Annotated in this window: 92 protein-coding genes, 1 tRNA gene, 3 pseudogenes and 1 riboswitch (1 of these 97 running past the window's edge); of the genes and pseudogenes, 36 read left to right on the top strand and 60 right to left on the bottom strand. The window is 65.4% G+C overall.

The genetic code is table 11. The annotated features are described in order from the left end of the window. From ACVW1B_RS33020 to ACVW1B_RS32995, 6 genes are all read left to right on the top strand, one after another. On the top strand, positions 1-5,554 hold the 3' portion of the coding sequence (locus ACVW1B_RS33020) for an Ig-like domain-containing protein (RefSeq protein ID WP_309145004.1). Its footprint begins 1,964 nt before the window's first position; only the last 5,554 of its 7,518 coding nucleotides appear in the window; the start codon falls outside the window, past its left edge; the stop codon is at positions 5,552-5,554. Positions 5,555-5,712: 158 nt separating this feature from the next. Further along, on the top strand, positions 5,713-6,918 hold the full coding sequence (locus tag ACVW1B_RS33015; RefSeq protein ID WP_253606127.1) for an ABC transporter substrate-binding protein: 1,206 nt from the start codon (positions 5,713-5,715) through the stop codon (positions 6,916-6,918). 131 nt (positions 6,919-7,049) lie between these two features. Next, entirely contained in the window at positions 7,050-7,844 is a 795-nt protein-coding gene (locus ACVW1B_RS33010) for an enoyl-CoA hydratase (RefSeq protein ID WP_076832822.1), read from the top strand. A 3-nt stretch (positions 7,845-7,847) separates the two neighbouring features. Next, the gene (locus ACVW1B_RS33005) at positions 7,848-8,603 is read left to right on the top strand and encodes a hypothetical protein (protein ID WP_456793460.1); all 756 of its coding nucleotides are present in this window, start codon (positions 7,848-7,850) and stop codon (positions 8,601-8,603) included. Between the two features lie 194 nt (positions 8,604-8,797). Beyond that, entirely contained in the window at positions 8,798-9,634 is an 837-nt protein-coding gene (locus tag ACVW1B_RS33000) for an IS5 family transposase (protein WP_253605076.1), read from the top strand. Between the two features lie 204 nt (positions 9,635-9,838). After that, positions 9,839-11,950, top strand: coding sequence for an acetate--CoA ligase family protein (locus tag ACVW1B_RS32995; protein WP_253606130.1), 2,112 nt, complete (start codon positions 9,839-9,841; stop codon positions 11,948-11,950). 167 nt (positions 11,951-12,117) lie between these two features. Here the strand turns inward: ACVW1B_RS32995 and ACVW1B_RS32990 are convergent, their stop codons facing one another. From ACVW1B_RS32990 to ACVW1B_RS32955, 8 genes are all read right to left on the bottom strand, one after another. Further along, entirely contained in the window at positions 12,118-12,918 is an 801-nt protein-coding gene (locus ACVW1B_RS32990; protein ID WP_456822739.1) for an enoyl-CoA hydratase/isomerase family protein, read from the bottom strand. 40 nt (positions 12,919-12,958) lie between these two features. Further along, the gene (locus ACVW1B_RS32985) at positions 12,959-14,119 is read right to left on the bottom strand and encodes an acyl-CoA dehydrogenase family protein (RefSeq protein WP_018269158.1); all 1,161 of its coding nucleotides are present in this window, start codon (positions 14,117-14,119) and stop codon (positions 12,959-12,961) included. A gap of 30 nt (positions 14,120-14,149) precedes the next feature. Continuing rightward, entirely contained in the window at positions 14,150-15,217 is a 1,068-nt protein-coding gene (locus ACVW1B_RS32980) for an acyl-CoA dehydrogenase family protein (protein WP_057020166.1), read from the bottom strand. A 230-nt stretch (positions 15,218-15,447) separates the two neighbouring features. Continuing rightward, complete coding sequence (locus ACVW1B_RS32975; RefSeq protein WP_456822738.1) at positions 15,448-15,585, bottom strand: hypothetical protein; 138 nt, start codon at positions 15,583-15,585, stop codon at positions 15,448-15,450. Further along, positions 15,582-16,301 (bottom strand): IclR family transcriptional regulator, encoded by a 720-nt coding sequence (locus ACVW1B_RS32970; protein WP_456822737.1) that lies wholly within the window; start codon positions 16,299-16,301, stop codon positions 15,582-15,584. The genes ACVW1B_RS32975 and ACVW1B_RS32970 overlap by 4 nt, the downstream gene beginning before the upstream one ends. Positions 16,302-16,303: 2 nt before the next feature. Further along, on the bottom strand, positions 16,304-17,437 hold the full coding sequence (locus ACVW1B_RS32965; RefSeq protein ID WP_253606134.1) for an NADH:flavin oxidoreductase/NADH oxidase: 1,134 nt from the start codon (positions 17,435-17,437) through the stop codon (positions 16,304-16,306). Positions 17,438-17,496: 59 nt separating this feature from the next. Next, the gene (locus ACVW1B_RS32960) at positions 17,497-18,714 is read right to left on the bottom strand and encodes an ABC transporter substrate-binding protein (protein ID WP_456778028.1); all 1,218 of its coding nucleotides are present in this window, start codon (positions 18,712-18,714) and stop codon (positions 17,497-17,499) included. A 15-nt stretch (positions 18,715-18,729) separates the two neighbouring features. Continuing rightward, positions 18,730-20,358: an AMP-binding protein gene (locus ACVW1B_RS32955; RefSeq protein ID WP_253606138.1), complete on the bottom strand. Its 1,629-nt coding sequence runs from the start codon at positions 20,356-20,358 to the stop codon at positions 18,730-18,732. Between the two features lie 200 nt (positions 20,359-20,558). Here ACVW1B_RS32955 and ACVW1B_RS32950 point away from each other — a divergent pair, with 200 nt between their 5' ends. Next, a complete protein-coding gene (locus ACVW1B_RS32950; RefSeq protein WP_456822736.1) occupies positions 20,559-21,320 on the top strand; it encodes an N-acyl homoserine lactonase family protein in 762 nt (253 codons plus the stop codon). Positions 21,321-21,411: 91 nt separating this feature from the next. Beyond that, positions 21,412-22,194, top strand: coding sequence for an SDR family NAD(P)-dependent oxidoreductase (locus tag ACVW1B_RS32945; RefSeq protein WP_253638043.1), 783 nt, complete (start codon positions 21,412-21,414; stop codon positions 22,192-22,194). Between the two features lie 195 nt (positions 22,195-22,389). Here ACVW1B_RS32945 and ACVW1B_RS32940 read toward each other — a convergent pair whose 3' ends face one another. Then, positions 22,390-22,668, bottom strand: coding sequence for a GlsB/YeaQ/YmgE family stress response membrane protein (locus ACVW1B_RS32940; RefSeq protein WP_024582682.1), 279 nt, complete (start codon positions 22,666-22,668; stop codon positions 22,390-22,392). 36 nt (positions 22,669-22,704) lie between these two features. After that, positions 22,705-23,310, bottom strand: a complete 606-nt coding sequence (locus tag ACVW1B_RS32935) for a YidB family protein (protein WP_168858718.1) — start codon at positions 23,308-23,310, stop codon at positions 22,705-22,707. 151 nt (positions 23,311-23,461) lie between these two features. On the opposite strand from ACVW1B_RS32935, the gene ACVW1B_RS32930 reads away from it, so the two are divergent. The 3 genes from ACVW1B_RS32930 to ACVW1B_RS32920 are packed head-to-tail and all read left to right on the top strand — an operon-like array spanning position 23,462 to position 25,177. Then, positions 23,462-24,484, top strand: a complete 1,023-nt coding sequence (locus ACVW1B_RS32930) for a 2-dehydropantoate 2-reductase (RefSeq protein WP_456822735.1) — start codon at positions 23,462-23,464, stop codon at positions 24,482-24,484. Continuing rightward, positions 24,471-24,758: a hypothetical protein gene (locus ACVW1B_RS32925; protein ID WP_456813614.1), complete on the top strand. Its 288-nt coding sequence runs from the start codon at positions 24,471-24,473 to the stop codon at positions 24,756-24,758. Before ACVW1B_RS32930 ends, ACVW1B_RS32925 begins: the two co-directional genes overlap by 14 nt. After that, on the top strand, positions 24,755-25,177 hold the full coding sequence (locus ACVW1B_RS32920; RefSeq protein WP_253606148.1) for a CAP domain-containing protein: 423 nt from the start codon (positions 24,755-24,757) through the stop codon (positions 25,175-25,177). Before ACVW1B_RS32925 ends, ACVW1B_RS32920 begins: the two co-directional genes overlap by 4 nt. A gap of 108 nt (positions 25,178-25,285) precedes the next feature. Here the strand turns inward: ACVW1B_RS32920 and ACVW1B_RS32915 are convergent, their stop codons facing one another. The 3 genes from ACVW1B_RS32915 to ACVW1B_RS32905 form a co-directional block, all read right to left on the bottom strand. Next, on the bottom strand, positions 25,286-25,951 hold the full coding sequence (locus ACVW1B_RS32915) for a hypothetical protein (RefSeq protein WP_057020157.1): 666 nt from the start codon (positions 25,949-25,951) through the stop codon (positions 25,286-25,288). A gap of 197 nt (positions 25,952-26,148) precedes the next feature. Next, positions 26,149-27,246, bottom strand: a complete 1,098-nt coding sequence (locus tag ACVW1B_RS32910) for a helix-turn-helix transcriptional regulator (RefSeq protein ID WP_057020156.1) — start codon at positions 27,244-27,246, stop codon at positions 26,149-26,151. A 200-nt stretch (positions 27,247-27,446) separates the two neighbouring features. Beyond that, on the bottom strand, positions 27,447-28,097 hold the full coding sequence (locus ACVW1B_RS32905; RefSeq protein ID WP_092083175.1) for a TetR/AcrR family transcriptional regulator: 651 nt from the start codon (positions 28,095-28,097) through the stop codon (positions 27,447-27,449). Positions 28,098-28,181: 84 nt separating this feature from the next. On the opposite strand from ACVW1B_RS32905, the gene ACVW1B_RS32900 reads away from it, so the two are divergent. The 6 genes from ACVW1B_RS32900 (at position 28,182) to ACVW1B_RS32875 (ending at position 35,202) form a co-directional block, all read left to right on the top strand. Then, positions 28,182-29,684 carry a flavin-containing monooxygenase gene (locus ACVW1B_RS32900; RefSeq protein ID WP_253606150.1) on the top strand — a complete coding sequence of 501 codons (1,503 nt, stop codon included), beginning with the start codon at positions 28,182-28,184 and terminating at the stop codon, positions 29,682-29,684. 118 nt (positions 29,685-29,802) lie between these two features. Continuing rightward, positions 29,803-29,879: transfer RNA gene (locus ACVW1B_RS32895), tRNA-Arg, on the top strand. Between the two features lie 127 nt (positions 29,880-30,006). Further along, positions 30,007-31,467, top strand: coding sequence for a UbiA family prenyltransferase (locus ACVW1B_RS32890; protein ID WP_309145197.1), 1,461 nt, complete (start codon positions 30,007-30,009; stop codon positions 31,465-31,467). Positions 31,468-31,499: 32 nt separating this feature from the next. Then, positions 31,500-32,855: an FAD-binding oxidoreductase gene (locus tag ACVW1B_RS32885; RefSeq protein WP_253606154.1), complete on the top strand. Its 1,356-nt coding sequence runs from the start codon at positions 31,500-31,502 to the stop codon at positions 32,853-32,855. Beyond that, positions 32,855-33,601, top strand: coding sequence for an SDR family oxidoreductase (locus ACVW1B_RS32880; protein WP_253606156.1), 747 nt, complete (start codon positions 32,855-32,857; stop codon positions 33,599-33,601). The genes ACVW1B_RS32885 and ACVW1B_RS32880 overlap by 1 nt, the downstream gene beginning before the upstream one ends. After that, a complete protein-coding gene (locus ACVW1B_RS32875) occupies positions 33,601-35,202 on the top strand; it encodes a hypothetical protein (RefSeq protein ID WP_456822734.1) in 1,602 nt (533 codons plus the stop codon). Before ACVW1B_RS32880 ends, ACVW1B_RS32875 begins: the two co-directional genes overlap by 1 nt. Positions 35,203-35,235: 33 nt before the next feature. Here the strand turns inward: ACVW1B_RS32875 and ACVW1B_RS32870 are convergent, their stop codons facing one another. Beyond that, entirely contained in the window at positions 35,236-36,486 is a 1,251-nt protein-coding gene (locus ACVW1B_RS32870) for a glycosyltransferase family 87 protein (RefSeq protein WP_253606161.1), read from the bottom strand. A gap of 290 nt (positions 36,487-36,776) precedes the next feature. Between ACVW1B_RS32870 and ACVW1B_RS32865 the strand changes: the two genes are divergently transcribed. After that, positions 36,777-37,550 (top strand): tetratricopeptide repeat protein, encoded by a 774-nt coding sequence (locus ACVW1B_RS32865; RefSeq protein WP_309145005.1) that lies wholly within the window; start codon positions 36,777-36,779, stop codon positions 37,548-37,550. Between the two features lie 233 nt (positions 37,551-37,783). Here ACVW1B_RS32865 and ACVW1B_RS32860 read toward each other — a convergent pair. The 11 genes and pseudogenes from ACVW1B_RS32860 to ACVW1B_RS32810 all read right to left on the bottom strand — a co-directional run. Beyond that, positions 37,784-38,770 (bottom strand): annotated as a pseudogene (locus ACVW1B_RS32860) (IS30 family transposase); the annotation flags it as partial. Between the two features lie 152 nt (positions 38,771-38,922). Continuing rightward, a complete protein-coding gene (locus ACVW1B_RS32855) occupies positions 38,923-39,918 on the bottom strand; it encodes an ABC transporter ATP-binding protein (protein ID WP_253606164.1) in 996 nt (331 codons plus the stop codon). Further along, positions 39,915-40,928 (bottom strand): ABC transporter ATP-binding protein, encoded by a 1,014-nt coding sequence (locus ACVW1B_RS32850; RefSeq protein ID WP_253606166.1) that lies wholly within the window; start codon positions 40,926-40,928, stop codon positions 39,915-39,917. The genes ACVW1B_RS32855 and ACVW1B_RS32850 overlap by 4 nt, the downstream gene beginning before the upstream one ends. Next, positions 40,928-41,821, bottom strand: coding sequence for an ABC transporter permease (locus tag ACVW1B_RS32845; RefSeq protein ID WP_016848340.1), 894 nt, complete (start codon positions 41,819-41,821; stop codon positions 40,928-40,930). The genes ACVW1B_RS32850 and ACVW1B_RS32845 overlap by 1 nt, the downstream gene beginning before the upstream one ends. A 4-nt stretch (positions 41,822-41,825) precedes the next feature. Continuing rightward, entirely contained in the window at positions 41,826-42,773 is a 948-nt protein-coding gene (locus ACVW1B_RS32840; protein ID WP_028335293.1) for an ABC transporter permease, read from the bottom strand. A gap of 90 nt (positions 42,774-42,863) precedes the next feature. Next, the gene (locus ACVW1B_RS32835) at positions 42,864-44,459 is read right to left on the bottom strand and encodes an ABC transporter substrate-binding protein (RefSeq protein WP_253606167.1); all 1,596 of its coding nucleotides are present in this window, start codon (positions 44,457-44,459) and stop codon (positions 42,864-42,866) included. Between the two features lie 444 nt (positions 44,460-44,903). After that, positions 44,904-45,788, bottom strand: a complete 885-nt coding sequence (locus ACVW1B_RS32830) for a TauD/TfdA dioxygenase family protein (protein ID WP_253606169.1) — start codon at positions 45,786-45,788, stop codon at positions 44,904-44,906. 71 nt (positions 45,789-45,859) lie between these two features. Then, positions 45,860-46,558, bottom strand: a complete 699-nt coding sequence (locus tag ACVW1B_RS32825; protein WP_375166721.1) for a DUF2270 domain-containing protein — start codon at positions 46,556-46,558, stop codon at positions 45,860-45,862. 120 nt (positions 46,559-46,678) lie between these two features. Further along, positions 46,679-48,229, bottom strand: coding sequence for an AMP-binding protein (locus tag ACVW1B_RS32820; protein ID WP_253606171.1), 1,551 nt, complete (start codon positions 48,227-48,229; stop codon positions 46,679-46,681). Between the two features lie 87 nt (positions 48,230-48,316). Then, entirely contained in the window at positions 48,317-49,471 is a 1,155-nt protein-coding gene (locus ACVW1B_RS32815; protein ID WP_253606173.1) for an iron-containing alcohol dehydrogenase, read from the bottom strand. A gap of 442 nt (positions 49,472-49,913) precedes the next feature. Beyond that, positions 49,914-51,158 carry an IS4 family transposase gene (locus ACVW1B_RS32810; protein ID WP_253609857.1) on the bottom strand — a complete coding sequence of 415 codons (1,245 nt, stop codon included), beginning with the start codon at positions 51,156-51,158 and terminating at the stop codon, positions 49,914-49,916. Positions 51,159-51,609: 451 nt separating this feature from the next. Between ACVW1B_RS32810 and ACVW1B_RS32805 the strand changes: the two genes are divergently transcribed. Then, a complete protein-coding gene (locus ACVW1B_RS32805; protein WP_253606175.1) occupies positions 51,610-51,915 on the top strand; it encodes a DUF6916 family protein in 306 nt (101 codons plus the stop codon). Here ACVW1B_RS32805 and ACVW1B_RS32800 read toward each other — a convergent pair. The 5 genes from ACVW1B_RS32800 to ACVW1B_RS32780 form a co-directional block, all read right to left on the bottom strand. Next, complete coding sequence (locus tag ACVW1B_RS32800) at positions 51,897-52,448, bottom strand: GNAT family N-acetyltransferase (protein ID WP_253606177.1); 552 nt, start codon at positions 52,446-52,448, stop codon at positions 51,897-51,899. The genes ACVW1B_RS32805 and ACVW1B_RS32800 overlap by 19 nt on opposite strands. 7 nt (positions 52,449-52,455) lie before the next feature. Beyond that, positions 52,456-52,989, bottom strand: coding sequence for a phage tail protein (locus ACVW1B_RS32795; protein ID WP_253606179.1), 534 nt, complete (start codon positions 52,987-52,989; stop codon positions 52,456-52,458). Positions 52,990-53,001: 12 nt separating this feature from the next. Further along, positions 53,002-53,496, bottom strand: coding sequence for a phage tail protein (locus ACVW1B_RS32790; RefSeq protein WP_253588614.1), 495 nt, complete (start codon positions 53,494-53,496; stop codon positions 53,002-53,004). A gap of 42 nt (positions 53,497-53,538) precedes the next feature. Next, entirely contained in the window at positions 53,539-54,039 is a 501-nt protein-coding gene (locus ACVW1B_RS32785) for a phage tail protein (protein ID WP_225162022.1), read from the bottom strand. 338 nt (positions 54,040-54,377) lie between these two features. Beyond that, positions 54,378-62,363 (bottom strand): cadherin domain-containing protein, encoded by a 7,986-nt coding sequence (locus tag ACVW1B_RS32780; RefSeq protein ID WP_310881124.1) that lies wholly within the window; start codon positions 62,361-62,363, stop codon positions 54,378-54,380. Between the two features lie 833 nt (positions 62,364-63,196). Between ACVW1B_RS32780 and ACVW1B_RS32775 the strand changes: the two genes are divergently transcribed. The 3 genes from ACVW1B_RS32775 (at position 63,197) to ACVW1B_RS32765 (ending at position 69,044) form a co-directional block, all read left to right on the top strand. Next, complete coding sequence (locus tag ACVW1B_RS32775) at positions 63,197-64,414, top strand: efflux RND transporter periplasmic adaptor subunit (RefSeq protein ID WP_253609858.1); 1,218 nt, start codon at positions 63,197-63,199, stop codon at positions 64,412-64,414. Next, positions 64,411-67,584: an efflux RND transporter permease subunit gene (locus tag ACVW1B_RS32770; RefSeq protein WP_225642972.1), complete on the top strand. Its 3,174-nt coding sequence runs from the start codon at positions 64,411-64,413 to the stop codon at positions 67,582-67,584. The genes ACVW1B_RS32775 and ACVW1B_RS32770 overlap by 4 nt, the downstream gene beginning before the upstream one ends. 269 nt (positions 67,585-67,853) lie before the next feature. Next, the gene (locus ACVW1B_RS32765; protein WP_057021219.1) at positions 67,854-69,044 is read left to right on the top strand and encodes an ABC transporter substrate-binding protein; all 1,191 of its coding nucleotides are present in this window, start codon (positions 67,854-67,856) and stop codon (positions 69,042-69,044) included. A 168-nt stretch (positions 69,045-69,212) separates the two neighbouring features. On the opposite strand, the gene ACVW1B_RS32760 is transcribed toward ACVW1B_RS32765, so the two are convergent. From ACVW1B_RS32760 to ACVW1B_RS32740, 5 genes and pseudogenes are all read right to left on the bottom strand, one after another. Continuing rightward, positions 69,213-69,602: an MAPEG family protein gene (locus ACVW1B_RS32760; protein ID WP_057021220.1), complete on the bottom strand. Its 390-nt coding sequence runs from the start codon at positions 69,600-69,602 to the stop codon at positions 69,213-69,215. A gap of 266 nt (positions 69,603-69,868) precedes the next feature. Continuing rightward, a complete protein-coding gene (locus tag ACVW1B_RS32755; RefSeq protein WP_253606183.1) occupies positions 69,869-70,954 on the bottom strand; it encodes a lipocalin-like domain-containing protein in 1,086 nt (361 codons plus the stop codon). Next, positions 70,944-73,404: pseudogene (locus tag ACVW1B_RS32750) on the bottom strand (FtsX-like permease family protein). Before ACVW1B_RS32750 ends, ACVW1B_RS32755 begins: the two are co-directional and overlap by 11 nt. Next, positions 73,401-74,054: an ABC transporter ATP-binding protein gene (locus tag ACVW1B_RS32745; RefSeq protein ID WP_253606185.1), complete on the bottom strand. Its 654-nt coding sequence runs from the start codon at positions 74,052-74,054 to the stop codon at positions 73,401-73,403. The pseudogene ACVW1B_RS32750 and the gene ACVW1B_RS32745 overlap by 4 nt, the downstream one beginning before the upstream one ends. Positions 74,055-74,090: 36 nt before the next feature. Further along, entirely contained in the window at positions 74,091-74,852 is a 762-nt protein-coding gene (locus ACVW1B_RS32740; protein ID WP_253606187.1) for a class I SAM-dependent methyltransferase, read from the bottom strand. A 223-nt stretch (positions 74,853-75,075) separates the two neighbouring features. Here ACVW1B_RS32740 and ACVW1B_RS32735 point away from each other — a divergent pair, with 223 nt between their 5' ends. Continuing rightward, positions 75,076-76,404: an MFS transporter gene (locus ACVW1B_RS32735; protein ID WP_253606189.1), complete on the top strand. Its 1,329-nt coding sequence runs from the start codon at positions 75,076-75,078 to the stop codon at positions 76,402-76,404. Positions 76,405-76,628: 224 nt separating this feature from the next. On the opposite strand, the gene ACVW1B_RS32730 is transcribed toward ACVW1B_RS32735, so the two are convergent. Continuing rightward, a complete protein-coding gene (locus ACVW1B_RS32730) occupies positions 76,629-78,347 on the bottom strand; it encodes an N-acyl-D-amino-acid deacylase family protein (RefSeq protein WP_253606191.1) in 1,719 nt (572 codons plus the stop codon). Positions 78,348-78,513: 166 nt separating this feature from the next. Next, positions 78,514-80,334 (bottom strand): chloride channel protein, encoded by a 1,821-nt coding sequence (locus ACVW1B_RS32725; protein WP_253606193.1) that lies wholly within the window; start codon positions 80,332-80,334, stop codon positions 78,514-78,516. A gap of 76 nt (positions 80,335-80,410) precedes the next feature. Between ACVW1B_RS32725 and ACVW1B_RS32720 the strand changes: the two genes are divergently transcribed. Next, on the top strand, positions 80,411-80,863 hold the full coding sequence (locus ACVW1B_RS32720; RefSeq protein ID WP_092078941.1) for a MarR family winged helix-turn-helix transcriptional regulator: 453 nt from the start codon (positions 80,411-80,413) through the stop codon (positions 80,861-80,863). Positions 80,864-80,891: 28 nt separating this feature from the next. On the opposite strand, the gene ACVW1B_RS32715 is transcribed toward ACVW1B_RS32720, so the two are convergent. Next, entirely contained in the window at positions 80,892-82,130 is a 1,239-nt protein-coding gene (locus tag ACVW1B_RS32715) for an MFS transporter (protein WP_253606195.1), read from the bottom strand. Positions 82,131-82,292: 162 nt separating this feature from the next. Here ACVW1B_RS32715 and ACVW1B_RS32710 point away from each other — a divergent pair, with 162 nt between their 5' ends. After that, complete coding sequence (locus ACVW1B_RS32710; protein ID WP_253606196.1) at positions 82,293-83,540, top strand: ATP-grasp domain-containing protein; 1,248 nt, start codon at positions 82,293-82,295, stop codon at positions 83,538-83,540. A gap of 18 nt (positions 83,541-83,558) precedes the next feature. Here ACVW1B_RS32710 and ACVW1B_RS32705 read toward each other — a convergent pair whose 3' ends face one another. The 3 genes from ACVW1B_RS32705 to ACVW1B_RS32695 all read right to left on the bottom strand — a co-directional run bounded on the left by ACVW1B_RS32705 (position 83,559) and on the right by ACVW1B_RS32695 (position 87,034). Then, positions 83,559-84,551, bottom strand: coding sequence for an ABC transporter substrate-binding protein (locus ACVW1B_RS32705; RefSeq protein ID WP_253606197.1), 993 nt, complete (start codon positions 84,549-84,551; stop codon positions 83,559-83,561). A gap of 205 nt (positions 84,552-84,756) precedes the next feature. Next, the gene (locus ACVW1B_RS32700) at positions 84,757-84,930 is read right to left on the bottom strand and encodes a hypothetical protein (protein ID WP_253606198.1); all 174 of its coding nucleotides are present in this window, start codon (positions 84,928-84,930) and stop codon (positions 84,757-84,759) included. A gap of 112 nt (positions 84,931-85,042) precedes the next feature. Then, positions 85,043-87,034 carry a TonB-dependent receptor gene (locus ACVW1B_RS32695; protein WP_456822733.1) on the bottom strand — a complete coding sequence of 664 codons (1,992 nt, stop codon included), beginning with the start codon at positions 87,032-87,034 and terminating at the stop codon, positions 85,043-85,045. A 401-nt stretch (positions 87,035-87,435) separates the two neighbouring features. After that, a riboswitch (cobalamin riboswitch) is annotated at positions 87,436-87,633 on the bottom strand. A 112-nt stretch (positions 87,634-87,745) separates the two neighbouring features. Between ACVW1B_RS32695 and ACVW1B_RS32690 the strand changes: the two genes are divergently transcribed. The 3 genes from ACVW1B_RS32690 to ACVW1B_RS32680 all read left to right on the top strand — a co-directional run bounded on the left by ACVW1B_RS32690 (position 87,746) and on the right by ACVW1B_RS32680 (position 90,581). Next, a complete protein-coding gene (locus ACVW1B_RS32690; RefSeq protein ID WP_253606204.1) occupies positions 87,746-88,789 on the top strand; it encodes a FecCD family ABC transporter permease in 1,044 nt (347 codons plus the stop codon). Then, a complete protein-coding gene (locus ACVW1B_RS32685) occupies positions 88,786-89,559 on the top strand; it encodes an ABC transporter ATP-binding protein (RefSeq protein ID WP_253606205.1) in 774 nt (257 codons plus the stop codon). Before ACVW1B_RS32690 ends, ACVW1B_RS32685 begins: the two co-directional genes overlap by 4 nt. A 206-nt stretch (positions 89,560-89,765) precedes the next feature. Continuing rightward, positions 89,766-90,581 (top strand): ABC transporter substrate-binding protein, encoded by an 816-nt coding sequence (locus ACVW1B_RS32680; RefSeq protein WP_253609859.1) that lies wholly within the window; start codon positions 89,766-89,768, stop codon positions 90,579-90,581. A gap of 88 nt (positions 90,582-90,669) precedes the next feature. On the opposite strand, the pseudogene ACVW1B_RS32675 reads toward ACVW1B_RS32680, so the two are convergent. The 8 genes and pseudogenes from ACVW1B_RS32675 to soxX all read right to left on the bottom strand — a co-directional run bounded on the left by ACVW1B_RS32675 (position 90,670) and on the right by soxX (position 96,721). Then, positions 90,670-91,714, bottom strand: a pseudogene (locus tag ACVW1B_RS32675) (MBL fold metallo-hydrolase). Between the two features lie 339 nt (positions 91,715-92,053). Next, positions 92,054-92,509 (bottom strand): DsrE family protein, encoded by a 456-nt coding sequence (locus tag ACVW1B_RS32670; protein ID WP_253606209.1) that lies wholly within the window; start codon positions 92,507-92,509, stop codon positions 92,054-92,056. Further along, on the bottom strand, positions 92,506-94,254 hold the full coding sequence (gene soxB / locus ACVW1B_RS32665) for a thiosulfohydrolase SoxB (RefSeq protein ID WP_253609860.1): 1,749 nt from the start codon (positions 94,252-94,254) through the stop codon (positions 92,506-92,508). Before soxB ends, ACVW1B_RS32670 begins: the two co-directional genes overlap by 4 nt. A 34-nt stretch (positions 94,255-94,288) precedes the next feature. Then, positions 94,289-94,603: a hypothetical protein gene (locus ACVW1B_RS32660; RefSeq protein WP_253606211.1), complete on the bottom strand. Its 315-nt coding sequence runs from the start codon at positions 94,601-94,603 to the stop codon at positions 94,289-94,291. Further along, positions 94,600-95,523: a sulfur oxidation c-type cytochrome SoxA gene (gene soxA / locus ACVW1B_RS32655; RefSeq protein WP_456822732.1), complete on the bottom strand. Its 924-nt coding sequence runs from the start codon at positions 95,521-95,523 to the stop codon at positions 94,600-94,602. The genes ACVW1B_RS32660 and soxA overlap by 4 nt, the downstream gene beginning before the upstream one ends. Further along, the gene (gene soxZ, locus ACVW1B_RS32650) at positions 95,520-95,831 is read right to left on the bottom strand and encodes a thiosulfate oxidation carrier complex protein SoxZ (RefSeq protein ID WP_057021236.1); all 312 of its coding nucleotides are present in this window, start codon (positions 95,829-95,831) and stop codon (positions 95,520-95,522) included. The genes soxA and soxZ overlap by 4 nt, the downstream gene beginning before the upstream one ends. Positions 95,832-95,901: 70 nt before the next feature. Continuing rightward, positions 95,902-96,396 (bottom strand): thiosulfate oxidation carrier protein SoxY, encoded by a 495-nt coding sequence (soxY, locus tag ACVW1B_RS32645; protein ID WP_168859289.1) that lies wholly within the window; start codon positions 96,394-96,396, stop codon positions 95,902-95,904. Between the two features lie 34 nt (positions 96,397-96,430). Continuing rightward, on the bottom strand, positions 96,431-96,721 hold the full coding sequence (gene soxX / locus ACVW1B_RS32640; RefSeq protein ID WP_253609862.1) for a sulfur oxidation c-type cytochrome SoxX: 291 nt from the start codon (positions 96,719-96,721) through the stop codon (positions 96,431-96,433). A 265-nt stretch (positions 96,722-96,986) separates the two neighbouring features. Here soxX and ACVW1B_RS32635 point away from each other — a divergent pair, with 265 nt between their 5' ends. Continuing rightward, a complete protein-coding gene (locus ACVW1B_RS32635) occupies positions 96,987-97,661 on the top strand; it encodes a DUF938 domain-containing protein (protein ID WP_253606213.1) in 675 nt (224 codons plus the stop codon). 6 nt (positions 97,662-97,667) lie between these two features. Here ACVW1B_RS32635 and ACVW1B_RS32630 read toward each other — a convergent pair whose 3' ends face one another. After that, positions 97,668-98,540, bottom strand: coding sequence for a protein-L-isoaspartate O-methyltransferase family protein (locus ACVW1B_RS32630; protein WP_253606216.1), 873 nt, complete (start codon positions 98,538-98,540; stop codon positions 97,668-97,670). A gap of 86 nt (positions 98,541-98,626) precedes the next feature. Here ACVW1B_RS32630 and ACVW1B_RS32625 point away from each other — a divergent pair, with 86 nt between their 5' ends. The 3 genes from ACVW1B_RS32625 to ACVW1B_RS32615 all read left to right on the top strand — a co-directional run bounded on the left by ACVW1B_RS32625 (position 98,627) and on the right by ACVW1B_RS32615 (position 102,054). After that, a complete protein-coding gene (locus tag ACVW1B_RS32625; protein WP_225162000.1) occupies positions 98,627-99,118 on the top strand; it encodes a type II toxin-antitoxin system HicB family antitoxin in 492 nt (163 codons plus the stop codon). 304 nt (positions 99,119-99,422) lie between these two features. After that, on the top strand, positions 99,423-100,667 hold the full coding sequence (locus tag ACVW1B_RS32620; protein ID WP_076834898.1) for an MFS transporter: 1,245 nt from the start codon (positions 99,423-99,425) through the stop codon (positions 100,665-100,667). A gap of 172 nt (positions 100,668-100,839) precedes the next feature. Then, positions 100,840-102,054, top strand: coding sequence for an MFS transporter (locus ACVW1B_RS32615; protein WP_253606218.1), 1,215 nt, complete (start codon positions 100,840-100,842; stop codon positions 102,052-102,054). Positions 102,055-102,234: 180 nt separating this feature from the next. On the opposite strand, the gene ACVW1B_RS32610 is transcribed toward ACVW1B_RS32615, so the two are convergent. Next, positions 102,235-102,669 (bottom strand): helix-turn-helix domain-containing protein, encoded by a 435-nt coding sequence (locus ACVW1B_RS32610; RefSeq protein WP_057019001.1) that lies wholly within the window; start codon positions 102,667-102,669, stop codon positions 102,235-102,237. 82 nt (positions 102,670-102,751) lie between these two features. Here ACVW1B_RS32610 and ACVW1B_RS32605 point away from each other — a divergent pair, with 82 nt between their 5' ends. Together ACVW1B_RS32605 and ACVW1B_RS32600 are read left to right on the top strand one after the other, a co-directional pair. Then, positions 102,752-103,615 (top strand): class I SAM-dependent methyltransferase, encoded by an 864-nt coding sequence (locus ACVW1B_RS32605; RefSeq protein WP_253606220.1) that lies wholly within the window; start codon positions 102,752-102,754, stop codon positions 103,613-103,615. After that, complete coding sequence (locus ACVW1B_RS32600; RefSeq protein ID WP_253606222.1) at positions 103,608-104,111, top strand: DUF2938 domain-containing protein; 504 nt, start codon at positions 103,608-103,610, stop codon at positions 104,109-104,111. Before ACVW1B_RS32605 ends, ACVW1B_RS32600 begins: the two co-directional genes overlap by 8 nt. Before the next feature lie 367 nt (positions 104,112-104,478). On the opposite strand, the gene ACVW1B_RS32595 is transcribed toward ACVW1B_RS32600, so the two are convergent. Together ACVW1B_RS32595 and ACVW1B_RS32590 are read right to left on the bottom strand one after the other, a co-directional pair. Then, complete coding sequence (locus ACVW1B_RS32595) at positions 104,479-104,973, bottom strand: VOC family protein (protein ID WP_253606224.1); 495 nt, start codon at positions 104,971-104,973, stop codon at positions 104,479-104,481. Positions 104,974-105,108: 135 nt separating this feature from the next. Further along, the gene (locus tag ACVW1B_RS32590) at positions 105,109-105,654 is read right to left on the bottom strand and encodes a carboxymuconolactone decarboxylase family protein (RefSeq protein ID WP_253606226.1); all 546 of its coding nucleotides are present in this window, start codon (positions 105,652-105,654) and stop codon (positions 105,109-105,111) included. A gap of 168 nt (positions 105,655-105,822) precedes the next feature. Between ACVW1B_RS32590 and ACVW1B_RS32585 the strand changes: the two genes are divergently transcribed. Then, positions 105,823-107,007, top strand: a complete 1,185-nt coding sequence (locus tag ACVW1B_RS32585; protein WP_253606228.1) for an acyl-CoA dehydrogenase family protein — start codon at positions 105,823-105,825, stop codon at positions 107,005-107,007. Positions 107,008-107,159: 152 nt separating this feature from the next. Next, positions 107,160-108,299, top strand: a complete 1,140-nt coding sequence (locus tag ACVW1B_RS32580) for an acyl-CoA dehydrogenase family protein (RefSeq protein ID WP_253606230.1) — start codon at positions 107,160-107,162, stop codon at positions 108,297-108,299. Between the two features lie 355 nt (positions 108,300-108,654). Here ACVW1B_RS32580 and ACVW1B_RS32575 read toward each other — a convergent pair whose 3' ends face one another. From ACVW1B_RS32575 to ACVW1B_RS32545, 7 genes are all read right to left on the bottom strand, one after another. Beyond that, positions 108,655-109,692, bottom strand: coding sequence for an amino acid ABC transporter substrate-binding protein (locus ACVW1B_RS32575; RefSeq protein WP_038385646.1), 1,038 nt, complete (start codon positions 109,690-109,692; stop codon positions 108,655-108,657). A gap of 59 nt (positions 109,693-109,751) precedes the next feature. Next, complete coding sequence (locus ACVW1B_RS32570) at positions 109,752-110,345, bottom strand: L,D-transpeptidase (RefSeq protein ID WP_253606232.1); 594 nt, start codon at positions 110,343-110,345, stop codon at positions 109,752-109,754. A gap of 170 nt (positions 110,346-110,515) precedes the next feature. Then, positions 110,516-110,644 (bottom strand): DUF2474 domain-containing protein, encoded by a 129-nt coding sequence (locus tag ACVW1B_RS32565; protein ID WP_156436394.1) that lies wholly within the window; start codon positions 110,642-110,644, stop codon positions 110,516-110,518. After that, positions 110,644-111,645, bottom strand: coding sequence for a cytochrome d ubiquinol oxidase subunit II (gene cydB / locus ACVW1B_RS32560; RefSeq protein WP_057018993.1), 1,002 nt, complete (start codon positions 111,643-111,645; stop codon positions 110,644-110,646). Before cydB ends, ACVW1B_RS32565 begins: the two co-directional genes overlap by 1 nt. Continuing rightward, positions 111,642-113,048, bottom strand: a complete 1,407-nt coding sequence (locus tag ACVW1B_RS32555; protein ID WP_253606234.1) for a cytochrome ubiquinol oxidase subunit I — start codon at positions 113,046-113,048, stop codon at positions 111,642-111,644. Before ACVW1B_RS32555 ends, cydB begins: the two co-directional genes overlap by 4 nt. 191 nt (positions 113,049-113,239) lie before the next feature. Continuing rightward, positions 113,240-113,818, bottom strand: a complete 579-nt coding sequence (locus tag ACVW1B_RS32550) for a thioredoxin family protein (protein WP_076834906.1) — start codon at positions 113,816-113,818, stop codon at positions 113,240-113,242. A 17-nt stretch (positions 113,819-113,835) separates the two neighbouring features. Further along, entirely contained in the window at positions 113,836-114,585 is a 750-nt protein-coding gene (locus ACVW1B_RS32545) for a cytochrome c biogenesis CcdA family protein (RefSeq protein WP_309145048.1), read from the bottom strand. Positions 114,586-114,963 lie beyond the last annotated feature (378 nt).

The raw sequence follows: 114,963 nt of genomic DNA, 5'->3' as shown, positions 1-114,963 counted from the left end.
CGCCGGAACCGGCAACATCTCGTTCACGACCGGCATCGCCGGCACGCTGAAGATCGACAACGCCGCGCTGAGCGGCAATGCGTTCGCCAACACGATCGCGAACTTCAATCCCGGCCAGCTCATCGACCTGACCGGGCTGCAGTACAACACCCAGAATCCGTCGCTCAACACGGTCAGCCTGTCCGGCAACACGCTCTCGATCTCGAACGGCACCACGACCGATACGCTGACCCTTGCCGGCGTCGGCGCCGGGACCAGTTTTCAGCTCTCGCAGGATGCCAACGGCGGAACGATCGTGCAGGTCGTCTCGACCCGCGTCTTCAACGTCTCCAACGTCGCCGAGCTCAATGCGGCCATCCTGCAGATGGATTCCGGCGGGCAGAACGCCGCGCCGAATGCCAACTACACAATCAACATCACTGCGAACTTCAGCCTGACGTCGGAGCTGTACGCGCTCAATCTCTTGAGCGGATCGAGCGTCACGATCAATGGCAGCGACGGCCACGGCGGCACGCATACGATCGACGGCCTCAACGCCCAGCGCGGCTTCTTCGTCTATGCGGGCAACGTCAATCTCGAGAACCTGACCATCCAGAACACGGTGGCCGCAGGCGGCGGTGTCGTTCGCGGCGGCGGCGGTGGCGGCGCCGGGCTCGGCGGCGCGCTGTTCGTCTCGTCGAACGGCAGCGCCACCATCGACAACGTCACCTTCCACAACAGCGCCGCGATCGGCGGCAACGGCGGTGCCGGCGGCACTGGCAGTATCAGCTCCGGCTACGGCTTCGGCGGCGGCGGCGGGATGGGCGGACGCGGCGGAAGCAGCGGCGGCGGGGGGATCGGCCTCGGCGCTCAGGGCGCGGATGATGATCTCTTCAGAAACGGTTCACCGGGCATTGTCCCCAACACCGCTGGGGGCGGCAAAGGGAGCGACGGTTACCTGGTCTCGATCGGGGGCGGGACCGAGCTTTACTGGTATGGCGGAGCAGGCGGCGCCAACGGTGGAGGCGGTGGCGCGGCGGGGTGGATCGGCAGCGGCGTCCGCGCACCCTATGGTCCGGGTGGCGGTGTCGGCGGCGGCAACGGGGCCGATGGCGGCAATGGCGGCTTCGGTGGTGGCGGCGGCGATGGCGGCAACGGCGGCTTCGGCGGTGGCGGCGGCTACAATGGCGACGGCGGCTTCGGTGGCGGCGGTGGCATCGGCGGTGTCGGCGGCTTTGGCGGCGGCAATGGCGGCACCAACGGCAACGGCGCGCCCGGCGGCGGTGGCGGCCTTGGCGCGGGCGGCGACGTCTTCGTCCAGCAAGGCGGCTCGCTGACCATCAAGAGCGGCTCGCTGTCGAACGATTCCGGCTTCAGCGCCGTCAAGGGCGGCACCAATGGCATCGGCCAGGCCAGCGGCTCGGGTTTCGGCTCCGGCATCTTCATCCAGGGCAACAACAATCTCAGCTTCACGCCGGCCAGCGGCCAGACGCTGACGGTTGCCAACGACATCGCGGACCAGAGCGGCAATGGCGGCACCGGTGCCAATGCGGGCATTGGGGGCCTCGCCATCAGCGGCGGCGGCACCGTCATCCTCGGCGGCAACAACACCTACACCGGCAACACCACGGTCAGCGGCGCCGGCACAAGGGTGTCGATCTCCGCCAACGTGAATCTCGGCGCGGTCACCAATGTGCTGAAGCTGGGCGACGGCACCGGCATCAGCTTCACCGACGGCTTCACGCAGACCCGCAACATCACCGTCGCGGGCGATCCGGTCTTCAATGTCGCGGCCGGCGAAACCGTTACCCAGAGCGGCGTGATCTCCGACGGCGCGACGCCTGGTGATGTCGAGGTGACCGGCGGCGGGCGGCTTGTGCTGTCGGCGCACAACACCTATTCCGGCGGCACCGTCATCAAGGGCTCGATCCTCGAGCTGGCGGCGAGCGGTGCGGCGGGAACCGGCGCGATCGCCTTCACCGACGGCAGCACCGAAAAACTCGTGCTCGATGCTGCGGCATTCTCCGGCACCTCGTTTGGCACGTCGATCACCGGCCTTTCCGGCGGCGACACCATCGACTTCGGCAACATCGCCTATGACACCACGGCGACGCTGTCTTATGCGAACGGCGTGTTGCTGGTGAAGAGCGGCAGCGGCACGACGCTCGCCTCGCTGAACCTGAGCTTTGGCGCCGGCGCCTCGGCCGGCTCGCTGCTTCTTGGTTCCGACGGCTCGGCCTCTCCGCATCTCGAGATCCGGTCACAGGCGAGCATCGCCTCGGTCACGGCTGACACCACCGATCATCTCACGACGCTGAACGCCGGCAAGGTCGTGACCATCACCGTCAACTTCAGCAATACGGTGAGCGTGACCGGCGCGCCCGAATTGCTGCTCAATGACGGCAAGGCCGCGACCTATCTCAGCGGCAGCGGCTCGCAGGCGCTGGTGTTCAGCTACACGGTGCAGGACGGTGACAGCACGTCTGATCTGCAGGTGCAGAGCCTCTCGCTCAACGGCGGCACGATCAGGGATCCCGGCGGCCAGGACGCCGACGTGACCCATGCGGCGACCGATTTGCATCTCGTGATCGACGCGATCGCGCCGACCGTGTCGGTTGCGGCGAGTTCGACCGCGCTGCTGGCCGGGCAGACCTCGACCGTCACCTTCACCTTCTCCGAGGCGGTCACCGGCTTCGCGTTGACGGACACGACGGTGAGCGGCGGCGCGCTGAGCAACCTCGTGCATGTCGGCGTCAACGCCGCGCACCAGGACATCTACACGGCAACCTTCACACCCGACGTGACCAACGCCGAGGCGGGCTCGGTGCAGGTCAACGCGTCAAGCTATACCGACAGCGCCGGAAACGCCGGCGCGGCAAGCAGCGCGATCAGCTTCACCGGTGATACCAAGGCGCCGACGGTGGCGGTTGCAGCCGATCACACCACGCTGGTTGCCGGCGATAGCGCGGTTGTCACGTTCACCTTCTCCGAGGCCGTCAGCGGCTTTGGATTGGGTGATGTCGCCGTCCAGGGCGGTACGCTAGGCAATCTCACCCATGTCGGCGTCGATGGCTCCGGCCACGACGTCTACACCGCGACCTTCACGCCCGATGTGACCAACACCGAGGCAGGCTCGGTGCAGGTCAATGCGTCGAGCTATAGCGACGTTGCCGGCAATTCCGGCTCGTCGAGCAACACGATCAGCTTCAGCGGCGACACCAAGGCGCCGACCGTGTCGGTTTCAGCTGACCATGGCACGCTGCTCGCCGGCCAGACCGCGGTCGTGACCTTCGCCTTCTCCGAGGCCGTCGCGGGCTTCGCGCTCGGCGATGTCAGCGTCAGCGGCGGCGCGCTGGGCAGCCTTGTCCATGTCGGCGTCAACGGCGCCGGCCAGGACATCTACACCGCGACCTTCACGCCCGACGTCACCAACGCCGAGGCTGGCTCGGTGCAGGTCAATGCATCGAGCTATAGCGATACGGCCGGCAACGCCGGCGCCGCCAGCAACGCCATCAACTTCACCGGTGACACGCTGGCGCCGACGGTCTCCGTCACGCTCAATCCCGACACGGTGCTGGCCGGCGACCTCTCCGTCGCGACCTTCACCTTCTCGGAGACCGTGTCGGGCTTCGCCCTTGGCGACATCACCGTCCATGGCGGCGCGCTGAGCAATCTCGTGCATGTCGGGCTCGATGGCGCTGGGCAGGACGTCTACACCGCGACCTTCACGCCCGATGTCAGCGACACCGAGACCGGCTCGGTGAAGGTGAATGCGTCCGGTTACAGCGATGTGGCCGGCAATGCCGGCGCGGCAAGCAACACCGCGACGATCGGCGGCGATACGCTGGCGCCGACGGTGTCGATCGTAGCTGACCGTAACGCGCTGCTGGCGGGCCAGACCGCGCTGGTGACGTTCACGTTCTCCGAACAAATCGCGAGCTTCGCGCTCGGTGACGTCACGGTGCATGGCGGGGCGTTGGGCAATCTGGTCCATCTCGGCGTCAACGCATCGGGCGAGGACGTCTACACCGCAATTTTCACGCCGGACGAAAGCAACACTGAAGCCGGTTCGGTACAGGTCACCGCGTCTGGTTACACCGACGTCGCCGGTAATAGCGGCGCGGCCAGCAACGCCATCAATTTCACCGGCGATACCAGGGCCCCGACCGTGTCGGTTGCGGTGAGCCCGAGCACGGTGCTTTCCGGCCAGACTTCGGCCGTCACCTTCACCTTCTCCGAAGAGATCGCGGGCTTTGCGCTCGGCGACACGGCCGTCGCCGGCGGCACGGTGACCAATCTGGTCCATGTCGGGCTCAATGGTTCAGGCCAGGACGTCTACACCGCGATCTTCACGCCTGATATCAACGACGTCGTGGCGGGCTCGGTCCGGGTCACCGCCGCAAGCTATGCCGACGTATCAGGCAATACCGGCGCGGCGAGCAATACCGCGGCGATCGGTGGCGACACGCATCCGCCGACGGTATCGGTGGCGGCCGATCATACCCTGCTGCACGCCGGCGACACCGCGCTGATGACGTTCACCTTCTCCGAGGCGGTCGCCGGTTTCGGACTCGGCGACGTCACCGTCCATGGCGGCCTGCTGGGCAGCCTCGTCCATGTCGGCATCAATGGCGCAGGCCACGATATCTACACCGCGACCTTCACGGCCGATGTCACCGACCATCTGTCGGCTGACCTTTCGGTTGCCGGGGCGAGCTACACCGACATCGCCGGCAATGCCGGCGGAGCGAGCAATGCGGTCAGCTTCACCGGCGACACCAAGGCGCCATCGGCGCCGACGCTGGCACTGCACCGCGACACCGGCGTCTCCAGCGCCGACCACATCACCAGCAATCCGCTGATCGATTACACCAAGTTCGATGCGGCCGACACGCTGCGCTACAAGGCCGACGGCGCGTCGGGCTTCTCCACGGCGGCGCCGGTCTTTACGACTGATGGTATGCACTCCGTCACGGTGCAGGAGGTCGACGCCGCCGGCAATGTCAGCGCGTCGTCGAGCCTGACGTTCACCCTCGACACCACGGCGCCCCATTTCACCGGGATCACGGCGACGCCCTCCGGCGGCGTCGCGGCGCCGGGTTCGCTGGTGCAACTGACGGTCGGGTTCAACGAGGCGGTTCACGTCAATGGCGGCACGCCGAGCCTGACGCTGAACGATGGCGGCACCGCAATCTACGACGCTGCGGCAACGGCGTTGCTCGGCGATTCCTCGAAGCTGGTATTCGATCACATCGTGTCGTCGACGGATCGGGCCGGCTCGCTGGCGGTGACCGGCTTCGCCGCCAATGGCGCCGATGTCGTCGACCTAGCCGGCAATGCGGCCTCGCTTTCGGCGGTGTCCGCCGTGTTCGACGCCCTGCATATCAACGAGACCATCGTGCCGGCCTACACACTCGGCGCCATTACCCGGCCGGAATTGCATCTGGATCTCGGCGGTCGCATCATCATGGATGCAACGGCATCGGCATTCGCCGGACATTATGGCATGCAGTATCTGTTCCTCGGCCTGCCGGCGGGAACGCCCCATCAGACCGTTCCCGACTTTCATCTCTGATCGCAGCGCAGCCGGAAGCTCCGGCGCGGCGCTTCATTCCGCTTAGCGGAAAACAGATTGCTGCCGCTGCGGCTTGCTGCAGTACAGGCCATGCGGCATGATCCGGCCCTCGAAACGGACCTGATGGAACGAGGTCCGCGCTGCAAGGGAGAATTGGAATGAGACGAGTTTTGGCCGGCGTGTTGGCCTGTGCGTTTGCGATCTCGGCGAATGCGTCGCTGGCGCAGGACAAGCCTCCGCTGAAGCTCGGCGGCATCCTCGATATGTCGAGCCTCTATGCCGACATCACCGGCTCGGGCAGCGAAACCGCCGCCAAGATGGCGGTGGAGGATTTCGGCGGCGAGGTGCTTGGCCGCAAGGTCGAGATCGTGGTCGGCGACCATCTCAACAAGGCTGACCTCTCCGCCAACATCGCCCGCGACATGATCGACAACCAGGGCGTCGAGATGATCTTCGACGTCGCGGCATCCGCGACCGCGCTCGCCGCTGCCGAAATCGCCAAGGCGCGCAACAAGATCATCATGTTCAACGGTCCGGGCTCGATCCGCCTCTCCAACGAGGCCTGCGGCCCCTATACCGTGCACTACGTGTTCGACACCTTCGCGCAGGCCAATGTGACCGGCCTTGCCGCGGTGAAATCCGGTCTCGATACCTGGTTCTTCCTGACCGCGGACTACGCGTTCGGCCAGGACCTGGAAAAGGACACCAGCAATGTCGTGGTGAAGTCGGGCGGCAAGGTGCTCGGCAGCGTGCGACATCCGATCAACACCTCGGACTTCTCCTCCTTCCTGCTGCAGGCGCAGGCCTCGAAGGCCAAGGTGATCGGCCTTGCCAATGCCGGCGGCGACACCATCAACGCGATCAAGCAGGCGGCGGAATTCGGCCTCACCAAGAGCGGCCAGAAACTGTCGCCGCTATTGGCCTTCGTCACCGACATCGACAGCGTCGGGCTCGAGACCGCGCAGGGCCTGTTGCTGGCGGAAGCCTTCTACTGGGATCTCAACGACGACAGCCGCGCCTTCACGAAGCGCTTCATGGAACGCACCAAGCGGGTGCCGACTTCGGCACAGGCCGGCGTCTATTCCTCGGTGACGCACTATCTCAAGGCGGTGAAGGCCGCCGGCACCACCGATGCGGCCGCCGTCATGAAGGTGATGAAGGAGACACCGATCAACGACATGTTCACCAAGAACGGCAAGATCCGCGAGGACGGCCGTATGGTGCACGACATGTATTTGTTCGAGGTCAAGAAGCCGTCGGAATCGAAGGGCCGCTGGGACGACTACAAGCTGGTAGCGACCGTGCCGGGCGACCAGGCCTTCCAGCCGCTGTCGGAGTCGCGCTGCCCGCTGGTGAAGAAGTGACGAAGTGACGAAGTCACGCAGTCATCCCGGGGCGTGCGAAGCACGAACCCGGGATCTCGAGGTTCCGGGGCTGGTGCTTACGCACCATCCCGGAACGACGGATTCAAAATAACAACGAAAGGCAAAACGCCATGAGCGATAATCAGATGGTCCTCCAATCCCTCGACAAGGGCCTGCTCACCATCACCATGAACCGTCCCGATCGGCGCAATGCGCTCAATCCCGACATGACGCGCGGCCTCGTCGAGGCGGCGCGGCGGGCGCAGGACGATACCGAGGTGCGCGCCGTGCTGATCCGGGGCGCCGGCGGCACCTTCTGCGTCGGCGGCGACGTCAAGTCGATGGCGGAAGGCCGCGCCCCGCTGCCGTTCGAGGCCAAGATGGCCAACCTGCGCCGCGGCATGGAGGTCTCGCGCATCCTGCACCAGATGCCGAAGCCGGTGGTGGCGCAGCTCGACGGCGCCGCGGCCGGCGCCGGGCTCTCGATCGCGCTGTCCTGCGACCTCCGCGTTGCCGGCGCCTCCTGCAAGATCACCACCGCCTTTGCCAAGGTTGGCTTTTCCGGCGACTACGGCGGTACCTATTTCCTGACCAAGATGCTCGGCAGCGCCAAGGCGCGCGAACTCTACATGATGTCGCCGGTGCTGTCGGCGCAGGAAGCCTACAACCTCGGCATGGTCTCCAAGGTGGTGCCCGATGCCGATGTCGAGGCCGAAACTCTGGAACTGGCGCGCTCGCTGGCGCAGGGCCCGTCAGTGGCGCTCGGCTACATCAAGCGCAACATCAACAACGCCGAGACCATGACGCTGGAGGCCTGCTTCGACGGCGAGGCGATCCATCACACGCGTGCCGGCGAGACCACGGACCACAAGGAAGCGGCAAAAGCCTTCGTCGAGAAGCGCAAGCCCACCTTCCAGGGGCAGTAAACCATGGCCGAGTACATGCGGCTGCGGCAGATCTGCCTGGTGGCGCCGCAGCTTGCGCCCGTGATCGCGGACATCTCCGCGATCATGGGCCTCGACGTCTGCTATCGCGACGGCAACGTCGCGAAATACGGCCTCGAGAATGCGCTGCTGCCGGTCGATACCATCCTGCTCGAAGTCGTCGCGCCGTTCCAGCCGGGGCCGGGCACGGCGGCCGGCCGCTTCATCGAGAAGACCGGCGGCCGCGGCGGCTATATGGCGATCTTCGCTTGCGAGGATCCCGACGCGCGCGGCGCCAAGGCCAACGCGATGGGCGTGCGCACCGCCAACGTGATCACGCACGCGCCGTATCACGGCGTGCAACTGCACCCGCGCGACTGCCGAGCCGCCTTCATCGAGTTCAACCACACCGACGGCAGCGACGACGTGCTGGGACCGTACCCGCCGGCCGGCCCCGACTGGCAGAAGTCGATCCGCAAGGACACGACTTTGGCGCTGACCACGGTCGAGATGCAGAGCCCCGAGCCTGAGGCGTTGGCGACGCATTGGGGCAGGATCATCGGCATTCCCGCCGATGGTGCCGTGGTGAAGTTGCCGAACGGCACCTTCCGCTTCGTCAAGGGCGACAGCGAGATCATGAGCGGCTTGACGTTCAAGGTCGCCGACAAGGCGAAGGTGCTGGAAGCCGCAAAAGCCAGAGGCTGTGCGGTGAAGGGCGACGAGTTCCTGCTCTGCGGCGTGATGTTCAAGCTGACGTCGTGACGTCGTAGCCCGGATGGAGCAGAGCGAAATCCGGGACTGTGCTCTCCGCGGGTAGACCGACCCCGGATTGCGCTCCGTTGCATCCGCGCTACGCATCTTTCTCCCGTCATCCTGAGAGCCTGACTGAAAAATGAGTGAGTGATCTCAGTGGGGTGTGATTCCATCGGATTTGCAGAGATTCGAGGGAGAGCACGATGCCCTGGACCAAGATCACTCGGGAGCAATATCGGCGGGACGATCTGCGTTATGCAAGCGATATGACCGATGCGGAGTGGGCGCTGATCAGACGCCTGTTGCCGCGAGCGAACCGGCGCGGCCGGCCGCGTAAGACGGAGCTGCGTCGTGTGATCGAAGCGATCCTCTATATCGTTTCGACCGGCTGCCAGTGGCGGGCGTTGCCGCAGGAGTTCCCGCCCTATTCGACGGTGCAGGGCTATTTTTATAGATGGCGGGATACAGGCCGGTGGCAGAGGATTGTCAGCGTGCTTGTCCGACGGGCGCGAAAAAAGCTTGGACGGACACCGAAGCCGACGGCAGCCGTGATCGACAGTCAAAGTGCGCCGACCACCCAAGCTGGCGGACCGCGCGGCTACGATGCAGGCAAGCGCATCTACGGCCGCAAGCGGCATATCGTGACGGATACCAATGGCCTCCTCCTCGGGGTTCATGTTCATCCGGCCAACGTTCAGGACTGCCATGGCGCCGTACCGCTGCTGAAGAACGTGCGGATGAACTTCCCCCGGCTGCGCCACGTCTTTGCCGACCGGATCTACCGCGGAAATCAACTCCTCGACGCGCTCTCAGACTGCGGTCCATGGACTGTCGAGATCGTCGAGCGGCCTCAAGGCGTCAAAGGCTTCCAGCTTCTGCCGAGGCGGTGGGTGGTTGAACGCACATTCGCTTGGTTCGGCAGATGCCGCCGCCTCGCCAAGGACTTCGAGGCGACGGTGGCAACCGAAGCTGCCTGGCTGCTGATTGCACACATCAGGCTCCTGACCCGCAGACTTGCCGCTGCTGGTAAGGTTGGGTGACTTATGAGTCAGACTCTGAGGAGCGCGGAACGCGCGTCTCGAAGGGTGCACGGCCCGGCTGGTGGCCGTGCACCCTTCGAGGCTCTCTTCGCTCGCACCTCAGGGTGACGGTGAACGATTGGTGCTTGCGGGGAGAGCGGTTGAGCCGGCGGCGGTGATCCAATATCGTCAAGAGCAACAACAACAATCGGGAACACGCTCCCCATGCCGCATCCGCTCGATACCTTCTTCGCCCCAAAAAGCATCGCGCTGATCGGCGCCTCGCGCGATCATGAGAAGATTCCCGGGCGGCTGCTCGCGATGCTGCGCAAGAACGGCTATCCCGGCGCGCTCTATCCGATCAATCCGAACTATGACGAGATCGACGGGCTGAAATGCTTCAAGTCGGTCGCCGAGATCGGCGCGCCGATCGATCTTGCCGTTATCGTCATTCCCGCCCGTGCGGTGCTGCCGGCGCTGGAGCAGTGTGCCGCCACCGGCGTGAAGAACGCCGTCATCATCTCGTCCGGCTTTGCCGAGGAAGGCGGCGACAGCGCTGACATGCAGGATGCGATCGTCGCGCTGGCGAAGCGGACCGGGATGCGGATCAGTGGGCCGAACGCGGAAGGGTTTTACAGCCAGGCGCAGAAGGTCGCCGCGACCTTCAGCCCGACCGTCGACGTCAAGCCGGATGCGCCCGATCTGATCGCCGGCAAGCGGCGGATCGGCATCGTCGCGCAGAGCGGCGGCATCGGCTTTGCGATCTATCATCGCGCCAAGGCGCTCGGCGTCGCGCTCAGCTATGTCGTCAGCGCCGGCAATGAGAGCGATCTCGGCGCCGGCGAGTTCCTCGACTACATGGTGCAGGATGCCTCGACCGACGTGATCCTGCTGTTCATCGAGGGTATCCGCGACGTCGACAAGTTCTTGGCGGCGGCGAAGCGCGCGGCAGAGCTCAAAAAGCCCGTCATCGTAACTAAAGTGGGCCGCTCCGGCGCTGGCGAGCGCGCGGCGGCCTCGCACACCGCGAGCATGGCCGGCTGGTCGGCGGCCTATGACGCGGTGTTCGCGAAATACGGCTTCATCGTCTCCAACGACCTCGACGAGGCCGTGACCATTGCCGCGGTTCTGACCACCAATCCGCTGCCGAAGGGCGATCGCGTCGCGGTGCTGACGGTGTCAGGTGGCGCCGGCATCTGGGGCGCCGATACCGTCTCGATGCAGGGCCTGCGCGTGCCGGAGCTTTCAGCCGCGATCCAGAGCCAGATCAAGCAATGGATGCCGTCCTACGGAGCGGCGGGCAATCCGGTCGACGTGACCGCGCAGGGCGTGTCATCCGGCGGACTGCAGAAGAGCATCGAGCTGTTCGACACGTCTGATGAAGTGGACGCGACGCTGGTCGTGCTGTCGCTGTCGAGCGAGACGCGGATGCCGTTCAAGGAAGCCGAGCTGAAGCCGTTGATCGCCGCGCAGAACAAGCCGGTGGTGTTCTATTCCTACACGCTGCCGTCGCAATTCGCGCGGCAGGAACTGGCGAAGTCGGGCGTGGTGGTGCTGTCGGGGCTAACCCATGTCGGCGTCGCGATGCGGCGGCTGGCGGACTATGCCGCCTTCAAGCCCGCGCCGGAGATCTCGGCATCAGCGTCGCCGGCGCACGATCTCTCCATGCATCTCACGTCGAAGACGTTGTCGGAATATGACAGCAAATCGCTGCTGCGCGCGGCCGGCATTGCGCTGCCGGATGAGGTGCTGGTGACCGACCGCGACGGGCTCGACGCTGCGATCGAGCGCGCCGGATTTCCACTGGTCATGAAGATCCAGTCGCCCGCGATCGCGCACAAGAGCGAGGTCGGCGGCGTCCGCGTCAACATCGCCGCCAAGGGCGCGGCATTCACGGCCTATCGCGACATGCTGGAGACGGTGCAGAAGCAGCGGCCGGGCGCTGAAATCCAGGGCGTGCTGGTCGGGCCGATGGCCAGGAAGGGCGTCGAGATCATCGTCGGCACCATGACGGACGCGACCTTCGGGCCGATGGTGATGGTGGGGCTCGGCGGCATCACTACCGAACTGTTCAAGGACGTGGTCTATCGCCCCGCGCCGGTGAGCCCGGCTGAAGCGAGCACGATGCTTGAGACGCTGAAGGCCGCGCCGCTGCTGCACGGCTTCCGCGGCGCGCCGAAGGCCGATGTCGCGGCACTGGCGCGGTTGATCTCGCAGATTTCGGTGCTGGCGGCGCAGCACGCGAACGAAATCGCCGAGATTGAGGTCAATCCGGTGCTGGTGCACCCGGAGGGGCAGGGCGTCACGATCGTCGATGCGCTGGTGGTGCCGAAATAACTCGGTGTCGTCCCGGCGAAGGCCGGGACCCATAACCACCGAAGTGAGTTGTAAGAGGAGCCGACGCCGCTTGTGCCCTTTCCACGGGCCGCGGCGTATAGGTCCCGGCTCCCGTGCGCAATTGCGCACTAGGCCGGGACGACCCGTGGAGAGAGCGGCGCTTGCAGCTACCGCCCCTTGAAGTTGGCGACGCGGCGCTCGGCGGTGGCCTTGACGCCTTCCTTGAAGTCTTCGGTCGCGCGCAGCTTGGTCTGCTCGGCGAGCTCATGGTTGGTCGCGGCGAGCACGCGGTCGGCGAGGTTGGCGCGCATGGTGGCGCGGGTCGAGACCAGGCCGAGCGGCGAGCATTCGGCGATCTCCTGCGCGAGTTTCATCGCTTCCGCCCGCACCTGATCCTGCGGCACCAGCACATTGGCGAGGCCCCAGCGATAGGCCTCTTCGCCGGTGACGCGGCGGCTGGTGTAGAACATCAGCTCGGCATTGTTCTTGCCGATCAGTTCCGGCAGCGTTGCGGTCAGGCCGAAGCCCGGATGGAAGCCGAGCTTGGTGAAGTTGGCCGAAAAGCGTGCCTCGGGGCACGCGACGCGGAAGTCGGCGGAGACGGCAAGGCCGAGGCCGCCGCCGATCGCGGCGCCATGGATCGCCGCGACGATCGGCTTCTTGTTGCGGAAGATGCGCACCGCCTGAACGTAGAGATGGTTGATCGGCAGGTTCGAGGCCGGATCGCTCTTGGCGCGTTCCTCCTGCTCCTGGCGGGCGGGATCACCGAAATTGGCGCCGGCGCAGAACGCCTTGCCCTGGGCTGCGAGCACCGAGGCGCGGATCTCGATATTGTTGTCGAACTCCTCCAGCGCGTCGGCGATCTGGTTGATCAGCGCGACGTCGAAGAAGTTCAGCGGGGGTTTTCGGATTTCGATCAGGCCGACATGGCCGTGGGTTTCGACGCCGATATCAGTGTACTTGGTCATGATCTGTCCTCGTTGAATTAGCGCAGGCGAGCCCGCGCGGCTAGCGCAGACCAAGTCCGCGGGCGATGATGCCGCGCAGCACTTCCGTGGTGCCGCCCTGGATCGTCAGCTTGGGCGCGGTCTTGATGGCGAAATCGAGCTGCTTTTCCAGCGTCTCGCGGTTGGTCGCGGTCTCCTCGACGAACGCGGCGAGATCGCGCACGCGATGCGGCAGCTGCTGCTCCCACACCGTGCCGATGTCCTTGACGATCGAGGCCTCCACCACCGGCTCCTTGCCGGCCTGCAGCATGCCGGCGACCGATACCGACATGCGGCGCATGGTGTGAACCTGCGCCACCAGGCGGCCGATGCCCTCGGCGCTGCGGGTGTCCGGGTTCTTACCGACCGCGCGCACGAGCTCGGTGAGCACGTAATAGGTCTCGAGAAACCGCTCGGGACCACTTCGCTCATAGGCGAGCTCCGACGTCGCCTGCTTCCAGGCGCCATCGACCTCGCCCAGCACGTGATCGTCGGGCACGAAGTAGTCGGTGAACACGACCTCGTTGAACTCGAACTGGCCGGTGATCTGGCCGATCGGATTCACCTGGATGCCCGGCTGCTTCATCTTGACCAGGAACTGGGTCAGGCCGTGGCGGCGGTTTTCCTTGGTCGGCGGCGAGGTGCGGAAAATCGCGATCATGTAGTCGGCAATGTGCGCCGACGAGGTCCAGATCTTGGTGCCGTTGATCAGATAGCCGCCGTCGGTCTTGGTTGCACGGGTCTTCGCCGCGAACAAATCGGAGCCGGAGTTCGGTTCGCTCATGCCGATGGCGAAGCAGACCTCGCCGCGGCAGATGCGCGGCAGGATGTCCATCTTGATGTGCTCGGGCGCGTATTTCAGCAGCACCGGCCCGCTCTGGCGGTCGGCGACGAAGAAGCGCCGGGTCGGCGCGTTCGCCACCCGCATCTCCTCGGTCACCACATAACGCTCGAGGAACGAGCGCTCCTGGCCGCCGTATTTCTTCGGCCAGGTCATGCCGAGCCAGCCCTTGGCGCCGACGCGACGGGAGAATTCCGGCGCGTCATTGTCCTCGCGGTTCGGCGCGTGGGGATCGAAGGTGCCGGCGGCGATTTCCTCGGCGAGGAAGGCGCGCACCTCCTTGCGGAGCTGCTCGCATTTTTCCGGCAGGCGGATCGGATCGAAACGAAGGGCTGCAGTCATGATGTCCAGTCCTGATCTTTCTGCCTGATCTCAGCGCGAAGCCACCAGCGGCCACAATTCATCGGCGCCACGATTCGCGACGAGCTTGCCGAGCTCGACCGCCCAGTAGCTCTCCGAGCCGAAATCGTCGCGCCAGGCCAGCGCCCGCAGCGAATAGCGGTGCAGGATGTGCTCGATGGTGAAGCCGATCGCGCCATGCACCTGATGCGCGATGCCGCTGCCCTTCTCCGCCGCTTCCGAGCAGCGGACCTTGGCCGCTGCGGCTTCCAGGAACACCGCATCAGTGTCCAGCGACTTGGCGTTCACGATCGTGTCCGCCGCCGAGGTCGCAGCGGCCAGTGCCGCGGCGTTTTCGCCGGCGAGACGCGCGAGGTTGTGCTGCACCGCCTGGAATTTCGAGATTTTCTTCTCGAAGGCGATGCGCTCATTGGAATAGCGCACCGAGATGTCGAGCATCGCTTCCAGCGCGCCGGCGATCTGCAGGCTGCGCACCACGCCGCCCATCAGCATCAGCGTGGACTGGTCAAAACCCTTCGGCGCCGGCCTGGTCGTGACCGGCTGCACCTTGTCGAGCGTGACAATGTCGTTGTGATCGCCGCCGAGCCCGATGCCGGATTCGATCCGGCACTTCGCTGCATCGATCAGCGCGATCGACACGCCGCCATTGCCTTCAGCCAGCACCGCGAAATGTTTTGCGTCCTTGGCGAACGGCACGCCGCGGGCGCGGCCGGAGAGCGAGCCGTCGGCGTTGAGCGTCACGCGGTCCTTCGGGCTTGCCGGCAGCACGGTCATCTCGCCTTCGGGAGAGGCGATCCTGGCTTGCGTCAGCAGCCAGCCGGCCAGCATTGTTTCGGCCAGCGGAACAGCGATCGCATGCCGCCCAGCGACGTTGAGGACGCTGAATCCTTCGGCGAGGCTGGCGCCGGAACCGCCGAGATCGTCGGGCACCCAGGACAGCGGCAGGCCGGCTTCGGTCAGCGCCTGCCACAGCGGCGCCTTCCATGCGCCCTGCTTGTCGTGATTGATGGTTTGGGCATCCGCGAGATCGGCGAAAATCTTTTCCGCGGTCTCGGCGACGATGTTTTCACTCTCCGCCACAGCGTTCCTCGTGTTGATTGGCTCGGGCTGGCTGTTCGGCCATGCCCTGCTTGCGATGTTGTCTTGCGCTCAATGATGCGGAAAAGCCATAGCCGTGACAAGCGCTGCCCGCAGGGCCACTTGCGCGGATGGCATGAAGCCGGACTTGGCGCATGAATTCCGCATAGTGAACTTTCGATTGTCCCCGTTTGTATGCCACGCACACGCGCAAACCGGCCGCCGACATAAGTTCAGTCCGCCAGATGAAACTCGATTGCCTTCCGCATCAGGTCGGCGAACTCGGTCTCCTGGGTGACCAGCGCGTCGTTCAATCCGGCCACGCACAGCACCAGCAGTTCGTTCGATTCCGCAATCGGCGGCAGGTTCATGGCGACGGCGCCCGCGCCCGGCTCGTGACCAGGCCGAGCGAGAAGGCGTGCCCCTTGGCGCGGACCTTCTTCAGTTCAAGCAGCAGCGCCTTGATGTCGACCTGACGATCGGGCCGGCTCTCGTTGGCGTTGATCAGGCGCACCAGGCGGCGCACCTCCTTGTCCGGATAGGCCGACAGCAGCGCGTAACCCGACGCGGATCGCGCCAGCGGCCGCAGCGTTCCGGCCTTGACATACAGCCGCATCGGCAGCTTGGCCTGAATGATATGGACATACTGCGCGCTGAGCCCGTTGCGCACCGCGAGCATGATGGTCTCTCCGGTCCGCGCGGAGAGCTCTTCCATCAGATTGACCAGGCGTCCCTTCGTGAACAACGCCGGGCTCAGCCAGTGCCCCAGCATCGAGATCCGCGGCGTCGGGATATAGGTGCGGCGGCTGGTGTCATAGTGGAGATAGCCGAACGCCGTCATCGTCCGCATCAACGCCGAGGTGCTGGATTGCGGGAACTTGAGCGCGGCCGCGACTTCGATCGCGGAGGCGGCGCGCTGGTGCTCTTCGAAGAATTCGAGCACGTCGAACACGCGCCGCGCCGACTTGACTGCATTGTCCATCTTCGGCAGGTCGCGCGAGGTGTCGCCGGGGAAATCGGGGCCGTCGAAAGACCGCGCGCCGGCAGCCGCGCCGGCCTTCGCTACATCCTTCTTCGCCACCGGCATCGCTATCGTCCCTGCTGCGCCACCCGCCGCTTCAGCCACCAGCCATATTGCTCCGGCCAACTCGTCCACTCCGGATCGCATCCGAGCGCAAGTGCCGTCTGCGCGGGCCAGTTCGGATTCCACAGCAGTTCGCGGCCGAGTGCAATAAGCGTCGCCTTGCCGTCCCGCAAAATGGCTTCGGCGTAGTCCGGTTCGCGGATCAGCCCGACCGCCACCGTCGGCATGCCGACTTCCTTCTGGATGCGCTCGGCGAACGGCACCTGGAAGCCCGGGGTGCGCGACACCAGCGAATTGCCGCGCGGTAGCTTCATGCCGCCCGACGAGCAGTCCACCATGTCGATCCCGATCGCCTTCAGCTCCGCCGCAAACGCGATCGAGTCCTCGATCGACCAGCCGATGTCGACGCCGTCGACCGACGAGATGCGGACGAAGGCCGGCAGATGGCTGGGCCACTCCTCGCGCATGATCGCCGCGATCCGCAGCGGCAGGCGCATGCGGTTCTCGCGCGACCCGCCATACTCGTCGTTGCGGTTGTTCGCCAGCGGCGACAGGAACGAGTGCATCAGATAGCCGTGCGCGCAGTGCAGCTCGATGACGTCATAGCCGGCCGCCCTGGCGCGACGAAATGCCTGGCGATAGTCGTCCACCAGGGCATCGATCTGCTCTGAAGTCATCATCTGCGGTGCCGGCCAGCCGTCATCGAAGGGAATGCCGCTCGAGGCCGCGATCTGCCATGGGCCTTCGCCGCGTGCCTTGATGTCAGCTTCGCCGAGCGGGTTGCCGCCTTCCCACGGCCGCTGCGAGGAGCCTTTCCGGCCGCCATGTGCGATCTGGATCGCGGCCTTGGCGTTGAAGCTGTGGATCAGCGCGGCGAGGGCGGCGTGGTCCGCGATGTGCGCATCGTCCCAGATGCCGAGGCATCCATGGGTGATGCGCCCCTGGGTGTTCACCGAGCTCTGCTCGACGAACACGAGGCCGGCGCCGCCGGCGGCGAGCTTGCCGATATGCGCGGTGTGCCAATCGGTGGCGCGCCCCTCCCGCGCCGAATAGGTCGCCATCGGCGAGACCATGATCCGGTTCTTCAGTTCGAGATCGCGCAATTGCAGTGGGGTAAACAGCAGCGGCAGCTCAGTCATGGGATGTCCAGCCTTGCCTGTGGTTTCTTGCCTGTGACTTGCGAGTTTCGTCAGAGCGATCATTTCTTCAGCAGCGGACAGGCGCTCTCCTCCGGCGTCGCGAACGCCTCCTTGCCCGGGATCACCTGAACCAGCTTCTCGTAGTCCCAGGCACCCTTCGATTCGGCCGGCGACTTCACCTGCACGAGATACATGTCGTGGATCAGCTGGCCGTCCTCGCGCAGGAATGCGTTGCGGGCAAAGAAGTCATCGATCGGCATGTCCTTCATCTGCGCGATCACCTTGGGGCCGTCGTCGGTGCCGGATTTCTCCACCGCCTTGAGATAGTTCATGACCGCGGAATAGAGACCGGCCTGCACCATGGTCGGCCGCTTCTTGGTCCTGGCCATGAAGCGCGCGGCAAAGTCGCGGGTCTTGTCGTCGAGATCCCAATAGAAGGCGGTCGCGAGCTGCAGCCCCTGGGCGGCCTGCAAGCCGATCGCGTGGATGTCGCTGGTCTGCATCAGGAAGGCCGCGAGCTTCTGCGTGTGTGCCATCCCGAATTCCTGCGCCTGCCGGATCGAGTTGGCGAGATCGCCGCCGGTGTTGGCAAAGGCGATCACGTCAGCCTTCGAGCTCTGGGCCTGCAGCAGATAGGACGAGAAATCCATGCTGTTGAGCGGATGCCGCACCTCGCCGGCGATGCTGCCGCCGACCTTCTCCACGGTCCTGGCCGCGTCGTTGCGCAGGGCGTGGCCGAAGGCGTAGTCGACCGTGACGAAGTACCAGCTCTTCGCGCCCGACTTAGCCAGCGCCCGAACCGTGCTGTTGGCGAGCGCATAGGTGTTGTAGGTCCACTGCACCGAATTCGCCGAGCAGCCCTTTCCGGTCAGATCGGAGGAGCCGGCCGACGACACCAGCATCGCCTTGTTCTTCTGCTTGGTGAGCTCGAGCACGGCGAAGGCGACGGCGGAATTGGCGAAATCGACGATGACGTCGACATTCTCCTGCTCATACCAGCGCCGCGCGATGCCGGCGCCGATGTCCGCCTTGTTCTGATGGTCGGCATCGACCATCGCGATCGGCTTGCCCAGCACCTTGCCGCCGAAATCCGCGATCGCCATCCGGACCGCTTCGACCGCTCCGGGGCCGGCGGCGTCGGCGTAGAGTCCGGCCTGATCGGTCAGCACGCCGATCTTCACCGCGTCGTCGGAAATCTGCGCGTGGGATGGCGCGGCGGCGAAGGCGACTGAGAGGATTGCAGCGCTCGCGGCGATCCATCCGTATCTCGATGTCATTGTCCTTGGTTTCCTCTAGTTCGATTGCCTTATGGCGTTGATCTTGTCTTGCCGCAGGTCGATCATGCCCGGATGCGACTGCGGATCCCTGTCCGCGCCGAGCAGCACGTGCTTCTGGATCTTGTTGGTCGAGGTCAGCGGCAACTCGGCGACGAAAGCGATCCACGCCGGCAGCTTGAACGCCGCCAGGCGTTCGCGGCAGAAGCGGAAGATGTCCTGCGCGAGCACGCGTGAAGCATCGGTGCCGTCGTTGATCACGATGAAGGCCGCAACTTCCTCGTCGCGGATCGGATCGCGCGCGGCGACGACCGCCGCCTGCTTGACCAGAGGCGACGTCGTCAGCACGGCCTCGACCTCCGCCGCCGAGATGTTTTCGCCGGCGCGCCGAACGAGATGCTTCAGCCGGTCGACGAACACGAAGGCGCCGTCCTCGTGCTGCCAGGCGCTGTCGCCGGTGTGAAACCAGCCGCTGCGCCAGGCCTGCTCGGTGGCCTCGGGGTCTTTCAGATAGCCGGAGAACAAGCCGCGCCGCGGCGTCGCTTCCGAGTGGCGCACGCAGAGTTCGCCGACCGCGCCTGCCGGCAGCGCATTGCCGTCGGCATCGAGGATCGTCATTTCGAGCCCCGGTACGCTGCGGCCGATGGTGTTGGTCTCGAGATGGCGCGGCTCGACCGTGTTGAACGGACTGCGCCCGGTCTCCGTCATGCCCCAGCCTTCGACGAAGGGGATGCCGAAGCGCTCGCGGGCCCGCGCGCGCTGCTCGGGATTGGCGCCGACGCCCATCGAGAAGCGCAGCGCATGGGCCTTCTCGTCCGGCGTCTCCGGCTGCGCCAGCAGGGCCGCGACGATCACGCCGAGATAATGCAGCACGCTGGCGCGGCCTGCGACGATGTCGTGCCAGGCAAATTTCGCGTTGAAGCGTTCCGGCAGGATCAGGCAGCCGCCGGTCAAGACCATCGCGATCGGGGTCAGCGTCAGGCCGGCCATGTGGAACAGCGGCAGCGGGCTGTAGAGGCGCTCCGTTCCGGCATGATACGTCGCCTCGCCGCCGTGGCTGACGTACCAGCGGCCGGTCGAGACCACGTATTCATTGGTCAGGATGCATCCCTTCGGACGCGCCGTCGTGCCTGACGTGTAGAGCAGCGCAGCCTCGGTCTCGCTTCCCGGCTCGCCGGCGCGCGGTGCTGGCCGCCTGGCCGGCGGCACTTTCTCGACGCTGGCGCCGAGATCGTCACCGGAGACGGTGAGCAGCGGAACGTCGCCGGTCAGCGCCTTCTGCAATTCCTTCTGATCGGCCAGCGTGACGATCAGGTCGGGTTCGGCATGCGCGATCAGGTACTCGATTTCCGCCGCGCGATAGGCCGGGTTGATCGGAACGATCGAGACGCCGATGCCGTTGAACGCCAGCCAATGCACGATGAAATCGGGGCGGTTCTCCAGCAGCAGGCAGGCGCGGTGTCCGTGGCCGAAGCCTGCTGCGCGGTACTGATCGCGCAATGCGCAGACCTGCCGCGCAATGTCGCCATAGGACAGTTCGATACCATCGGGAAAGTATGCGCGGTCAGCACGCGCGGGAATGCAGAGAAAGGGTTTGAATGCTGCCGCATCGGATGTCGCAGCGAACGTGCTGAACACGGTGTACATCGTGGCGAAACTTCCCTTTGACGGCCGCTGATCGATGCCAACGATGCCGATCCGAAAGAGCCGGGTGCTTCGTTGAGCGCATTTGTCATGCGATCGCGACGTTGCGCGGAAGCTATAAGGACGAATAATATGCTGTCAAATCCATTATGAGTTTCCATAAAACTCATATGCAGTTTGAAGCCAAAAGCGGAGGTAACGAGATGAAGATGCATATGTTGTCGGGCGGCCGTCTCCAGATGTCGAAGCGGACCTATCTGCCCGATGCGGCGCGCGGCGAGATGATCGAGCTTCCGGTCGCCTGCGTGCTGTTGCGGCATGCGCAGGGCAATGTGCTGTTCGACACCGGATGCCATCCCGATGTCGCGACCGATCCTGAAGGGCGGCTCGGCACGCTCGCCAAATACATGCGCCCGATCATGCCGGCGGATGATCATGTGCTGACGAGCCTGAAGGCCGTTGGCCTCGGCGCTGATGACATCGACGTGGTGATCTGCTCCCACCTGCACACCGACCATTGCGGCTGCAACGCCTTCTTCAAGAAGGCGACGATCTTCGTCCACGCGCTCGAGATCGAGGCCGCGAATGCCGATAACGCGTTCGATCGCGGATACATCAAGGCGGATTGGGATCATCCGCTGAAGATGGAGATCTTCGATGAGCAGATGGACGTGTTCGGCGACGGCAAGCTGACGCTGGTCCCGCTGCCCGGACACTCGAAGGGAACGACCGGCGCGCTGGTCAAGCTCGACAACAGCGGCGAATTCCTGCTCGCCTCCGACGCGCTCAGTGTGCGCGCCAATCTCGACCAGCGGACCTCGCCGAGGAACAGCCTCGACGTCGACCAGTTCCTGAAGTCGCTCGACGAGATCGCCAGGCTCGAGGCGTCCGGCGTCAAGATCATCTGCGGCCATGACGAGGCGCAGTGGGCCAGCCTGCAAAAGGGGCCGAACGCGTATACGTGAGGATTTGGGCGCGGCTTGCAGATGTCGTTCCACGCGATATGGTGTGCCGCCGCCGGAGTTCATCTGGCTCACAACAACAAGGAAAATGCAGATGTCCAAGGATGGTTTGTGCGCGATCGTGACGGGATCGGCATCGGGACTCGGCGCCGCCACCGCGCAAATCCTCGCCACGCAGGGCGCGCGCCTCGTCATCAATTATTCCAACAGCAAGGCGGAAGCCGAGGCGACCGCGGAAGTCTGCCGCAAGCAGGGCGCCGAGGTGCTGGTGGTGCAGGGCGACGTCTCGCGCGATGAGGACTGCAAGAAGATCGCAGCCGCCGCGCAGGGCTGGGGCCGCCTCGACGTGCTCGTCAACAATGCGGGCACCACCAAGCACGTGCCGCATCACGATCTCGACGGCCTGACCGCGGAAGATTTCCAGCGCATCTACGCCGTCAACACCATCGGCCCGTTCCAGATGGTTCGTGCCGCCCGCGCGCTGCTCGAAGCCGGCGCGAAGGCATCTAGCCGTCCGTCGGCTGTGGTCAACGTCTCCTCGGTCGCCGGCATTTCCGGCGGTGGTTCGTCGGTCGCCTATGCCGCGAGCAAGGGCGCGCTCAACACCATGACGCAGTCGCTGGCGCGCGCGTTGGCACCGTTGATCCGCGTCAACACGGTGTGTCCGGGTTATATCGATACGCCCTGGTTCACCAAGGGCCGCGGCGAGGCCGGCGCCAAGCAGGTGCGCGATGCCGTGGTGGCGCGCGTGCCGCTGAAGGTCGCCTCGACGGCCGAGGACATCGCCAATCTGGTCTGCTTCCTGGCGAGCCCGGCGTCGAGCAACATGACCGGCGAATTCGTCCGCATGGATGCCGGCATGCATCTGATTCAGTGAGGTCGCTATCCGTCTTCCGAACTGCGGCAGAAATGAAAATGCCCGGGCATGGCTCGGGCATTTGCATATTGAGACAGGCTTTGTGCTTGTTCGGTCATTCCGGGGCGATGCGTCAGCATCGAACCCGGAATCTCGAGATTCCGGGTTCTCGCTTCGCGAGCCCCGGAATAACCGTTGAGGATGACGCCTACGGCGTCACCTGTTTCCGATATCCGGGATCACGCGCGCCGCGACCAGCCGATTCCAGATGAACAGCACCACCAGAGCGCCGATCGTGGCGGTGATGAAGCCGGCACCTTGTTCGGGACCGTAATGGCCGATCGCCTGGCCGATGAAAGTCGCAAGAAACGCGCCGGCGATGCCGAGCACGGTGGTGAGAATAAAGCCGCTTGGATTGTTCGGTCCCGGCGACAGGAATCGCGCGATGATCCCCGCGACAAAGCCGACGATGATGACCCAGATGATGCCGCCCATGACTGTCGTCCTCCTCAGATGGAATCAACGCTACCGTCAGAGCCTGCGGTGCAACTCGTCGCCGCTTGGCAGCCGGCCGTCCGGCGTCAGGTGATTGATCGCGTCGGGCAGATATTGGCTGAGGCCCTGCAGCAGTTCGTCGCGCGAGAGGCCGCTCTGCGATGCCAGCGAGTTGATCTGGTCGGCGCCGAGCGCGTTGGCGAGATCGCCGGGCGCGATCTGCTTGTTGGGACCGTTGCTGACCCAGGAATTGGCCGCGTCGCCATGGCCCTTCTGCTGCAGCTGGTTGAGCAGATCGCCGAGGCCGCCGCTGAGCACGGTGCCGGCTGCGCCGCCGGCGAGCAGGCCGCCAAGGCCGCCCTTGAGCAGATCGCTGAGCCCGCCACCGCCTGCGCCGCCGGGCAGGCCTGCGGTGACGTTGCCGGGAGGAAGCGGCGGCGCCTGCGCCGGCTTCGGCTCAGGGGCGCTCGCGTCCGCCTGGCCGCCGGAGAAATGCTTGACCGCCTTCCAGGCGAGCAGCGCGAGGATAGCCATCGTCATCGGCGACATTCCGCCGCCGCTCGAACTGTCGGATGAGGTGCTTGGCGCGCTCGGACCGCGCGGGCCGTTCTGCATGCCGTTGAGTACGTCGAGTAAACCCATGATCGTCTCCTGCCGCAACCGTGCCCCGAGCGGGAAACATAGCTTCCGCCCATGACGGTTACAAGGCGGGCCACCCGGACCGCGGTGCGTCGAAATAGGCAGGCAACCCAAGGTCTGCTATCGAGCCAATGATGAATGGACGTTTGGCCAGATGAACCAGGACCGGCCGATTGGCATTGCGGGCGCGGGAAGCATCGGCTGCTTCGTCGGCGGCACGCTCGCGGCTGCGGGGTGCCGTGTCGTGCTGCTGGCGCGGCCGCGGCTGATCCAGGAGATCGCAGGCAACGGCTTGCGGGTCAGCAGCTTTGACGGCTCCGAGCGGACGGTATCCGCGGACCGGCTCATTGTGTCCGACGATCCGTCGATCTTGTCCGACGTTCAGACCGTGCTGGTGACGGTGAAGAGCGCCGATACCGCTGCGATGGCCGATGCGATCGCGCGCCACGCGCCTGGCGATGCCGCGGTGATCAGCCTGCAGAATGGCGTCGGCAATGTGCCGCTGCTGCGCGACCGTCTGCCGGGCCGCAGGGTGCTCGGCGGCATGGTGCCGTTCAACGTGGTCGCGCTCGGCGACGGCCGCGTCCATCGCTCGACCTCCGGCGACATCGTCATCGCGCAGGATGACGCGGGCACCGCGGCGCGGCTGTCGGTGCCGGGCCTTGCGATCAAGCCCACCGGCGATATCGACGGCGTGCAGTGGGGCAAGCTGATCGTCAATCTCAACAATGCGCTCAATGCGCTGTCCAATATTCCGCTGCGGCAACAGCTCGCGCAGCGCGGCTGGCGACGACTGCTTGCCGATCAGATGGCCGAGGGCCTGGCCGCGGTGCGCGCCGAAGGCATTGCGCCGGTGTCGCCGACGCCGCTGCCGTCGAACTGGATGCCGCCTTTGCTGCGGCTGCCCGATGCGCTGTTCGACATGCTGCTCGGCCGCACCATGAAGATCGATCCCGAGGCGCGCTCCTCGATGTGGGAGGATCTGCAGCGCGGCCGCCGCACTGAGGTCGACTATTTGCAGGGCGTGATTACCGCGATCGCGGATCGCCGCGGGCTCGAGGCGCCATTGTCGCGCCGCGTCATCGCGCTGATCCGGAAGGCGGAGGCGGACGGCAAGGGCTCGCCGGGGCTAACGCCCGAACAGATCCGCGATGGCGGCGACCATGAACGCCGATGATCGTCCGCCACGTCGATCGAACAACAGAGGAGATGACATCATGAAACGGTCCAGCATCATGCTGTTCACGCTTGTTGCGCTCGCGGCCGGCCCGGTCCGCGCGGCGCCGCCGACCGTGACACCGTCGCCTGGCTATGATGCGCGCTTGCAGGAGCAACGCGCGGCGGCCGCAGCAGCCAGCCGAGCGGCCACGCCTGCGCACAAATTCGGTCGCACCCCGGCACCACAAGCGCACCCGCGCGCACTGATCCATCACAGAGACGACCTCAGATGAAGCTGCTGTTCCTCGCGCTTACCTTCGTGTTTGGCTTCGCCACGGCCGCAGGCGCCGCCGACTATGCCGGCTCGATCAGCGCCTACCGGCGTGCCAACCGCATGCCCGCGGTGAAGCTCGACGCGAAGCTGAACGCGATGGCGCTGAAGCAGGCGCAGGCGATGTCGGCGACCGGATCCGTCAGCCACTCCGCGGGCGGCAGCTTCTTCACGCGCATCGCGCCGCTCAAGAAGCAGCGCGCCGCCGAGAATATCGGCGCCGGCTTCATCGCGTTCGCCGAGATGCTGAAGCAGTGGGAGAATTCGCCGGGCCATCGCGAGAACCTGCTGATGCCGGGCGCCAAGCGCGTCGGCGTCGCCTTCGTCGACAATCCGAAGTCGCCGTACCGCAGGTTCTGGGCGATGGTGATTACCGATTGAGCCTGCGGTGTCATTCCGGGGCGGAGCGAAGCGACGAACCCGGAATCTCGACGGCAGAGAGATTCCGGGTTCTCGCTTGCGCGAGCCCCAGAATGACTAAGCGAACCGTCAGTTTCGCTTCGCAACCTTGGTCGGTGGCGGCGGTGTCGGCGTGAACAGCTTCTTCAGGCCGTCCAATCCCTCGGAAAGCCGCGGCCATTCGCAGGAGAACGTACCCTTCACGCAGTTGCTTGCTCGCGGCCGCGGCTCGGGAATGGGGACGGCAGCGCCCCGCGGCTTGACCGGCCTTGCAGCAGGGACGGGGACCTTCGCAGTCTCACTGCGCACCGGCTCATTGTGCAACGACGCCTGCTGGACCTGCGGCGGACGCACCGGCTGTGTCTCCTGCCGCTCGAGCTGTTTCGCATTGAACGCCGCGACGATACGCGAGCGGCGCTGTTGCTCGAGATAGCCGGTATATTCCTGGTCGATCTTCTTCTGCTCGTCCGGCGTCGGATTGGGACCCGCGATGTCGAAGCTGCGGTCCTGCATGAAGTCGTAATAGGTGTAGCCACCGCCAGGCTTGCGACGGCCGGCGAACTTGGCGTTGCAATCGGCGAGTTGCGCGGTTTTGTCTTCCCTGGTCTTCGCCTTCTCGGCGAGGTCGGCGCAGTCCTCGAAGTCCTTCGGTCCACCGCGCCACCATTGCGCGTGCGCGCTCATCGGCGCCAGCACGCAAGCGACGGCGAAAGCGGCAACAGCCAACGTCGATGATCGTGACGGCATCACGGACATTGAGACCAAACCCGAACGACACAGAGTGAGCAGATTGTCGCCATTTTAGTGACACTTGTCACCCGGGAACCCGACGATTTTCCTGACCTGTGGAATGTTGCCGCGGCTGATGGAACACAGCCTTCGCGATTGGAATAATTGAAGAATCTCATCGGAACGGGCCGGGCCGGAGATCAGAACAATTCGCCTTTAATCGTTCACTTCACCCTGTGCAGCAACGCAACCAGTTCCGCCTGCCGGTGGGTGCCGGTCTTCTGGAAGATCGTCTTGAGCTGATTGCGCGCGGTGGCAAGGGCAACGCCGGCTGCCTGCGCGGCCGCTTCGACCGAATCGCCGCGCGCAAGCCGCGCGGCGAGGCGTGCCTGCGCCGGCGTCAGCTCGAACGTCGCCGCCAGCAGCGCCTGATCGAACGCGGCGCTGCCTTCGAGATCGCGGATCAACAGGATCGCGCGCGCCCCGAGGAACGGCGAGCGCGCCGCCGGAGGCACCGGTTGGATCTGGATCACGATCGGCCGCTTGTCGATCCTGCGCACCACGATCGGCGACGACGGCAATGGGTGCAGGTCCGAGCTGTGGGCCAACTGATCGATCAGCCTGGTCAGATCGGCATTGGCCTGTCGGTCGAGCAGGGTGAGGCGATTGTTGCGGATCGCAAGGTCGTAGCCGAGGCAGCGTTCCGCCTGGCTGTTCATGCCGATGATGGTACCGAAGCGGCCGACGGCAATCGCAGCGACCTGGATCAGATCGAGCGCGCCGGTGATGCCCGAGAGTGCGGAGCGGCCGACGACGGCGGAGAGCGTCGCGGCTTCCGTGAGCGGCGCCGACACCCTTTGCAGCGCCTTGATCTCGTCGGCGTCGAACAAGCCTTCCCTGGGCGAACGCTGGATCGTCAGTGCCCACAACGCCGGGCCGGAGTGGAAGCCGATCGCCGCGAACCATTTCAGTCCGAACTCGCCGAGCGTGGCGTAGAGCGGATCGCGCAGCATCTCGGTTTCGGATTCGAACAGATCCGCATCGGTGATGACATCGACGCCAGCATGCATCAGCGGCACGCCGCGGGCCGCGCGGATGTCGGTGAGGTGAAGATTGTGCGGGAAGTAGGTCTTGGTGAAATACTCGGTGATCGAGTCCGTGCGCGGAATGTCTTCAGTGCGGATATCGCTCTGAAGCATCGCAGCGCCGGTCGCGCCGACGGCGGCGCAGACCTCGTCCATGAAGGACGGCCAGGTCGAGGGATCGAGAACCACATCGCCGAGGCGCGCGGTCACATCGTCAAGCCTGTGCAGATCGACCAAAATTCAGCTCCGCCGATGCAAACAGCGTTGTTCTGTCAGGCGAAACAGGCTGCACCTCGTTGCGCCCGGTACCGGGCATAAGAAAACCCAGGGGCCCGATATGCAAGTTAAATCAGCGACAGGCTAGGGGTCGGGTCCGCAAGCGCTGGCGAAACATGATCGAAAATCGGCGGGTCCCGCTGGCCGGTGCGATCCGGCCGCTACGATAAGTGACCATCCTCACGGTGGCCGGCCTCGGTCAGCGCCACGCGGCAGAAGCTGGCGGCGATCGCGACGACCTCTTCCACGGCCTGCGGATATTGCTTCGACACCCAGCGCAGCGCGATCGAGATGACGGCGCCCACCATGCCGACCGAGAGCAGCGAGGCGGCCGCGCCCTTGCCGCTGCGCTTCGGGTCGAGCGCCGGCGGCACCAGGATGTCGCTGAAGACGCGCAAGGCGTCGAGCTTGACGGCATCGACCGCCGGACTGATGCCTGAAATTTCCAGCAGAAAGACCCGGGCGGGCTTCGGGTGCTGCTTCAGCCGCGTGAAATAGAGCGTCAGCGCCGCGCGCAGCCTCATCTCGGCATCGTCGCCTGCGGCTGCAGCGGCCGCGGTCATTTCCTCGTGCAGGTGGCCGACGACATGGCCGTAAGCGGCGATCAGCAGAGCCTCGCTGTTCGCAAAGGACTCGTAGAAATAGCGCTCGGTCAGCTCGGCCGCCTCGCAGATCGCCTTCACGGTGGCGCCGCGATAGCCGACCTCGCCATAGACCTCGATCGCCGCGTCGATCAGCTTGAGCCGCCGCTCGGCGCGGCGTTCCTCGGCGTCCATACCGCCATAGAGGCGGGCTTTCCGGCTGCTTGCCATGAAAGTGTATTGACACGAGGCATTGTCAGATGTCAAGTTATCTGACAATATGTATTGTCAATACTGACACGGGAGGGTCAGGGCGTGTCCGTTCATTTCGACGTGTTGATCGTGGGCGCGGGACTGTCGGGCATCGGCGCCGGCTACCATTTGCAGGCCAACTGCCCTGACCGCAGCTACGCCATTCTTGAAGGCCGCGACTGCATCGGCGGCACCTGGGACCTGTTCCGCTATCCCGGCATCCGCTCCGACTCCGACATGTACACGCTCGGCTATTCGTTCCGGCCGTGGACCGAGCCGAAGGCGATCGCCGATGGCCCGTCGATCCTGAACTATGTGCGCGAGACCGCGCGCGTCTACGGCATCGACAAGAACATCCGCTTCAACCATCGCGTCGTGCGCGCCGACTGGTCGTCCGCCGACTCGCAATGGACGGTCGAGGTCGAGCGCGGGCCGGAGAAGACGATCGAGCGCTTCACCTGCAGCTTCCTGTTCATGTGCAGCGGCTACTACAAATATGAACACGGCTACACGCCCGACTTCCCCGGCATCGCCGATTTCGCCGGCCGCGTCGTCCATCCGCAGAAATGGACCGACGACATCGACTATGCCGCCAAGAAGGTGGTGGTGATCGGCAGCGGCGCGACCGCGGTGACGCTGGTGCCGGAGATGGCCAAGACCGCCGCCCATGTCACGATGCTGCAGCGTTCGCCGACCTATGTCGTGGCGCGTCCGGACGAGGACAAGGTCGCCAACTGGCTGCGCGCGCGGCTGCCCGCGAAACTCGCCTACGGCCTCACCCGCTGGAAGAACGTGCTGTTCGGCATGTATTTCTACCGGCTCTGCAAGCGCGATCCGGAGCGCGTGAAGAAGCTGATCCTCGGCGGCGTGCGCCACGCGCTCGGCCCCGACTACGATGTCGCAACCCATTTCACGCCGCGCTACAATCCGTGGGACCAGCGGCTTTGCCTGGTGCCGAACGGCGATCTCTTCCAATCGCTGCGCAACGGTGGATCGTCCGTCGTCACCGATCAGATCGAGACCTTCACGCCCGGCGGCATCAAGCTCAAGAGCGGCAATGTGCTCGACGCCGACATCGTGGTGACCGCGACCGGCCTCGATCTGCAGGTGCTCGGCGGACTCGAGATCAATGTCGACGGCGCGCGAGTCGATCTGTCGAAGACCATGAACTACAAGGGGCTGATGTATAGCGGCGTGCCGAACCTCGCCGCCGCCTTCGGCTACACCAACGCGTCCTGGACGCTGAAATGTGACCTGACCTGCGAATATGTCTGCCGCATGCTCAACCACATGAAGGCGCATGGCTACGCGCAGGTCACGCCGCGGCGGAACGATCCTGATGTCGCCGAATTGCCCTGGGTGGATTTCTCATCGGGCTATATCCAGCGCGCCGCCGCCAGGTTCCCCAAGCAGGGCTCGCGCCGGCCGTGGCGGCTCTACCAGAATTATGCACTCGATATCGTGACGCTGCGCTTCGGCTCGCTGAAGGATGAAGCCATCGAGTTTCTCCCGGCGCGTCGGGCCAGCGCGGATGCCGCCTCGAATCCGGCCCGGCAGGTGGCGTAACGCGCGACGCGCCGACCGCCGCGCAACTTCGCCCGCGCCCGATGTGGCGCGGGCTGGCGATCACCCGGCAGCTCTGCTATGGGATGGCGACGCCCGCATGCTTCGCTGCGGGCGGTGCGGTCCCGTAGCTCAGCCGGATAGAGCGACGGTTTCCTAAACCGTAGGTCGGAAGTTCGAGTCTTCCCGGGATCGCCATTTTTCGCTCACCGCGCGCTGCCGGCGAGGCTTTTCAACACGCATTCCGGCGCGATCTGCCCGGCGTTCGCTCCCCCCAAGTTCACCCGAGATCAAGTTCACCCCAAATTAGGGAAAGCCCGGGACAATGGGGAGGGGGCACCGGAAGACCGCGCGTATGCGAGCTAGCGTTCCAGAACGGGTTGAGCAGGGGGGCGGTGATGCCCTTCGCGATCCGCTGCGTTCAAAAGGCCGGCCGCTCGTCGTCGATGTCGACGAGGTCATGGTGCGGGGAAGCTCCGTCCCGGCCGATATCGCATCCGATCTGATCCGCCGCCTCCGCGCTTTCGCCGCGGCGATTACCGCTTCCTTCGGGTCGCAACCGCGATCAGCGCATGGTGCAGATCCATCGGGGTTCGATCCGTCTCGGGCGCAATTCGACCACGACGCGATGAGGTTCCTGCTGCAGGTGCTGGGCGAAGGCCGCCCGGTCTACCTTTGCTCGGAAACCTATCCCGAGCCGTTCGTCAGCGCGGTTGCCCAGCATCTTGGCGTCTTCACCGCCTGGGCCGCCGCGCCGGAACGTCAATTGCCGCCGGCGCAGCGCGAAGAGCTGCCGCCCGTGCTTCGGCAGGGCTTTGACTATATCGGCAGCGCGGCGGTCGCGTTGCCCGATTCCGCATCGCGCCTCGCGCGCTCCGCTCGATCCGAGCCGTCCGCGCCCGCGCGGGTCAGTATGCGCGTCAGTATGCGCAGCTGGCTGAAGCTGTTCAGGGTGCATCAATACGCCAAGAACGCCCTCGTGCTGGTGCCGCTGCTGACCGCACACAAATTCGCATTGGGATCGGCGGCGACGTCGCTGCTTGCCGTGATCGCATTCTCGCTCTGCGCGTCGGGCGCCTACATCCTGAACGATCTTCTCGACGTCGAGGCCGACCGCGCGCATCCGACCAAGCGCAACCGCCCGATCGCAAGCGGCGCCATCCCGGCATCGCGGGCCGTCGGCGCGATGGCCCTGGCGCTGGTCGCCGCATTTGCAATCGCAATGTCGATATCGATCGAGTTCGGCAGCGTCCTGCTCGGCTATTTCGCGCTGACCACCTCCTACTCGTTCTGGCTCAAGCGCATCGCGACCGTCGACGTCGTCGTGCTCGCCACGCTTTACACCGTCCGCGTGATCGGCGGCGCCGTCGCGATCAGCGTGCCGATGTCGGAATGGTTGCTTGCGTTCTCGCTGTTCATCTTCATGTCGCTGGCGCTGGTGAAGCGCTATATCGAGCTCGCCGGCCAGCCGGACGGCGCCGTGCTGGCGGCGCGCGGCTACCAGGTCGAGGACAAATCGATGATCGCGATCCTCGCCGCCGCGTCAGGCTTCAACGCCGTCGTGATCTTCACGCTCTACATCTCGTCCGATACGGTGCGCGCGCTTTACAGCCATCCGCAACTGCTCTGGGTCGGTTGTCCGATATTGATGTACTGGATCGGCCGCGTGATGTTGTTCGCGCAGCGCGGATTGATCGACGACGATCCGGTCATCTTTGCGCTGAGGGATCGCGTCAGCTGGGTCGCGCTCGGCGCGATCGGCGCCATCATGCTCGCCGCCATCTAGCGATGCCGGCGGCTGCGTTACCAGGAGCTGTGATGTCGACCTCCAGTCCGGGCGGCATTGGCCTGTCCGGCTGGGGCAACTATCCCAGGGCGTCGTCCGAACTGCTGGCGCCGCAGACGCCCGCAGGCGCGCGGGACCACCTGCTTGCGCGGTCCGGCGTCGTCGCGCGCGGGGCCGGGCGGGCCTACGGCGATGCCGCGATCGGAACGCAATCCACGATTTCGTCGCGCGGCCTGAACCGGATGCGGAGCTTTGATGCCGCAACCGCGCGATTGACGGTCGAATCCGGCGTGACCATCGCCGACATCCTTGCCGTTTTCGAGCCGCGCGGCTTCTTCCTTAAGGTCGTGCCCGGCACGAAATTCGTGACGGTCGGCGGCGCGATCGCGGCCGACGTTCACGGCAAGAACCATCATCGCGATGGCGGCTTCGGCAACATCGTCGATTCGTTCCGCCTCGCGCTGCCTGGCGGCGAGATCGTCACCTGCTCGCGATCGGAAAACGCCGCGCTGTTCGCGGCGACACTGGGAGGCATGGGGCTGACGGGCATGATCCTCGACGCGACGCTGCAACTGCTGCCGATCGAGACCGCCTGGCTGCGTCAGGACACCCGCGTCGCCGGCAATCTCGACGAGGCGATCGATCAGCTGGAAAGCAGCGCATCGACCACCTATTCGGTGGCCTGGATCGACTGCCTCGCGCGCGGCGCGGCGCTTGGCCGGTCGCTGGTCTATCTGGCCGAGCACGCCACGCGGCGCGACAAGGATATGCTGGGGCCCGGCCTCGAGACGTTTCCCAGGCTTCGCGCGTCGCGGCTCGCGGTCCCGGAGCAATTTCCGGGATGGCTACTCAATCGCGCATCGATGCGGGTGTTCAACGAGCTGTACTTCCGCCGCGGCGCCGCGCATCCGGGCAAGCCGCGGCTGGTCCATTGGGACCCGTATTTCTTTCCGCTCGATGCGATCGCCGACTGGAACAGGATCTACGGCCGGCGCGGCTTCGTGCAATATCAATGCGTGATCCCACTCGACCGCGCGCGCCGCGTTTTCGCCGAAATTCTCGATCGTGTGTCGCGGCGCGGCGATGCGTCGTTTCTCGCGGTGCTCAAGCAGCTCGGCGAAGGCAGCGGGCCGATGTCGTTTCCACTTCGCGGCTACACGCTGACGATGGACTTCCCCGTGACTGACACGCTGTTCGGGTTTCTTGACCAGCTCGACGCGCTGGTGGTCGATGCCGGCGGCCGGCTCTATCTCGCCAAGGACGCGCGGCAGTCCCGCGCGACATTCGAATCCGGATATCCCGGCCTTGCGGCCTTGCGGAACATCCGCCAGCAGACCGGGGCGAACAGTCGCCTCGTGTCCCATCTTTCAGCACGGCTTGGAATTTGATGACCGGCACAAAATCGATTCTGGTGATTGGCGGCAGCTCGGACATCGGGCACGCGACCGCGCTGCGCTATGCGAGGGAGGGATGGCGCGTGATGCTCGCCGCCCGCGATATCGGGGTGGCACAGCGCAATGCGGACGACATCAAGACGCGAAGCGGTACCGACACCTCGGTTGTCGCGCTCGACGTGCTGCAGACCGGGCAGCTTGCCCGCTTCGTCGCCGGTCTTTCGCCACCTCCCGACACCGTCGTATGCGTTGTCGGGGAGCTCGGCGATCAGCAGCGTGCCGAGACCGATCCCGAGCTAGCGACGAAGATCATGCGCACCAATTTCGAGGCGCCCGCGCTGCTGCTCGAACTGTTCGCGCAAGCCTTCGCGACGCGCGGTTCGGGCACCATCGTCGGTGTGAGCTCGGTCGCCGGCGATCGCGGGCGGGCCTCGAACTATTACTACGGCGCGGCCAAGGCCGGCTTCTCGCAATTCCTGTCCGGCTTGCGCAACCGCCTGGCGCTTGCGGGCAAGGTTCGTGTCGTCACCGTCAAGCCGGGATTCGTGCGGACCAGGATGACGGCGCATATGAAGCTGCCGGCTCCCTTGACGGTGCAGCCGGATCGGGTCGCGGAGGATATCTTCCGGGCCGATGTGAGCAGGCCGCGTGACGTGATCTATGTGGCCCGCCGCTTCCGGCTGGTGATGGCGATCATCTGCGCGCTGCCGGAGACGATCTTCAAACGGATGCGTATCTGATGCCCGGCGTCGCCGCCAACCACGCGTCGTTCCCGCGATCCAGCGCGATCCGGCCGAGCGTCCCGCTCGTGACGGCATCGCTGTGGCTCGTGCTGTTCGCGGTGACGCTGATCTTCAGCGTCACGCTCTGCGACAGCCGGCTGATCTTCACCCTCGACGATCCCTACATCCACCTCGCCGTCGCCGATCACATCCGGTCCGGCGGCTACGGCGTCAATGCGTCCGAGGTCTCGTCGCCAAGCTCGTCGATCATCTGGCCCTATCTGCTGGCGGTGACGGAGACACTGCGTCTTGGCGCATTCGGTCCGCTCCTGATCAATGCCGCGGCCGCGGCAGCGACCGTCGTGGCTTTCCTGCGCATCCTTGAATCGGCTGAACTGCTCGACCCCGGCCGGGAGAAGCCGCTGCTGTTTTTCGTCGCGTTGCTCGCCATTTTTTCGTCAAGCGCGATCGCCCTGCCGATGACCGGCATGGAGCACAGTCTTCACGTTTGGGCCACGGTCGCGACTTTCGGCGGCCTGACCGAAGCCGCGCGCGGACGGTCGCCGACCGTCATACACTTCGCGGCGCTGGTGCTGCTGCCGCTGATTCGCTTCGAGGGAATCGCGTTCGCCATCGCGGCGATGATGGGGTTTGCCCTGCTCGGCCAGCGCCGTTTTGCCGCCGCGGCCGCTGCCGTCACGCTCTGCGCGTTCGCCGCGTATTTCGCGCGAATGGCCTCGCTCGGTCTCCCGCTTTTGCCGAGTTCGGTATTGCTCAAATCGCGCATCGCCGAATCCGGCTATGAAGGGACCGGCGTCATCGCCTCCATCCTCCGCAATCTCGGCGACAGCTTCGCTGATCCCGCCGGCTTCAGGCTGATGCTGCTCGGTCTTGCGCTCGCCGCCGTCATGGCGCTGCTCCGCTCCGACCGCGGCGCCCTGATCGTCTGTGCGACGGTGCTCGCCGCGATCGCTGCGCATCTCGGCTTTGGCCAATATGGCTGGTTCTACCGGTATGAGGTTTACATCGTTGCGCTTGCGGTGCTGGCGCTGTTCTACGCGGTTGCACGCGCGCGAGCGGTCTTGAGCGTCCCGCAATGGACCGCCGCGACGCTCGCCAGCGTCGGGCTGGCCGGTTTTGCCAGCGTGGGCTATGTCAGCGCCGCCCTGGAGACGCCGTTTGCCTCGCGCGGCGTCTACGAGCAGCATTATCAGTTGGGGCGCTTCGCCCAGCAGCTCTACCGGCGGCCGGTTGCCGTGAACGATCTTGGGCTCGTTGCCTGGGGAAATCCGAGCTTTGTCCTGGATCTGTGGGGGCTCGGTTCGGAGCGCGTGCGCAAGGCGAAGCGCGCCGGCCGTTACGGCCCGGCCGAGATCGCCGCGCTCGCCGACGAGCATCATGTCGGCGTCGCCATGATCTACGACAGCTGGTTTGCGCAGGGCGTGCCGGCGAGCTGGAGGAAGGTCGCGATCCTGCACACGATTCCGGTGACCGGCGCGCGGGGTGACGTAAGCTTCTACGTCACGCCCGCCGCGGAGCCGCAGCTCGTTGCCGGCGCCCTGAAGGCCTTCGCGTCGACCCTGCCGGCGCGCGATCGTCTCGAAATGGTGGCGCCGTGAGCGTTGCGTGATCGTGGGGGCGCGCCGAGGTGCTCAAATCCTCGCGAGCGGCGCCTGCGCCGGTACGGAAGCGCCGCTTGACTCACGCAGCAGCAGGATTGCGACGATCAGGGTGATCAGCGCGGCGATCCCGAAGCCTCCGATCGAAAGCACGTCGACCCAATGGACGTCCGTGCGGGGCGTGTTGTTATGGACCGTGTGCATGTAGCCGAAGGCTCCGATCGGTATCGGCGCGGCATAGATGATCGCACGTTCCCACTCGCGGGCCTTGGCCTGAAGCGCCGGCAACAGCAGCGCCATTCCGATGCTGAAGATCAGGAAGTCATAATCATACGCATAGGGGCTGATGCAGACCGATACGATCGCGGTCAGGCCGAGACTCTCGCGCACCGGCATCTTGCGGTAGATCGCGACCAGCACCACGCCGAGCGCAAGGACGGCGACGATGCCCTGGCCGATAAACGCTCCGGATGCGGAGAACCCCGTGGTTCGCAACGCGGCATAGGCCGAGACCATTCGATACAGCGGATAATAGGCTTCCCGCAGGAATACCGACGAATCATGCACGCTCTGCAGCATCACGGTCCAGATCTGCATGCCGAACAGCACCGTGCAGATCGCCGAGCTGATCAGCACGACGGCGCCGGCCGTCATCACGACGATCCACGAGCGCCGCAGGATGGCGTAGAGTGCGAAGGCAACGGCGAAATGCGGCTTGATGATCATGAGACCAAGGGCCACGCCTGCGAGCATCGGCCGCTCTTCGAAGTACAGGCACACCAGTCCGATCAGTGCGGCGGTAAGGAAGCTGTTCTGACCGCATGCCAGCGTGACCCCGATCGTCGGAAAGAAAACGATCAGCACGAGCACGAACCGGTTTCCGGCAATGCGCCGCAGCACGGCGAGGTAAAGGGCCAGCGTCGAGGCCATGAACAACAGATAGGCCATTCCGAACGGGACCAGCGCGAACGGAGCCAGCAGCAGGTTGAATTGCGGCGGATAGGTCCATGGCATGAAGCCGTCGTGCCCGCCTGACGCCTGCTTCTCGATGATGGCGAGCTTCGCGAATTGATAGGCCTGGTCGAGGTCGCCGAGCCACACCAGCTTTGCGGTAATGTAGAAGGCGGCGAAGTCGACCAGTTCGCGGCCGTGCCCCAGCCCCAGCTGGGAGAACCACACAACCTTGAACAGGAGGGCGGCGACCAGCATCACGAGGATTCCGCGTGTGTAGTTGGCGCGCTTCGAGTCCGTCGACTGAATTGTTTCGAGCGTTGTTGCGAGCATCAGGCCGGGCCCTGTTATGGCAACCCAAGCTAGATTGAATAGGTTAAGCAGTCGAAAAATTGCAGGGGGAGGGTGGATCCCCTGTCGCCTGACGCCCGCAGGGATGTATGAAATCGGTCGGCGGGGCTGGAACCGGACGGTATCTCGGTGTCCGGATGCGACTTTCGCTGGACGCTCCGTCGGCGGCAGTGATAACGGCTGACCAGAACCATCTCACGACGGACCGCATGCCGAAACCGCCGCCTTTTTCCAATCGCGGGCCCAGCCCATCCCCGGTTCTGCAACGCGCCGTGGTCGCATTGCAGATGGGACAGGTCGTCGAAGCCGAGCGGCTGGCGGCGGAGGTCTTGAAGGCAAACCGGACCGATGTCGGCGCGGCCTCGATCCTGGCGCGGGCGCTGATGATCCAGAACCGCAACGAGGAGGCGATCGCGCCGCTCGAGCGCGCCGTGCGCCGCGTCGACGATCCCGGCCTCGAGACTCTGCTCGGCGCAGCGCTCGGCGGCGCCGGTCGCGGCAGCGAGGCGATCGACGTGCTGCGGCGAACCACCGCGCGGCGGCCGCCCTACCTGCCCGCATTCCAGGCGTTGGCAGGGCAATTGCACTCGGCCGGTCGCATCGACGAGGCGGTTGCCGTCATTGAGAGCGCGCTTGCTCTCGCGCCGGGGAGCCTCGAGTTTCAGCTGCTGCTGGCGCAGTTGCTGCCCCAACGCAATGAGCGTGGCCGGGCGCGCGAGATTCTGGAGAAGTTGCGCAATGCGGCGCCGGGACATCCCGATGTTCTGGCCGCGCTTGCGCGTGTACTGCTGCTCGATGGCGAATATGCTGCCGCGGCGGATCTCTACCGCCAGGTGGTGGCGCAGCGCCCCGACGACCCGCTGACGCGTCTCAGCTTCTCCGCCAGTCTTCTGGAAATGGGCGACCGCGCGGCCGGCGAGGCCAATCTGCGTCTCGCGTTGCGCGGCCGGCCGCAAATGATCGGCCGCACGACCGCCGCGCTCATCATGTCATCGCACGGCCGCTTCTTCTTCCGCCGCAGCGCCTTTGCGGAATTTCTGAGCTAGAGCGTTTTCAAATACTGCTTGTTCCGCGGCGTTGGAACGACGAGTCGGGCTCACAACACCCGCTGCGGCGTATGGATCCCTGCTTTCGCAGGGACGACAGCCGAGACAAGCCGCGGCCTCTCGGCTCAAGCGCTGGCGTCTCTGGAGTACTGGATCACCCGCATGCGGGTGAAGACACCGAACCGGCTCAGGATCGCGCCACATATTCGGTGTCGTCCCGGCGAAGGCTGGGAGGTGGATTCACATTCGAAGTGCAACACTTGAGCAAAGGACTCGGCGGGCGTGCGGTAGTCAAGGCATTTGCGCGGGGTGTTGTTGTAGGCGGCGATGAACTGGCGGAACCTGGCGGTCGAGAGGGTTACGAGATCCGTCTTGCGGGGAATAAAGCGGCGCATCCTGCCGATGGCGTTCTCGATGCCACCCTTCTGCCAGGGGGCATGGGGATCGCAGAAGAAGGTCGCGATCGAGAGGCGGTGCAGCGCCAGGTGACCGGCGAACTCGGTGCCGTTGTCGAAGGTAACGCTCTGGCGCAGCTCTTGTGGAAGGGGCGCGAAGAAGCCCACGAGATGGCGGGCGACACCGCGCGCGACCTTGCTGGCAAGGCGGATGCCGAGCAGCAGCCGCGAGGTGCGCTCGTGCACGGTCAGCACGGCCTGACCGTATTTCGAGAACATCATCAGGTCGGCCTCCCAGTGTCCGGGCACGCTGCGGTCGGCCGCTTCGAGCGGCCGATTTGCCAAGGATACACGGCCTTCGATGAAGCTTGCGGGGCTGCCGCCCCGCTTGCCGCGGCAGCCGCGCTTGCTCTTGGCGCGCGGCAGATAGCGCCGCCAGTTGAAGTCCGTGGTGCGCCTGAGTTGGCCATAGATGAAGCGGTAGATGGTCTCGTGGGAGATCACCTTGCGCCCGCACTCGCGGGCCAGCCGGCCAGCGACCTGCTCGGGCGACCAGCCGCGGCGAAGGCGTTGCAACACCGCGCGGCGCAGGCCGGGCTCCCGTTCGAGGCGTCCGCCCGTCCAGCGCCGCGCTCGCATCTGGTGCTGGGCATAGCTCGGCTTGTAGCCGACCTGGCTCCCCCGATTGCGCCTCAGTTCCCGCGAGATCGTTGATGGCGAGCGATCCAGAGCTGCCGCGATTTGCCGGACCGAGCTGCCATTGGCCGATAGGCAGGCAATCTCGCATCGGTCGTCCAGAGAGAGCTGCTTGTAAGTCCGCCCCATGGCAACACCTCCTCAAGGAAGTGTTGCACTTCGTTTGTGAACTCAGGGGACCCATAACCACCGCTGTATGTTGTTGGAGCAAGCTGTGGCCCCAGTTTGGCAAATCAACGGGCATTCGGGGTAATGGGTCCCGGCCTTCGCCGGGACGACATTTATGAGGCCGCTTGCCCCGTGCCGTCATTCAGCCAGCAGGCGACCTGATGCGCCGGGCCGGCCGCCTGCAGCGCCGGGCGTTCGCTCTTGCAGCGATCCATCGCGTAACGGCAGCGGGTGTGGAAGGCGCAGCCTGAAGGTGGATTGATCGGGCTCGGGACATCGCCGTCGATCAGGGGCGCGGTGCGTTTCGCCTTCGGGTCGGCGATCGGCACCGAGGCGAGCAGCGCCTGGGTGTAGGGGTGGCGCGGATTGGCGAACAGCTCGTGCTTGTCGGCGATCTCGACAATGCGGCCGAGATACATCACCGCGACGCGGTGGCTGATATGGGCGACGACCGCCAGATCGTGCGCGATGAACAGATATGAGAAGTTCTGCTTGCGCTGCAGGTCGATCAACAGATTGATCACCTGCGCCTGGATCGAGACGTCGAGCGCGGAGACCGGCTCGTCGCAGACGATCAGCCGCGGCCCGAGCGACAGCGCACGCGCGATGCAGATGCGCTGGCGCTGGCCGCCGGAGAACTGGTGCGGGAAATTCTTCATCTGGTCGGGCCGCAGGCCGACCTGCTGGAACAGTTCCGCGACGCGTTCCTGCTTCTTCGCCCCGGTCGCGAGCCCGTGCACGGTGAGCGGCTCGCCGACGATGTCGCCGGCCGTCATGCGCGGGTTGAGCGAGGCGAACGGATCCTGGAACACGATCTGCATCGAGCGCCGGTACGGCCGCAGCGCGGTCTTGCTGAGCGGCGCGATGTCCTCGCCATCCAGCTTGATGGCGCCGCTGGTCGGCTCGACCAGCCGCAGCACGGTGCGCGCCACCGTCGACTTGCCGCAGCCGGATTCGCCGACCAGCCCGAGCGTCTCGCCAGCGCCGAGCGCGAAGCTGACGCCGTCGACCGCATGCACGGTGCCGACCTGCCGGCGCAGCACACCGCCGCGCACCGCGTAGTGCTTGACGAGGTCGGTCACCTCGAGGAGCGGGCGCTGTTCGGTCATGACGCCTCCGCCATCTCGCCGGCGCGCCAGCACGCGGCCCAGTGATTGCTCTTGATCTCGTCGAGCGGCGGATATTCCTGACGGCAGCGGTCGACCGCCAGCTTGCAGCGCGGCGCGAAGGCGCAGCCGGGCGGCAGCTTGGTCAGCGACGGCACCATGCCGGGGATTTCGGTCAGCCGCGCATCGGTCTTCGCGCCGAGCGCGATCACCGCCGGCATCGAGGCCATCAGTCCGCGGGTGTAGGGATGCAGCGGCGTCTCGAACAAGGATTCAACCGTCGCCTCCTCGACCTTCTTGCCGGCATACATCACGATCACGCGCTGCGCGGTTTGCGCGACGACGCCGAGGTCGTGGGTGATCAGGATCAGCCCGGTGCCGAGCCGCTTTTGCAGATCGACGATCAGCGCCAGGATCTGCGCCTGGATGGTAACGTCGAGCGCCGTGGTCGGCTCGTCCGCTATCAGGAGCGCCGGCCGGCACGCCAGCGCCATCGCGATCATGGCGCGCTGGCGCATGCCGCCGGACAGCTGATGCGGATATTCCTGCGCGCGGCGCTCCGGCTCCGGAATGCGCACCAGCCGCAGCATGTCGACCGCCTGCTTCCAGGCCTCCTTGCTGCTGACCTTCTGGTGCAGCCGCACCGCCTCGATGATCTGGTCGCCAATCCGCATCACCGGATTGAGCGAGGTCATCGGCTCCTGGAAGATCATCGAGATGCGGTTGCCCCTGATGTCGCGCATCGCGGCATCGTCGAGCTTCAGCAGATCGGTGCCCTCGAGCGTCACCGAGCCGCCGACGATGCGGCCGGGCGGATCGGGCACCAGCCGCATGATCGAGAGCGCGCTGACGCTCTTGCCGCAGCCGGATTCGCCGACGATCGCCAGCGTTTCGCCGCGGCGGACCGAGAACGAGACGTCGTCGACCGCGCGGAACAGGCCGGAGTTGGTGAAGAACACCGTCTGCAGGTTCTTCACCTCGAGAACCGTATCGAGCGTCTTGGCCTCGCTCATCAGCCGCGCTGCCTCGGATCGAGAATGTCGCGCAACGCGTCGCCGAACAGATTGGTGCCGAACACCGCAAGGCTGATCGCAATGCCGGGGAAGATCACCAGCCATGGCGCGGTGCGGACATATTCGGCGGCGGATTCGGACAGCATGCGACCCCAGGACGGATAAGGCTCGGGGATGCCGAGGCCAAGGAACGACAGCGACGCTTCGGTCAGGATGGTCGAGCCGAGCTGCGCGGTCGCGAGCACGATCAGCGGCGCGATGGTGTTGGGCAGCACGTGGCGCAGCGCGATCCGCATCTCGCTCATGCCGATCGATTTGGCGGCCTCGACGAACGGCTGCTCGCGCAGCGCCAGCGTGTTGGCGCGGATCACGCGCGCGACCGTCGGGATCAGGGGAATTGCGATCGCCAGGATCACGTTCGGCAGCGAGGGACCGAGCGCCGCGGTCATGACGAGTGCCAGCACCAAGAGCGGCAGCGACTGCAGGATGTCGGTCACCCGCTGGAACACGAGGTCGACCCAGCCGGAGAGATAGCCGGAGGCGAGGCCCACGATCACGCCGAGCGTGGCGCCGAGCGTCGTCGAGCCGATGCCGACCGCAAGCGAGATCCGCGCACCATGGATGATGCGGCTCCAGACGTCGCGGCCGAAGGAGTCGGTGCCGAACCAGTGCAGCGCAGACGGCGCCGCCAGCCGGTGCGCGGAATCGACGCTGAGCGGATCGTAGCGGCTGATGACGTTCGCGAAGATCGCGGTCAGCACGAACAGCAGCATGATGACGAGGCCGACCGTGCCGAGCACATGGCGCTGCGCGAGGAACGCAAACCGTCCCCAGCCACCGGTGGCGTTGGCCCCGGCACGTCGCAATTCGCTGTCGAAATTGATCGTTGCCACGCGCTCAGTCTCCAAACCGGATACGTGGATCGATCGCCGCGTAGAGCATGTCGACGATGAAGTTCACCACCACCACGACGACGGCGATGAACATCACGAGGTTCTGCACGATCGGGTAGTCGCGCCAGCGCAGCGCCTCGACCAGGAAGCGGGCGATGCCAGGGATGTTGAACACGGTCTCGGTGACGATCAGGCCGCCGATCAGGAATGCAGCCTCGATGCCGATCACGGTGATGACCGGCAGCACCGCGTTCTTCAGCGCGTGGTGATAGTTCACGGAGGCCTCGGAGGCGCCCTTGGCGCGCGCGGTGCGGATATAGTCCTGGCGCAGGATCTCCAGCATCGAGGAGCGGGTGATGCGCATGGTGAGTGCCGCGCTGCGGAAGCCCACCGCCATCGCCGGCACGGCATAGATGGTCAGCGCCTCGAGCCAGGTCTTCGGGTTCGGATTGAAGATCGGCATGGTGCCGAACAGCGAGACCGAGGCCATCAGGATCAAGAGGCCGAGCCAGAATGACGGCAGCGACAGGCCGCTGAGGCTGACGACGCGCAGCGCATAATCGAGCCGTGAGCCCTGGTGGACGGCGCTGATGACACCGAGCGGAATACCGATCGAGGCGGAGAACAATAGCGCCAACCCGGCAAGCCGCGCCGTGATCGGAATCCGCGGCAGGATTTCCTCCAGCGCCGGCTTTTCCGAGACGTAGGAATAGCCGAGATCGCCGTGCAGCAGGCCGCCGATCCAGTGCAGATACTGGATCACGATCGGCTGGCTGAGGCCAAGCTCGCGCTCGAGATTGGCCTTGTCGGCGGGATCGACGAAGCCCGCGGCGTCGAACAGGATGTCGACGATGTTGCCGGGAACGACGCGCAGCAGCACGAAGATGATGACCGAGATCCCGAACAGGGTCACCAGCATCAGGAACAGCCGCCGCACGATATAGGCAAACACCCTGGCTCTCTCCTTGATCCCGCCTGTGTCTTGTCTTCCGACGCGTTTCTTGACGCGAACCGGTATCCACTTCGCCCGAAAACGCTATGCCTACTTGTCCAGCCAGACGTCTTCGTAACGATAGCCGTTATAGGAGCTGTTGGACATGATCGTGACATTCTTCACGTAAGGCTGCCAGCAGGTGCCGGTGCGGGCATGGAAGATGATCGGACGCGCGACGTCTTCCTGCAGCTTCCTGTCGATCTCCCAGACCAGCTTCTTGCGCTTGTCGACGTTGGTCTCTTCCGACTGCTGGTCGAACAGCTTCTCGATCTCCTTGTTGCAATAGTTGGTGTAGTTCCGCTCCGAGCCGCAGGCATAGTTCTCGTAGAACGACTGGTCGGGCTCGTCGACGGCATTGCCGGTGAGGTTGAGGCCGAGCGAATAGTCCTTGCGGGCGATCTTCGGGAACCATTGCGCGGTGTCGACGACGTCGAGCTCGGCGTCGATGTAGATGCTCTTGATCTGGTCGATCAGGATGATCGCGGGATCGCGATAGACCGCGATGTTGCGGGTCGAGACCTTGATCTGCAGGTGCTTGTCCGGGCCATAGCCCGCCTTCTGCATCAGCTTGCGGGCTTCCTCGCGGTTCTTCTCGATGTCGGGACCGTAGCCGGGGATCTGCTCCAGCATCTCCTTCGGCATCGCCCAAAGCCCGTCCGGCGCCGGCTCCATGGTACCGCCGATGTCGCCCTGGCCTTCGAACATGATCTGGATGAACGCCTTGCGGTCGAGCGCCAGCGCCAGCGCGCGGCGGATGTCGAGATTGTCGAACGGCGGCGCGGTCGAATTGATGATGATGTTGGTGGAGACGTTGTTCGGTTCCACCACGCAGACCGCATTGGGCGCCTGCGACTTGACGTCCTTGAGCAGCGGGATCGAGACCTCGGTCGGGAACGTCATGTCGAACTTGCCGGAGACGAAGCCGAGGATCGCGGTCGAGCGGTTCGGGATGATGGTGAACTCGATACCGTCAAGATAAGGCAGGCCCTTCTTGAAGTAATCCGGGTTCTTGGTGAGCTTGATCGATTCGTTGGCCTTGAACTCGACGAACTTGAACGGGCCGGTGCCGACCGGCTTGGTGCGCATCTCGGCCGGCGACACATGGCAGGGATAGACCGGCGAGTAGCCCGAGGCGAGCAGCGACAGCAGCGCCGGCTGCGGCCGCTTCAGCTTGAACGACGCCTCATGGTCGCCGTTGGTCGTGACCTCTTCGACTTGCTCGTACCAGGACTTGCGCGGGTTCTGCCGGAACTTCTGCTGCGACTTGCCCATCAGCATGTCGAAGGTGCATTTGACGTCGGCGGCGGTGAACGGCTTGCCGTCGTGCCATTTCACGTCCTTGCGCAGCTTGAAGGTCAGCGTCTTGTTGTCGCCGCTCCAGGCCCAGCTTTCCGCAAGCTCGGGCCGGATCGTGCTGGTGCTGTTCTGGGCGATGTGCTGATCGAAGATGACGAGATTGTTGAAGATCGGCATGAACGGAACGTTCAGCGAATAGGTCGCGCCCTCGTGGATCGAGGCGCTGCCGGGGCTGTCGCGGTGATAGATCCTGAAGATGCCGCCCGGTTTCGGCTCGGCTGCGCGTGAAACGTCGCTGATGATCAGCACAGACAACACCGCGACGGCCAGCGCTTGCACGCTCCGCATGGTCCCCTCCCACATTTCGGTCTCAATGGCCGATTGGCATCGACGATACCACGGTGAGGCTGTCGGGCAACCGGCGAGGATCGCGCGGGGATTGGCAATTCGGATGACCCCACAACATTAAAATTTCCACGGATCGGGAATAATGGCTGTGATTGCGGGGAACCCGGGTTGTTTTGCTATGCAGCGGCGAAACTCCGTTTGAATTCGGTTGCCGACGCTGACGCGTGCGACGTGAAGCGCGCCGCAATCAGCGACAGTATGTCGCCGATCAAATCGCGATGTAGCCCCGTCATCCTGAGGCGCTCGCGGAGCGAGCCCTCGAAGGATGAACGGCCACCAGCCGGGTCGTCGATCCTTCGAGACGAACGCAAGAGCGCGCGCCTCCAGCGACAAAGGCGAAGCCTTTGCGCGGGGATGACGGTTCACTAGGAACATCACGCTCACTCAGCCGCCCTGCGGCGAGGGCAGGTGCATGTTGGCGACGCCATCGGCCTCGGTCGCCGAGATCGTGGTGCGAATCATCAGGCGGCCCTCATGCGCCGGCCAGGGGCGGCCGCGATGCATGGTGGCCCGGTTGTCCCACATCACGACGTCGCCCTGCTTCCATTGATGCAGATAGCTGACGCCGGGCACGGTCGCGGCTTCGGTCAATTGCTCGATCAGCGCCCTGCCGGCCTCGGCATCCATGCCCTCGACGCCATAGGCATGGGAGGCAAGATACAGCGCGCCGCGGCCGTTGACGGGATTGCGCCAGACCATCCGCCAGCATACCGGCGGCAGCGCGTCGACTTCTTCAGTCGTTGCGAGGCCGGTGGCCACCTTGCTGCGCGAATGCGCGTAGGAGTGCCAGGCGAACGCGTTCTCCAGCCGACTTGCCGCGTCCTTGTCGAGCCGCTCGAAGGCAAGCCGCATCGAGACGAATTCGGTCTCGCCGCCATGTTCAGGAATGATGCGCGCCGACAGGATCGAGGTCAGCGCCGGCACCTGCTTGAAGGAAGAGTCGGTGTGCCAGAGCTGGTTGGCCCTGGCGCGCAGCTGCTGCCGGTGATCGGATGGAACCACCTTGCCGTCGGGCCCGAAGGTCGAGAGGATCACGAAATGCGAACCGGTGCCCATCGAACCGACCTTGGTCACTTCGGGCGGACCGAACCGGCGCGAGAAGGCGAGCTGGATGTCGTCACTGACCTCCTGACCGCGGAACACCAGCACCGAATGTTCCTCGAACGCCGCGCGCACCGCCGCATAGGCGGTATCGCTGGCGGCAACGTCCGACAGCGTGACGCCGCGCAGCTCGGCACCGAAGCCAGGTTTCAGTGGGATCACTTCCATCGCAAGTCCTCCCTTTTCTTTGTTGTTGCGGCGAGGTTAGGGGAAAAGCCCGCCATCGGCAACGCGGCCCCTCAGCCCATTGCGATCAGATTGTGCCGCGTGCGCCGGTCGGCGACCTCGATGCGATGTGTAATGAAGGCGAACAGCGCCCAGCTGGAGTGGAAGGCGATACCGGCCAGAATCACGATGGTTCCTGGAATCGGACCGATCGAAGCGCGGTCCCAGATCGCGCCCATCGTGGTCAGCGGCAGCGGGTGGATCGCCAGCTTGCCGTAATAAGCGATGGCCTGGATCGCGAAGATCCAGCCATAGGTCCGTCGCAGGCGCCGGCCGATCGCTCTGACATAGCTGATGTGATAGCTGGGGCGGCGGTAGTCGTTGGCGAGCAGTTCGGTCCAGGCTGCGTTCGGTGTGGGGCCCTCGCCGCGGATCATCGGCGCGTAGAAATCGGTTTCGAGCAACCGCGCCCGGGCGCGCCAGACGTTGAAATAGCGATAGCGCCGCGCCTCGAATAGCAGGAACACGGTTACCAGCAGTCCGACCAGGACCATCGGCAAGGGCGAAGCCTCTGCGCTGCTATAGGTCGCCGACAGCGCGATCCCGGTCGTGACCACCGCCCAGTTGGTCGAGCTGTCGAGACGGGTGCGCCAGACCGTGCTGCGATAGACCTCGCCACGATAGAGATGGGCGAGTGCACCGATCTCGGCGGCAGTGAATTCGAGCCTTCCGGCCTGCACCGGCTCCGGCTCGCGCGGCTGGGGCGATGGCATGGCGGCCTCCGGCGAAGCTGGCTTACGATCCCGGAGCATAGCGCGAAATCCGCGCGACCGGCGAGTCCGTTGCGTCCGTCGGCTTGGTTGGCAGCATCAGTCTGGATGCCGCACCGCCGCTCACACGATCCGCGAGGTCTTGTTGCCCCAATAGCGGTCACGCAGCAGGCGCTTGTAGAGCTTGCCGGTCGGCAGCCGCGGCAGCTCGGCTTCGAAATCCACCGAGCGCGGCACCTTCTGGCGCGACAGCGCGCCGGCGCAGAACGCGATCAGTTCCTCGGCGAGGTCCGGCCCCGGCGCGATACCGTCGACCGGCTGCACCACCGCCTTCACTTCCTCGCCGAGATCGACATTGGGTACGCCGAACACCGCGGCGTCGGCGACCTTGGGATGGGTGATCAGGAGGTTCTCGCATTCCTGCGGATAGATGTTCACGCCGCCGGAGATGATCATGAAGGTGGCGCGGTCGGTGAGATAGAGGAAGTTGTCGTCGTCGACATAGCCGACGTCGCCGACCGTGCTCATGCTACCGTCGGGCGAGCGCGCCTCGCTGGTCTTGGCGGGGTCGTTGAAATATTCGAATGGCGTGGCGGTCTTGAACCACACGGTGCCCGGCGTTCCCTTGGGGCAGGGCTGCATGTTCTCGTCGAGGATGTGCAGATCGCCGAGCAGGACCCTGCCGACGGTGCCGCGATGCGCGAGCCACTCCTCGCTGTTGCAGGCGGTGAAGCCGAGCCCCTCCGTCGCGCCGTAATATTCGTGGATGATGGGACCCCACCATTTGATCATGTCGTCCTTGACCAGCGCCGGGCAGGGCGCGGCGGCGTGGATCGCGATCTCGAGGGTCGACAGATCGTAGCGGGTGCGAACCTCCTCGGGCAGTTTCAGCAGACGCGAGAACATGGTCGGCACCAGCTGGCTGTGGGTGATGCCCCATTGCTCGACCAGCTGCAGATAGCGCTCCGGGTCGAAGCTCTCCATGATGACGACCGTGCCGCCCATCCGGATGGTGAGATTGACCGCGGCCTGCGGCGCCGAGTGGTAGAGCGGCGCCGGCGAGAGGTAGACCATGCCCTCGCGGTAGTGCCAAAGCTTGGTCAGGAAATCGAACAGCGGCAGGTTCTGCGACGGCGGCTGCTCCGGCAGCGGCCGCACGATGCCCTTGGGCCGGCCGGTCGTGCCGGAGGAATACAGCATCGCGGTGCCGGCAAATTCGTCCGCGATCGGCGTTGACGGCAGGCCTGCGGTGGCCTCTCGCAGTCCGACAATGCGATCGCTCTCGCTTTCGCCGTCGACCACGATGCAGAGCTCGACCCGCAGGCACTCCTTCAGCGCCTCGCGCGCGATGTCGAGCTTCAGCTTCGAGGTGATCAGGATCCGCGACTGGCTGTTGGTCAGGATGTAGGCGAGTTCGCCCGCGGTGAGGTAGGAGTTGACGCAGGTGAAGTAGAGCCCGGCGCGCTCGCCGGCGCCGCAGGCCTCGAGGTAGCGGTTGTTGTTCTCCATGAAGATCGAATAATGATCGAGCCGCCGCAGCCCCTGCTTGCGGAACAGATGCGCGAGCCGGTTGGAGCGCGCCTCGAGTTCACGATAGGTGACGGTCTCGCCGGTCCCGGCCATGATGAAGGCGGGTTGCAGCGGGCGCAGGTAAGCATGCTTGCCGGTGTACATCGAACTCCAGATCCCCCTTGATCGTGCTTGTTCTTGTTTGACGCGTTTTCTTCACGCGAACCGGTACCCACTTCGCTCGAAAGCGCTCTATGCAGCCATCTCCAGAATCTCGCGAACCTGGGATGGATCGTCGATCTTGCGCGGATTGCGCGGCACCCAGGGCGTTCGCATCGCTTGCTTTGCGATGCGGTCGAAATGCTCGGAGCCGACGTGGACCTCCTGCAGGCTGCGCGGCATGCCGAGGTCGCGGATGAAGCGGTCAAGCACGTCGCCGGCGTCCGCGCCCGCATGTCCCATTGCGGCCGCGACCAGCGCCTGCCGGTCGGCATTGTCGCGCTTGTTCCAGCGCATCACCGCGGGCAGCATCACGCACGAGGTATAGCCGTGCGGCACGTCGAATTCGGCGCCGAGCACGTAGCCGATGCCGTGGCTCGCGCCCATCGGCACACCCGAGGCGAGCGGGCCGGTGGAGAGCCAGGTGCCGATCTGGCAATCCATTCGCGCCGAAATATCCTTCGGGTCGGCTTTCACCCGCGGCAGGCCGGCTGCCAGCATCTCGAGTCCCTTCAGCGCCTGCGCGTCGCCGTAAGGATGCGCCTCGCGCGAGCAGATGCCCTCGACGCAATGGTCGACGGCACGGATGCCGGTCGACAGGAACAGCCATTCCGGCGTGTGCACCGACAGTTCCGGATCGAGGATGGTGGCGCGCGGCATCACCAGCGGATGGCGCAACATCTCCTTCTGCCGCTTGGCCTCGTTGGTGACGCCGGCGATCGACGAGAACTCGCCACCGGCGATGGTGGTCGGCACGCTGATCTGGCGCACGGTCGGTGGATTCATCGCGGGCGAGACGCCGCCATGGGTGCGGATCGTCTCGATGCCGTCAGCCGTCGTGACGTTGTTGGCGAGGCAAAGCTGCACCGCCTTGGCGCCGTCGGTGATCGAGCCGCCGCCGATCGTGACGATCAAATCCGCTTTCGCGCTGCGCGCCTGTTGCGCCGCCGCGATCACCGCGGCGCGCGGCGTATGCGCCGGCATCTTGTCGAAGGTGCCGACGCAGCGGGGCCCAAGCGCCGCGCGAACCTTCTCGATCTCGTCGGTCTCGCGGTTCAGCGTGCCCGACACCATCAGAAAGGCGCGCTCGGCGCCAATCCGGTCCAGCTGCTCGACGATGGCCTCACGCGCGGGCCGCCCGAACACGACCTCGTCCATGGCGCCGAATACGACACGGCCTTGATGCACGCGCCTGTCCTCCCTCAACACGGTCTGCCTTGCTGGCGGCCCTTTGCGGCGAGGTTAGCGGAGGAAATCGGGGCCGTCATTAGGGCTCTGGGCCGGTGGCTGGTATGGTCGTGCTGCCTATTCCGCTGTCGTCCCTGCGAAAGCACTAGGGCATTTACACATCTCTTCGAGGCTAGAAAACCGACTCATCATCAAGGGGTTAGCTACTAGGCGAGAGCCGAAATCGGCGGGCGCAACCCTAGTGCAGATGAGTAAGTTCTCTGCGGTTTTCGGCCAACTCTTTGAGAAGACTCCGGAAAGACTGCGGAGGATATGTATATACGCTAGTGCGAAAGCAGGGACCCATACGCCGCGGCGTTCCTTGTTGAAGGGACTCATCATTCCAGCCTCGCTCGCTAATGACCACTCATGGTTATGGGTCCCTGCTTTCGCACTAGTGCATCTACGCGTTTGTCGGGCCATTTGCGAGGATTTGGAAGCGGGCCATTCCGGTGTGGAAGGTGATTGGTCCAGGTTGACGGTGGGAGGCGTAGCCGGTCCATCCGCCGAGTTTTGCGATGATCCATGCCGCCCAAGCAAGAGTGTTGGGGCGATGGTGGTTTTTCTGAAGCTCGGTGCGACCTTTCATGGTTTTGTTGATGGCCCTGAGCGTCTCGATCTCTTCTGCGGTGAAGACAAATTCAGCCGGCAATTCTTCGCCACTGTTGCGGGCCTGAACGAGTTGAATGACGATACATGCCGCTCTGGTGGCGACCGCCACGAGCTTGATCAGGCCTTCGGCGCTCTCGATCTGACTATCCTCGATGCGCAAACCCTGGCTCTTCAGCGAGCGAAAGAGTTGCTCAATGATCCAGCGCTGGCGGTACCAGGAGACGATCTGCCAGGCGTCTTTAACGGTGGCGACCGGATGAGTGGTCAGGAGCAGCCAGCGAATGGGCTCCGCACCTCTCGGCGGATGCAACTCGACCACTTCTACGAAGCTGAGTTTGATGCCCTCCGCCAAGTCGGTGACGCCGGGCCTCTGCGGCCGCTTGAGCACGACGGTTCCGAAGCGCATCGAGAGATGGGCCTGCCGGCCGCGCCGATCCATTCGCTGCGGCAGATCGATCACCGCGTTGTCGCAGAAGCGGCTCCGCTCGACCGCCTGATAAAGTGTGTCGCCATCGACCAGCGCATGGTCGTGCATGGCACGCGACAGAAGATGGACATTCTCAGCTGGCGTCAGCGCCCAGTGAGCAAAGAAATCCCCCTCGCGGTCGTTGACGACGGTGATCATGCGGGCATCTGCCAGGACGTCGCGGCCTTGCTCGGCGGCCGTCACCCAGCGCGCCGACTCCTTGTCGGCCAAGGCGCGCCGCTCATGCGGGATTTTTACCTTGCCTTTGCGCGTCCAAACGTTGCCGCCAGTAAGGCCAAGACAGACCCCGCTGTCGGCATCCACCGCCATCATCGCATGCAACAGCACGCCGCGAGCATTGCCCTTGCCGACTTTGCCCAGCCCGCGCCGCCGTCCCGCCTGGGTCTGGAACTTGACCTCGCTCGTATCCTGGATCGCCAGCACATGACGCCCGCTGACCGCAGTCCGCGTCTGCGCGCTCCAGCCCTCAATCAATTTATCGATCGTGACTTGGGGGTTGTTCACAAACCGCCAGAACGCCATATTGGCAGCCCAATCGCCCCGGGCCATCTGGCGCAAGCAGACGCTGCGCGTGCAAAGCATAGCCCGGAGAAGCGTCGCCCCCTTTTGTCGAGACGAACGTCCCCGAACTCACCCAAAGACAAATCCGGCTGCATCGCTGGCGCTCCTTCGAATCAAAGCGCCAGTGAGAGAATCATACAACATGCTGCAGAGACGCCACTTCTTGCTGCACCGAGTCAATCTGTCGCGCCCCAAAACCGTGTAGACACGCTAGTGCTTTCGCAGGGACGACAGCGAATGTGTGGCAGGCTTGTGAGCCATGCGTCCGCATCCTCGCCGCGCAAAGCGTCCGAGTCTTGCGTTTACTTGCCCCCTGTCGAAGCAGAGGGCGCAGGCAAAGCCGGGTGCCGATCTCGCGCTGCGCTGCCCGTCAGGTCCTTTTTGTCGCGCGAGGCGGCACGCGGCGTGCTACAGCTTCGGGACCAACCAGGGCGTGCACATGACATCCACCGTCGATCTCGCGAAACTGCATATTGACGACTTCACGCCGCATCAGGATGCGGAGTTCGAGATGCAGGCGGAGAGGGATCGCGTCGTGCCGCTGAAGCTCGCCAAGGTCGAGCCCGTGGGCAACAGCGGCCGGCCGGGCGGCGCGTTCTCGCTGCTGTTCACGGCGCCGAAGGCCGCGTGGCTGCCGCAGGCGATCTATCCGGTGCGGCATCCGGCATTGGGCGTGATCGAGATGTTCCTGGTGCCGATCGGTCCGGTCGCGCACGGCAATGGTTATCAGGCGATCTTCACCTGACGCTCTGCCGCCCGCCAGCGCATCAGGTCGTAGACGCCCTTGTCTTCCTCGGTGATGAAGCCGAGCCGCCGGTAGAGCCGCATCGCCGGGTTGAGCTTCTCGACATGGATCGAGACATCCTTGCCGGCGGCCGCCGCCTCGTCCATCGCGTCGCGCAGCAACGCTTCGCCGTAGCCCCTGCCGCGATGCTCCGGTAGGAAGGCGATGTCGATGATGCGGTGCTGGCTCGGCCAGCGTTCGAGATAGAACCGGCCGACGTCTTCACCACCCTGGCGCGCGATCACCAGCCAATCGGCGTTCGGATAGTGCTGCTGGTAGTGCGCGTGCTGGGCGCGGAATTGCTGTTCGAGAAAGGCGGCCTTGTCGGCCTCGCTCCACGGCACCGGCGCAAGTTCTTCGGTGCGCGTCGAGGCATAGAGGCGGCCGAGGAACGGCAGGTCCGCCTCCGACAGGCGGCGAAAGCCGCAACCGACTTCGGCCGCGCGCGCCCAGCCGAAGGTGGGCGTGATGGTGCCTGGCGCGTCGAGAGCCAAAACGAGCTCAGCCTCGCGCCGGGAAGACGCCCTGCAGTGCGATGCAGAAGTTCAGCGTGAGGTAAGGTTGCATGTTGTTGTGCGGAAGGTTGCCGCCCGTCATGCCGATCATGGTGGCGTTCATCTGCGTCAGTGTTGGCGCCGGGCTCCCGGGCAGGTAGGCGAACGCGTTGGCCGATTTGCCGAGGATGCGGGTCGGGCTCGGGACTTGAACGTCGGCCGTGTCCTGCGTACCGACGTTCACGGGGTGGTTGTGCTGCGGTATCTGGTTTTGCAGCAGCGTCACATTGGGGGAGCCGATGGTCTCGCCGAGGTCATACAGCGACAGCCCCGGGCCCTGTCCGGGCGCCAGCGGCGCGTTGCCCTGCATGTTGGGAAGCGCGAAATTCGAGGTGCCGTTGCCGCCATAGGTGACGCCGAGCAGCGAAAACAGCGCCGTGTTCTGCGAGATCGGCAGGATCTGGCCGCTGCAGAAGGCCCAGCCCTTGGGAGCGAAGTTGAACGGAAAGATGCGGATTTCGGCGACGAAGGGGTCGGCCATGGTGTCGCGCTCCTAGCCCTGGCTCGGGAAAATGCCGGACAGCGAAATGATGAAGGTGACGCAAAGCAGCGGCTGCAAATTGCTGTGCGGCAGGTTTCCGCCGGTATTCGTCAGCATTCCGCCTGCCATGGGCCCGTCGGGCGGCTGGCCGTCGATATACATCGCGATTGTGCCGGTCGTCTGATCGAGAATATTTCCCTGCGGGTTCGACGCGGTGCCGGTCTGCTTCGCGGCGATGAAGGCGTGCGAATGCTGCGGGATCGTCTGCGTCGTGAGTGTTACGTTTTCGACGCCGCCAGTCTGCCCCATGGCATAGGTCGTGCCGCTGCTGGCGGTGCCCGTGTGGATTGGCACACGGCCGCGCAGATCGGGGACCGCGAAGGTGGATTGGCCATCGCCGCCATAGGTGGTGCCGATCAGATTGAACAGCGCGTCGTACTGGGAGATCGCCAACAGGCTGCCGTCACAGAAATTCCATCCGACCGGGGCAAAGCTGCCGCCGAACATACGGATTTCGCCTAAATAGGATTCTGACATCGGCGCTTCTCGTCAATTCTGCGAGGGGAAAATGCCCTGGAGGGCAATGCTGAAATTGATCGTCAGGAACGGTTGCATGTTCTGATGGGCCTGGCTGCCGCCGGCATTGCCCACGGTCAATGGATTGAGCGGGGTGATGTCGGTCGTCGACGTGCTGTAGCCGTTGTTGAAGGCACCGAGATAGGCCCCCGAATCGAGCGGCTGGCTACCGTTGCTGTTGGTGGCGTTGGCCAAATGATTGTGCTGCGCCATCTCGTTGATCGTGAGCGTGTGGCTCTCCTCGCCGCCGCGTTGGCCGAGCGTATAGCCGGGGCCCATACTTATCGGCACCCGGCCTCGAAGGTCGGGCAGGCCAAAAGTGACGCGCCCGTCCCCGCCGTAGGTCGTACCTAGCAACGAGAACAGTGCCTGATTCTGAGCGATGGGAAGCAGTTGGCCGTTGCAAAATGCCCAACCCTTGGGCGCAAAGCCGAACGACATCATGCGGACTTCGGAAAGAAACGGATCGGCCATCGGTCCTCCGCGAATACGTCGTACGATTTGTGAAAAATTCGAAGCAATGATGCTGCGTGTGCAACGTCTGCACGATAGCGTGTTTTGCGGCTAGTGCAACCTCAACGATTGTCTGGTTTCCGCGATTTTTTCGATTCCGCGGCCGCGCGAGCCATTCGCAGTTCGCGACGAGACGGTATCGCTGCTGACGGGACCGTTGTCACGAATCGGACATGTCCAAGCGGACATCATGAGGCGATTGAAGTTTGCCGGGTCGACGGAAGCGCGGATCCCATCCATCTGAGGCAACGCCTGCCGGGACGCTTCGGCAGGCGTTGTGTAGTCGATACGGTGCCCGGTCAGACGATCAGGTCATGGTGCAACTGGGCGTGGTTGTCGGTTTGCGTGCCGCCCATGGCGGCGAACGTCGCCTCATGGCCGACCCACCATGGGGTGCCGGCATTGGCGTGCCCGCTGAACAGATCGGACCAGGTCTGGGTGTTCGCGGCCGGGTCCGCGTGGCTCGTGCTGGCCTGCGACGGCGTCTGGGTGAACGACGAGAAGTCGAAGCCGTCGCGGTTCAGAGTCGAGGATGTGCTGCTCTGCATGGGCATCGCCTTCGCCGATCCCACGTTGGCCTGCGTGACATCCGCGGCGGTTGGGAGCCGCCGCTCGCCGTCGGTGAGACTGATATACATCAGGTCGTTGGCATCGGATGACGACGTCAGGTCGGGGAGGCCGAGCACGTGTCCCAACTCATGGACCACGGCGGTCAATAGATCGAGATGACCGGCTGCGGCCGTCGACGAATCGGTCTGCAGATCGGAGCCGGAAGCATTGAGCGCGTGGGGGAACTCAAAATTGTCAAACGGTGTCGAATCGACGAACCAGCCATGGCCGGCGGCATCGGCATCGATCGTAATGTGGCCGGCGCTTTCCAGGCCGACCACCTGGCCGGCGAGATCAGCGACGCTGAAGGTGACGGCATGCAGCGCGGCCAGTTGATCCGCGTCCACGCCAGCCTTTGCCCATTGGGTAATGGCCGCCGAGACGACCGAGTCGAGCTGGCTTTGCGTCAGGTGGGTTTCACCCGGGGTCGCGACGGCGGCCTGCACGCCGCCATCCGCGGCGAGCAGCGGCGACGAGCCGAAGCCATTGGTGCTGCCCGCCGTGACGCTGATGGTCGGCGCCGTGGTGACCGTATTGTGCGCCAGGACGTAGCTCGAGATTGCGGCGGTATCGGTCGCGCCGCCGCCATAGGACGAGCCGTCGCCCGCGTGCAGGCCGACGGTGGTGGCAAACCGATCGCGCAGCCGGATGTCGGTGCCGGTCGCGCCCGAACCGAGGAACTGATTTTCCTGGGCGCCGGTGCCGCCCAGCGTCAGCGAGACGCTCTGCGCATCGCCCGCGACCGTGCCGGCATTAAGTTCGAAGCCATGAGCGCCGAACGCACCCGGGTTGGACACCGTGTTGCCCATGACGATCGCGGTCAATAGGGCGTTGCCGCCGTTCGCAGCGTCACCGGTCTGCAGTTCGATTCCGTCGTTGTTGTACTGATACAGATGATTGTTGGTGATCGTGACGCTGGAATTGGCCCCGCCCATCGTGACGAAGCCGATGTCACTGCCCTGGGCGGAGCCGCTGTTGGCGACGCCGGCGACGCCGATCGTGTTGGAATCGATCGTGCCGTTGAACGAGCTTGCTCCTGATCCCGTGCTGATGCCGAGCGCGGTGCCGAGGGCATCACGCATGGTATTGTTGGCGATGTTGAAGGTCAGGTTGGCGTGGTCGCCGGTCCCGCCGGAGCTGATGGTGATGCCGCCGCCGCCCGAGACGATATTCTGGTTGTTGTTCGAGAAACTGTTTCCGTTCAGCACGAGGTCCGAGTTGACGCCGCCGTGCAGATCGAGCTGGAACAGGTCGCCGCGCGCCGACGTGAATGTCGAATTCTGGACGGTCGCGTTGAATGTTCCGTCGGTGGCCTGGAACACCAGGGCATCGCCCGAGCTGTTTCCGGCCGCCGAATTGGTCGCGAAGGTCGAGCCGGTAATGGTGATGCGGTTGAGTGTCTGACCGCTGTTGTTGAAGACGTGGAACGCATCGAGCGCTGCGCCCGTGAAGGTCGAATTCGTTACCGACGCCGTGCCGGACAGGCCGGTGAAGTAGACGTCGCCCTCGCCGATGCCGCCGACGTTGGTGCCGTTGGTGCCGGTCACCGTGGTGTTGCCGAGGGTAAAGCCGGTGACGCTGGTGCCGACGATGCCGTAGTTCTGGAAGTCGTGCATCGCCAGATAGGACAGCTGAACGTCCTTGGTGTTGTTCAGGTAGACGCCGCTGCCCTGCGTGGTGCTGCCGTCGGCGCCGGTCTTGTTGGCGATGGTGCCGCCGCTGCCCACCGTCGAACCGTCGCCGGTGATGTGCAGGCCGCCATTGCCGGCGGCCGTGCCGGTATTCGACAGGATGATGCCGTTGTTGGACCCGCCGCTCGAGGTGATGCTCTTGAGGATGAGGTTGGACGAGCCGATCTGGGTGTTCTCGACATCGAGCGCGGTGCCGGTGCCCGACGTGATGGAGTTGTTGGTGCCGGTCAGCGTGATGGTGCCGCCATGGGTGAAGCTCATGCCGGTGCCGCTGGCAGTCTTGACCGTGATGTCGGACATCGTGACGGTGCCGACATTGTTGTTGTCGTCGCTGATGCCCATGCCGGTCGAGGCCGAGGTATCGATGCTGACGCCGCTGATGCTGTGGCCCGAGGTGCCGAGCAGGTCGATGCCGTTGTCGGCGCCGGTCACCTTGATCACCGGATCGGTGCCGGTCGCAGTGTTGGCGGTCACCACGGCGCCGGTCACCGGATTGGTGAACGTCAGGGAGTGACTGCCGCCGACCAGGTTGACGCCATTGGCGAGGTTGATGCCGTTGGCCTCGGTATAGGTGCCGGACCTCAGCACGACATAGTCGCCAGAGCCGGCCGGATTCGCCGCGTTGTAGGCGGCGATCGAGGTGTATGGATCGGCCGCGGTGCCGAGATTGGCGCTGTTGGCCAGCGCCGTGGGCGAGTTGTCGATATAGAACACCTGCGGGACCACGCCGACGTGGAAGGTCTGGGCGCCCGACGTGAGCGGCCCGCCGGTGCCGGTGTTGCCGTTGTCGTTGATGTTCAGCGTGACGGTATCCGAGCCGGTGAAGCCGTCGTCGCTGTTGTATGTCAAGGTCGCCAGCGCGGTGTTGACCTGTGCGACGGTGCCGGTCAGCGTCACCGTGTGGCTGCTGTTGTTGGTGGAGCTGGCGAGCCCGGCGGTATTGAAGGTCAGGTTCGCATGGCTTGAGGCAATCGTCGCCGTGACGTTGCCGCTGGCGGCATCGATGTCGGCGACCGAAAGTCCTGAAATCGCGAAGTCGGTGTGCGAGAATGCCGTGCCGATCGAATTGTCCGCCGGCACCGACGCGGTGGGTCCGTCGTCCACCGCGGTGACGCTTCCCGTCGTCGATCCCGTCCCGGTGTTGCTGCCGCCATTCGCGGTACCGCCGTCATCGTGCACGGTCAGGCTGTAGGAGCGCGCGGTGGTGTCGGGGTTTTCGCTGGTGTTGTTGAACTGGATCAGGTCCAGCGCCGCATTGTAGTGCGCAAGCGTGTCGGTACCGGTGAAGCTGATCGTTTCGGTACCGGCGGTGCTGGTGATCTCGAAGTGGATGCCGCCGATATCGCCGCTGTTGCCGGCGTGGCCTGCGATCGACAGCGCATCCGACGGCTTCAGATTGTTCAGAACGAAGGTCGCATCGGTCAGGTTATTGCCTTCGGCGTCCGTGATCGTCAGGTTCGGCGTGATCGTGACCGGCGTCGAGTTCGCTGCCGGCGTGCCGTTCGGCGGCTCGGAGAAGCCGGTGATGGCACCGAAGCTCACGACCGGCGCATCGTTGACCGGCGTGACGTGGATGGTCGAGGTCGAGGTGTTGCTGCTGTCGGTGCCGTCGTTGACCGTAAAGCTGACGGTGCGATCCGCCCCGGATGGGTTGTCGCTCGAGTTGAAATAGGTGATGGAATCGAGCGCGGCCTTGTAGTTGGCGACGCTGGCGGAGCCGGTCAGCGTCAGCACGCCGGTCCCGGAATTGTACGAGCCGGTGATGCCGCTCTGGTTGACGAAGCCCAGCACGTCCTGGCCGGCGGCGAAGCCGCCGGTGATCTGCACCGTCGCGCCGGTCAGATTGGCGCTGTCGACGTCGGTCACGTTGACCGACGCATCGATCACGGTCGCGGCCTGGTTTTCGGTGTAGTTCAGCGTGCCGCCGGCGGTCGTGACCGGCGGATCGTTGACCGGCGTGACGTTGATGGTGCCGGTAACCGGCGTGGAGGTCGCCGTGCCGTCGTTTGCGATGATCGTGACGGTGCGCGCCAGGCCCGACGGGTTGTCGCTGGTGTTCTGATAGGTCACCGAGGCGAGCGCCGCCTGATAATCGGCGACGCTGGCGGTGCCTGTCAGCGTCAGCATGCCGGTTCCCGCATTGAACGAGCCGGTGATGCCGTTCTGGGACGTAAAGGCGAGGACGTCCTGACCGTTGGCGTAGTTGCCGGTGATCTGCACCGTCGCGCCGGTCAGCGTAGTGTTGTCGACGTCGGACACGATGATCGCCGGGTCGAACGCGGTCGCGGCCTGGTTCTCGGTGTAATTGAGGGTGTGACCGGCGGTGACGACGGGCGGGTCGTTGACCGGGGTGACGTTGATGGTGTCGGTGACCGGCGAGCTGTCGAGCGTGCCGTCATTGGTCGTGATGGTGACGGTGCGCGCCAGCCCGGACGGATTGTCGCTGCTGTTGATGTAAGTCACCGACGCCAGCGCGGCCTGGTAGTTCGCGACGCTGGAGGAGCCGGTCAGCGTCAGCGTTCCGGTCGCGGCATTGAACGAGCCTGTGATGCCGTTCTGGTTGGTGAAGCCGAGGACATCCTGGCCGCTGGCATAGTTGCCGGTGATCTGCACCGTCGCGGACACCAGATTGGCGTCATCGCCGTCGGTGACGGTGATCGCCGAATCGATCACGGTCGCGGCCTGGTTCTCGGTGTAGTTCAGCGTGTGGCCGGCGGTGACGACCGGCGCCTGGTCGACCACGACGGCGATGGTGAAGGTCTGCTGGCTGTGCAGCGTACCGTCGCTCGCATCGACCGTGACGTCATAGGACGGGTCGGCAATGTTGATCTTGCTGGGATCGGCGACCGTGATCTTGCCGGTGGTCGCATCGATGGTGAAGCCGCCGCCGGAAGTGTCGCCGACCAGCGAATAGGTCACGGCGGGGCCGTTGACGTCCGTCGAGGATGCCGTGACGCTGGTTCCCGCGCCGACCGGTGCGTTGACCGCAACGCGGTTGGCGCCGGCGTCGGCATCGACCGGGGTCGACGGCGCGACGTCGGTGACGGCGATGGTGAAGGTCTGCGAGCTCGTGAGCAAACCGTCGCTGGCCTGCGCGGTGACGGTGTAGGCGTGCCCGGCCGGGCTTTCGTAATCGATCTTGGAGCTGTCCGCGACGGTGATGACGCCCGTCGTCGCGTTGATGGTGAAGCCGCCGCCGGAGGTGTCGCCGATCAGCGACCAGGTCACGGCCGGGCCGTTGACGTCGGTTGCCGCCGCGGTGATGCCGACGGTCGAGCCGTTGGCAGCGCCTTCGGCGATCGTGTTGGTGCCGGCGTCGGCATCGACCGGGGTCGACGGTGCGGCGTCGTTGACGGCGATGGTGAAGCTCTGCGAGCTCGCCAGCGTGCCGTCGCTGGCCTGCGCGGTCACCGTATAAGAATGGGTCGGGCCGCTGCCCTCATAATCGATCTTGGTCGGGTCGGCGACGGTGATGACGCCAGTCGTCGGGTCGATGGTGAAGCCGCCGCCGGAGGTGTCGCCGATCAGCGACCAGGTCACGGCCGGGCCGTTGACGTCGGTCGCATGCGCGGTGATGCCGACCGCAGTGCCGGCGGCCGCGCCTTCGACAACGCTGTTGGCGGCGGCGTCGCCGTCGACCGGCGTCGATGGCGCAACATCCGCGATGTTGATGGTGAAGGTCTGCGAACTCGCCAGCGTGCCGTCGCTGGCTTGCGTGGTGACGGTGTAGCTGCCGCCCGAGCTTTCGAAATCGAGCTTGCTCGAATCGGCGACCGTAACGACGCCGGTTGCGGCATTGATGGTGAAGCCGCCGCCGGAGCTGTCGCCGATCAGCGAATAGGTCACGGCCGGACCGTTGATGTCGGTCGCCGACGCGGTGATACCGACGGTCGAGCCGTTGGCTGCGCCTTCAATGACGGTGTTGGCGCCGGCGTCGGAGTCGACCGGGGTCGACGGCGCGACGTCGGTGACGGCGATCGTAAAGGTTTGCGAGCTCGCCGTCGTGCCGTCGCTGGCCTGCGCGGTGACGGTGTAGGAATGGGTCGGACCGCTGCTCTCGTAATCGACCTTGGTGCTATCCGCGACGGTGATGACGCCGGTTGTCGCGTCGATGGTGAAGCCGCCGCCGGAGGTGTCGCCGATCAGCGCATAGGTCACCGGCGGGCCGTTGACGTCGATCGACGACGCCGTGACACCGACGGTCGAGCCGTTGGCGGCGCCTTCGGCGATCGCATTGGCGCTGGCGTCGCTGTCGACCGGGGTCGAGGGCGGGGCTTCGGTGACGGCGATGGTGAAGGTCTGCGAGGTCGCAAGGGTGCCGTCGCTGGCCTGCGCGGTGACGGTATAGGCGTGGCCGGGCGCGCTTTCGTAATCGAGCTTGCTCGGGTCGGCGACGGTGATGACGCCTGTTGTCGCGTTGATGGTGAAGCCGCCGCCGGAGCTGTCGCCGGTCAGCGAATAGGTTACCGCCGGGCCGTTGATGTCGGTCGAGGATGCGGTGACGCCGACCGTGGTGCCGACGGCCGCGCCTTCGACGACGGTATTCGCGGCAGCATTGCTGTCGACCGGGGCCGACGGCGCAACGTCGGTGACGTTGACGGTAAAGGTCTGCGTGCTGGTCTGCGTGCCGTCGCTGGCCTGCGCGGTGATCGTGTAGGCGTGGCCGGGCGCGGTTTCGAAATCGACCTTGGTGGGATCGGCGACGGTGACGACGCCGGTCGCGGCGTTGATGGTGAGGCCGTGGGCATCACCGACCAGCGAATAGGTCACGGTGCCGCCATTGATGTCGGTGGCGTGCGCGGTGATGCCGACGGCGGTGCCGATGGCGGCGCCTTCGACCACTGTGTTGGTCGCGGCGTCAGAGTCGGTGGGAGCCGACGGCGGGGCGTCGGTCACGCCGATCGTGAAGGTTTGCGTCGTCGTGGTCGCGCCGCTCGTCGCCTGCACCGTGATGGTGTAGGCGTGGCCCGGCGCGCTCTCGTAATCGAGCTTGTTCGGATCGGCGACGGTGACGACACCCGTCGTGGCATTGATGGTGAAGCCGCCGCCGGAGGTGTCGCCGGTCAGCGAATAGGTGGTTGCGGGGCCGTTCGGATCGACCGCGGAGGCGGTGATGCCGACCAGCGTGTTGACGGCTGCGCCTTCGACGACGCTGTTGGCGGCGGCATTGACGTCGACCGGGGTGCTGACCGCCACGTCGTTGACGTTGATCGTGAAGCTCTGCGAGCTGACGCCGCCATGGCCGTCGCTGGCCTGGACCGTGATGGTGTAGGCGTGGCCCGGCGCGGTCTCGAAGTCGATCTTGGCGGAATTGGCGACGGTGACGATGCCGGTGGTGGGATCGATCTTGAAGCCGCCATTGGAGGAATCCGATGTCAGCGAGTAGGTGACGCCGGGGCCGTTGACGTCGGCCGACGACGCGGTGATGCCGACCGAGGTGTTGACCGCGGCGCCCTCGTTGACGGCGTTGGCGGTGGCGTTGCCGTCGGTCGGTGTCGAGGGCGGCGCATTGCTGACCGCGATCGTGAAGCTCTGCGACGAGACGAAGATACCGTCGGTCGCCTGCACATTGACAACGTAGCTGCCGCCGGAGCTCTCGAAATCGACCTTGGAGGGATCGGCAATCGACACGACGCCGGTATTCGGATCGACCTTGAAGCCGCCATGCGAGGAATCGGACGCCAGCGAATAGGTGACCGGAAGACCGATCAGGCTGGTGGATTGCGCGGTGATGCCGACCGATGTACTGGCTGCGGCGCCCTCAACGACCGTGTTGGCGCCGGAATTGGCGTCGGTCGGAGGCGATAGGAAGCCGGGCACCGGCGGCCACGGCGTGCCGGGAGGACAGCCCAGGTAAAGATATTGCAGACCATACGTATTGACGAACGCCTGCGCGGCCGGATCCAGAATGATATTGCCGCTCGGATCGAGATGAAGCTCGGGGCGGGTTAAACCACCGATTGTATAGGCAGGTATGGTCGTCATGAGCACTCCCGCGATCGGCGTGAAAGCCGATCAACTAACTACAATTTTTGGGGACGACGAGGTGTGAAGCAGTTCACACGTTGAGGTTGATCACTTGCGATCCGAGATCGCACCGGTCCGCTCGCAATATGCGGACACCGCGACGGTTGCGGAGTCCCGACATCAGCAAGTTCAAATGCGCTTGCCATTACGTAATCGCTTCCACTCACTCACGCCGCGAGAAAAGCCCAATGAATGTTCGAGAAAAAGCGCGGCGGCCAAGAAAATTTACCGGTTGGCAACCACGACCGTATTGTCGATGCTTCCGAGTGTCAATGTGTGTCCACGTGACACCGCGCCGTTAACCACGATTCGGCCATGCAGCGGGAGGTAGAGTGTGGGAACTCGACCATTTTTAATCTTGTGCGACCCCCGGTGGTTTCTGCGCCGCAGGCGGAATTGTCGTTGTGTGACGAACATGTGTCGGTGATTCGCCTTGGGATTGATTCCCGGCAAGCCGTCTGTGATCTCTCCTCACCCGAAAGGCCAGTGAATCTGTCCCTTCCTGTCGTCACGGCTTCGCGATCACGTCGTAAGGCTTTCAGATTGCGCAACTATTCGCTTGATCCGGCGGCCATCTTGAACAGACTGGGGAGCGGCTACATCTGTGACGTCCGCTGCCGCGACATTGCGGTGGTCCATCCGCGTTGAATCACCGCAAGTTTAATTGCGACTTTCGTAGCCCTGCACTGATCCTTGGGGAGAGGGAATTGAGTTCGATTGACAGAACGGGGCGTGTGGCTCCGGTGACCGGCGTCGAGCGTCATTCGCTTCGCCGCCATGCCTCACGCGGCCTGTCGCTCAGGCCTTGGCTTGGCCTTGCGCCGATCGGGCTGCTGGCGGCGCTGGCGCTCGGCGGCTGCGACAACAAGAGCGCGCAATCGCAGGCCGCGCCTGCGCCGCCACCCGTGACCGTCGCGCAGCCGGTCAAGCGCACCGTCACCGACTGGGACGAGTTCACCGGCCGCTTCGAGGCGATCGAGGAGGTTCAGGTCCGCGCCCGTGTCGGCGGCTTCGTCAACAGCGTCGAGTTCAAGGATGGTGCGATCGTCCACGCCGGCGATCTGCTCTACATTATCGACCCGCGGCCGTTCGAGGCGGTCGTGCTGCAGGCCGAAGGCCAGCTGGCCGACGCGCGCGCCAAGGGGGAGCTTGCCAAGCGCGATCTCGAGCGCGGGCTGAACCTCGTGCAGACCAGCGCGGTCTCGGAGCAAGTCGTCGATCAGCGCCGTCAGGCATTGCAGGCGGCGCGCGCCGCCGAGACCCAGGCCGAAGGCACGCTGAAGGCCGCGCAGCTCAATGTCGAATTCACCCATGTGCTGGCGCCGATCACCGGCCGCGTCAGCCGGCATCTGGTCACTCCGGGCAATCTCGTGCAGGGCAGCGAGGGCGGCGCGACGCTGCTGACCTCGATCGTGTCGCTCGATCCGATCTACATCTATTTCGACGTCGACGAGGCGACCTATCAGCGCAACAGCAAGCTGTGGTTCGAAGGCAGGCGGCCGAGCTCGCGCGACACGGCGAACCCGGTGCAGATCGCGTTGACCGGCGAAACCAAGCCCTCGCATGAGGGCAAGATGGACTTCCTCGACAATCGGCTCGACGTCTCGACCGCGACGCTGCGCAGCCGCGCGGTCGTTCCGAACAAGGATCTGTCGGTCCTGCCCGGCCAGTTCGGCCGCGTCCGCATCATCGGCTCCTCGCCCTATGAGGCGCTGCTGATCCCGGACAGCGCTGTTGCCACCGACCAGTCGCGCAAGATCGTGTTCGTGGTCAAGGACGACAATACGGTGGAAGCAAGAGCTGTCACGCTCGGGCCGCTCGACGATGGCCTGCGCGTCGTCCGCGAAGGCCTCAAGGCGGAGGATCACGTGATCGTCGACGGCCTGCAGCGCGCCCGCGTCGGCGCCAAGGTGACGCCGAAGATGGCGCAGGCTCCGGCGGATTCCAAGCCCGCGGCAGGCGACAAGCCCGCGGCCGCTGACAAGCCCGCCGCAGGTGCCAAACCATGAATCTCGGCAGGCTCTCCATCAACCAGCCCATCCTCGCGATGGTGCTGTCGATCGTGCTGCTGATCGTCGGCGCGATCGCCTATCCGACGCTGCCGGTCTCGGAATATCCGCAAGTGGTGCCTCCGACCGTCGTGGTCACCACGCAATATCCGGGCGCCTCGGCGCAGACTGTGTCCGATACCGTCGCTGCGCCGATCGAGCAGGAGATCAACGGCGTCGAGGACATGCTGTATCTCTACAGCCAGGCGACGTCGAACGGCCAGCTCACCATCACCGCGACCTTCAAGCTCGGCACCGACCTCGACAAGGCCCAGGTGCTGGTGCAGAACCGCGTCGCGATCGCGCAGCCGCGGCTGCCCGAAGAGGTGCAGCGCAACGGCGTGACCACGCGCAAGAACTCGCCCGACATCCTGATGGTCGTGTTCATGCTGTCGCCCGACGACACGTTCGACCAGCTCTACATCTCCAACTACGCGCTGCTGCAGGTCCGCGACCAGCTGTTGCGGCTCGATGGCGTCGGCGACATCCAGATGTTCGGCGCGCGCGACTATTCGATGCGGCTGTGGCTCGATCCCGACCGGATCGCCAATCTCGGCCTGACCTCGACCGAGGTGCTGGCGGCGATCCGGGCGCAGAACCTGCAGATCGCCGGCGGCCAGATCGCCGAGCCGCCGATCGCCGATCGCGCATTCCAGCCGAACCTCGTCTTCACCGGCCGCCTCAAGGACATCAGGCAGTTCGAGGACATCGTGGTGAAGGCCGGCTCCGACGGCCGCACGGTACGTCTGCGCGACGTCGCCCGCGTCGAGCTCGGCGCGCTGTCCTACGCCACCAACAGCTTCCTGCTGCGCAAATCCGCCGTCGCGCTGCTGGTGACGCAACGGCCCGGATCGAACGCGCTCGCGACCGCCAAGAGCATCTCCGACACGATGGAGCGGATGAAGGCGAGTTTCCCGAAGGGGCTCGACTACAATATCGGCTACAACCCGACCGAATTCATCGCCCAATCGGTCCACGAGCTGATCAAGACGATCTACGAGGCGATGGCGCTCGTCGTCATCGTGGTGCTGGTGTTCCTGCAGGGATGGCGGCCTGCGATCATCCCGATCATCGCGATCCCGGTGTCGCTGGTCGGCACCTTCGCGGTGATGGCCGCGCTCGGCTTCTCGATCAACAATCTGACACTGTTCGGCCTCGTGCTGGCGGTCGGCATCGTGGTCGACGACGCCATCGTGGTGGTCGAGAATGTCGAGCGGCATCTCGAGCACGGCATGAGCAGGCGCGACGCTGCGCTCAAGACCATGGAGGAGGTCGGCGGCGCGCTGGTCTCGATCGCGCTCGTGCTGTGCGCGGTGTTCGTGCCGACCGCCTTCCTCGGCGGCATCTCCGGGCAGTTCTTCCAGCAATTCGCGGTCACCATCGCGGTCGCGACCGCGATCTCCTGCTTCTGCTCGCTGACGCTGTCGCCGGCGCTGGCCTCGCAGATCCTGGTGCCGCATGAGGAGAAACGCCCGCCGGCGCGCTGGAACATCATCGCGCGCGGCTGGGACAGCTTCACCGCGCTGTTCAACCGGGTGTTCGACCGGCTCGCGCACGGCTATGCATCGGTGGCCGACTTCGTGATCCGGCATACGGTGGTGATGCTTGCGCTCTACCTCGTACTGATCGGCAGCGCCGGCTGGCTGCTCGCGACCACCTCGCAGGGCTTCATTCCGGCGCAGGATCGCGGCTACGTCATCATCTCGGCGCAACTGCCGGGCGCCGCGTCGCTGGCGCGGACCACCGCTGTTGTGCGCGAGATCGAGCGGATCGCGCTGGATACGCCGGGCATCGTTCGCGTCGCGGCGTTCGCCGGCTTCTCCGGTGCGACGCGCACGCAGCAGGGCAACGCCGCGGCGCTGTTCCCGGTATTCGACGAGCCGGAGGCGCGCCTGAAGAAGGGGCTGACGGCGAACGCGATCACGGCCGAATTGCGCAAGCGTCTGTCGGTGATCCAGGGCGCCTTCATCATCGTCATTCCGCCGCCGGCCGTGCCCGGCATCGGCACCGGTGGTGGCTTCACCATCCGCGTCCAGGACCGGCAGGGGCGCGGACCCGAACTGCTGGCTTCCGCGACCGATGAACTGGTGACAGCCGCGCGCAAATCGCCGTCTCTCACGTCGGTGTTCTCGCCGTTCACCGCGAACACGCCGCAGCTGTTCGTCGACATTGATCGCGTCAAGGCGCAGAAGCTTGGGGTGCCGATCGCCAACATTAATGACACGATCCAGACCTATTTTGGTTCGACCTATGTCAACGACTTCAACCTGTTCGGCCGCACCTATCACGTTACCGCGCAAGCCGATCTGCCGTTCCGGAAAGACAGCCCCGATCTCGCAAGGCTGCGCACCCGCAACGTCGCCGGCGACATGGTGATGCTCGGCAGCATCGTGGACTTCAAGGACGTCTCGGGACCCGACCGCGTCGCGCGCTACAATCTGTACTCGGCGTCCGAACTACAGGGTGAGCCGGCACCGGGCGTGAGCTCGACGACGGCGCTCAACACCATCAAGCAGCTCGCCGACCAGACATTGCCGAGCGGCTTTTCGTTCGAGTGGACCGACCTGTCCTACCAGCAGGTCACCGGCGCCAATGCCGGCCTCTACGTGTTTCCGATCTGCGTGCTGTTCGTCTATCTGGTGCTGGCCGCGCAATATGGCAGCTGGACATTGCCGTTCGCGGTGATCCTGATCGTGCCGATGTGCCTGTTCGCGGCCACGATCGGCGTGCGACTGATGGGCCAGGACGTCAACATCCTGACCCAGATCGGCTTCGTGGTGCTGGTGGGGCTGGCCGCCAAGAACGCGATCCTGATCGTCGAGTTCGCACGCGACATCGAGCTCGAGGGGAGGTCGCGGCTGGACGCGGTGATCGAGGCCTGCCGGCTCCGTCTGCGGCCGATCCTGATGACCTCGTTCGCCTTCATCCTCGGCGTGCTGCCGCTGGTGGTGTCGACCGGTTCGGGCTCGGAGATGCGGCAGGCGGTCGGCGTTGCCGTGTTCTTCGGCATGCTCGGCGTCACCCTGTTCGGCCTGGTCTTCACGCCGATCTTCTACATGGTGGTGCGCAACCTCGCGGAAGGAAAGAACGAGGGCAAGCCGGCCGAGCCCAAGGCAACCGTGGCGGGTTGAGGGCGGCACCCAACGTTCCGCAGCAGCAAGTCCTTCCCCGTCATCCTGAGGAGCCTGCGAAGCAGGCGTCTCGAAGGATGCACGGCCACCGGCCGGGCCGTCGACCCTTCGAGACGCGCGTTCCGTGCTCCCTCAGGGTGACGGGAAGCTAGCAAGTGCTGTCGACGCAGCCCATACTTTTGGCTGAGCGGAAAGAGATGGGCAGGCGTGGGGTTATAAAATAATGTCGCGCCGATTTTTCCTGATAGAAACTGCTGGGAGAGCATAGAATGAAGTCCGGATTTTTGGCCGCGGTCGCGGCCTGCAGCCTGATGCTTGCGGCGCCGGCGATGGCCCAGGGCGTCAAGATCGGCATCCTGAACGATCAGTCCGGCGTCTATGCCGACTACGGCGGCAAATATTCGCTCGAAGCCGCGCGGATGGCGGTCGAGGATTTCGGCGGCGAGGTGCTGGGACAGAAGATCGAGATCGTTACCGCCGACCATCAGAACAAGCCGGATCTTGCGACCGCGATCGCGCGGCGCTGGTACGAGGTCGAGAACGTCGACATGATCACCGAGCTCACGACGTCGTCGGTCGCGCTCGCGGTGCAGGAGCTGTCGAAGGAAAAGAAGAAGATCGACATCGTGGTCGGCGCGGCGACCTCCCGTATCACCGGCGATGCCTGCACGCCCTACAGCTTCCACTGGGCCTATGACACCCGCGCGCTCGCCGTCGGAACCGGCGGTGCGCTGACGGAAGCCGGCGGCAACACCTGGTTCTTCCTGACCGCCGACTACGCCTTCGGCTACGCGCTGGAGAAGGACACCAGCGACATCGTCACCTCAAAGGGCGGCAAGGTGGTCGGCTCGGTCCGCGTGCCGCTCAATTCGTCGGACTTCTCGTCCTTCCTGCTGCAGGCGCAGAGCTCGAAGGCCAAGATCATCGGGCTCGCCAACGCCGGACTCGACACCACCAACTCGATCAAGCAGGCGGCCGAGTTCGGCATCGTGCGCGGCGGCCAGAAGCTTGCCGGCCTGTTGATGACGCTGTCGGAGGTGCACGGTCTCGGGCTCGAGGCGGCGCAAGGTCTCGTGCTCACCGAGGGCTTCTACTGGGACCACGACGACGCCTCGCGCGCCTTCAGCGAGCGCTTCTTCAAGCGCACCAGCCGGATGCCGAGCATGATCCATGCCGGCACCTATTCGGCGACGCTGAGCTATTTGAAGGCGGTGAAGGCCGCCGGCACCAAGGACAGCGAGGCGGTCGCCGCCAAGCTGAAGGAGCTGCCGGTCGATGACGCCTTCGCCAAGGGCAAGGTGCTCGCGAACGGCCGCATGGTGCACGACCTCTATCTGTTCGAGGTCAAGAAGCCCTCGGAATCGAAGAAGCCGTGGGACTATTACAAGCAGATCGCCGTGGTGCCCGGCGACAAGGCCTTCTTCACCGCCAAGGAAAGCGGCTGCCCGCTGACCAAGTGAGGCGAATATCCACGGGTGGTGTCGTCCTGGCGAAAGCCAGGACCCATTACCCCGATTGGATGTTGTTGCACCACGCTGTGGCCATCAGATTGCCCATAACCACGCTCTGTGGTTATGGGTCCTGGCTTTCGCCAGGACGACGGTAGTGGTTATGGCGCGACCGCGCCTTCAATGCGCCAGCCGCCACACCGCGCCGCCGATCGCGCCAACCCAGAGGATGACGCAGGCGAGCGCCTGGATGGCGAAGCCGGGGCTGCGTTTTGCCACTGCTTCGCGATAGCCGATGAAATAGACGATGCGGCCGATCACCCAGATCGCGCCGACCGCCGCCGCGGCGGCATCGCCGACATAGACCGCGAACAGCCAGAGCGACGGCAGGAAGATCGGCATCCATTCCAGCGTGTTCATCTGGATGCGGTAGATGCGCTCGAAATCCGGATTTCCCGTGATCGCCGGCAGCTTGACCCCGTAGACCGCGCGGGCGCGGGCGACCTGCAGCGCGAAGAAGAAGTGCAGCGCGACCGCAAGGCAGGTGACGATGGCGGTGTAGTGGTACATGTCAGGCATTTCCTCTTTCCAATGGCCCCGATGTCATGACGGGTCAGCGAGGCCCGGTGTGACATGCGGCCTCGCTTTACCTCTCCCCGCGCGCGGGGAGAGGTCGGAACGCATCGTCAGATGCGTTCCGGGTGAGGGGGACCTCGGCGACACCAGCTGTCACCGGGTACGCGGAGACGGCCCCTCACCCCAACCCTCTCCCCGTAAGAACGGGGCGAGGGAGCACAGTTATGCCGCGGCCCCATTCGGACCAATTCCGTCACGTCCTAGTACCCCGTCATCTCAAGATAGCCGATTCCGGCGTGGCTGCCTGCAAAGCGGATCGGGCCTTCCCAATAGGGGAAGCTGGTTCCCATCCAGGCCTTCGGATTGAGCGGCGTGGTCTCGATGGCAAGGCCGCGTGCGGGCAGGTTGACGCGCCATGATGTCGGCAGCTTGCGGCCGTCGATCTCGGTGGTCGCGAGCGGCGCGATGCTGTTGCTGCCGGCGGCGATCTCGGCCGAGCGGCCGTCCGGCGTGATCCAGTTGCCGAACAGGTTTTCGCGGCCGTCCTTCTGGCGCAGCCGGTACAGCATCAGCTTCTCGTCGCCGGGCAGATGCAGCGAGAACCAGTCCCAGCCGGTCTGATCGGCCGCCAATGGCTGGCTGCTCCATTCGCGATCCATCCAGGCCATGCCCGTGACATCGATCGGTCTGTCGTCGATCACGATGCGGCCGGACGCCTTGTAGAACGGCTGGCTGTAATAATAGGAGGCCTGCCCGCGATCCGACTTGCGGCTGTAGCCGTGGTCGCCCTGCAGCACCAGGGCGCGGTCGGCGTCGAGCCGCAGCGCGGTGCTGAAGTCGGCGGCGGAGGCCTTGAGCTCGAGCGGTGCGACGCGCTGGGTATCGAACGCATCGCGCCCGCGCAGCTCCCAGGCGTCGATCCAGGCGCGGAACGGCGTGGCTTCGACCGCGGCCTGCCCGACGCCGCCGCGGGCAAAGGTCTCGCTGAAGCGGTGCGTGCCGGCGCTGGTCACGGCGGCGTGGCCCATCCAGAGCTGCTGATTGGCCCAGCCCTCGGCCGGTCCGCCCGCTTTCATCGCCTGGCGGAACAGCGTCCATTGCGCGCCATAGGCCGCGCCGCTCGTGTCGGACAGGTTGGCGGTCACGTACCACCATTCGATCCGGAATTCCGGATGCGGGCCGTGGTCCGTGGGGAACGTGAATGGCTTGCCCGGCGTGACGGCGGCAAATCCTTCCGCGGTCTCGCCGAGCCCGGCGAAGCCCTGCGCGAACGTCTTGCCGCCGAGCGCCAGCCCCAGCGCACCGCCGGCAAAGGCGCGACGGGTGATGGTGCCGCTAGCGCTCATTGACAAAGATCCTGATCAGGCTGGCGGGCTGCATGCGCGCCAGCCTCGCGACCGGAAGCGCCGCGGCACAGAATGCGGCGGCCAGCGCCACCGCGAGCAGCTCGATCAGCTGCAGCGGGAAAATGTGGAACGGCAGCCGCCAGCCGAACGCCTTGACGTTGACGATCGCAAGCAGGCACCACGCCACCAGCAGGCCGAGCGGCAGCGCAAACAGCGCGGTGATCAGCGCGACCGCCATGGTCTTCAACAGTTCGAGCGCGGCGAGCCGCCGCCGGGTCAGGCCGATCGCCCACAGCGGCGCCAGCTGCGGCAGCCGCGAATTGGCCAGCGTGAGCAGGCTGGTCAAAAGCGCAATGCCGGCGACGCCGAGCGTGAAGGCGTTGAGCGCGGCGGTCACCGAGAAGGTGCGGTTGAAGACCCGCTTCGATTCCGTTTTCATCCTGGCCTGGTCGGCGATGTTGTGATCATCGAGACCGAATTTCTCCTGTAGCGCGGTGATCAGCGGTGCGATCTTATCCGGTGCCACGCGGAGGCCCATCCGTGTCATTGGTGTCTGCGGGAAGCGCCGGGTCAGCGCGGCGAAGTTGACCGCGATCTGGCCCTTGGGGTTGCCGTAATCGGCATAGATGCCGACGATCTCGAGCGGCCAGTTGCCGGCCGGGGGCGGGTACCTCGATATGATCGCCGATCGCCAGCTTCATCCGCCGCGACAGCTGCTCGCTGACGAGGCAGGTGTCGCCGGGCCGCAGCCGAACCCACGCATTTGCGACGCTTTCGAGCAACGGCCAGCTGTCGTGATAGGTGGCGTGGTCGGGCAGGCCGAGCACCTCGATCGGCGCGCCGTCGAGCTGGGTGTCGGCGCGGCCGCCGGGCAGGATGGCCTGAACCTCGGGCCGATCGCGCAGCCAGGCCTTGATCTCCTTTGCCTGCTGATCGCTGGCGGCGCTGATGTAAACGTCGGCGGCGAGCCTTCCGTCGAGCCAGACCAGGAAGGTGCGGTTGAAACTTTCCACCATGGTGCCGACGCCGACATTGACCGCGAGCGCAAGCAGCAGCGCCATCAGCGCCAGCGACAGTCCCGACAATTGCTGGCGGCTGTCGGCCCAGAACCAGATGCCGACCGGCGCCCGCGCGCTGCGCTGCCCGAAGGCCAGCGCAATCTGCAGGACCATCGGCAGGATCAGCGCCGCGCCGAGCATCAGCGCGGCGAGCACGGCGAAGCCCGCGATCAGGGAATCGCCGAACCAGATCAGGCCCGCGGCGACCGCAAACACCGCGAGTGCCGCCGCGCTCTGGAGCAGCAGCCAGCGCCGCTGCGCCTGCTGCCAGGCCTGCGGCTGCGCCGTCGCCAGCACCGGCATCCGGATCGCCTTGGCAAGGCTCGCAGCCGCCGCGGCGAGCGCGCCAAGAATGCTGATAGCGATGCCGGCGAACCACCAGGCGGGTTTAAGCGAAAGCTGTCCGGGAATCTGCGCGCCATAGAGCCCGCGCAGCGAGGCCGTGACATCCGGCAGCAAGGCAGCCGCAATGAAGTAGCCGCAGACGAGGCCGATGAGGCCGGCGACCAGCGCCAGCGACACCAGCTCGATCACCAGCACGGTGTTGAGCATTCGCGCCGAGACGCCACAGGCGCGCAGTGTGCGCAGCATCGGCAGCCGCTGCTCGAAGGCGAGGCCGATCGCGGAGTTGACGATGAACAGGCCGACGAAGAACGACAGCAGGCCGAACGCAGTGAGGTTGAGATGGAAGCTGTCGGTGAGGCGTTCGAGGTCGCTCTCCGCGCTCGGCTCGACCAGGCGGAGCTTGTCACCCGCCACGCTTTCGAGCGTTGCGTGCGGCGCTTTGGACCTGCCAACGAGGAGGCGCGAGACCTGGCCGGGCATTTTGAGGATGTCCTGCGCGATACCGATATCGACGATCAGTGCGCCGGGCGCGAGCTCGGCCTGTACGCGCAGCGGCGGCAAGCTCATGCCGTTGGCCTGCGGCTGCTCGCCTTCCTTGAGGCCGAGATCGCGTAGCGTTTCCGGGGCCACCAGCATTTCGCCCGGCGGCGTGACGAAGGATTGCAGGCTGCCGCGTCCGACCGCCGGCGCGTTGCCGACCTCGGACGGCAGCGTCACCGGCTCGATGCCGAGCAGGCGGAAGCTGCGCCCGTCGATCTGGACCCGGCCCTCCAGCATCGGCGACACCGGCCAGCCGGCACGGCGCAGATCGACGAACAGTTGTTGCGGGAAGGTCGCGCTGTCCCTGGCGACCAGCATTGCAGTGCGCGATCCGCCGAAGGTCGCGGCAGCGCGGTCATAGGCGATGCGGGCCTGCTGGTTCAGCGCCTGCACGCCGCTCCACAGCGCGGTGGCCGAGATCAGTCCGATCAAGAGCGTTGCGAGCTGCATCGGATGCCGCCGCCAGTGGCTGAGCAGCACCGCAAGGATCCACAGCGCGCGCCTCATGCGACGATCCCGGCATGCAGGGTGACCTGGCGGTCGAGCGTCGCCGCAAGCCGCGCGCTGTGTGTGACCATCAGGAAGCCGCAGCCGGTGCGGGTCACCAGATCGCGTGCCAGTGCCAGCACCTCGTCGGCGGTGTCCTCGTCGAGATTGCCGGTCGGCTCGTCGGCGAGCAGCAACAGCGGCTTTGGCGCCAGCGCGCGGCCGATCGCGACGCGCTGCTGCTGACCGCCGGACAGTTGCTCGGGATAGCGCCTGAGCAGGCTTCTCAGGCCGAGGCGCTCGACCAGTTCGTCGTGCCAGGCGGCGTCATGCCGGCCGGCGATGCGCGACTGAAACACGAGATTGTCCGTGACCGTCAGGCTCGGGATCAAATTGAATTGCTGGAACACGAGGCCGAGCCGGTCGCGGCGTAATTCGGCGCGGCCAGCGTCGTTGAGGTCGGAGACGACGGTGTCGGCGAGGGCGATCTCGCCGCTGTCGGCGGCATCGAGCCCCGCGATCAGATGCAGCAGCGTGCTCTTGCCGCTGCCGGATTCGCCCGATAGCGCCACGCTCTCGCCGGTCGCAACGGCAAGGTCGACGCCGCGCAGCACAGCGACGTCTTCGCCGGCAGAGCGGTAACTCTTGGTCAGTCCGGTGACGCGAAGCACTGCGGCGGTCTGGTCAGATGAAACGATGGCCGTGCCTCATTGCGGCTTCTGGTATTTCAGGACGAACTCGTCGATCGGCACCGGTGCCTTGAAGACGGGAATGTCCTTGGGGTCCTCCGCATGATGCAGGAAATCGCCCTCGGCCACCAGCTTGAAGCCGGCCGCCTCGATCTCCTGCTTCAAGGTGCTCTCCTCGATCCGGTGCAGCGTCTTGGCGACATTGGTGCCTTCGCCCGTCTTGGCGGAGTGATCCGCGATCACGAGGAAGCCGCCCGGCTTGAGCGCGGCGAACATCTTCTTGTTCATCGCGGCGCGGTCGACCGGCAGATAGGTGATGTCGTGATAGAAAAAGAAGAAGGTGATCATGTCGAGGTCCTTGACCTCGGGCGGGATCGGGTCGTCATAGTCCCGCACCACATGGACGACGTTCTTCATCGCCGGCGCCTTGGCGCGATTGTCGAACTTGTCCTTGACGAAGCGCTCGAGCACGGTCGCGGAATCCTGTGCGTAGACCTTGCCCGACGGGGCTACGGTGCGCGCCAATAGTTCGGTGCTGTAACCCGCGCTCGCCGCCATGTCGAGGATCGTCATACCGGGCTTGACGCCGGCAAAGGCGAGCATCTTGGCCGGCTGCCGGCGCTGGTCGACCTGACGATCCGCATCGCTGCGATCGGGTGCGGCGACGATCGCGGCGTAGTCGGGATTGGCGGCGTCTGCCGCGCGAACTTGAGGCGCGGCAAGCAGCGCGGCGGATACAAGTGCTGCGCAGGTGGCGGCACATAGGATCAATCTGTTCATGAAATAACCCCGGGCTTTTCGTTGGCCCTGAACATAGCAGTCGGGACATGACAGTTCACCGCTCCACTGGCGCGACCGACGCGATCGTGATCGGGCCGTTAGAAGCGCTCCGGGGCGCACAACCCCGAGGAAATGCGGTGTTGCGTTGCACGGCGAGGCGTGGCTAGCATCGCCGGACGGGGCCGATTTACGAAGCCAAAAACGAAACGACGGGGAGCCGGACATGACGACGCAAGCGACGCCCGAGAGGACGTCAGAGGGGCTGTCAAAGGGGACGCCGAAGGGCGCCTGGCAAATCACCTTCCTTCTATTCCTGTTCATGGTGGTGAACTTTGCCGACAAGATCGTGGTCGGGCTCGCCGGCGTGCCGATCAAGAAGGAAATGGGCCTCACCCAGGAGCAGTTCGGCGATCTCGGCTCGTCATTCTTCCTCTTGTTCTCGATCTCGGCGATCGTGGTCGGCTTCATCGTCAACCGCGTCGCCACCCGCTGGGTGCTGCTGATCCTGGCGGTGATCTGGTCGCTGGCGCAATTTCCGATGGTCGGCACCGTCAGCTTCACGACGCTGGTGATCTGCCGCATCATCCTCGGCGCCGGCGAGGGGCCGGCGTTCTCGGTCGCGGCGCACGCGATCTACAAATGGTTTCCGGACGAGAAGCGCACGCTGCCGACCGCGATCCTGTCGCAGGGCTCCGCGTTCGGCGTGATCCTCGCGGTGCCCGCGCTGAACTGGATCATCGTCAATCACAGCTGGCATCACGCCTTCGGCGCGCTCGGCATCGTCGGCCTGATCTGGGCCGTCGCCTGGTTCGCGCTCGGCAAGGAAGGGCCGCTGGTGTCGACGTCTGCCGTGACGGCCGACGAGCCGCGGATTCCGTATTGGAAGCTTTTGACTTCGCGCACCTTCATCGGCTGCGTGGTGGCAACCTTCGGCGCCTATTGGGCGCTGTCGCTCGGGCTCACCTGGTTCACGTCCTTCATCATCGAGGGGCTCGGCTTCTCGCAGCACCAGGCCGGCTTCGTCTCGATCCTGCCCTGGATCTTCGGCGCGACGATCGTGCTGCTGACCGGCTGGATCTCGCAGCTGATGCTGGCGCGCGGCTTCACCACCCGCGGCGCGCGCGGCGTGCTCGGCTCGGTGCCGCTGATCTTCGGCGGCGCCATCCTTGCGATGCTGCCCTATGCGCCGCCCGGCGGGATCATGATCGCGCTGCTGGTGATCGGCTCCGGCCTGTGCGGCTCGATCTACGTGGTGTGCCCGCCGATGCTCGGCGAGTTCACGCCGGTGTCGCAGCGCGGCGCGATCATCGCGATCTACGGCGCGCTCTACACGATCTCGGGCATCCTGGCGCCGATGGTGATGGGCAATGTGATCCAGCACGCGGCCACGCCGATGGCCGGTTACATGTCCGGCTTCACTATCAACGCGGCGATCATGGCCGGCTCCGGCCTGCTCGGATTGCTGCTGCTGTGGCCGAACAGCGAGCGGGCGCGGCTGACCGGCACGTCGCAGCCGGCAGGCACGATCAAAGGCGCGATGTCGCCGACGTAAGGGGCGCACCTCTGGCAACTCGCTCCACTTCGCCTCTCCCCTTGTGGGAGAGGCCGGATTTCGCGCGTCAGCGGGAAATCCGGGTGAGGGGTCTGCCTCCGCGAGCTCCGTCCCTCGAGAGACCGCAACCCCTCACCCGGATCGCATTGCGCTCCGCTGCATGCGATCCGGCCTCTCCCACAAGGGGAGAGGCGGGAGTCCCGTAGCCCGGATCGCTGCGTCTCTCAATTCATCCCCTGCGCGCCGCGCACCAGTCTGCCCGGGCGTGCGCCGGTGGCCTTGCCCTCGCGCTGGGTCACGATGCCCGACACGATGGTGGCGTCATAGCCGTCGACCTGCTGCAGGAGGCGGCGGCCGCCGACCGGCAGGTCGTAATGCACCTTCGGAGGGTGCAAATGCAGCCGGTCGTAATCGATCACGTTGACGTCGGCCTTGAAGCCAGGAGCGATCACGCCGCGATCATACAGACCGACCGACAGCGCGGTCTTGCGCGACTGCGCCGCGACCACGAACGGGATAGAGAGCTTCTCGCCGCGGCTGCGGTCGCGCGTCCAGTGCGTCAAGAGATAGGTCGGGAAGCTGGCATCGCAGATGATGCCGCAATGCGCGCCGCCGTCGGACAGGCCGGGCACGGCACTGGGCTCGCGCAGCATCTCATGCACGGCGTCGAGGTTGCCGTCGGCGTAATTCAGGAACGGCACATAGAGCATGCCGCGACCCTCGTCGGTCAGCATCGCGTCATAGGCAAGCTCTTCCGGCTGACGGCCCTGGCGCCGCGCCTGCGGCCCGAGCGCGTTTTCCGGCGGCTGCTCATAGTTCGGCGGATTACCCAAGAGATACATCTTGTCGTAGTTCGGCCGGAAGAACAGCGGATCGTCGGTCGCCGTCGCGCTCTCGCTCAGGATCGCCGCGCGCACCTCGGGCCGACGCAGATGCGCGAGCCGCTCGGCCAGCGGCAATTTGGCGATCTCGCGATAGCTCGGATGGGTCTGGAACGGATTGCGCGACAATTCGAGCCCGAGCAGCAGCCCGACCGGCCGTGCCGCGATCTGGGTCGTGATCGACAGGCCGCGGGCGGCGGCTTCATTGATGGTGTCCATGGTCTGCCGCCAGCGCCGCGGCGCCTTGTCGGCCTGTGCGACAGAGAACGAGATCGGGCACCTTGTGTTCTCGGCGACCCGCAGCATCATCGGCAGGTCTTCGTGCACGGTGCTCTGGTCGAGCACGAATTGCAGCACGCTGCGGCCGACGCCATGCATCGCGCCGGCGATCGCGGTCAGTTCATCTTCGCCGGCTTTCAGCGTCGGCGTGTAGTCGCCGGTCGAGGTGCGGTGATTGAGCGTGCGCGAGGTCGAGAAACCCAGCGCGCCCGCCCGCACTGCGTCGCCGGCGAGCGCCGCCATCGCCTTGTTGTCCTCGGCCGTTGCCGGATCGCGGCGCGCGCCGCGCTCGCCCATCACATAGACCCGCAGCGCGGCATGCGGCAGCTGCGCGCCGATATCCATGTCGAAATCGCGCTTCGACAGCCACTCCATGTAGTCGGGGAAGCTCTCCCACGCCCAGGGAATGCCGGCGGAGAGCACCGGCTCCGGAATGTCCTCGACGCCTTCCATCAGCTGGATCAGCCTGGTGTGGTCGCTCGGCCGGCACGGCGCGAAGCCGACGCCGCAATTGCCCATGATCGCCGTGGTGACGCCGTTCTGCGACGACGGCGTGATGTCATGGCTCCAGGTCACTTGGCCGTCGTAATGGGTGTGGACGTCGACGAAGCCGGGCGCCACCAGCTTGCCGCGGGCGTCGATCTCTTCCTTGCCCTTCGCCGAAACCTTGCCGACTTCAGTGATCTTGCCGCCTGTGATCGCGACATCGGCTTCATAGAGGTCGCCGCCCTTGCCGTCGGCGATGGTGCCGCCGCGGATCACGAGGTCTGGGGTCGAGGTCATGGCATTTCATCCCGAGGCTGTTTTTGGTTGACGGCATCATGGGTCAGCCCCCGATGCTGTCAACCAGCGCCGATGAAGCTCTGGGATGCGCTGTTGCTGATTTGCCAGCAGGGATCGAGCGTTGCCGTCCGGCGGAAATTTGTTCCGCCGGCAACCCGCCGCGAACCTATCGCGCGCCGAAGAACGCTGTCTTCTGGGTCTCCTCGGCCTGCAGCCTGGCGCGGACGCGCATCAGGTCCTTCCAGCCGATATAGCCGACGAGGCGCTGATCCTCGCGCGAGATCACAGGCAGATGCGAGACGTTGACCTGCATCAGGCGGTCGGCGAGCCGGTCGAGATATTCGTCGGGATAGGCGACGGTGATCTTGCTGCCGGCCAGCAGCTGCCTGAGCGTCGCGGTGCGATGCTTGCCGGCGCGGCGCCAGCGCAGCACGGACGGCGGGTCGATCACGCCGAGCACGTGATGGTTGGCGTCGACGACGGGAAAGCTGGGGTGACCGGTCTTCGGGTTGGTCAGGAAGGCGGCCGCGCCGTGCAGCGTCATGGTGTCGGCGACGGTCTCGACCGCCTTGGTCATGACGTCGCGCACGCGGGTCAGCGCGAACGGATCGACACGGTACTCGCGCACCAGATGATGGCCGCGCCGAGCCACCTTCTCGGTCAGGATCGAGCGCCGCATCAAAAGCACCGTGACGCCGTGCGCGGTGCCGCAGGCCGCGATCAGCGGCAGCAGCACGTGGGTGTTGCCGGTCAGCTCGACCGCGAAGAAGGTTGCGGTCAGCGGCGAGCGCATCGTGCCGCCCATCGTCGCCGCCATCGCCAGCAGCGCCCAGAAGCCGGGGCTCGCTTCAGGCAGATAGCCGCTCAGCGCCGTTCCCATCGCGCCGCCCATGATGAGCAGCGGCGCCAGCACGCCGCCCGACGTGCCCGAGCCGAGCGCGACCGACCAGATCACGGCTTTCACCACGAGCAGCAGCAGCGCGGCCTTCAGCACCACATCGCCTTGCAGCATCGACGCGAGGTTGTCATAGCCGACGCCGAGCGCCTGCGGCTCGATCAAGCCGCCGAGGCCGACGACCAGGCCGCCGATCAGCGGCCACCACATCCAGTGGATCGGCAGCTTGAGGAAGATGTCCTCGCAGCCATAGACCAGCTGGGTGAGCACGCCCGACAGCAGCCCGGAGAGGATCCCGATCAGCATCCAGGCGCCGAGCTGCAGCACCGAGATGTCGACGCCGCCGGTGAACGGAAACAGCGGCGCGGGCATGTGCAGGAAGGTGCGTCCGACCGCCGCCACCACGGCGGCGACGGTGACGGGAATGAAGCTGCGCGGCGTCCATTCGAACAGCAGCAGTTCGACCGCGAGCATGATCGCGGCGATCGGCGTTCCGAACACCGTGGTCATTCCGGCGGCGGCGCCCGCCACCAGCAGGGTCTTGCGCTCGTTGTCGCTGACCGGGAGCATCTGCGCGATCAGCGAGCCGATCGCGCCGCCGGTCATGATGATCGGGCCCTCGGCGCCGAACGGGCCGCCGGTGCCGATCGACACCGCCGACGACAACGGCTTCAGGATCGCCACCTTGGGGTCGAGCCGGGAACGGCCGAGCAAGATGGCCTCGATCGCTTCCGGAATGCCGTGCCCGCGGATCTTCTCGCTGCCGAAACGCGCCATCAGCCCGATGATCAGCGAGCCCACGACCGGCACCAGCACGGTCCAGAGCCCGAGCGGCGAATCCTGCAATTTCAGGTCGGCGAAGCTGAACTGGCCGAAATAGGCGATGTTGGTGGCGAGCTTGATCAGCTGCAGCAGTCCCGCCCCGGCCAGCACGCCTGCGGCGGAAACAAACACGGCGATCGCCGAGATCACCACGACGCGCGGATCGGTCGTGAAGTCGCTCAGGAGGTGGCTGGCCTTCTCGCCGATTTTGGCGGTGTTTGGGGCGGTGTTCGTAGCGGAGGCGCTCGATTTGGTGGAAATGACGCTCATTGGTGGCGTAAGGCTCGGGTGAAGTGGACGCGGCGTAATATCGCATTGCGATATAATTACAAGCGGGAGACATCGAATGGCAGCGTTGAAAGGACCGTCGAAATCGCCGAGGCAGGACCAGAAGCGGGTTCCCAGCCAGGGCGATTACGAAACGCTGTCGCAATTTCGCTATCTGATCCGCCGGTTTCTGGAGTTCAGCCAGGACGCCGCGAAGGCCGCAGGCCTGACACCGCGGCAGCATCAGGCATTGCTGGCGATCCGGGGGTATCCGGGCGGCGGGCCGGTTGCGGTCGGTGATCTGGCCGAACGGCTGCGGCTTCGTCACCACACCACGGTCGAACTGGTCGACCGGCTGTCCGAGGCCGGACTGGTCGAGCGCGTGCTCGATCCCGCCGACCAGCGGCGGGTGCTGCTGAAATTAACCGGCCTTGCGGCCGATCATCTCGCCGAATTGTCGGCGGTCCATCTCGATGAGCTGTCGCGGATCGAGCCGCTCCTGAAGCAGGTGCTGTCGCGACGGTCGGAATGACCGCGCCGCGTGCGCAACGTTTCGCGTTTCAGGCGCGCGGGCTGGCGGTCTCGGCCTCGTATCCCGAAGCCTGCGGCTTGCGCTCGGTGACGAGGGCAAGCAGCACGGTCAGCACCATGAAGACCACGGAGGCGCCGAACACCCAGTGCGGCATGTGCTGGTCCATGATCCAGCCGAACAGCAGCGGGCTCACGATGCCGCCGAAGTTGAAGCCGGTGGAGACGATGCCGAAGGCGCGGCCGGCGGCGCCGGGCGGCGCCGCGTTGCGCACCATCATGTCGCGGGACGGCGCGATCACCCCGCCGAGGAATCCGGCGAGCCCCATCGCCAGCGTGAGCGCCACCGGCGGCAGGTCGAGCAGCGCAATCAGCAGCACGAGGGCGGCATTGACCGCGAAGCAGGCCGCGGCGACCTGGCTGTGGCGGTGGGTCCAGTCGGCGAGATAGCCGCCGGCGAGCACGCCGGCCGCGCTGGCGCCGAGGAATGCAGTCAGCGCGATATTGGCCGTCGAGAACGACGCGCCGTAGCCGCCCATCAGTGCGACCACGCCGAAATTGTTGATGCCCGAGGTCGACAGGCTGAGCAGCGTGAAGAAGGCCGTCAGCACCATCAGCGCCGGCGTGATTACGCTCGCCTTCGGCGCGGCGCCCTCCTTTGCCTTGTTCTTGTTGGCGCCGGCATCGGGAATGCCGAGCACGATCAGGAACAGCGCCACCAGCGGCCCGACCGCGCCGGCGACGATCAGCGCGCCGAGGCCGCCGATCGAGGCCACGAGCGCCGCCATGATCGCGGGCGCAACCGCGCCGCCGAGGAATCCGGCGAAGGTGTGGATCGAGAAGGCGCGGCCCATCCGCGCCTCGTCCATATGCGCCGAGAGGATTGCATAGTCAGCCGGATGATAGACGCTGTTGGCGAGGCCCAGCAGCACCGCGCAGACGATCAGCGACGTATAGCTGAGATGCAGGCCGAGCCCGATCAGCGCGCAACCGCCGACGGTCAGTCCGATCAACAGGATCTTGCGCGCGCCGATATGGTCGGCGAGGTAACCGATCGGCGCCTGGGTCAGCCCGGAGACCACCGCGAACACCGTCAGCGCCAGGCCGAGCTCGACATAGCCGACGCCGAGCTGCTGCTTCAGGAACGGGAACAGCATCGGCAGCACGAAGATATGGAAATGGCTGACCCAATGGGCGACCGAAATCCCCGTCAGCGTGCGCAGCGCACTGTCGGCTTTCGCTTGCTGCGGTGCGGCCAAAACGTCGACCATGTGCCTGAAAACCCTAATTCCGGAAAGCCCGCCGAAAATAGAGATTGGCCGCTAATTGTCCATGAACGCGGGCGCATGGCTGCCCCCGGCGCGGGCGTGCCGGATCGACACATGCGGCATTAAATGCGGCGACAAAGCACGGCAGCACGGCGATGATCGGCCATGATCGACCCCAAAAAGCAGCTCCGCGTGCTGGTGTCGGAGGGCTCCAGCACCTCCGGCCGCGAGGCGATCACGATCCTCGGACTGGCCGGCCATCACGTCGAGGTTTGCGACCCCTCGCGCTGGTGCCTGGCGCGCTACTCGCGCTTTGTCCGCAAATACCACCATTGTCCGCCGCTGCGGTCGGATCCGGCCGGCTTCCTGCGCTTCGTCGAGCGCCTCTTGGCGTCGCGGCATTTCGATGTGCTGCTGCCGATCCATGAACAGGGATTTCTGTTCGCCCGCGCCGCGGCGGGGCTGGCATCACGTGCCGGCCTCGCGCTGCCGGATTTCGCCAGCTATCGCGCCGTGCACAGCAAGGCCGGCTTCAGCCGCCTGCTCGACCGGCTCGGGCTGCCGCAGCCCCCGACCCGGATCGTGAACTCGGCCGAGGAGCTGCGCGAGGCGGTGCGGTTTCCATCCGTTGTCAAGACGTCGGTCGGCACCGCCAGCCGCGGTGTCTGGTTCGTGCGCGATGCTGGTGATCTCAATCGCGCGCTCTACGACCTCGAGTCCTCAGGCGATTTTGCCGGCGAGGTGCTGGCGCAGGATCTGATCACCGGCACGGTCGAGAAGGCGCAGTCGGTGTTCTGCCACGGCACGCTTGTCGGCTTCCATGCCTACCGCCAGATTGCGGCCGGTGTCGGCGGCGGCGAGGCGATCAAGGAGAGCGTGAGCCGGCCGGCGATCCGCGCCGGCCTCGAGACCATCGGCGCGCATTTTGGTTGGCACGGTGCGCTCTCGGTCGACGTCATCATGCCGCTCGACAGCGCGACGCCGCTGTTGATCGACTGCAACCCGCGGCTGGTCGAGCCGATGAACGCCTTTCAGTCGGGCGTCGATCTGGTCGATCTGCTGCTGCGCGTCTCGCGCGGCGAGACTCCGGCGCCGCTGCCCGAGGGCCGCGCCGGCGTGCGGACGCATCTGGCGATGCAGGCGCTGCTCGGCAGTGCGTCGCGCGATGGTACGCGGCGTGACCTGATCCGGGAATGCGGCCGCATCGCCGCGGGCGAAGGGCACTATCGGGGAAGCAGCGAAGAGCTGACGCCGGTGCGGCTCGACTGGCTCAGCGCCGTGCCGCTGGCGATGACGACAGTGCTGCTGCTGGCATCACCGCAGATCGCCTCATCGCTGGCGCGCGGCGGCTTTGGCGCGCATCTGCTCGATCGCGGCAGCATCAAGGCGATCGAGAACGGCGATTTCCGCTAGTATCCCTCCAGCGCGAATTCACCGCACGATCTTGTCTGCGCGCTTCAAGAGCTCCGGTGGAATCTCGACGCCCACGGCCTGGGCCGCCTGGAGATTGAATATCAGCTCTCGCTTGGTGACGACGCCGACTGGCAGGTCGCCCGGCTTCGCGCCCTTGAAAATCTTGTCGGCGAATGTCGCAAACTCGCGCCATGTATCGGCGACGTTGGCCCCATAAGTAATCACCCCGCCCGCGTCCGCCTGGCCGCCGGGAAACATTGCCGGCAAGCGGTTCTTGATGGCCAGTTCACCGACTCGTTTTCGATTGCTCCAGGGCACCGGCACTTCAAGGACCAGCAGCGCCTCCGCGCGCTCCTTTGCCATCCCGGCAATCGCGGCCTCCAGATCGTCCGCACCCTTGACCTTCACGATTTGCGGCTCCAGCCCCAGCGCCTTGGCTGCGGCCTCGTTGGCGCGGTCAATCGGGGCGAGCCCGCGTTCATCCGCGCCGGGGATCGTTTGATCACTGAGAATCGCAACGCGCGTGATCCCGGGGAATGCCTCCTTCAGAAGCTTGAACTGGTCGCTGGCCTGCTGCTGATCAAGGTTGGTGAGGCCCGTGACATTGCCTCCTGGCTTGTCCATCGAGGCGACAAGCTTCAACGCGACCGGATCGGTGACGATCGCAAAGATCACCGGGATCGTCGACGTGGCCTTCTGCGACGCCACCGACGCCGGGCCGCCGAGTGCAAGGATAACATCCACATTCGCACCGACCAGCTCCGAGGCGAGGCCCGGAAGGCGCTCGAGCTTCGATTCGGCAAATCGCGGTTCGATGACGATGTCGCGTCCTTCGAGATAGCCGCGGTCGGCGAAGTCGCTCAGAAGATTTTTCTTGATGGAATCGAAGAGCGGCGACGGGCCGCCGTTGACGAGGATTCCTACTTTCCTGGGAGCTTGTTGCGCATCGGACGGGTCGCACATCGACGCGATCATGCAGAAGACCGTGAGCACTGCCTTCGCAAATCTCATGGCACCGCCCCCCAGCAAGGACCCAGCGTCCATGCGAGCCTAGCATTCAGGGGGTGGGCAAACCAATCCGGAAGGGTGGTCCGGCCCATGACCTCGCTGCGACCTAATGTCTGCTTGGCGAGGATGAGCCGGGCTCGGTAGTTCGCAACCTACGAGGCCGCCGCGCGCGACTGCGCGGGATCGGTCGATCGATCTTCGCCGCGCCTCACAACGGCTCGTCATCATTGCCGTAGCGGTCGAGCTTCGGCGTGGCGATGTCGCCGTCCTCGTAGTACTCGTCGTCCTGTAGCGCTGCGGGTGGCGGAGGTTTCTTCGACTTGTCGTCGGCCTTGTCTTTGGTCTTCGTGCCGCCCTTGGTCTGCTTCCCGGCCTTGGCCATGCGTTTCCCCTGCGCGGGTCAAATCAGCTGCCGGAACTCTACCCCAGTTTCCGTGCGTTTGTAATATTCGGAGACGGTGCGGCGGGGCACACCCGCCCCACCGGATCATGCTCTAGAACGTCGCGCCGGCCTTTACCATGTAGGTGCGGCCGGGCAGCGGGTAGGCCGAGAAGCGGCCCTCGGTGAACGTGCTCGCGATGGCGTAGTCGTAATAGAGCGCGTTGAACAGGTTGTTCACGCTCAGCGACCAGAAGAAGCGGTCAACTTGCCCGCTCAGCTTGATATCGGCGGTGGCGTTGCCGGGAATCCGGCTCTGGGTGTTGGCCTGGTCGTTGTCCATGATGCGCGAGCTCCAGGCCCGCACCGTGGCGTCGAACACCAGATAGTTCTGCCAGATATTCCAGGTGACGCCGAGATTGCCGGTGTAGCGCGACACCAGCGGCACGTCGTTGCCGGCCCAGATGCCTTCGCGGAACACCGCGCGGGTGATCGCCATGCCGCCGCGCAGGGTGACGCTGTCGCTGACCTTGAGCGCCGCGCTGGTCTCCGAGCCGTAGCGGCGGGTGGGGTCGAGGTTGGTGTTGAAGAACAGCACCGGGTTGAAATGGATCTCGTTCTCGAGATCCATCAGATAGACGCTGGACTGGACCTGGAAGCGGTTGGTCCTGACGCGAAAGCCGCCCTCGACATCCTGCGAGGTCTGGGTCTTGAGCTGGAAATTCTGCGGGATCGGGGCGAAGGTCAGTGGGTCGAATGACGGACCCGACGCGACGCGTTCGTCGACATCAGGCGTGCGGAATGCGCGTGCCGCGCGGCCGAACACCGAGAAAGTGTCGGTCAGGCGATGCTCGATGCCGACATGCAGCGCGTATTGCGTCTCGTTGCTGTCGAGCGGTGCCGCCTGGGTGTCGAATGCGAATGGCGCATTCGGGTCGTAGCGATCGCGCGCCGAGATGCTGGTGTTCTGAACCCGCGCGCCGTAGGAGAAGTCGGTCGTCGGCAACAGGCCCAGCGTATGTTGCCAATAGCCGGCCACGGACTGCTGCTCGATACTGTAGATGTGGAACGGGTCGACGCCCTGATAGGCGCCGCGCGCCTCGCGGAAGGTCGAATCGTAATAGTCGATGCCGGTCAGGATCGTCGACGGCACGCCCAGCATCACGTTCTTGACGCTGAGCCGCGGCGTCAGCGACCAGGTCTGCAGCGCGGCGTCATTGTAGGTCGAGGCGAAGCTGATGGTCGGCACCGTGCCGAAGAAGCCGCTCTGCGTCTCGCGCTGCCGCCAGCCGCCGTCGACGATGAGGTCGACGCCGTTCATCAGCGTCTTGGTGAAGCCGGCGGTGACGCTGGCGGTCTGCTGGTTGGCATAGTCGAAGGGCGTCGCGGCGCCGCGGCGATCGGTGAGCAGCTCGTTCACGCCGATCGACGGATCGACCAGCCGTCCGCCGGGTAGGCCGAGCTTCTGGTCGCTGCCGGTGACGGTCAGGAAGGCGGTGAGATCCGGCGTCGTGTAGTTGATGTTGCCGACGGCGTTGCGCTGGTCGAGCGCATTGTTGACGCGGTAGCCGTCCGACTTGATGCCGTTGCCGTAGAACGAGGTGGACCACGGGCCGGAATTGAGTGCCGCGGAGACCGCGGCCATGCGGGTGTTGAACGAGCCAACTCCGGCCTCGGCCCGCATCGTCGTCGGCGGGCCGCCGACGCCGGTCTTGGTGATGATGTTGACGACGCCGCCCACCGCGTTGTCGCCGTAGAGCACCGCGCCGCTGTTGCCGCGCGTGATCTCGATGCGCTCGATCGAATCGAGCGGAATCGTGGTGAGGTCGAAGCCGGCCTTGTCGACGTCGTTGAGGCGGCGGCCGTTGAGCAGGAAGAGGGTATTGTCGGTCGCGAACGCGCCGAAGCCGCGCAGGTCGACCGACGTCTTGGCGCCGTTCGGTCCGCCATAGGGCGTTTGCAGCTGCACGCCCGGCACCTGCGCGAGGATCTCGGGCAACGACTGCACCGGCGAATGCGCGATGTCGTCGGCGGTGATCACGGCCGAGGAGGTGCCGACAATGCCGGCGAACTGGCGGCCGCCGGTGCCGCCCGTTCCGGTGGCCACACCGGTCCCTGTCGTGCCCGATCCGGCTCCGCTGCCTGTATTGTTGCCTTGCGAGGTGCCCGGCGCCGGGCGTCGCGGGCGCCGGCGCTTCGTCAGCGGCCGGCCTGGCGCGCGTGACGTTCTGGTCGCCCGGCTTGGTGACTTCGATCGCCGGCAGCTGATCGGGAGCGGGTGCCTGCTGCGCCCGCGCTGCGGAGACAAGGAATGCCGGCGCGAGCATCGTCGCCGGCGCGATCATCGTCGACGCGAGCAGAAGCGCGCGGCGCCGCCGATGGAAAGGGAAGGAGAACATAAGAAAGGCCTCGGCAACGTCAGTGGCACGTCACCGCGAACCAGTCTCACCATCGTGCTCACAGCATCAGGTGAAGCTCATGCCTGTACTCCCCGACCGGCAGCATCGCGTGTGACCACGGCTGACGGCAGGTCTCCTGGCTCGCGGGTCGTTACCCTTCGTCGCCTTCCCAGGACCGAGATTCCCAGTGGCCTGTGACGAAGGATTCACCGCATACAGTTGCGGGGGCAGCCGCGGCGTTGGGGAAGTTTCCCCGTACCGCATTCCCTTTTCATCTCATGAAAGAACCGTCATGTTCATCTAGGGTTCGGCCGGGTAGCAAAGTCAATCCGGCGGAAGTCGGGCAATGGCCGTGCGGCCACGGTTTTTGTCGAGTGTCGCTTGTCTGCCACGACGATCGCTGTAAGAGCATGGATCCGATGAGCGTGCAGGATTTTGCCTTGGCGGCCGAGGTCGCGGCGCGGCGCCGGTGGGGCGCCACCGCGGCGCTGCTCGCGCTTGTGCTGCTGCTGCTGGTGATCTCGCTCGGCATCGGGCCGGTGCGGCTGTCGCCGCTCGCGGTGATCGAGGCGCTGTTCGGCGGCGGCAGCGATGTGGCGCAGGTGATCGTGCGCGAGATCCGCCTGCCGCGCACCATCCTGGCATTCGCGATCGGCGGTATTCTTGGGCTGTCAGGCGCGGCGCTGCAAGGGTTGCTGCGCAACCCGCTGGCCTCGCCGTCGCTGTTCGGCGCGCCGCAATCGGCCGCCTTCGGCGCGGTGCTGGTGATCGCGCTGGGCCTCGCCGATGTGCGCTCCTACGCGCTGCCGGTGGTGGCGATCATCGCCGCGTTCGGCTCGGTGTTCGCGCTGCTTGCGATCGCCGGCCGCAATGCCGGGCTGTTGATCCTGATCCTCGCCGGGCTCGCGATCTCGAGCTTTGCGGGAGCCGCGACCGCGCTGGTGATGAATCTCTCGAGCAATCCGTTCGTGGTGCTGGAGATCGCGTTCTGGCTGCTCGGCTCGCTGGAAGACCGCAGCTTCCAGCACGTCGCGCTGGCGCTGCCCTTCATTATCGCAGGCGCCGCCATCCTGCTCAGCCAGGCGAGCGCCTTCCGCGCGCTGACGCTTGGCGAGGAGGCGGCGCAGAGCCTCGGCGTCGACGTCGGGCGGTTGCGGCTCTTCGTGATCACGGGCGTGGCGCTCGGCGTCGGCGGCGCGGTCGCAGTCACCGGCACGATCGGTTTCATCGGCCTCGTCGCGCCGCATCTGATGCGTCCCGTGATCGGTCACGATCCGGCGCGGCTCTTGGTGCCGAGCGCGCTCACCGGCTCGGCGCTGCTGCTCGCCGCCGACATCGCGGTGCGCATCATTCCCTCGACCTCAGACATCAAGGTCGGCGTGCTGACCTCGATCATCGGCGTGCCGTTCTTCCTCTATCTGATCATGCGCGAACGCCGCGCGCTCGGCGGAGGCGTGGCATGACGCTGCTCTCGGCTGCCGCGCTCAATGCCTCGCTCGGCAGCCGCAAGGTGCTGCACGATGTCTCCCTGTCGTTGCCATCGGGCCATCTGGTCGCGCTGGTCGGGCCGAACGGCGCCGGCAAGACCACGCTGCTGCGCGCGCTGGCCGGGCTGATCCCGTCGGGCGGCGAGATCCGGATCGGCGGCGATGCGCTGGCGTCGCTGCCGCTGCGCGAGCGCGCGAAACGTTTCGCCTATCTGCCGCAGGGCCACATGGTGCACTGGCCGCTGCCGGCACGCGATATCGTCGCGCTCGGCCGCTATCCGCACGGTGCGACCGATCCGGCGCGGCTGTCGCAGACGGATGTGGAGGCGGTGCTGCGCGCGATGCAGGCGGTCGACGTCGCTGAGTTCAGCGATCGCCGCGTCACCGAACTCTCCGGCGGCGAGCGCAGCCGCGTCGCACTGGCCCGGGTGCTCGCGGTGGAGGCGCCCGTGATCCTCGCCGACGAGCCGACGGCCTCGCTCGATCCGCGCCACCAGATCGACGTGATGCAGAAGCTGCGCAACGTTGCCGACACCGGCGTGCTGGTCATCGTGGTGACGCATGACCTGGGACTCGCCGCGCGCTTTGCCGATCACGTGCTGGTGCTCGCGGAGGGGCGGCTGGCCGCGCAGGGCGCGCCCGTCGAGGCATTGTCGGAGAGCGTCCTCGCCAGCGTGTTCCGCATCAGCGCCTATCGTGCCGAATTTCAGCGCGAGGTCGTCATCGTGCCGTGGGCGGACGTGTGATGTGGCCACGGCCTCACCACGAGCTCAGTTCACCTCTCCCGCTTGCGGGGGAGGTCGCTGCGCGCGAAGAGCGCAGCGGGTGGGGGCTCTCTCCACTCAAAGAGCGTTCATTGCGGCACGACCCCGACCCCAACCCTCTCCCGCAAGCGGGAGAGGGGGCGCACCTTCAGCGTGGCAGCCATCTCGCTTCGCTTCATCTTGGTGCGGTGGTCGCGATACTGCTGTGGCTTATTTCCGCCGGCGCCGCGTTCGCCGCCGGACCGCGCATCGTCTCGATGAATGTCTGCAGCGACCAGCTCGTGCTGTCGCTGGCCGACCCGGACCAGATCATCGGCCTCAGCCGCTTCTCGCGCGATGACTGGCAATCCTGGGCCGCGGAGAAGGCGCGAAACTTTCCGCGCCTGTCCGGCGAGGCCGAGGACGTGCTGCTGCTCAAGCCCGACCTCGTCGTGGTCAGCCTGTTCGACAAGCGCGCGACCCGTGATCTGTTGAAGGCCCACGGGCTGCACCTCGTCGAATTCACGGTGCCGCGCACGCTGGACGAGGTGAAGAACCAGATCCGCGCGATGGGCGATGTGGTGCAGCATCCCGATCGCGCAGAGGCCGAGATCGCGCGCCTCGATGCGGCCACCGCCCGGGCGCGCGCTGCGGCGAGCGCGCATCACTACCGCGTGTTGCCGCTGGAGCGGCGTGGCTTTGTGCCCGGCGACGGCAGCCTGGTCAGCTCGCTGCTGGCGGCAACCGGTCTCTCCAACGCCGCCGGCGAACTTGGCGTCGGCGCAGGCGGGTTTGCTTCGCTGGAGGCGATCGTAAAACTGCGGCCGGATTTCATCCTGGTGTCGGAAGCCGGCGACCGCGCCGAGGATGACGGCCGCGCCTTCCTGCTGCATCCGGCGCTGGAGCGCTTCTATCCGCAAAGCAAGCGCATCGTGCTGCCGGAGCGGCTCACGGTGTGCGGCGGCGTGATGCTGGCGGATGCGCTGGATCGGCTGACGGAAGAGCTGAAGCGGGTGACGCGGTAGCCTTGTAGCCCGGATGAAGCGAAGCGCAATCCGGGGCCACTCAATCCGCGGATGGGCTGATCCCGGATTGCGCTGCGCTTCATCCGGGCTACGGAGTTATCACCACCGGCCCGCCGGCCTTCTTCCAGGCGTCGATGCCGCCATCGATATGCGCGGTGTTGGCCAGTCCCGCCTTCTTCGCGGCGGCCACCGCCATCGCCGAGCGCTCGCCGAAGGCGCAGAAGAACACGACGCGGCGGCCGGTTGCGGCCGCGACCTCGCGCAGCATGCCGCCGGGCTGCAGGGTGGCGCAAATCCCCGGATAGGGCGCGTGCAGCGCGCCCGCGAGCGTGCCGTGCTTGGCCCGCTCGGCGCTCTCGCGCAAATCGACCAGAAGGATATCGGGCCGGCCGAGGCTCGCGATGGCGTCGCGCGCGCTGAGGGAGAGGCCCTCCTTGGCGAGTTCGTCCTGGTGCAGGCCGACATGCATGTTGGCGGGCACCACGACGTCCATCAGCTTCGGGTTCGGCAAATTGAGGTTGTTCATCAGCTCGACATAGTCGTCGATCGATTTGACCTGCAGCCGCGGATTGTAGCGCTTCTCCTCGCCGATGGTGGAGACGGTGTCGCCCTTGTAGTCATGCGCGGGGAACACCATGGTCTCCTCCGGCAGCTTCAGCAGGCGGTTGAAGATCGAATCGTACTGCGCCCGCGCGCTGCCGTTCTGGAAGTCGGTGCGGCCGGTGCCGCGGATCAGCAGCGTGTCGCCGGTGAAGACGCGGTCGCCCATCAGATAGCTGTAGGAATCGTCGGTGTGGCCGGGCGTGTACAGCGCCTCGAGGCAGAGGCCCTCGATCGTCACCTTGTCGCCGTCGGAGACTCGCATCGACACCACGTCGGCCTTGCTCTGCTCGCCCATGATGGTGATGCACTGCGTGCGGTCGCGCAGCTCGCCGAGGCCGGTGACGTGATCGGCATGCAGGTGCGTATCGACGGCCTTGACCAGCCTGAGGTCGAGTTCCTGCAGCAGCTTGCAGTAGCGGTCGGCCTTCTTCCAGCACCGGATCGAGGATCAGTGCCTCGCCGCCGGCGCGGCTCGCGAGCAGATAGCTGTAGGTTCCGGATACGCTGTCGAAGAGCTGGCGAAAGATCATGACGGCTTACCTATTCTCCGGGCCGAGTCACATGGAGGATATTATTCCATAGATAGGGTCCGTTCAAAGCAAATCCATCCCCACCCCAGCCGGATCCCGTCACCCTGAGGAGCGCGCTCTTGCGCGCGTCTCGAAGGGTGGACGGCCCGGGTCTTTCCGCGAATGGGACAAGGCATCTGGGCCGTGCATCCTTCGAGGCTCGCTCCGCTCGCGCCTCAGGATGACGGGATATGCATCGAGGTCGTGGAAGAGACGAAGTTACGGCCGCACGTAACTCCAGCCCTGCTCCCGCGGGCGCGCGTTCGCGCGACCCGTTGGCTCGCAATGACGACGGGGCCGTTACGGCCGGACCAGCGTGTATCCATTCTCGGTGAGCAGCAAGATCTGTGCGACGCCGACCTGCACGGGGGTGGCGGCGGCGATGTAGTCCGGCCGCTTGCCGCTGTCGCGTTCGATCGTGTCGACGGTGTTGAGGCAGATGTCGACCCGCGCGCCCTGCGCGATCAGGCTCTCGACCAGCTTGCGGTTCGGGTTGTCGGGCTTGAGCAGGTCGATGCCCGGGCCGAAGGCGACGATCTCGACCGCGACCTTGTCGGGGTCGTAATGCTTCATCAGATTGTTGGCGACGCTGATGACGAGGCCTTGCTTCCTCGGATCGTTGTCGGAGAGCTGCAGCACGACCTTGTGCTCGGCGAACGGCTTGTCCTGCAACGGCGCCTGCTGGGCACGCGCGAGCGGCGTCGCCAGCGCGAGCGCAGCAAGGCCGAATGCCGCGATCAGCGCGCGGCGCGTCATCCGTGCCTCGCGATGCCCGGGTTGTCCTCGACGCCTTTCAGCGTCACGCCGGGTTCGTCGCGGTTCGGCGGCCGGCCGGAGCGCAGATGCCTGGCGACGACATCCCAGATCGGCGCGCCGCTCTGCTGGTTGACCGAGGCCCAGCCTGCGACCTTGTAGTGCTTGCCGGCTTCGAGGTGCTTGCCGTTGCCCAACTTCAGCTCGGAAATGCGCTTGCCGACAGTCTCGGCCGGCGTGCAGGTGTAGGCGAGGCCGCCGACGCGAACCATGTCGCCGCCCTGCTGATAATAGGGATCGACGTTGAACAGATTGTCGCAGACGTCTTCCAGCACATCCTTGATCTGGCTGCCCGTCATCTTGGCGACGTAGGTCTCCGGATAGGTGATCGCGGTTTCCGACAGCACGTCTTCCATGGTCAGCGGCTGGCCGGCGAGCGTGGTGATGCCCCAGCGGAAGCCCGGCGACAGCGCGATCTCGGCGTCGAGCTCGTTCAGCAGCGCATCGCAGATCAACTGGTCGACGGTGCCGGAGAAATTGCCGCGGCGGTAGAGCAGCCGGTCGGCCGAGGCCAGCTTGGTGTTCCATTCGTCGACATGCGGATCGCGCATCTTGTCGATCAGCGTCTGCATCGCAGGATCGGGCTTCAGCAATTCGGCGAACACCGGCAGCAGCCGGTAGCGGACGTTGGCGACCTTGCCCTTGGCAAGATCGAGATCGAGCACGCCGATGAACTTGCCGTTGGAGCCGGCATTGGTCACCAGCGTGACGCCGCCGGCATTGGTTACCGTGATCGGGATCGGGATCGCGTCGTGGGTGTGGCCGCCGAGAATGACGTCGATGCCGGTGACGCGGCTGGCGAGCTTGAGGTCGACGTCCATGCCGTTATGCGACAGCAGGATCACCGCCTCGACCTTGTCGTTGTTGCGATGGCCGTCGACGAGCTTCTGCAGCTCCTCGTCGCGGATGCCGAACTTCCAGTCCGGCGTGAAGCGCTTCGGATGGGCGATCGGCACGTAGGGGAAGGCCTGGCCGATGATAGCGACGCGATGGCCGCCGATCTCCTTGACGAAGGACGGCTTGAACACCCGCCCCGAAGCCGGGTCGAACGCCTTGGCGTCGTTGAACGCGGCTTCCTCGGTCAGGAACACGTTCTGCGCCAGGAACTCGCCCTTGAAGCGGGAGAGGTTGTCGCGCAGCACCTGCTCGCCATAGGTGAATTCCCAGTGCCCTGTCATCGCCTCGATGCCGAGCAGATTGGCGGCCTCCACCATGTCGGCGCCGTTCATGGCGTTGGCGAGCGCCGAGCCCTGCCAAAGGTCGCCGCCGTCGAGCAGGATCGAACGCTTTTCGCCGACATCGGCGCGCAGCTTGTCGACCAGCGTCTTCAGGTGGGCGAAGCCGCCGAGCCGGCCGAAGCGGCCGGCGGCCTTCTCGAATTCGACGCAGGTGAAGGCATAGGCGTCGGCGCTGTCGGGCCGGATGCCGAAGCGGTCGAGGAAGGCCTTGCCGACGAGGTGCGGCGGCTGGCCGGCCATCGCGCCGACGCCGAGATTGACGCCGGGCTCGCGGAAGAACACCGGCTTCAGCTGCGCATGCGTGTCGGTCATGTGCAGGATGCGCGCGTTGCCGAACCGCTCGAGGTCGTAGACGCTGGCGGTGTCGGCGCTGCGCGCAAGGCGGGGCAGACCGGCCGTCAGCGTTGCGGCGGCCGCAGCTTTCAGGAATTCCCGGCGGCGGATGATCATCATTCTCTCCGCGCGGCCCCTGGCCTGCGCGCTCTTAACGAACTTCCATGTCCTTCCAGCGTTCCTTCTCGCTGGTGGCCTGGAAGATCGAGGCCTTTGCCAGTGCCTCGGCCTCCTTGGCCCTGGCGACTGCGGTGTCGAAATCACCAGCCTCACCGGCCTTTTTTGCGGCAGATAGTGTCGAGGCGGTGGTGGTCCACTGGTTGCGCAGGCTGCCTGCTTCCTTGTTGGCGGCTTCGGCGGCGGCGTAGGCGGCCTTGTAGTCGGCCTCGGAGGCGGCGAGGGCGCCGGTCGCCGCTGCGATCAGCAGGGCTGATGCTGCGAGGACAGTTTTGATGGCCGCGCTCATGGCCGTGCTCCCGGACCCGAAATCGGCAGCCCGTTGCTGACATAGGACAGATAGTATTCGAGGTTGCGGTACTCGTCGTCCTGCGGATTGAGCGGCACGCCGCGGATCTGGCTGTTGCAGGTGGTGAAGCGGCGGCTGGTCGTCCCCATGTCGCTCCATTCCGAGCGGTAGATCGGCATCGCGTTCAGGATGCCGAGCGCCGGCGCCAGCACCTCGGCGCGGATCCGCTCGCCCGGGCTCTGGATGTGGCAGGTTGCGCAGGAGAAATTGAGCTGGCCGCGGCGGGTGTAGAAATACTCCTTGCCCTTCTGATAGGCCTCGAGCGCGCGCGGATCGTTCGGGATCTTGATGTCCATCGGCTTGCCGCGCGAGGTGAAGGCCATGTAGGCGGTGAGCGCCGCCATGTCGTCCTTCACATAGGAAAACGGCGCCTCGCCATTGGTTTCGCGGCAGCGGTTGAGCGCGAGCTCGAGCGTGACGACCTTGCCTTCCTTCTCGTCGAAATAGGGATAGTTCTGGCGGATACCGATGCCCTTGTTCGGGAAGCAGTCGGCGTAGGTCTTGCCGTTCTTGAACGGCGTCGCGAACATCTCCTTGCCGGCTTCGAGCGAGAACTCGTAGGGCGGAAACTGCTCCTTCTCCTCCCACTGCCTGCGCAGATCCTCATTCATCGAATAGGGACCGTTGACGAAATCCTCGAGCTTCAGCTTGGGGAATTTGCTGGTGAAGAATTTCTGGAACGCCGCCTTGTCGGCGGCGGGATCGACGGTGTCGGCTGCGCGCGCGGCCGGCGCGAGCGTCAGCACGCCGAGCGCGAACGTTGCAATTAGATTTTTGCTTTGACGCGTTTTCTTCACGCGAACCGGCGTCCACTTCGCTCGAAAACGCTCTAGAGCACGGATTGCGAGGCGCCGCGTCATTGAATCTTCGCCGTGGCGGTGTCGGTCGCGCCCTTGTTGTCGACCCAGCTGACCTTCAGATCGTCGCCCTTCTTGCCGCCCTTGAAGGCGAACTTGACATAGGGGTCCTTGGAGACGCCGCCGCCCCAGTCGGCGACGAACACCGGCTTGCCGTCATATTCGAAGGTGAGCTGCTGGATGAAATGCGGCGGAATGATCTCGCCCTTGGCGTCCTTGACGAAGCCGGAATCCATCGGATGCTGGATCAGCGCCTGCACCTCGGTGGTGTCGCCGTTTGACGTGGCGCGCACGCGAATGCTCGATGCCATCTGATTATCCCTATTGTTTGCGCATGATCTTGTCGGAAAACCGGTTCCCACTTTTCCGGATCATGCGTACTCAGCCGCCGCAGCCGCCGACGGTGACCTTGATTTCCTTTTTGGCGCTGTAGAGCTTGCCGCCGGCCTCGACGATCGCGGTGACGTTGCTGGTCTTCGCCATCTTGATGCGGTTGGAGACGGTCGGCAGCGTGCCGGCCGGAATCCTGTATGAGGCGACCAGCGAGATCGGATTCTCGCTCACCAGAAACGAGATCGAGGTGACGTCGGCCAGCGTCGTGGTGGCGGAGATCGGCACCACCGCGCCGTTCTCGGCGATCTCCGGCGCATCCATCTTGATCTTGTCCGACGGCTCGGCGGTCTTGCCATAGAGCGCCTTGATCGCGTCGGCCTCGTTCTTCTGCTTGAATGCGTCTTCGGGATATTTGTCGTTGGCGGCGGCGAGCGCCTGCGGCACGTCGAACGGAATGCCCCCGAGGCCGATCAGCGCGGCGATGCCGGCGCCCTTCAGCACCATGCGGCGCGCTTTGAAAAATTCGGTGGTCGTGATGTTCATCGAAAAAAAATCTCCTCAAGCGACGGTCGCGGCGTCACAGCGTCTGCAGGAAGTCCACCACCGCGTCGATTTCCTTCTCGCTCAAAATCCGGTTTCGGCCGAACGGCGGCATCACCGTCTGCGGATTGCGCTTGGTTTCGTCGGTCACGATCGCGATCAGCTCGTCACGGCTGTATTTGGCCTTCAGGCCGCTCAGCTCGGGGCCGATCGTGCCGGGCAGGTCGCCGCCCTTGATGACGTGGCAGGTCAGGCAATTGCCCTTGCCGCGGTCGAAGGCGAGCTTCTGTCCCTCGGCGGCGGATTGGGCCTTGGCGGGCGCGGCCATGGCGGTGCTTGCCAGCAGCGCCAGGACGAAGGCTGGCTTGGAGAAAGTGGCGATCAAGGACGTTTCCCGGGCTTCAATCTCGATGATCCCAACGCAATATAAAGAGTGGAAAGCACAAAGGCCATCGGCTGGCAACACGGAGAATAGGCGCGCTGCGACGGGGTTAATGCCACAGGGGCAGTCCGGCACTGGAGCGCATGTCCTGCGCCTTCCGCCTGTCATGTTTGTGCGGTTGAGATGCGGCTGAGGCGTAGGGAGAAGCGCGGTGGCAGAATTCGTGGCGGAGTTCGGCAAGGACGGCCGGCCGGTCGAGGCGGACGGGCGGCTCGATGCGCCGGCGTTCCATCGCAACCATCAGCCGATCTGGACCGTCCTGAAGGACTACCTCGCCGGCCAATCCGGCGACGTGCTGGAAGCCGGCAGCGGCACCGGCCAGCATGTCGTCTCTTTCGCCGGTCAGGCGCCCGACATCACTTGGTGGCCGAGCGATCTCCATGCGGCGCACCTGCGCAGCATCGAGGCCTGGCGCGCGCATGCGGGCCTTGCCAACATCCGGCCGCCGCAGCCGATTGATCTGTCCGACCCGGCTTGGTCGCCGGCGCCGCCGGACGGCAAAGGTCCGGACAAACTGCTCGCGATCTTCTGCGCCAATGTGATCCACATCGCGCCGTGGCGCGTGGCCGAGGGCCTGTTCGCCGGCGCCGCGCGGCACCTGCGCGCCGACGGCCGGCTGTTGCTCTACGGCCCGTTCAAGCGCGGCGGCAAGCACACCGCGCTCAGCAATGCCGTGTTCGACACGTCGCTGCGCGAGCGCGACGCCGAGTGGGGGGTGCGCGATATCGCCGATCTCGAGACGCTTGCGGAGCGCGTCGGGCTCAAGCTCGCCGGCAGCTTCGAGATGCCGGCCAACAACATGATTTTGGTCTTTGCCCGCAAGTAGCCGCGCTCAATCGTAAGCCAGGCACCAGCCTGGCCCACGCAGCCAGCAACGTTCATCGGGGATCCCGGCGTCGCGATAGAGCCGCGTCACTTTCTGCCAGCCGCCGCGGGCGAAGGCTTCGGCGAGCGTTTTTTCGGACGTCTCGTCCCGGCCGCCGTCGCAGGGAATGATCGCGACCGGTGATATCCAGTCCGCCTGGTACGCTGCCTCCTCGCGCCGGATCCGGAACACGGCGCCGGATCGCGCCACCTGCTCCGGCGCGCCGCCCTTGAATCCCTCATCCGAAGTCAGCGGCAGGATCAGGCGGCCGCTGGCGGCGAGCCCGTCGAGCCATCGCGCGACAGGCCGGGTGCAGCCGGCGTTGACATAGATCACGTCGGCGGACTCGAACGCGACCTGTGTGCCGTCGCCCTGGATGATCTCGACATTTGCGCAAGCGGCGAGATTGGCGCGAGCGTCTGCCGCAAGGTCCGGATCGTATTCGATGCCGGTCACGCGGCCGGACGGTCCGACCAGATGCGCGAGGATCGCGGTGTAGTACCCCGTGCCCGTACCGATATGCACCACGTGCTCGCCGGCGGTGGGTGCGGCCTGGTGCATGAGATAGGCATGCAGTGACGGCTGGCCGTTGTTGAGACGTCGCTCGGGTCGCAAGGCGACGAGATCGTTGGTGTAGAGATAAACCGGGTCGGCATCGGGCGTCGGCGCATAGTCGCGGCTCCACCAGCGCAGCATCATCCATGGTCCCGGGCCGACGAAGTCCTCGCGGCGAATGGCGGCGAAGGCCTCCGTCAGCCGCGGATTGATGGTGTTGGCGGCGGCCAGGATCTGCTTGGCATAGGCCGCGCGGACGATGCGGAGTTCGGCTTGCGGGTCCATTGCCGCGCGCTCCCACGATGTCGCGTGTTGTGTGATTTGACACACCGAGGTGTGTGAAATAGCATACTGCGGCGACGGAGGCCAGAATGAAGAGACGGCTTTATCCGGCCGTGCTGGAGCGCGGTCCGCGCGGCGCGTTCGGGGCGTGGTTTCCGGACTTTCCCGGCTGCGTCGCCGCGGGACGATCGCAGGAAGACGCGATCGAGCGCGCCGAGCAGACGCTGGCGCAGACCGTCGACGGCTGGGTCGAGCAGGGCAAGCCATTGCCGGAGCCGACCCCGATCGAGCGCATCGTGCCGCCGAAGGGCTCCGACGTCGCCGCCTTCTTCATGGTCGGCGTCGATCCGCCCGACCCGTCCGAGCGCGTCAACGTCTATTTGCCGAAGAGCCTGATCACACGGATCGACAAGCATGCCGCCGGACTCGGCATGAGCCGCTCGAGCTTTTTCGGTTTCGCCGCGACGCTTGCGCTTGAATGGCACGTTCACAAGCCGCACCTCGTCGGGCCGCGCTCCAAGGTGCACAAGACCGGCGCGCTGCGCGCCGAGAAGCGGCCTGGCAAGAAGCCGGCGCGGTAGGCGATCGATCATCGAGCGACAGCTCTCTCACCGTCACCCTGAGGAGGCCGCAGAGCGGCCGTCTCGAAGGGTCGACGGTCCGGCTGTTGGCCGTGCATCCTTCGAGACGCGCTACGCGCTCCTCAGGATGACGGTACTGATAGAAGTGCCGGGCTGCTGTGACGTCGCTCTGTGAGAGCAAGCGATCCCCTCGTGCGCCTCCTGCATGGCGTACGTCCGTTTGCGCCGGTTGATCGGCTTCGACCCGCTCTCCATAGTGCGCCCGATTGGGGGCTCCCGCCGGGGCTTCGAGGCGGGACCACCGATGATTGACGTGACAGCTGCGGATGAGGCGAGCGACGACGCGCGGGCGCGCAGCAATGTGTGGCGGCTTGCGGCGGCGCAGGCGCTGACCGGTGCCAATTCGGCCGTGATCTTCGCCACCGGCTCGATCGTCGGCGCGACGCTGGCACCCGACGTCTCGCTCGCGACGGTGCCGCTCTCGATGTATGTGCTCGGGCTTGCCGCCGGCACGCTGCCGACCGGCGCGATCTCGCGCGCCTACGGACGACGCGTCGCCTTCATCATCGGCACCTTCTGCGGCACGCTCACCGGCGCGCTCGGCGCCTGGGCGATCCTGCATTCATCGTTCTGGCTGTTCTGCGGCGCGACCTTCCTCGGCGGGCTCTACGGCGCCGTCGCGCAGTCCTACCGATTTGCTGCGGCCGATGGCGCCAGTGTCGCGTTCCGGCCCAAGGCGGTGTCCTGGGTGATGGCCGGCGGCGTGTTCGCCGGCGTGCTCGGGCCGCAGCTCGTGCAATGGACCATGGACATCTGGCCGCCCTATCTGTTCGCGTTCTCCTTCGTGATGCAGGCGCTGGTCGCGCTGGTGGCGATGGCGGTGCTCTCGGGCGTCGACGCGCCGAAGCCTGCGGCGGCGGACCTGCATGGCGGCCGCCCGCTGCTCGAGATCGCAAAGCAGCCGCGCTTCATTGCCGCGGCGCTGTGCGGCGTGATCGCCTATCCGATGATGAATCTGGTGATGACCTCGGCGCCGCTCGCCATGAAGATGTGCGGGCTGTCGGTCAGCGATTCCAATTTCGGCATTCAGTGGCACATCGTTGCGATGTACGGCCCGAGCTTCTTCACGGGCTCCTTGATCGCGCGGTTCGGCGCGCCCGTCATCGTTGCGCTCGGGCTGGCGCTCGAGGCGGTCGCCGCGATGATCGGACTGTCAGGCGTCACTGCGCCGCACTTCTGGGCGACGCTGTTCGTGCTCGGGATCGGCTGGAATTTTGCGTTCGTTGGCGCTTCGGCGCTGGTGCTGGAAACGCACCGGCCGCAGGAACGCAACAAGGTGCAGGCGTTCAACGATTTCCTCGTGTTCGGCATGATGGCGATCGGTTCGTTCTCGTCGGGCCAACTGCTCGCGCATTACGGCTGGAATGCCGTCAACTGGGTGGTGTTCCCGCCTGTGCTGCTCGGCCTTGCCGTGCTCTCGTTCGCTTCATTCGCCAAGCGACGCGCGAAATTGCGCGCGGTGGAAGAAATCCCGGATCCCAGCATTTAAAGCTTGTCGTTTGACCATGGTCTGTTCGGAAAACCGCTTCGCACTTTTCCGGACCATGCTGCTGCCATTTGCTGACACTTCGATCAGCTTCGAAATGATCCGCTTGCAACGCTGTTCACATCATGGGATCGGGTTGGTCCGGCCATGACGATGTGAGAAGCAAGAGCAAGAAATGGACGCATCCTCAGCCACGCTGCCTGATGAATCCTCGCTTGGCTACGAAGGCTGGCGCATCGTCGTCGTCTGCTTCCTGCTTGCGACCTTCGGCTGGGGATTGGGCTTCTACGGCCAGAGCGTCTATGTCGCCGAGCTGCAGCGGCTGCACGGCTGGCCGGCATCGCTGATCTCGTCGGGCACGACCTTCTTCTATCTGTTCGGCGCCGCGTTGGTCGCCTTCGTCAGCGAGGCGATCAAGGCGTTCGGCGCGCGCAGCTGCCTGATCGCCGGCACCTTCGCGATGGCGATAGCGGCGGTTGCGATCGGCGAGGTACGCGAGCCCTGGCAGCTCTATCTTGCCGATGCGCTGTTGGCGTTCGGCTGGGCCGGCACCAGCCTCGGCATCATCACCAACACGCTCGGCCTGTGGTTCGACAAGAAGCGCGGCATGGCGATCAGCCTGGCGCTGAACGGCGCGAGCTTCGGCGGCATCGTCGGCGTTCCGCTGCTGGTGGCGGGGATCGGCGCTTTCGGCTTCTCCGGCGCGATGATCGCGGCCGCGGTGCTGCTGATCGTGGTGATGGTGCCTGTCATCCTGATCTTCGTCGGGCAACCGCCGGTGCATCTGCACGCGGTCACGGCCGCCGCGGCCGACGCGCCGTCGGCAACGCAGGTGCGCAGCCGGGCGCTGCGCGACATCCGCTTCCTCTCGGTCTCGATTGCCTTCGCGCTGGTGCTGTTTGCCCAGGTCGGCTTCATCGTGCATCTGATCGCCTATCTTGATCAGGTGATCGGCCGCGAGCGCGCGACGGTGGCGATGGCGCTCTTGACCGCGATGGCCGTGGTCGGCCGCGTCTCGTTCTCCTTCGTGATCGATCGGCTCAACCAGCGGCTGGCATCGGCGCTGTCTTTTGTCAGCCAGGCGGCCGCGCTCGCCGTCATCATCAATGTGCACAATGACGTGGCGCAGATCGCGGCCTGCGCGCTGTTCGGCTTCTCGGTCGGCAATCTGATCACGCTGCCGGCGCTGATCGTGCAGCGCGAGTTCGATCCGCGTGCGTTCGGCGTGCTGGTCAGCCTGATCACCGCGATCAACCAGATCACCTACGCCTTCGGCCCCGGCGTGGTCGGGCTGCTGCACGACCTCTCCGGCAGCTATTCGCTGCCGTTCTACGGCTGCATTGGCCTGGAGCTGATCGCGGCGGCGACGATCATGGCGAAAGGGAAGTAGCTTTCCACCTCCCCTTGAAAAGGGGAGGTCGCTTTGCTCACAGAGCAAAGCGAGTGGGGATCTGCTCTCTCCGCTTGCAACATCGCCTGCGGCTGACCCCCATCCCGACCTTCCCCCTTTCAGGGGGAAGGGGAATAAAGACCTGTCCCCGGATATCGCTTCCCTCATCCGGGCTACGTTCTACGACTTGCGGCGTGACTTCCGCGCCTTCTTCTCGCCGATCTTGCCGGCCGCCGCGACCCGCAGCAGGCGGCGGAAGGTCGGGCATTCCATGTGGCTCGGAGCCGGGCAGACGGCGGCGTGGCGCAGGCCGTCGCGCATCGCGTTGAGCCTGCGGATGGTGCGGTCGAGCTCGTCGGCCTTGGCAGAAAGCATTTTCCGGTCGATGCGCGGTCTTCCATCGGGCGCGAACATCCTTGCGATCTCGTCGAGCGAGAAGCCGGAGGCGCGCCCGAGCGCGATCAGCGCCAGCCGGTCGAGCACGGCCGGATCGAACAGGCGGCGCAGCCCGCGCCGGCCATGCGAGGCGATCAGACCTTTCTCCTCGTAGAAGCGCAAGGTCGAGGCGCGCACGCCCGATAGCTCCGCCACCTCCGCGATATCGATGTCCCGCATGGCCCTTGACCTCAAGTTCACTTGAACTGGCAGTATCCAGCCTATCGCTTGCGTAAGGCAAGCATCAACAAGGACGAGAATCATGGGTGTCGCAGCGCAAGTCGACGACGAGCAGGTCAAACTCTGGAACGGCGCCGCCGGCCGCGCCTGGGTCGAGACGCGCGAGGTGCTGGAAGGGATGTTCAGGCCGCTTGAAGAGCTGCTCGTTCAGGCGGTGTCCGATGCCGCGGCAAGCCGGGTGCTCGATATCGGTTGCGGCACGGGCGCCACGACTTTCGCTGTGGCCCGCGTGCTCGGCCGTCAAGGGCATTGCACCGGCATCGACATTTCCGAGCCGATGATCGCGGCGGCGCGCGCCCGCGCGGAGCAGGAAGGGCGGCCGGTCAGCTTCATCTGCGCCGACGCGCAGACCTATCCGTTCGCGCCCGCGAGCTTCGACATGATCATCTCGCGCCTCGGCGTGATGTTCTTTGCCGATCCGGTGCAGGCTTTCGCCAATCTGCGCCGCGCCGCGCGGCCGGGTGCTGCGCTCCGCTTCATCGCCTGGCGCGGCGCCGCCGAGAACCCGTTCATGACGACGGCGGAACAGGCGGCGAAGCCGTTGCTGCCGGATCTTCCGGCGCGGCGTCCCGATGCGCCGGGGCAGTTCGGCTTTGCCGACCGGAAGCGGGTCGAAACTATCCTGGAGGATAGCGGCTGGGACGCGATCGCGGTCGACCCGGTCGATGTCGCGCTCAGCTTTCCGGCATCGGAGCTGACCCGCTATGTGAGTTGGCTCGGCCCGGTCGGGACGATGCTGCAGGCGATGGAGGAGCCGCGCCGCACGCAAGTGATCGAGACCGTGTGCGGTGCCTTCGATCGTTACATCCACGGCAACGACATTCGCTTCACCGCGGCGTGCTGGATGGTCGCGGCACGGGCGCCGGCGGAGACCGCACATGGTTGAAGCCGCGGAGTTTGTGGCGAGCGCGGTGCTGATCGGGACCGGCGCGACCGTCGTGATGGACATCTGGGGGATGGTCCGCACGCGCCTCCTTGGCATCCCGTCGCTGGACTATGCCCTGGTCGGCCGCTGGCTCGGCCATCTCGTATCCGCCCGCCTGCGCCACGACCGCATCGCCGCGTCACCGCAGATCGCGGGCGAACGGGTCATAGGATGGGCCGCGCATTATCTGATCGGGATCGGCTTTGCCGGCGTGCTGCTTGCGATCGTCGGCCTCGATTGGATGCGGCAGCCCACCATCGCTCCGGCCCTGATGGTCGGGATCGGCAGCGTGGCCGCGCCGTTCCTGGTGATGCAGCCCGCGATGGGCGCCGGCATCGCCGCGAGCCGCACGCCCCATCCATGGGCGGCGCGGCTGCAGAGCCTCGTCACGCACACGGTGTTCGGCTTTGGGCTATATGTGGCCGGCTGGCTCGTGCACCCGTTCCTGAACCCGTAGCCCGGATGAAGCGAAGCGCAATCCGGGGACAACATCACCTTACGGCGCGAACCCCGGATTTCGCGGAGCCTGTCATCGGGCGCGCGTTCGCGCGACCCGTTGGCTCCATCCGAGCTACCTCTTCACCTCCCCTTGGAAAGGGGAGGTCGCTTTGCTCGCAGAGCAAAGCGGGTGGGGATCTGCTCTCTCCATTTGCAGCAGAGCCCGCGGCTAACCCCCATCCCGACCTTCCCCCTTTCAGGGGGAAGGGGAAAGCACTCGTAGCCCGGATGGAGCGAAGCGTAATCCGGGAGCAGTATTACCTCATGGAGCGAACCCCGGATTTCGCTGCGCTTCATCCGGGCTACGAGATTATCCCCTTGCGGAATTACGTCGCACGCTGCTTCAGCAGGTCGTCCAGGTCCAGCCGTCGCGTGAACATCGCGAGCTTGCCGTCCGTGCTGCGCGGCCATTCGGCCTCGGGGCGATCCCAATAGAGCTCGACGCCGTTCTCGTCGGGATCGCGCAGGTAAAGCGCCTGGCTGACGCCGTGGTCGCTGGCGCCGTCGAGCTGGATGCCGGCCGACAGCACCCTGTGCAGCGCATCGGCGAGCGCCGGGCGGGTGGGATAGAGGATGGCGGTGTGGAACAGGCCCGTGGTGCCCGGCGGCGGCGGATGGCCGCCCTTGCTTTCCCAGGTGTTGAGGCCGATGTGGTGGTGATAGCCGCCGGCCGAGATGAAGGCCGCGTCCGTGCCCAGCCGCTGCTGCAGCTCGAAGCCGAGCACGCCGCAATAGAAGCCGAGCGCGCGTTCGAGATCGGCCACCTTGAGGTGGACATGTCCGATTCGGGTGCCCGCGATGATGGGGGGACTCTCTGGCATGAGCGGACTCCGTTGACGTCAATGCCCCTGCCATCAGGGGCGAGGTTCGCCGCCTGATATAGTCCGGATTTGCCGACGCCGGAGCGATCGATCCGGAAACGCAGCGTTTCCGAAAGGCGCCACGGTCGGCCGGGCCTAGCAGAGTTCCGACAACTCGCCGCCGGGCAGCTGGAACTCGAACGTGTTCAGCGTCATCGACACCATCGTGTAGTAGCCGCAGAGGCCGATCACCTCGACCAGGCCGCGTTGGCTCAGCACCTCGATCGCCTCGTCATACAGTGCCTTCGGCAGGCCGTGACCTTCGTGCAGCGCCTTGGCGACGTCGTAGATCACCCTGGCCTTGGGCTCGTCGAAGCTCGGCGTCCGGCGCACGCGAATGTCCTCGATGATCTTCGGATCGAGGCCGCCCTTCAGCGCCAGGCGCTTGTGGGCATACCACTCGTAATGCGCGGTCCAGTGCCGCGCGGTGACGAGGATCGCGATCTCCGACAGTTTTGGGGGAAAGATCGTGTCGAAGCGCAGCACCTCGCCGAGCCGCGTGGCATGCCGTGCCATCTCGGGGCTGTTCAGCCAGGCCATCATCGGCGCGGGTGGCGCGCCGCGCTTGCCGGCAATCGACTCGTCGTAGGTTTCTTTCTGGGCGGCGTTCATTTCGCTAGGCGAAAGCAGCTTCAGCCGCATGTCCGTTTCCTTTTGTTTTTCAAGCGTTACCCCATCTCGGCGATACACCCGATCGCGCGCAGTGAGTAGCGACGCCAGAGCATGGCGCGGCCGCGAGGCATATTGAATTCGGCGGCTGCGTAGGTCTAAGGTCGAATCCAATTCGTCGAATTTGACTGGAAACGCACCATGGCCGACCTCGAGAAATTCCGCGCGGAGACCCGCGCCTGGCTGGAGCAGAATTGCCCGGCGGAGATGCGCAAGCCGATGACCTCGGATGGCGATACCTTCTGGGGTGGCCGCAACACGAAATTCTCGTCCGAAGCGCAGCGCGTCTGGTTCGAGCGGATGCGCGACAAGGGCTGGACCGTGCCGCATTGGCCGAAGGAATATGGCGGCGGAGGCCTCGACGGCGAGGAGGCCAAGATCGTGCGCCAGGAGATGGCTGCGATCGGCGCGCGTCAGCCGCTGACCTCGTTCGGCATCTCGATGCTGGGACCGGCGCTGCTGAAATACGGCACCGAGGAGCAGAAGAAGGAGCATCTGCCGAAGATCACCGCGGGCCTGATCCGCTGGTGCCAGGGCTATTCCGAGCCGAATGCCGGCTCCGACCTCGCCTCGCTGCAGACCCGCGCGGTCGGCGACGGCGACGATTACATCATCAACGGCCAGAAGATCTGGACGTCCTACGCCAACTACGCCGACTGGATCTTCTGCCTGGTGCGCACCGATCCGGCGGCGAAGAAGCATGACGGCATCAGCTTCATCCTGTTCGACATGACCTCGAAGGGCGTGTCGACCAAGCCGATCCTCCTGATCTCGGGCTATTCGCCGTTCTGCGAAACCTTCTTTGACAATGTTCGCGTGCCGAAGTCGCATGTCGTCGGCACCGTCAATCGCGGCTGGGATGTCGCGAAATATCTGCTGCAGCACGAGCGCGCGATGATCTCCGGCATGGGCGAGCGCGGCGTCGGTCGTCCGCTCGGCCAGATCGCCGCCGACTCGATCGGTGCGGACGCGCAGGGCAAGCTCGATGACGCGCAGCTGCGCAGCCAGATCGCGAGCTTCGAGGTCGACGAGGCCGCGCTCGCTGCCGCCGCCGAGCGCGCGGTCGATCTCGCCAAGGCCGGGCAATCGCATCCGGCGTTCTCCTCGGCGATGAAATATTACGGCACCGAGCTCAACAAGCGCCGCTATGAGATCCTGATGTCGGCCGGCGGCATCGACGCGCTGGAATGGGAGAGCGACCGCTCCAAAGGCGGCGCCCGCCCGCGCGCCTGGCTGCGCACCAAGGCCAATTCGATCGAGGGCGGCACCTCGGAGGTGATGCTCGGCATCGTCGCCAAGCGCATCCTCGATTTGCCGGGCGCGTGATCGCTGCACCGTCGTTCCGGGGCGTCGCGAAGCGGCGAACCCTAATGCGCAGTTGCGCATTGTGGAACCTCGAGATTCCGGGTTCGATGCTGTCGCATCGCCCCGGAATGACGAACTCAGACCGTTGCTTAGAACGTTAGATCGGATTTCCAATGGCCCTCGTCCTCACCGAAGAACAATCCATGCTGCGCGACAGTGCGCGCGGCCTCATCAGCGACAAGGCGCCGGTGGCGCATCTGCGGTCCTTGCGCGATGCCAAGGATGCCACCGGCTTCTCGCGCGATCTCTGGAAGACATTTGCGGAGATGGGCTTCTCCGGCCTGCTGGTGCCGGACCAGTTCGGCGGCAGCGGGCTCGGCTGCGTCGAGGCCGGCATCGTCATGGAGGAGATCGGCCGCACCTTGATGCCGTCGCCGTTCCTCGCGACCTCGGTGCTCGCCGCCTCGGCGCTGTCGCGCGGCGGCAGCGAGGCGCAGAAGGCGCAGCATCTGCCGAAGATCGCCGACGGCTCGCTGCTGGCGGCGCTCGCGATCGATGAGGGCGCCAAGCATCGCCCGCTGCAGACGAAGTTGCAGGCCACGCGCTCCGGCAACGGCTTCAAGCTGTCGGGCGACAAGGCCTTCGTGGTCGACGGCCACACCGCCGACCTCCTGATCGTGGCGTCGCGCACGGCCGGCGGCGCCGGCGACAGGAACGGGCTGACGTTGTTCCTGGTCGATCCGAAGGCGAAGGGGCTCGCGGTCGAGCGCACCGCGATGGTCGATTCGCACAACGCGGCGCGCATCGTGTTCGACAATGTCGAGGTCAACGCCGACAGCGTGCTCGGCGAAGTCGATCAGGGCTTTGGGCTGCTCGAGGGCGTGCTCAATATCGGCCGCGGCACGGTGGCGTCCGAAATGGTCGGCCTCTCCGACGAGGTGTTCGGCCGCACCGTGGCCTATCTGAAGGAGCGCAAGCAGTTCGGCAAGGCGATCGGCGAATTCCAGGCGCTGCAGCACCGTGCCGCCCAGCTCTATATCGATATCGAGATCACGCGCGCCGCCGTGCTGAAGGCGTTGCAGGCGCTCGATACGGATGTCGACAAGGCGGCCACCGCGGTCGCGGTGGCAAAAGCGCGTGCCGGCACCACTGCGACGCTGGCCGTGCAGGAGGGCGTGCAGATGCATGGCGGCATGGGCATGACTGACCAGTTCGACATCGGCTTCTTCATGAAGCGCGCCCGCGTCTGCCAGGAGCTGTTCGGCGACAGCAACTTCCACACCGACCAGCTGGCGAGCGGCAAGGGGTATTGATCTTCGCCGCGTCATTGTCGCTACGCAACACGCTGTCATCGCCCGGCTCGCCGCCTTCGCTCAAGCTTCGGCGCGCCTGAAAGCGAAAGCCTCGTCGAAGCCTTGGCGTAGACGGGACCGGGCGTTCCAGTATTCCAGAGACGTCGGCGCTTGAGCCGAGAAGCCGCGGCGTACTGGATCACCCGCTTTCGCGCGGGTGATGACAGCGGTGAGGGCGGCTTGGCATAGGCTCGTCATTGCGAGCGAAGCGAAGCAATCCATCTCTCCACTTGTGGCGAAATGGATTGCTTCGTCGCTTCAGCGCAAAATTGCTTTGCAATTCTGTCGCGAGCTCCTCGCAATGACGATGGAGAGTCTACCGGATCGGCGGCGCGTACTGGACGCCGCCGGCGTTCCAGAGCTGGTTCATGCCGCGCGGGATCTTCAGCTTGGAGTCGGCGCCGACGTTGCGGTCGTAGACCTCGCCGTAATTGCCGACATGGCGGATGATGCGCACCGCCCAGTCCTTGGTCAGACCGAGATCCTCGCCATAGCTGCCCTCGGTGCCGACCAGCCGCATCACCTCCGGCTTCTTCGACTTCAGCGCCTCGTCGATGTTCTTCGAGGTGATGCCGAGCTCTTCGGCGTTGATCATGGCGTACAGCGTCCACTTCACGATCATCATCCAGTCGTCGTCGCGCAAGCGCACCACCGGCGCCAGCGGCTCCTTGGAGATGATGTCGGCGAGGATCGTGTGGTCGCTCGGCTTGGCGAGGTTGAGCCGCAGCGCATAGAGCTGCGAGGCGTCCGACGTCAGCGTATCGCACTGGCCGGAGTTATAGGCCTTCACGACGTCGTCCAGCTTGTCGAACTTCATCTCCGTGTACTTCATGTTGTTGGCACGGAAATAGTCGGCGAGATTGAGCTGCGTCGTGGTGTTGGCTTGCACGCAGACCTTGCTGCCGTTCAGGTCGAGCGCGGAATCGATGTTGCGCGAGCGCGGCAGCATGAAGCCCTGGCCGTCATAATAGGCGACCGCGGGGAAATAGAGGTCGTAATTGGTCTCGCGCGACATGCTCCAGGTGGAGTTGCGCGAGAGGATGTCGACCTTGCGATTCTGCAGCTCCTTGAAGCGCTCGCTGGCGTCGAGCGGCACGAACTTCGCCTTCGACGGGTCGTCGAAGATCGCCGACGCGACCGCGCGGCAGAAGTCGACGTCGAAGCCGGTCCAGTTACCCTTGTCGTCCGGAATCGAGAAGCCCGGCAGGCCCTTGTTGACGCCGCACAGCACGTCGCCGCGACGGACGGTGCGCTTCAGCGTGCGGGTGTCGTAACGCTCATAGGTGATGGCGGCGGCCGCAACCAGCGCGGCGATCGCGAGCCCGATCGTCAGGCCGCCTCGAAATGTACGCATGGGTTCTCTCTCGCGAAGGATCGGGGAAAATCAGGGCGGATATCGAAGGCGGGTAGAGATCAGAGTTCGGGCTTCTGCCGGATGATCACCTTGGTGCCGACCGGAACGCGGTTGTAGAGATCGGCGACGTCGTTGTTGACCAGGCGGAAGCAGCCGGAGGAAACGGCGGTGCCGATGGTGTCGGGCCGGTTGGTGCCGTGGATGCGGTAGACCGTGGTGCCGAGATACATCGCGCGTGCGCCGAGCGGATTGCCCGGGCCGCCCGCCATGAAGCGCGGCAGATAGGGCTGGCGCGCGATCATTTCCGGCGGCGGCACCCAGTCGGGCCACTCGGCCTTACGGGTGATGCTCACGAGGCCCTGCCATTGAAAGCCTTCGCGGCCGACGCCGATACCGTAGCGGAGCGCGCGGCCATTGCCCTGCACCAAATAAAGGTGACGTTCGGCCGTCGCGACGATGATGGTGCCCGGCGCCTCATTGGACCGGTAATACACGACCTGCTTCTGCCATTCCGGGTCGAGCTCGTAGCCGTCGTCAGCAACAAGGCCGGGCTCGTCGGCGTCCGGGCGGTTCTGGGCGAAGCCCTGCGACGTCGACAGCACGAGCGCGCCCGTCGCGATCAACATCCAGACCAGGTGACGAAACTTCGTCATTGAAAGCTCTCCTTGTTGGCACGCGGCCAAATGGTTGCTCCACCCGCAAATCAGGCAGCATCAAATCTCAGCGGCAGCTTGATGGCAAGCTTAGGGCGGCATCACAGGTATATCCCTGTAATGCTTCTGTTTTTTGTCATTGATTGTCGCGGCACGTTGCGCGGGCCGCCTCATTTCGGCGCGATCCAGAGTCGCAAGGCGAACGAGATCAGCGCCACGGTGCCGACGCCGCCGAGCCACAGCGCTGCGAACCACAGCAGGCGCTGGCCGAGCGGCCGCTGATTCGAGCCCTCGGGCATCAGTGGTATCCGTGGCCGGGGCGCACCTTGCCGCGGAACACCCAATAGGCCCAGGCGGTGTAGCCGAGGATCAGCGGCACCAGGATCGAGACGCCGACCAGCATGAAGACCTGGCTGTTGGTCGGTGCCGCCGCCTGCCAGATCGTGATGCTCTGCGGCACGATGTACGGATACATGCTGATGCCGAGTCCGGCATAGGACAGCGCGAACAGCCCGAGCGTCAGGAAGAACGGCTGGTGGTCGTTCTTGTTGCTCAGCGCGCGCAGCAGCAGTGCGGTGACGGCGGCGACCGCGATCGGCACCGGCGCGGTGAGGATGATGTTGGGCCAGGCGAACCAGCGCTGGGTGTACTGCACGCTGAGGAAAGGCGTCGCGATGCTGACGGCGCCGATTGCGCCCAGCATCGCGACCAACAACATCCAGCTCAGATGATAGGCGCGGTCGCGCAGCTCGCCCTCGGTCTTCATCACCAGCCAGGTCGCGCCGAGCAGCGCGTAGCCGATCACCAGCGCGACGCCGGTCAGGACGCTGAACGGCGTCAGCCAATCCCACCAGCCGCCGGCGTACTGGCGGCCCTCGACATGGATGCCCTGCAGGATGGCGCCGAGCGCGATCCCCTGCGCCAGTGTCGCAAGCAGCGAGCCGCCGGCGAAAGCGATATCCCATTTGTTGCGCGCCTTCTGGGTCCGCCAGCGGAATTCGAAGGCGACGCCGCGGAACACGAGGCCGAGCAGCATCGCGATCATCGGCGTGTAGAGCGCCGGCATCAGCACCGCATAGGCCAGCGGAAACGCCGCCATCATGCCGCCGCCGCCGAGCACCAGCCAGGTCTCGTTGCCGTCCCACACCGGCGCCACCGTGTTCATGATGACGTCGCGGTCGGTCTTTTGCGGAAACAGTGGGAACAGGATGCCGAGGCCGAGATCGAAGCCGTCCATCACGACATAGACGAACACGGCAAAGGCGATGATGAAGGCCCAGATCGTGGCGAGATCGATCATCGCGCGCCCTCCACGGCTGCGCCCGCCGCCGGCGTGATGCCGGCCGCGCGGGCCGGAAGATCCTTCGTCGGGCCCTGCTCGCCGGGATGCGGCGGCTGCGCCATCAGCCGCAGGATGTAGATCACGCCCGCGGTGAACACGGCGAAATAGACGATGATGAAGGCGATCAACGACGAGCCCACCGCGGGCGCTGCCAGCGGCGACGCCGAATCGGCGGTCCGCAGCAGCCCGTAGACCGTGAACGGTTGCCGCCCGGTCTCCGTGGTGATCCAGCCCGCGAGCACCGCGATGAAGCCGGCGGGGCCCATCAGCACGGCGAAGCGATGCAGCAGCGGCGACTGGTACATCATCCCCCGCCAGCGCATCAAAAGGCTGAGCAGGCCGAGCCCCATGATCAGGAAGCCGAGGCCGACCATGATGCGGAACGACCAGAAGGTGATCGGCACCGGCGGCCAGTTCTCGCGCGGCACGGTGTCGAGGCCGGCCAGCGGCGCGTCGAGCGAATGCTTCAGGATCAGCGACGACAGTTTCGGCACCTCGATCGCATACTTCACCTTCGCCTCACGCTGGTCGGGCCAGCCGAACAGGATCAGCGGCGCGCCGTCCTTGTGGCTCTGGTAATGGCCTTCCATCGCCATCACCTTGGCGGGCTGGTGCTCCAGCGTGTTGAGGCCGTGCTGGTCGCCGGCGAGGATCTGGATCGGCGCCACCAGGGTGGCCATCCACATCGCCATCGAGAACATCACGCGCGCTCCCGCCAGATGCTGGTCGCGCAGCAGATGCCAGGCACCGACCGCGCCGACCACGAGCGAGGTGGTGAGGTACGCCGCCAGCACCATGTGCACGAGGCGATAGGGGAACGACGGATTGAAGATCACCTTGAGCCAGTCGGCGGCGACGAACTGGCCGTCGGCGTTGACGGCGTGGCCGGTCGGTGTCTGCATCCAGGAATTGGCCGACAGAATCCAGAACGCCGAGATCAGCGTGCCGATCGCGACCATCAGCGTCGCCACGAAGTGCAGCCTGGGGCCGACGCGCTCGAGCCCGAACAGCATCACGCCGAGGAAACCGGCTTCCAGGAAGAATGCGGTCAGCACCTCATAGGCCATCATCGGGCCGATCACCGGCCCGGTCTTGTCGGCAAAGGACGACCAGTTGGTGCCGAACTGGTAGGACATCACGATGCCCGAGACCACGCCCATGCCGAACGCGACCGCGAAGATCTTCAGCCAGTAATTGAACAGGTTGATGTAGACCTCGCGCCTGGTGGCAAGCCACAGCGCTTCCAGCACCGCGAGATAGCTCGCAAGCCCGATCGAGAATGCGGGAAACACGATGTGGAACGACATCGTGAAAGCGAATTGCGCGCGGGCGAGTACGACCGCATCCCAGCCTTCGAACATTACGCACCATCCGTCGTCGACCTGGCGTGGACCTTACCACGTCAGCTGTGACGACAAAGAGGGCGGATTGTCCGACTAGAGCGGGTTGAGTTTTGGCTGGATCGGCTTGGCGCGGTCCCGGTTCACCTCTCCCCGTCGGGGAGAGGTGAGCTTTCGACGCCGTTCCAGCTCAACCTGATTTTCATCAGGCTTTAGCTATTGGCGTTGAGCAGCCGCGCGACGGTGCGGTCGATCTCGTCGTACTGTCCCTCGCCGGCGTGCTGGAACACGATCTTGCCGTTCTGGTCGATCACGTATTGCGCCGGCCAATACTGGTTGCGGTAGGCGTTCCAGGTCTGCGAATTGTTGTCCTGCGCCACCGGATAGAGGATGCCGTGCCGCTTCAGCGCCGCCTGCACGTTGGAGGCCGAATGCTCGAACGGGAATTCCGGCGTGTGGACACCGATCACGACGAGGCCGCGATCCCGGTACTTCGAATAGAGCTGGGTGACGTGCGGCAGCGTGTTGACGCAGTTGACGCAGCCATAGGTCCAGAAATCCACCAGCACGACCTTGCCGCGCAGGTCGGCGAGCCTGAGCGGCTGCGAATTGAACCAGTTGCTGATGCCGACGAATTCGGGCGCGGTCTGGCTCTGTCCGGTTGTCATGGCGATCGCCCGCGGCACCGGCTGTGCCGGCGCGTCTGACTCGGTGCAGAGGCCGGGAATGACGGCGCCGCCGAGGCCAAGGCCCGTAACCAGAGCGGATACGGCAATCAAGCGCAGGGACATCGATATCTCCTTTGGGCTTACAGGCCGATCTGGCCGTTGGGATAGAACTGGGTCAGCCACGCCACGATCAGCGTGTCGTATTGCAGGTAGGACAGCGCGGCGAATGCGACGATCACGACGCCGAAGCCCTGCTGCAGGCGCGGCGCGATCCGCGCCATGCTGCGCACGCGCGTGGTGACGGCCTGTCCGCCATAGGCAATCGCAAGCATCGGGATCGCGGCGCCGATCGCGTAGGTGACGAGCTGCAGGCTCGCCCACGCGGTGTCCTTCGAGGTCGCGACGATGGTCAGGATCGAGCCGAGCACGGGGCCGGCGCACGGCGTCCACACCAGGCCGAGCGTAGAGCCGAGCACGAAGCCGCCGAACAGGCTTTGCGACGGCGCGGCATGACCGAGGCTGCCCTGTTGTTTAGACGCGCTTTCTTGACGCGAACCGGTTTCGCTCGAAAACGCTTTGGTAGCGCCGGTGAGCCGGATCGACAGCCATTCGAACGGCGCCGGCCAGATCATCAGGAGGCCGAAGCCCGCGAGCAGCACGGCCGCGCCGGTCCGCAGCACGTTCGGATCGAAATCGAAGGCGCGCGTGATCGCGCTCAGCAGCAATGCCACCGCAGAGAATGACATCACGAAGCCGAGCGCGATCATCGCGGGCCGCGCCTTGCCGGTCTGGCCTATCGATACCCCGAGCAGGATCGGCAGCATCGGCAGGGTGCAAGGGGCGGCGACGGTGGCGACACCGGCAAGCAGGGCAAGGGCAAGGCTGAGCATCGTCATCCGTCCATCAGAGTCCCGGCGCGCCAGAGGGCCGTGCCGGGTACGCCTGATGTTCTTCGCGAGGACGGTTTGGCCGTTACGGCGGGCCGGTCGCGGGCCGCGTCACGTCTGTGTGAGGCGAGGTGCACTCGGCTTCACGACGTCGCGTCAAATACAGAGCGACCCGGCTGGGGGGCATCCCGGCCGGGTCGTTGGAGGCTACTTGGGAGGTTAGAACGAAGAAGTATCGAAACCGGTTCAGTGAATTGGGGTTGGGGTTGCGTCGTTGGATATAGGTATAGAGGTCGCGTTTTTCCGGGTGATGTCGTCGATTGTTTCAATTGTTTCGTCGCCTGAATTTTTCGGCTTCGTGAACAATTGCCCGGGTCGCGT

This window comes from Bradyrhizobium sp. USDA 4502, from assembly GCF_054063355.1.
The sequence above is the reverse complement of the archived record's forward strand: the minus strand, read 5'-3'. Positions and strand labels throughout refer to the sequence as shown.

What these genes read in the sequence shown, in the direction of transcription:
- ACVW1B_RS33015 (WP_253606127.1), top strand. Translation starts at nt 5,713, where the DNA reads ATGAGACGAGTTTTGGCCGGCGTGTTGGCCTGTGCGTTTGCGATCTCG.
- ACVW1B_RS33010 (WP_076832822.1), top strand. Translation starts at nt 7,050, where the DNA reads ATGAGCGATAATCAGATGGTCCTCCAATCCCTCGACAAGGGCCTGCTC.
- ACVW1B_RS33005 (WP_456793460.1), top strand. Translation starts at nt 7,848, where the DNA reads ATGGCCGAGTACATGCGGCTGCGGCAGATCTGCCTGGTGGCGCCGCAG.
- ACVW1B_RS33000 (WP_253605076.1), top strand. Translation starts at nt 8,798, where the DNA reads ATGCCCTGGACCAAGATCACTCGGGAGCAATATCGGCGGGACGATCTG.
- ACVW1B_RS32995 (WP_253606130.1), top strand. Translation starts at nt 9,839, where the DNA reads ATGCCGCATCCGCTCGATACCTTCTTCGCCCCAAAAAGCATCGCGCTG.
- ACVW1B_RS32990 (WP_456822739.1), bottom strand. Translation starts at nt 12,918, where the DNA reads ATGACCAAGTACACTGATATCGGCGTCGAAACCCACGGCCATGTCGGC.
- ACVW1B_RS32985 (WP_018269158.1), bottom strand. Translation starts at nt 14,119, where the DNA reads ATGACTGCAGCCCTTCGTTTCGATCCGATCCGCCTGCCGGAAAAATGC.
- ACVW1B_RS32975 (WP_456822738.1), bottom strand. Translation starts at nt 15,585, where the DNA reads ATGAACCTGCCGCCGATTGCGGAATCGAACGAACTGCTGGTGCTGTGC.
- ACVW1B_RS32970 (WP_456822737.1), bottom strand. Translation starts at nt 16,301, where the DNA reads ATGCCGGTGGCGAAGAAGGATGTAGCGAAGGCCGGCGCGGCTGCCGGC.
- ACVW1B_RS32965 (WP_253606134.1), bottom strand. Translation starts at nt 17,437, where the DNA reads ATGACTGAGCTGCCGCTGCTGTTTACCCCACTGCAATTGCGCGATCTC.
- ACVW1B_RS32960 (WP_456778028.1), bottom strand. Translation starts at nt 18,714, where the DNA reads ATGACATCGAGATACGGATGGATCGCCGCGAGCGCTGCAATCCTCTCA.
- ACVW1B_RS32955 (WP_253606138.1), bottom strand. Translation starts at nt 20,358, where the DNA reads ATGTACACCGTGTTCAGCACGTTCGCTGCGACATCCGATGCGGCAGCA.
- ACVW1B_RS32950 (WP_456822736.1), top strand. Translation starts at nt 20,559, where the DNA reads ATGAAGATGCATATGTTGTCGGGCGGCCGTCTCCAGATGTCGAAGCGG.
- ACVW1B_RS32945 (WP_253638043.1), top strand. Translation starts at nt 21,412, where the DNA reads ATGTCCAAGGATGGTTTGTGCGCGATCGTGACGGGATCGGCATCGGGA.
- ACVW1B_RS32940 (WP_024582682.1), bottom strand. Translation starts at nt 22,668, where the DNA reads ATGGGCGGCATCATCTGGGTCATCATCGTCGGCTTTGTCGCGGGGATC.
- ACVW1B_RS32935 (WP_168858718.1), bottom strand. Translation starts at nt 23,310, where the DNA reads ATGGGTTTACTCGACGTACTCAACGGCATGCAGAACGGCCCGCGCGGT.
- ACVW1B_RS32930 (WP_456822735.1), top strand. Translation starts at nt 23,462, where the DNA reads ATGAACCAGGACCGGCCGATTGGCATTGCGGGCGCGGGAAGCATCGGC.
- ACVW1B_RS32925 (WP_456813614.1), top strand. Translation starts at nt 24,471, where the DNA reads ATGAACGCCGATGATCGTCCGCCACGTCGATCGAACAACAGAGGAGAT.
- ACVW1B_RS32920 (WP_253606148.1), top strand. Translation starts at nt 24,755, where the DNA reads ATGAAGCTGCTGTTCCTCGCGCTTACCTTCGTGTTTGGCTTCGCCACG.
- ACVW1B_RS32915 (WP_057020157.1), bottom strand. Translation starts at nt 25,951, where the DNA reads ATGTCCGTGATGCCGTCACGATCATCGACGTTGGCTGTTGCCGCTTTC.
- ACVW1B_RS32905 (WP_092083175.1), bottom strand. Translation starts at nt 28,097, where the DNA reads ATGGCAAGCAGCCGGAAAGCCCGCCTCTATGGCGGTATGGACGCCGAG.
- ACVW1B_RS32890 (WP_309145197.1), top strand. Translation starts at nt 30,007, where the DNA reads ATGGGGAGGGGGCACCGGAAGACCGCGCGTATGCGAGCTAGCGTTCCA.
- ACVW1B_RS32885 (WP_253606154.1), top strand. Translation starts at nt 31,500, where the DNA reads ATGTCGACCTCCAGTCCGGGCGGCATTGGCCTGTCCGGCTGGGGCAAC.
- ACVW1B_RS32880 (WP_253606156.1), top strand. Translation starts at nt 32,855, where the DNA reads ATGACCGGCACAAAATCGATTCTGGTGATTGGCGGCAGCTCGGACATC.
- ACVW1B_RS32875 (WP_456822734.1), top strand. Translation starts at nt 33,601, where the DNA reads ATGCCCGGCGTCGCCGCCAACCACGCGTCGTTCCCGCGATCCAGCGCG.
- ACVW1B_RS32870 (WP_253606161.1), bottom strand. Translation starts at nt 36,486, where the DNA reads ATGCTCGCAACAACGCTCGAAACAATTCAGTCGACGGACTCGAAGCGC.
- ACVW1B_RS32855 (WP_253606164.1), bottom strand. Translation starts at nt 39,918, where the DNA reads ATGACCGAACAGCGCCCGCTCCTCGAGGTGACCGACCTCGTCAAGCAC.
- ACVW1B_RS32850 (WP_253606166.1), bottom strand. Translation starts at nt 40,928, where the DNA reads ATGAGCGAGGCCAAGACGCTCGATACGGTTCTCGAGGTGAAGAACCTG.
- ACVW1B_RS32835 (WP_253606167.1), bottom strand. Translation starts at nt 44,459, where the DNA reads ATGCGGAGCGTGCAAGCGCTGGCCGTCGCGGTGTTGTCTGTGCTGATC.
- ACVW1B_RS32830 (WP_253606169.1), bottom strand. Translation starts at nt 45,788, where the DNA reads ATGGAAGTGATCCCACTGAAACCTGGCTTCGGTGCCGAGCTGCGCGGC.
- ACVW1B_RS32825 (WP_375166721.1), bottom strand. Translation starts at nt 46,558, where the DNA reads ATGCCATCGCCCCAGCCGCGCGAGCCGGAGCCGGTGCAGGCCGGAAGG.
- ACVW1B_RS32820 (WP_253606171.1), bottom strand. Translation starts at nt 48,229, where the DNA reads ATGTACACCGGCAAGCATGCTTACCTGCGCCCGCTGCAACCCGCCTTC.
- ACVW1B_RS32810 (WP_253609857.1), bottom strand. Translation starts at nt 51,158, where the DNA reads ATGGCCCGGGGCGATTGGGCTGCCAATATGGCGTTCTGGCGGTTTGTG.
- ACVW1B_RS32805 (WP_253606175.1), top strand. Translation starts at nt 51,610, where the DNA reads ATGACATCCACCGTCGATCTCGCGAAACTGCATATTGACGACTTCACG.
- ACVW1B_RS32795 (WP_253606179.1), bottom strand. Translation starts at nt 52,989, where the DNA reads ATGGCCGACCCCTTCGTCGCCGAAATCCGCATCTTTCCGTTCAACTTC.
- ACVW1B_RS32790 (WP_253588614.1), bottom strand. Translation starts at nt 53,496, where the DNA reads ATGTTCGGCGGCAGCTTTGCCCCGGTCGGATGGAATTTCTGTGACGGC.
- ACVW1B_RS32785 (WP_225162022.1), bottom strand. Translation starts at nt 54,039, where the DNA reads ATGGCCGATCCGTTTCTTTCCGAAGTCCGCATGATGTCGTTCGGCTTT.
- ACVW1B_RS32780 (WP_310881124.1), bottom strand. Translation starts at nt 62,363, where the DNA reads ATGACGACCATACCTGCCTATACAATCGGTGGTTTAACCCGCCCCGAG.
- ACVW1B_RS32770 (WP_225642972.1), top strand. Translation starts at nt 64,411, where the DNA reads ATGAATCTCGGCAGGCTCTCCATCAACCAGCCCATCCTCGCGATGGTG.
- ACVW1B_RS32765 (WP_057021219.1), top strand. Translation starts at nt 67,854, where the DNA reads ATGAAGTCCGGATTTTTGGCCGCGGTCGCGGCCTGCAGCCTGATGCTT.
- ACVW1B_RS32760 (WP_057021220.1), bottom strand. Translation starts at nt 69,602, where the DNA reads ATGTACCACTACACCGCCATCGTCACCTGCCTTGCGGTCGCGCTGCAC.
- ACVW1B_RS32755 (WP_253606183.1), bottom strand. Translation starts at nt 70,954, where the DNA reads ATGAGCGCTAGCGGCACCATCACCCGTCGCGCCTTTGCCGGCGGTGCG.
- ACVW1B_RS32740 (WP_253606187.1), bottom strand. Translation starts at nt 74,852, where the DNA reads ATGAACAGATTGATCCTATGTGCCGCCACCTGCGCAGCACTTGTATCC.
- ACVW1B_RS32735 (WP_253606189.1), top strand. Translation starts at nt 75,076, where the DNA reads ATGACGACGCAAGCGACGCCCGAGAGGACGTCAGAGGGGCTGTCAAAG.
- ACVW1B_RS32730 (WP_253606191.1), bottom strand. Translation starts at nt 78,347, where the DNA reads ATGACCTCGACCCCAGACCTCGTGATCCGCGGCGGCACCATCGCCGAC.
- ACVW1B_RS32725 (WP_253606193.1), bottom strand. Translation starts at nt 80,334, where the DNA reads ATGAGCGTCATTTCCACCAAATCGAGCGCCTCCGCTACGAACACCGCC.
- ACVW1B_RS32720 (WP_092078941.1), top strand. Translation starts at nt 80,411, where the DNA reads ATGGCAGCGTTGAAAGGACCGTCGAAATCGCCGAGGCAGGACCAGAAG.
- ACVW1B_RS32715 (WP_253606195.1), bottom strand. Translation starts at nt 82,130, where the DNA reads ATGGTCGACGTTTTGGCCGCACCGCAGCAAGCGAAAGCCGACAGTGCG.
- ACVW1B_RS32710 (WP_253606196.1), top strand. Translation starts at nt 82,293, where the DNA reads ATGATCGACCCCAAAAAGCAGCTCCGCGTGCTGGTGTCGGAGGGCTCC.
- ACVW1B_RS32705 (WP_253606197.1), bottom strand. Translation starts at nt 84,551, where the DNA reads ATGAGATTTGCGAAGGCAGTGCTCACGGTCTTCTGCATGATCGCGTCG.
- ACVW1B_RS32700 (WP_253606198.1), bottom strand. Translation starts at nt 84,930, where the DNA reads ATGGCCAAGGCCGGGAAGCAGACCAAGGGCGGCACGAAGACCAAAGAC.
- ACVW1B_RS32690 (WP_253606204.1), top strand. Translation starts at nt 87,746, where the DNA reads ATGAGCGTGCAGGATTTTGCCTTGGCGGCCGAGGTCGCGGCGCGGCGC.
- ACVW1B_RS32685 (WP_253606205.1), top strand. Translation starts at nt 88,786, where the DNA reads ATGACGCTGCTCTCGGCTGCCGCGCTCAATGCCTCGCTCGGCAGCCGC.
- ACVW1B_RS32670 (WP_253606209.1), bottom strand. Translation starts at nt 92,509, where the DNA reads ATGACGCGCCGCGCGCTGATCGCGGCATTCGGCCTTGCTGCGCTCGCG.
- soxB (WP_253609860.1), bottom strand. Translation starts at nt 94,254, where the DNA reads ATGATCATCCGCCGCCGGGAATTCCTGAAAGCTGCGGCCGCCGCAACG.
- ACVW1B_RS32660 (WP_253606211.1), bottom strand. Translation starts at nt 94,603, where the DNA reads ATGAGCGCGGCCATCAAAACTGTCCTCGCAGCATCAGCCCTGCTGATC.
- soxA (WP_456822732.1), bottom strand. Translation starts at nt 95,523, where the DNA reads ATGACGCGGCGCCTCGCAATCCGTGCTCTAGAGCGTTTTCGAGCGAAG.
- soxZ (WP_057021236.1), bottom strand. Translation starts at nt 95,831, where the DNA reads ATGGCATCGAGCATTCGCGTGCGCGCCACGTCAAACGGCGACACCACC.
- soxY (WP_168859289.1), bottom strand. Translation starts at nt 96,396, where the DNA reads ATGAACATCACGACCACCGAATTTTTCAAAGCGCGCCGCATGGTGCTG.
- soxX (WP_253609862.1), bottom strand. Translation starts at nt 96,721, where the DNA reads ATGGCCGCGCCCGCCAAGGCCCAATCCGCCGCCGAGGGACAGAAGCTC.
- ACVW1B_RS32630 (WP_253606216.1), bottom strand. Translation starts at nt 98,540, where the DNA reads ATGGACCCGCAAGCCGAACTCCGCATCGTCCGCGCGGCCTATGCCAAG.
- ACVW1B_RS32625 (WP_225162000.1), top strand. Translation starts at nt 98,627, where the DNA reads ATGAAGAGACGGCTTTATCCGGCCGTGCTGGAGCGCGGTCCGCGCGGC.
- ACVW1B_RS32620 (WP_076834898.1), top strand. Translation starts at nt 99,423, where the DNA reads ATGATTGACGTGACAGCTGCGGATGAGGCGAGCGACGACGCGCGGGCG.
- ACVW1B_RS32615 (WP_253606218.1), top strand. Translation starts at nt 100,840, where the DNA reads ATGGACGCATCCTCAGCCACGCTGCCTGATGAATCCTCGCTTGGCTAC.
- ACVW1B_RS32610 (WP_057019001.1), bottom strand. Translation starts at nt 102,669, where the DNA reads ATGCGGGACATCGATATCGCGGAGGTGGCGGAGCTATCGGGCGTGCGC.
- ACVW1B_RS32605 (WP_253606220.1), top strand. Translation starts at nt 102,752, where the DNA reads ATGGGTGTCGCAGCGCAAGTCGACGACGAGCAGGTCAAACTCTGGAAC.
- ACVW1B_RS32600 (WP_253606222.1), top strand. Translation starts at nt 103,608, where the DNA reads ATGGTTGAAGCCGCGGAGTTTGTGGCGAGCGCGGTGCTGATCGGGACC.
- ACVW1B_RS32595 (WP_253606224.1), bottom strand. Translation starts at nt 104,973, where the DNA reads ATGCCAGAGAGTCCCCCCATCATCGCGGGCACCCGAATCGGACATGTC.
- ACVW1B_RS32590 (WP_253606226.1), bottom strand. Translation starts at nt 105,654, where the DNA reads ATGCGGCTGAAGCTGCTTTCGCCTAGCGAAATGAACGCCGCCCAGAAA.
- ACVW1B_RS32585 (WP_253606228.1), top strand. Translation starts at nt 105,823, where the DNA reads ATGGCCGACCTCGAGAAATTCCGCGCGGAGACCCGCGCCTGGCTGGAG.
- ACVW1B_RS32580 (WP_253606230.1), top strand. Translation starts at nt 107,160, where the DNA reads ATGGCCCTCGTCCTCACCGAAGAACAATCCATGCTGCGCGACAGTGCG.
- ACVW1B_RS32575 (WP_038385646.1), bottom strand. Translation starts at nt 109,692, where the DNA reads ATGCGTACATTTCGAGGCGGCCTGACGATCGGGCTCGCGATCGCCGCG.
- ACVW1B_RS32570 (WP_253606232.1), bottom strand. Translation starts at nt 110,345, where the DNA reads ATGACGAAGTTTCGTCACCTGGTCTGGATGTTGATCGCGACGGGCGCG.
- ACVW1B_RS32565 (WP_156436394.1), bottom strand. Translation starts at nt 110,644, where the DNA reads ATGCCCGAGGGCTCGAATCAGCGGCCGCTCGGCCAGCGCCTGCTGTGG.
- cydB (WP_057018993.1), bottom strand. Translation starts at nt 111,645, where the DNA reads ATGATCGATCTCGCCACGATCTGGGCCTTCATCATCGCCTTTGCCGTG.
- ACVW1B_RS32555 (WP_253606234.1), bottom strand. Translation starts at nt 113,048, where the DNA reads ATGTTCGAAGGCTGGGATGCGGTCGTACTCGCCCGCGCGCAATTCGCT.
- ACVW1B_RS32550 (WP_076834906.1), bottom strand. Translation starts at nt 113,818, where the DNA reads ATGTCCCTGCGCTTGATTGCCGTATCCGCTCTGGTTACGGGCCTTGGC.
- ACVW1B_RS32545 (WP_309145048.1), bottom strand. Translation starts at nt 114,585, where the DNA reads ATGCTCAGCCTTGCCCTTGCCCTGCTTGCCGGTGTCGCCACCGTCGCC.